Below are 114,797 nucleotides of genomic sequence, written 5' to 3'. Positions count from 1 at the left end.
TTCATAATCTAATTTTGCAACACTCTTGATATCCTCCACTTCTGGCCTGTGCACTTCCACACTTCGGACATACTAAATATCTAGACTGATTTGTCAATAAACTACCTTTTTGAAAGAGTAAAACTTCTGCTTGTTTAAACGAACGCGAATAATATAACCACATAAAACCAATTATAGCAATAATGCCAAATAATACTCCCATCGCAAGCATTTCAGTCACCTCTTTTGGTTTGTTCTTTCCAGCAAGTGGATTGTTGTATTATTCTCTGTAAATTCAAACAATCCCTTCTTTACTCCTATAAATATCAACTTTCTCTATAAATTTTACAATTCTCCGCAAATTTTCACTCCCATTTTACAATTCATCATTTCCTTTACAACAACGAATATCACTTTCGATATTTCCGTATATAAATATATCTTTCAAAAAACATATTGACTTTCTAAAAAAAACATGCAACAATACTGTCAGAATACTTGAATAAAAATTCATTGACGAGAACGAGTACGTTATAGAACTGTTCCCCAGAGAGTTGGCGATTTGCTGAAAGCCAACGTTCAGCGCGTAACCGAAAATCATCTCCGAGAAGTAGAACCGAATGTTACAGTAAGTTCTTACCGGCCGTCCCCCGTTACAAGGAACACGTATCATGTTGTACGTTGCAAAGCCGTATACATATAGATTTATTTCTACATGTGTAAATTAGGGTGGTATCGCGGGTAAATATAACTCGTCCCTTTCTTTAGGGACGAGTTTTTTGTGTTCTTACAAATGAATTTTAAAAAGGAGGAAAAACAATGAACACTGTATCAAAAAAACATATTTTTTTCACGGGTCTTATGCTATTTTCTTTATTTTTTGGGGCAGGTAATTTAATTTTCCCTCCCATGCTTGGCCAAAATGCAGGTGAAAACTTTTGGCCAGCAATGATTGGATTTTTACTAACAGGAGTTGGCTTACCACTACTAACTGTTATCGCAATTTCTCTATCTGGAAATGGAATGCAGCAACTTGCAAGTCATGTTCATCCATTATTCGGAATTTTCTTTACAGTAATTGTATACATTGCTATCGGTCCATCTATGGGCATCCCACGTGTTGCAAATGTCGCTTATGAAATGGGTGTTAGTTCTTTCTTACCAGAAACAATCCGCTCTAGCAGCCTAGTGCTATTTGTATATACAATCATCTTCTTTACTATCGTATTTTGGCTCAGTTTGAATCCATCTAAACTTGTTGATCGTATTGGAAATGTATTAACACCTATTTTATTACTCTCTATTTTCTTATTGTTTGTTAAAAGTGTATTTACACCACTTGGGCAATCAGGACCAGCAATGCAAGAGTATCAAACTTCTCCAATCTTCAAAGGCTTTATGGAAGGCTACTTAACAATGGACACTATTTCAGCACTTGCATTCGGAATTATCGTTGTAAATGCAATTCGCTCTAAAGGTGTGAATGATCGTAAGTCCATTGCCATCGCCACAGCAAAAGCAGGGCTTATTGCCGCTACAGGGCTCGTACTTGTATACGGTGCACTCGGCTGGCTTGGGGCAACTAGCGTCTCGCTCGGATATGCAAAAAATGGCGGACAGCTACTTACTGTTATCGTACAACAATTATTCGGTCCATACGGTTTGCTCCTATTATCTCTTATCGTTACACTCGCTTGTTTAACGACATGCGTTGGACTCGTATCTGCGTGCAGCCAATATTTTTCAACATTATTGACTACATTTTCATACAAAACGTTCGCGAGTATCATTTGCGCATTAGGATTACTAGTTGCCAACTTAGGTTTAACGAAAATTATCGCAATCTCTGTTCCAATTCTACTTGTTGTGTATCCAATTGCGATTGTACTCGTACTACTATCATTACTTCATAAATACTTCGGTGGATATCGCTCTGTTTATGTAGGTGCTTTAATTGGAGCAGCTGTAGTGAGCGTATTTGATGGATTAAAACAAGGTGGTATTTCAGTTTCATTTATCACACCATATTTTGAATTTATCCCTTTATATAATGAAGGAATCGGCTGGCTAATACCAGCATTAGTAGGAGGTCTTATTGGTCTTGCAATGGCTAAGTTAAGCGGTACGAAAAAAGTTCCATTAGTAACCGAATCTCACGAAGTAAAAGCCTCCTAAAAAAACTCCCAAAAGGGAGTTTTTTTACATTTGATACGCAGCATGATTAAAACTGCTTATTTTATAAACCTTCGTATAATATTCAATATTCGTATCAACTGTTTCTACCTTGACAACATCATAGCGCTCTTCTTGCTTTACTAAAAATAAATAGTATTCCTCTGTTGCCTCAATAATCGCAATTTTATCTGTTTCAACATTATATTGTTCACAAAGCGCTTGTAATGCGTTCACATAATCCCCTAATTTTTTAGACTTATCCATTCCGAATATAGTTTGAACTAACATATACATTCTCCCCTTTATATGTACTGTTAACACCTCAATGATAACGCTTACATTATTTGTCGTCAATAAAAACATTCAATTGTTTTAACGCCAAATCTATATTGTATCGAGCCAATAATCAGCGAGGAATTCCCCGCCAATTAAAGTTTTACTTTATCCCGCATTAACTGCCCGTAAAAGTCCGATTGGTGAGGGCTGATAATCAGTGGGAGAGGAACAACCTCCCCACTGATTAAAGTTTCACTTTATCACTTCGTTAATTGATGCCTAAATGCATAAATAACCGCCTGAGTACGGTCACTTACATTCAATTTATTTAATATATTACTCACATGTGTCTTTACCGTTTTCAGTGCAATAAATAACTCGTCCGCAATCTCTTGATTACTTTTTCCCTCTGCAATTAATAACAAAATCTCAAACTCTCTTTCCGTTAAATCATCATGCAAAGGTTGCTCTTTCTTTTGACGCATACGGGACATCATTTTCCCGGTAACTTTCGGCTCTAATACTGTTTCTCCATCATAAGTAGCTCGTACAGCATCAGCAATATCACTTGCTCTTGATGTTTTTAATAAGTAACTGGTCGCCCCAGCCTCAATAACAGGATACAATTTTTCGTCATCTAAAAAGCTTGTTACAACTACAATTTTTGCTTCTGGCCATTCTTGAATAATAGCACGTGTTGCTTCGACACCATCCATCTCATCCATAACAAGGTCCATTAAAATAATATCCGGCCTTAATTGCAATGCTAATTCTGATCCTTTTCTTCCATTCTCAGCTTCCCCTACTACTTCAATATCTGGCTGTGTCGATAAATATGCCGATACACCCATACGAACCATTTCATGATCATCGACAAGCAATACTTTTATCATACTTCTCCCCCTCTCTCAATCATAATCGGTACTTTTACTTCTATTTGTGTACCTTTGGCCGGGAAACTAAGTACCTTAAGTGTCCCACCAATTTCATGAACACGCTCTTGCATCGATCTTAGGCCATATGAACCAGCCTTATTAACCCCTACTTCAAACCCAACGCCGTCATCAATGATTTTTAAAATCGCATATTGATCAATTTTTCGAAGGCGCACTTCTGTTTTCTTTGCCTTCGCGTGTCGCAACGTGTTTGATAGCGCTTCTTGCACAATACGGAATAAATGATCTTCTACACCTTTTTTTAATTCTATTGGCTCAATAAGCCATTCAATTTTCATATGTTGTTTTCGCGATAATTCCGTTAATAATTCCTCTATACCTTCTGTCAGTTTCTTACCTTCCAATTGTACAGGACGTAAATGAAGGAGCAATGCTCTCATTTCTGATTGAGCATTTACAACCATATTTTCAACAAGTTGCAATTGTTTTTTTGTCACATCTGGAAATTCAGTTATTTGTTCATTAATCGCTGACATCATCATCGACATTGCGAAAAGCTGCTGACTTACTGAATCATGCAACTCCCTTGCTAAACGATGCCTTTCTTGAGAAATCGCTTCTTGTCTCATCTCTTCATTCCAATGAGCTCGTTCATTCGTTACTTTTTGAAAGAGTCCAGCTTGCTCCTCTAATCGACGAGCCAGAACGATTACTTTTCGTTCCACTTCATGAAATTCATCATCTGCAGTAAACGAAACATCGCTCGGAAAATTCCCTCGCTCTACTTCAAATAGAAAAGTATTTAATCCTTGTATACGCTGCTCTATATAATAACCGATTGCATATCCTACAATTCCCCCGATAAGTAAACTTGTAGTCATAATAAACAAGCCAATTGGAACAGAAGCGATGGATTCCTTCCATAATAAATCATACACTTGTTGCTCGCTTTTCCATACATATACAATTGTACAAATGAGTGCGATACTAACAGAGGACAACATAGAATAACGAATATACATCCACGAAATATTTTTTTGTTTCTTCATTATACTTTCCTCACTTCCGTGTCGCCTACGACAAGCGAAGAAATAATTTTAATACGTCGAGGAGCCTCTTTATACTGCTCTGTTCTAAATGTAACATTGCGGTTAAACCCTGTCTCTTCATGACCTGGCAAGAGCACACGTCCGACAATAACAGAATGATTTAAAGAAAGTTCAATATCATACGGCACATATAAACGAATATTACCAACGACACCCCGAATAACAATTACCGTTTCCCCTTCTGGAATCATAGCAGTTGTTAAATCTATTTCCACATCACAAGCACCATATTGAACATTAATATCCTCAAGTTCATAAATATGATCCATCATTCGCACATTGCCTACAAACATATTTTTCAAATATGTTTCTGTACGATATATTTGCTTCTCTTCGTCTATAATCCCTTTTTCTTTAATTTCAACCTTCATTGCTTTTTGCTGATGCCCTTGTTGAATCAATTGATAACCAATTAAAGCTAAACAAGCAAATACGACAAGAACAAATGCTGCTGATGAAAATAAGAAAAATAAAAATACGATACCACCAACAAATAAAAATACATTTCCCCGTACATAACGATTCTTTTTACGATAATGCCTTCCAAACATAAGCATAATAAATGCAAAAATGAGACCACCTGGTTCAAAATGTCCAAGTATCATATCAAGAAAAAGACCGAATCCAAATATGATGAGGAGCATCCCCATTAATTGTGTCTTTGAAAAATGTTTCTTCATTTCAGCTCCCCCCTTCTTGTCACATATACATAGAAGAAAAGGCATTGCTTTCCAACACCTTTTCTCCTATCACTATATCATAAGCCTGTTTTATAATATACTACTATTATTTTGTTAACTCTTTCGTTAACGATACATCATTCTTTTCTTTCATTTCACGCTCAAGTTTTGCAATTTTCATATCAAATGTATCACGCTCATGCTCTTCATTCATACGAGTTTCTAAGTCACGAATGTGATCTTCAATTTCTTCAAATCGTAAGAACGGATTATTTTCATCCATTTTATGCATCGCAGTATTCATACGACGATTTGCATGTGCCATATTTTCACGTGCCATTAGTTCCATACGCTTTGCGTGCATTTCTTTTAATTTATTTTTCATTTCAGAAAGACGACGCTCTAACTCATCAATTTGCTCTACAACACCTGCATACATTTCTTCTAATCGAGTTACTTGACCTTCATAATAAGCTACCTCTTCTAACGCACGTTCGTGCAATTGCAATTCGCCTGCTTCTTGAGCAATGATAGCTTGCTTTGATCTTTTATTAACGAAATAACGTGCTTGCTCAAGCTCACGAGCAAAGTTAGATTTTAATGTTTTATGACGCTCAATTAACTTCTCAATTTTTGTTATTTCACGCTCACTATCACGTAAATATTGGTTTAACATCGCAATTGGATTTTTTCTTTCCTTCTCATCTAACACGTTATGAAAATCAGCTAAAATTGCATCGCGTACACGTCCGAATAAAGATTGTTTCATTATAAATCTTCCTCTCTTCTACTTTTTTTATAATTTGATTTATTGTTTTAGTTTTTCATTAATTTGTTCCACTCATCTTCAAAGTTGCTATATGGTTTAGAACTTTCTGGAGCAGATTCAACAACTACATCTTTTTCTTTTTTCCACTCACGGTATCCGTAGTATAAAACCACTAAAGCAGCGATACCGATTAATGCTGGCGAATGAGAAAGTGCAATGGATAAACCGATTAAACCAACAATCCCCCAAGCTAACTTTCCAAAAAATGATTTAGCTCGCACAAATGATTTATAGCTCCAATATACAACTCCTGCTCCGATTGCAAATCCTACAATACCAGCAAGACTACCAAGAGCAATTAAAGCCAAAATACCGGCTGCGATAAACGCTAGAAATTGTTTCATCTTGTGCTTGCCTCCCTTCGATTTGATACTCTTATCTTAACTATTTTTTCATCTTTCCATAACGAGCTTAAGAACCGTTTTTAACTCAGACTTAAGACCGAGTCATATTCAGCCCTTTACGCAAAAAAACGTGCAGAGTCTATCCTCTGCACGTTTTTTAATTACTAACATTCATATTAAATTAAGCTGTTTTATGATACTCTTTTTTCTCAGCTACTTTCGAAAACCTTGGAAACCCAATTAAAATAGAAGCAATCCCACATACTCCAACTAAGATTGGATAAAATGCATATGGCAACAATTCAACCGGAGATAACGCTGCAAATCCTGCTGCCGTTAACATTTGGGCACCGTACGGAATTAATCCTTGCACACAACATGAGAAAAGATCTAATACACTCGCTGATTTACGAGGGTCTATTTCATATTGATCTGCAATATTTTTTGCAAGCGGGCCTGTAAAGATAATTGAAATCGTATTATTCGCTGTACACATATTCGTCATACTCACTAAACCAGCAATACCAAATTCCGCTCCTTTTTTCGAACGAATATTACGTGTTAATACATTCATTAAATATTGAATACCACCATTATATTGGATTAATTCAACCATACCGCCAATTAATATAGCAAGTAATACTAACTCCATCATACCGCCCATTCCAGTCGTTACACTTTTAAAGAAACTTTCTAACGTGTAACTTCCATCTATAAGGCCGATAACACCAGATAGTACAGTTCCACCAGTTAATACAATAAGTACATTCCAGCCAAGTAGCGCTGTAATAAGTACTCCTGCGTACGGTAAAATCTTTATCCAATCAAAGCTATGTGCTTTAATCTGCGTGTCACTTCCTGAAGTAACTATTACTAATAGTACAATTGTAATAATAGCCGCTGGTAACACAATTAAAAAGTTCGTTTTAAACTTATCTTTCATTTCTGTTCCTTGTGAACGAACAGCTGCGATTGTTGTATCTGAAATAAATGATAAATTATCACCAAACATCGCTCCGCCAACAACAGTAGCCATTGCAAGCGCAATTGAGATATCGGTTTGACCACTAATACCTACAGCAATCGGCGCTAATGCTGCAATTGTTCCCATTGAAGTTCCCATCGCTAATGAAATAAATGCACCAATAACAAAGATTCCAGCTACGATAAATCCTGGCGGTAAAATAGTTAACGCTAAATTAACAGTTGAGTCTACTCCGCCCATTCCTTTAGCAGTTTCAGAAAATGCACCTGCAAGCACAAAAATTAATACCATAATCATGATATCCGGATTTCCTGCACCTTTAGCGAACCGCTCTACTTTCACATTAAAACTTTCTTTACGATTCATCACTAAAGCGACTCCTACAGCAATTGAAATCGCTACAAGTATCGGCAATTTATAGAAATCACCTGTAATAATTCCAGAACCAATAAATAGCGCCAAAAATATCCCAAGTGGTAATAAAGCTAAACCATTTCCTCTCGTTTCTTTCAAAGTACCATCTCTCCCTAGTTTCAACCTTTTTCTAATGAATAACAAAAGACCTCTTCCGATGAGAAGAGGTCTTATACATCTATAAGAAACGCTCTTCTCATCTTTCAAGCACATGCTTGCTGGATTTGGCACAGCACTCTGAAATCGAGTCCGCTGCCGAGGCATCGTAGGGCCAGTCCCTCCGCCTCTCTTTATAAGAAGGTTTCATATTTATTTTTTAATAATAATTTCTTCCCTAACTTTACTCGCTTACAAAACAAAAGTCAATTATTTTTTGTATAGATTTTTTTGGTAATTATACAAAAATTCGAATACAACAATCATTTTAACTTTTCGATTTCTTCTTCCAATATTGAAATCCAATAAAATTCACTATTTTTTATTGCTGCTAATATCCATTTCGTAGTGTACCAAGCTAACTCATACTCTTCCTTCGTGACATCGCCACTTTTATAAGCATCCTCTAGCTCTTCTTCATCTAATATATACACCTTACCGCTGGGTAATAATACTACATCTAAATATAAATCATCAAAATACGGTAAACCACGATCGTCTATTTCATATTCTTTCGTCACATCAATATAATATTGCACTAAATTGTGCCTATCATCTAACATAGCTGTAATCGCAAAGTTCTTTCCATTAATGAAATATTGAACCCACGTATACCCATCACTTGCAATACAAATTTCTTTACCATCATATTCTTTACAACTAGGCTCTCTCACCTTTTTTATATCCAGTATTCCGAGCATTCCCTCTTCCACTTGCTTAACCGTATAACTCTTTTCTATTAGTCTCTTCCACGAAGAACCGTCACCATATTTTCGTTTCATTATGTCTGCTCCTCTTCTATATACAGAAAAGCTCCCACATATTATGTGAGAGCTTGTTCATATTATAATTAAGCCGCTTGACCCTTTTCAGAAATCTCTTTTAAATAAGCTTGTCCTTTTTCAGCGTCATATTGACCTTCCCACTTAGACATAACTACAGCTGCTAAAGAGTTTCCTACAACGTTAACTGCTGTACGAGCCATATCTAAAATACGGTCAATACCAGCAATGAACGCTAAGCCTTCAGGTGGAATACCTACTGTACCAAGTGTCGCTAATAATACAACGAATGATACGCCCGGTACACCTGCGATACCTTTTGATGTAACCATTAATACAAGCAACAATGTAATTTGTTGTGTAATAGATAAATCAATACCGTACATTTGCGCTAAGAAAATAGCCGCAATTGCTTGATATAAAGTTGATCCATCTAAGTTAAATGAATAACCTGTCGGAATAACGAAAGATGTAATTGCTTTCGGGCAACCGAATTTCTCCATTTTCTCCATGATTTTTGGTAAAACTGTTTCTGAGCTTGCTGTAGAATACGCTAAGATCAGCTCGTCTTTTAAAATCTTAAAGAATTGGAAAATGTTAATTCCAAATATTTTCGCTGTAAGTCCTAAGACAACTACGACGAAGAAAATCATTGCTCCATATACGACAATTAGTAATTTCCCTAACGGAATTAATGAAGCAAGACCAAATGTAGAAACTGTAACACCAATTAGTGCAAACACACCAAATGGTGCAAATTTCATAACTTGGTTTGTTACGTAAAACATTGCATCAGCTACACCTTGGAAAAATTGAAGAACTGGTCTTCCTCTTTCACCAATCGCTGCTACACCTAAACCAAATAGTACAGAGAAGAAGATAATAGCAAGCATATCTCCGTCAGCTAACGACTTCATAATGTTCGTTGGAACAATATTTACAAATGTATCTGCAAATGAATGACTTTGTACTTGCTCTGTCGTATGTGTATATTTCGAAATATCTGTCTTTGTTAACTGCTCCATATTTACGCCTTTTCCTGGTTGGAAAATATTCGCTATTAATAGACCAACAATAATTGCAATTGTTGTAATAATTTCAAAGTAAAGAATTGTTTTTCCGCCTAGTCGACCTAGTTTTTTAACATCGCCAACACCAGCAACCCCAACAACAATACTTGCTACAACAATCGGTACAACGATCATTTTAATTAATCGGATGAAAATATCACCAATTGGTTGTAAGTACTTCACAACAGCTGGATTATCAAAGAAAATCGCACCAACCGCAATACCAAGCGCAAGTCCTATTAATATTTGCCATGCAAGTCCTATTCTTTTCATATTTGTTGTAACCCCCTCTTCGATGTGTCACTCTATCTCTCATTCTATCTCTATAAAACTAAGAAATTAAGAGTATTACATATTATTCGACAATTCACTACATTTTGTCCCTGTTAAAAATCATAAATCAAAAATTTAAATCTGACAACAAAATAACTTTGCCCGAACACAAATAATTTTCTTGACAAAAAGCAGACCCATGTTAGAAAACCTAACATGAGAACGATTCCTTACTAGTGTTTTATTAGCTTTCAAAGTAATATTTCACCTCATAAAAACGATTACTTTCCTCCTTCATTTCACAGATAAATCCCAAAATTTACCTTTGTTACACATATGAATAAAATGTAAGCACTATGACAATTACAGTTGAAAAATGATAAATTCCGACAAAACTTAGCAATTTTATAAAATTTTCTTTACATTATGATTACAACGATAGACACCCTTCTTCTTATGATATATAACATTCATAGGGAAAGGAGTCAGACAACAATGAAAAAGAAATTTGCAGCGTTTAGCGTTTTAGCAGCAGGAACGATTTTTGCTTCCCCGTTACTTTCACCCGTATACGCTGAAACGAATCAAGATAAATTATCTAACATTCAATCTGAATTAGAAGGCAAACAAAGTGACTTACAAAATAAATCAGTCGAGAAAGAACAAATAGAAAAAGAAATTCAAGAATTACAGAAGAAAATCGATGAATTAACTACTTCCATTAATAAAAATGAGACTGAATTAAACGATACAAAAAAAGAAATTAGCAAAACACAACAAGTAATTACTGACAAAAAGAAACATATAGAACAATTACAAACAAACATAGATACACGTCAGGAAGTTATTAAACAACGATTACAATCTATGCAAGAAAAACCGCGTACAAATATCATTACAGAAGTATTAACAAACTCTACAAACATTGCTGATCTTGTTGATAATATGTACTCCGTAAGTTTAATATTAAACAACGATACAGATATTGTAAAAAAACAAACATCTGATCAAAATGCTGTAACGACAGAAAAAGAGGCTGTTGAGAAAAAAGAACAACAACTGAAAGACTCTGAACAAAAACTAGAACAAAAACAACAAGAATTACAAAATAATCAACAGCAGCAACAAACTCTTATTAACGATCTACATACGAAAGTAGCAAAAGTAGATTCAGAGATTGAAGGATTAGAAGAATCCAAGGGCATTTTAGAAAATCAACGTCAAGCTGTTCAAAAAGCAATTGAAGAAGAAAAACGGGCGGAAGAAGCTCGTAAAGCGGAAGAAGCCCGCCAGGCAGAAGAGGCTCGCAAACAACAAGCTACTAAATCTGCTCAAGCGGCCCCAACACCACATGATACAAATATCGGTGGTTTTATCAAACCAGCAGCTGGATCAAAAACTTCCGGATTTGGTGTACGTTCTTTAGATAACCATAAAGGAATTGACATCGCTGCTTCGGGAACGGTTCCAATTATCGCTGCTGCAGATGGCGTTGTTATTCGCTCAGAATTATCATCTAGTTACGGAAACGTAGTGTATTTATCTCACCGTATAAACGGAAAAACATATACGACAGTATATGCTCATATGAATAGTCGTTCTGTATCGAATGGACAAACTGTAAAACAAGGCGATCAGCTTGGATTTATGGGGAATACGGGCCAATCATACGGACAACATTTACACTTCGAACTTCATCTTGGAGAATGGAATGTCGGCAAGACAAACGCAGTTGACCCATCTCCTTATATCGGATTATAAAAAAACCTCGGTGCCTACCGAGGTTTTTTATTTACACTTCACACAATATAGGCATTCTACATAGACTATAACTAAATGCCTATAGTTTACGAGGTGATCCATATGAATACGCAATTACAACAAAAAATAGAAGAAGCTAGAGGAACGTATATTGGCCGAATATTTACATTTGGCGGCTCAGTTTTATTTTTAATCGGTTCATTCCTCGCAGTCACCACAGCCTATAAAGCGTATAATCGTCTATTACATTCATCAACATAAAAAAAGACGGGAGATCCCCGCCTTTTTTTTATGCAAACATTTTAAATACACCTATCGCATTTAAAAATACAATTATTACAGTTACCGGAATAACATAACGAAGTAAGAAGAACCAAATGTTAAATAACGTTTTCCCTTTCGTTTCCGTCACTTCTAATTCTTTCATCAACAATTCTTTACTCATTTTATTTGGTACAAATAATGAAATAGCTAGTACTCCTAACGGTAGCAATACGTTACTTACCGAAAAGTCGACTAAATCAAAGAACGTTTTCCCAAATATTTTCACGTCACTCATAGTCCCAAATGATAACGCTGATGGAATACCGACTGCAAAAATAAGAATACCAATTAATAATGATGCTGACGGACGCTTCTTCTCATTACCTTTCGCAACAGATGCTACTACAATTTCAAGCATTGAAATTGCTGATGTTAAAGTCGCAAAGAAGAATAAAATTAAAAACATAATAAAGAAAAATTGACCAAATGGTATTTTTGCAAATACTGCTGGAAGGACGATAAACAGTAATCCTGGTCCTTCAGTTGGTTTTACTCCTAATGCGAAAATCGCTGGGAAAATTGCTAATCCTGCAAGTACTGTAACAAAAACAGTTAAACTTACAATAGATGTTGCTGATTTCGCTAAATGTTCCTCTTTCTTTAAATACGAACTATACGTGACCATTACTGAGGCACCTACTGTTAGTGAGAAGAAAGATTGTCCCATCGCGTATAAAATCGTATCTGCTGTAAGCTTTGAAAAATCTGGATTTAAGAAGAACTCTACTCCAGCAAAAGCACCATCGAGTGTTAACGCACGAACAATAATCGCAATAAATAAAATAAATAATAGCGGCATCATGTACTTACTTGCCTTTTCTATCCCTTTCTCTACACCTTTACTTACGACAAAAATCGTACAAAGCATAAAGATAAATTGTGCTCCAATCGCACTTAATGGATTTGAAATCGTTTCACCGAACAATTGTCCATAATCAGCTGCACCATTCCAGAAACTTCCTGTCACACTATAATATAAATAAAGTAAAATCCATCCACCTACAACACTATAAAAAGATAGTACACTAAAACAAGTAACAACTCCCATACGACCAATCCAAGGATATAATTTGCTATTTGGCACTAGTACTTTATAAGCTGTAACCGCCTCTTTTTGCGTGCTACGTCCAATAACAAACTCCGCTATTAGAAGAGGCATACCTATAAATAAAGTTAATAGTAAAAATACAAGGAAGAATGCGCCTCCCCCTCCATTACCTGCAACATATGGAAATTTCCATATCGCACCAAGACCTACTGCGGCTCCGGCTGCTGCGAGTACAAAGCCTATTTTCGACGTCCATTGCTGTGTTTCTTTCATCATAAATTCTCCTTTTCTGAATATTTAAACTTTTGTTAATTATACACTTTCATTTCATACTCGCACACCTCCTTTAGAAAATAAAAAAGTCCCCTACACGCAAATATGCATGTAGAGGACGATATATGTAATGTAAATACCGTGGTACCACCTCAATTGGATTGATAAATCCCACTTGTTCAAGTACAGGAATAATTCCGATACTCTATCCTTTTAACGGCGGAACCCGGGTTGCCTACTACAATGTTCAACATACCTCTCGCAAGCCCATTCTGTATATTTTATCGTACCGGGCTCCCACCTAACCCCAGCTCTCTGAACGCATCAAATATACGTACTCTTCTTGCTCATCGATTTCATCTATTGAAGTTACTTGTGATTATAAATTATATTTTTATATTTGTAAAGCGCACTTTATCTTTTATTATTTTAAAACCTTTTCCTCTAATTCTCGTAAAAAACTTTCTCTTTTCCCCTCATTTTGCACATATACTGATTTCAACACTTCTTGGAGCAATATATTTCGTTCCCTCTTTTCTAACTGTAAATCTTTTAACTTCAACCTTACTTCATATAAAAAATCTAAATACGATTCATATGTCTCATCATATTTATTTGCAATATCATCTCGAATTTTTTTTGCGAGCTTCGGGCTCGCTCCCCCAGTAGAAACTGCTATATTCAGTAAACCACGATGAATCGCTGCCGGAAAATGAACATTACCACTTTCCGGATTTGTAATAACATTTACTAATTGATTCTCAGCGGCATCTTCAGCAACTTGTTCATTTAATATTGAATCACTACTCGCTGCAACAACTAAAAAAGCACTTTTAATATCACTTTTTTCATATTCTCTTTGATACCAACGAATTTTCTTTTCTTCCACAAGTTTTACTAAATTCGCATCTAATTCTGGACTTATCACAACTATATCCGCACCCTGTTTGAGTAAAGGAATAATTTTAAATCCTGCAACTTTTCCCCCGCCAATAACAACAACGCGTTTCTCATTAACTCGCACTGTAAGTGGATACATACTGATCTCCTTTCAATAACTCCATCGTTTTCTGAATTAACATATCTTGAAACGCTTCACTCTTCCCTAAATATGGACTGATTTTTATCTCTTCCACTTCATATTGGCGCACTTCTTTTTCAATATGTTTCATAAGTAAACCTGTAAATAACAAGTAAGGCAGTACAACGATGTTCTTTTCTTTTCGTTCTACAACTTCCTTTAACTTCTCCTCAAATTTTGGCTCTGCAGCCGCTAAATAACAAACTTCTACTTTTTTAACCTTCTCTTTTGTTTGAAATAAAGAAGCAATCCAGTTTATATCTCTTAATACTTCAGGATCACTGCTCCCTCTTGCAACAAGAAGTAACGTCACTTCATTTTTATCTTCCTGTTCGATGCCACTTCCGCTATACACCGATTTAACAAGTGTTTCTGATACACCAAACGGATTACCATAGGTCACTTTAACATCCGAAAATTGATTGGTTAACTTTTCCAATTCGAAAGGGATATCTTTTTTTACATGACCTGCCGCTAATAAAAAAACAGGGATAGCAATAATCTCAGTGGCCCCACGCTTCACACATGTACGAAAACCATCTTCAATAGAAGGATTCGCTAACTCTAAAAAACAAACTTCTTGAATAGTCGCTTCTATACGGCTCATGCACGATGTAATAAATTGAATCGCCTCTTCTTTCGCTGTCTTCAAACGACTTCCATGACATATATATAAGACGGCTTTCATTTTACAACACTCCACTTACTTGATAAGCATTTTCTGTCTGCTTCTCAAACCAATGAATTTTTTCTCTAAAACGGACAACCTCTCCAATTACAATCATACTCGGATTTTGAATTTGCTCTTTTTTCGCAACATCTACAATTGTCCCTAACGTTCCAACAACTGTGCGTTGCATAGACGTCGTCCCCTGCTCAATAATAGCAGCTGGCGTACTTTTATCTTTTCCATGCTTCATAAGTTGCTCACATATGTAGGGCAAATTACTAACCCCCATATATACCGCTAAAGTCTCTACACCTTTCGCTAAACTTTCCCATTTCACTTCTTCTTCAGCACCTTCTTTCCTATGCCCAGTCACAATAGCAAAACTTGCACTTGCATCACGGTGCGTCACTGGAATGCCCGCATAAGCAGGAGCAGCTATTCCAGCTGAAATACCAGGAATGATTTCAAATGGTACACCTTGCTTTGCTAATGCTTCAGCTTCTTCTCCCCCTCTACCAAACACAAATGGATCGCCGCCCTTAAGCCTCGTTACAACTTTTCCTTTTTTCGCATACTTAATAAGAAACGTGTTAATTGTCTCTTGCTTCATCGTGTGATAATTCGGGAGTTTTCCGCAATAAATTAAATCCGCGTCAGGCTTTGCGTATGAAAGCAGCTCTTTATTCACAAGTCGGTCGTATAAAATAACATCTGCCTTCTCAATACATTTCAACCCTTTAACAGTAATTAAATCTGGATCGCCAGGACCCGCTCCAACAATATAAACCTTTCCCATCATCTCTCCTCATTTCTTCTATTAAAATGAAACTTCCATTCGTATATAAGAATGGAAGTTTTTATTTTTTCGTATTACTGATCTCTACTCATGGATAACAAATGCCCCACCTTTTCGAATCTTCTTTTTTTCAAACAAAGAAATCTCTTTTACCTCTGGCAACGGTAAAAAATGCTTTTCAAGCTCAATCTCCGCAAGCTTAAATGCCTGTTCTTCACTTTGAGCAACAACAACAATCGGAACAATACTATTTACTAACACAGCTTCAAATCGATATAAATCCATATCGTCCCTCCTAAGACGCTATTACTTCTTCTAGCACGTTATTTAACGCTATTTGTAATGTATCTACACCAACACGACCTACAAAATCATAAAATGTTTCGGCTGGTAATTTATTCTCTTTGAAATAACTTATAAATGATGCGAGTACATCAGGTAGATCCTCGCCATCTATTTTTCCTTTTAACTTTTGATTGTAGGCACCGCCATCTAACAATGTTCCACCAACGTATATTTCAAACGCTTCAACAATACCTTTTTCCTTCGTTTTCATTTTCACCCCTTGTAACCCAATGTCAGCAATTTGACGTTGACCACATGAATTCGGGCAGCCTACCATATGAATTCGAACTGGAACATCGAGTGCAATTTGTGTATCTAAGTATTCTGCAATTTTTCGTAATCTTTCTTTCGTTTCTACTAGTGCAAGATTACAATATTCAATACCGGTACATGAAACCGCATGACCAATAAATGATTTCGGGCTAGCAGATATCGCTTCAAACAGCGGTTCACTAAGTAATCCTTTTACATTTTCTGGAGGAACGTTTGGAATAATGAAGTTTTGCGAGTTACATGTACGAATTTGTCCATTTCCATATTGCTTTGCGATTCTTGCAATCTCAAACATTTCTTCTGCATGTAAACGACCTACCGGTACATTAAAACCTACATATTTTAATCCCTTTTGTTTTTGGTCTTGAACACCATAAAAATAGCCTGCATTCCATCCTTTGAGTGCACTTTCCCCTTTACTTTGTAAAGGCCCTGTATACTCTATTAGTTTCTCTTTAAATTTCTCTGCTCCCCAGTCCGCAACAAGAAATTTCAACCGAGCTAAATGACGTTTTTCACGATATCCAAAATCACGGAATATAGTAGCAATCGCAATCGCCACCGCCTTCACTTCTTCTGGTAAAACGAATACATCTAATTCATCAGCTAAATACGGTCGAGCTGATAATCCTCCACCTACTTTTATATGAAAACCAACTTTTTTCTCACCATCTATTTCTTTCGTTGCAGGCGTAAATGCAACACAGTTAATTTCTGCGTTTGCTGAATTATAAATATTAGAACTAATAGACATTTTAAATTTACGTGGCAAGTTAGAAAACTCTTCATTATGTTGGAAGTAATCATATACTTCTTTTACAATATGCGTTGTATCGAATAGTTCATTTGCATCAATACCAGCAAGCGGATTACCTGTAATATTCCGCGTTATATCACCACAAGCCCCCGCTGAAGATAACCCAACTCTTGCTAATCTTTTAAAAATATCTGGAATTTGCTGAATTTCTAACCAGTGAAACTGAATCGCCTGTCTCGTCGTAATATCTATTACATTACGTCCATAATCTTCAGCGATAGAAGCAAGTACTTCTGCCTGTGCATTTGTAATAATCCCTGACGGAATATTTACCCGCATCATAAAATAACCAGCTTCTTTCGGTCTTTGTAAATACAAGCCTGCCCATTTAAAGGCATCCCACTCTTCTTTCGGAATAGATTTGAAACCATTTTCCGCATAGTAAGGAATATCATTAAAAATTTCTAAGCCATCTTTTTCTAATTTATTTTTCTCGGTCTGATTTAATTTTTCATTGTTAGCCCATACTTTTTCATAACTCATTGTTTATCCCCCTATATAAAACTACGCTCTTGTAAGTACTTCACGATTTGTTCTGCACATTCTTCAATAGAATATTTGTGCGTTTCTACAATTAATTCCGCCTGCTCTGGCTCTTCATAAGGCGAATCAATACCTGTGAAATCCTTAATATCACCTTTTCTTGCCTTTTTATAAAGTCCTTTCGGATCACGTTTCTCACACTCTTCAATCGGACACTTCACAAAAATTTCAATAAATTCATCTGCCGCTAATAAATCTCTTACTTGTTTGCGGTCTACTCGAAATGGTGAAATAAATGCTGTAAGGACAACTGCTCCTTGGTCTACAAATAACTTTGCCACTTCGCCAATACGTCTTATATTTTCCATGCGATCACTTTCAGAAAATCCTAAGTCTTTATTTAAACCGTGGCGAATGTTATCCCCATCCAGCACATAATTTCCAATATTCTTTTCAAACAGTTTACGAGCGACCGCATTCGCTACTGTAGATTTACCCGAAGCTGATAAACCAGTAAACCAAATTACAAAACTATGATGTCCATTCTTCACTCTTCTCTCATCTTTTGAAACCGAAGCTGTATGCCAAGTAATATTCGTATCCATCTCGTTCTCTCCCTATTCTGTTACTACTTCTTTTTTCAAGCCTTTAATTAGCACTTCCACTACTTCTTTACGACTAAATGTACTTGGCGGAATCTCACCGTTTCTTAATAATTCTCTTACTTTCGTACCCGATAAAATAACATGATCTTCTTTTCCGTGCGGACATGTTTTCGTTGAAGCCATCGCTTCACATTTCGTGCAGTAAAAACTATGCTCAAAGAATAGTGGTGTAATTCCTAACTCTTCTATCGTAAAATTTGTGAAGATTTCTTGCGCTTCATACGTTCCGTAATAATCTCCTACTCCAGCATGATCACGCCCTACTATAAAGTGGGTACATCCAAAATTCTTTCTTACTAACGCATGAAATATCGCTTCCCTTGGTCCTGCGTAACGCATGGCAGCAGGAAATACACTTAAAAAGACACGATTTTTCGGATAATAGTTTTGAAGAAGTACTTCATAGCTTTCCATTCTTACATCAGCAGGAATATCATCCGATTTCGTTTCTCCAACGAGCGGATTTAAAAAGAGACCATCTACAATTTCAAGAGCAGATTTTTGAATATACTCATGGGCACGATGTACCGGGTTTCTCGTTTGAAATCCGACCACTGTTTTCCACCCACGTTTTTTAAATGCTTCCCTCGTTTCAATTGGGTCTAAATGATAAGAAGGAAATTGATTATTTTCAAAGCGTTTTGTTAGAATAATAGTTCCTCCAACGTAAACGTTTGGTCGTTCATATAATTTTTTCACTCCTGGATGAGCCTCATCCGTTGTTTTATATACAAGTAACGCTTCTTTTTCTTTATCTGGTACAAAAATATCTTCTATTTGAATGACACCGTATATATTTCCATTGTTGACAAGCTTTACTTCCTCTCCAGCCTTCAGGCTTTCTGCGACTTTTTCTGTTACCGGTAATGTAATCGGTATACTCCACACACTACCATTTGCTAAACGAAGCGTTTCTACAACAGAATCATAATCTTCCTTCCCTAAAAAACCAGTAAGGGGGCTATATCCACCTGTCGCCAATAGTTCTAAATCACTTAACGCAATATTGTCTAATTTAATTTCTTTTTCAATTTGTGATACATCATATGTCTCATCTATACGGTTTACTAATTCGTTTACTATGCTCATTTTTCTATATCCTCTCTTAGCTTTATTTCAAGATTCATCTTATTGGTAATGAAGACCACATTCAGTTTTCACTTTTCCAGCCCATCTACCATCTCTTGAATCGCCACCATCCCCTACAGGTAACGTACATTTCTCACACCCAATACTTGGATAGCCAACATCATGCAACGGGTTATACGGCAAGCTATGTTTGTATACATATCGCCAAACTTCTTTCCACGTCCAATGAATGAGTGGACAAACTTTAATAGATTGAAAACGATGATCTTGATTTATAAACTTTGTATGCTTACGTGTTTCTGATTGTTCCCTTCTTAAGCCCGATATCCATGCTTTTTCCACGACTAATGATTTTTCTAAAGGTAAAATTTTTCTAATCTTACAACAAAGATTCGGATTGCTCTCCCACAGTTTTTCACCATGCAACTTCGCCTGTTCATCAAGTGTAAGTTCTGGCTGTTTTTCTATAATATTCAATGAAGGAAATCGTTCCCGCACTTTTCGAATTAATTCATACGTTTCTTGAAAATGAACATTTGTATCCAAAAATACAACTTTAGCAGATGGATTTACTTGGTTTATAATGTGCAGCAATACCATACCTTCCACCCCAAAGCTACATGCGTAGACAACCTCATCTTTATATTCTTTATAAGCCCAATTTAATACTGATAACGCACCTTTTGTTTCATCTTCTTCCGAAAACGAAACAACATTTTCTTCCCACGTTTCATACGTCAACATGTTTTTTCCCCCTGTAAAAGCAAAAAGACGGTTTTAACCTAATGAAAATAGGTTAAAACCGCCTCTAGTTTTTCTAGTCAGCGCTTTTCACTTTAAACGTACTTTTTCACTTTTCTCTAACTGAATTACTTTTCCATCTTGCACAACAATTGTAATTGAACCATATTTCATATCAGCAAGCATCGCTTCAATCTTCTCGGATACTTCATCAAAATGTTCCCGTACACTCACGCGAACAGCCCCCCTTTTTATTCATAAAAAAAATCTTTCCCATTTCGAAAAGACTGTTCGGTAATATATTTTACCTTATCTTTCAAAATGGATCCCATTTTGCTGGATTTAGCACCTTGCTTTCTATAAGCAGGTTGCCGAGCTTCTTCGGGCCAGTTCCCTCCGCTTCTCTTGATAAGCTTTGTATTTGTATTTTATCACAATTCTGATTTTTTTCAATCCTAGTTTTCCGATATATTTTAATTATTTTATTTTATAAAAAAGGAATTGTCCATTCGAACAACTCCTTTTCCTATTTAGACAAGCTCTTTAATACGTATGCGATCGTTCCCAATAATATTTTCATATGTTTCGCGTTCCACAACTACTTGCGATGTTCCGCCTTTTGCAAAGACAACGGCTGGTCTTCGAATCCGATTGTAATTATTCGCCATCGAGTACCCGTATGCTCCTGTACAGGAAACTGCTAGTAAATCAGAAGCAGCGACTTTCGGTAAATGAATATCCCAAATCAACATGTCTCCACTCTCACAGCATTTCCCAGCAATCGAAACGAGTTCCTCATTCTCATCATTCCCTCGATTCGCTAACATCGCTTCATAACGCGCACTATATAAAGCAGGTCTTAAATTATCTGTCATTCCACCATCGACTGATACATATTTCCGAATACCAGGAATATCTTTCACAGATCCAACTGTATAAATTGTTGTCCCAGCATCACCTACAATGCTACGGCCTGGCTCAATCCATATTTCTGGCAATGGATATTCACATACAGTAAATTGTTCTCTCACTGCACTTGTTACAGCTCGCACATATGTCTCAAGAGTTAATGGTGTATCTGACTCTGTGTAACGTATTCCAAATCCCCCGCCTACATTTAACACTTTTACTACATAGTTTGTTTGCTCTCTCACTTCTTCTAAAAATTGGCGAAGAACTTCAATTGCTCGAACAAAACCAGCTGTTTCAAATATTTGCGACCCAATATGTGAATGGATCCCTAGCACATTATAATTTGATTTTTGTAAAGCAAATCCAATTGCCTGCATCGCTTGACCGTTTGAAACACCAAATCCAAATTTCGAATCATCTTGACCTGTTGTAATATATTCATGTGTGTGCGCCTCTACTCCAGGCGTTACACGAATTAATATGTTCACAAATTTCCCATGTTGCATCGCTAAATCGTGTAAAACTTCTAATTCAAAGAAATTATCTACGACAAAACAACCGATATTCGCCTGAAGAGCCATCACTATTTCTTCTTCTGTTTTATTATTTCCATGAAAATGAATACGTGATGCCGGAAATCCTGCTTGGAGCGCAGTATATAATTCTCCCCCAGAAACAACGTCTAATGACATACTCTCTTCACGAGCTACTCGGCACATCTCCATGCACAAGAACGCCTTGCTTGCATATGCTACTTGATAAGAGAAACCACTTTCTTTAAAAGCACGATGAAATGCTCGGCATTTTCCTCGAATAGACTCTTCATCGTATACATAAAGTGGTGTTCCGTATTGCTTTGCTAGCTGCGTCGTATCGCACCCTCCAATTTCTAAGTGTCCTTGCCCATTAATTCGGCTTGTGCCGTGTAAATACATTTAAATTCCTCCCTTATTTCCTCTAAAACTCATAACCCCAATCTTCTATTCATTGCAGCACGCTTTTAGATAGACAAAAAACGCGCGGAACAATGTTCACACGCGTTTCTTATTAGGAAAAATATATATTGAAAAAATAAACGAGTTGTTATCTCCTCAAAATAAGAAACCGCATCAACATCTCCAAATAGCTCTCCATAAAATAAATCTTATGACAGTACTACATTTATTCAATGCAGTCCCAATATATGAATAAGATGGTTATTCTTATATTTCGGCAATAGTCCCTTTCAACCTATGATCACAGATTCCATTAAATCTCCCATAGCTTACTCTTTCCTATCGCGGCCTCTACCTTTGAGAGTAGATGAGGTAAGTCTATTTAATTTTCAAACATCTAATTGTTGCTATTAACAATACCAAAGGACCATTTTATTTGTCAAACAATTTTTTATATTGTTTTTTTACAGTTTAGTTTCGTATCATTTGGTAAGCGCTTTACTGAAATCTTTGTCACTTCCCATTCGCCTTCTTCGTTATTAAATGTAATCGTTACCTTCTCAAATGGTGGAGCAATTTTCCCAGCAACACGTTCATACTTTGTCACTTCAATACTTGCTTGAAATAAATATGTACCGCTATACACTTTTTTTAAACTAATAATTTTAGGACATTGATAAGGTTTCAAACTTCCATATTGTTTTTCAATTGCTTTATTTATTTTTGGAAATAAAACAGAATAAAGTGCATCTTCCATAAGAGGTGCATCATATTGGGCTACCGACACACTCGGTGAAGTAAAAAGTATAACACTACTGCATGCTATAAAATATAATAATTTTCGCATTATAACCTCCGTATAATCACGCGATTCTTTCTGCGTACGATAATTATCATACATAGAAATTCTGTTTTATTGTCTCCCACCACTCTTTTTCTACTCGATTATTATAAAAAAGCCCACAACCTTCTTTTATTTTCGTATAATGATACTCATAGTATAATAATCATAATAACAAAGGACTGTTCGTATATATAAAATGAGTCGTTAAGCAAACTGACTCACAAGAACTGTCATGCTTTTTAGGAGAGGAGTATATTATGCTACAACATCTGTTTCCAAAACTGCGATTTGCACTCGTTGCAGTCGTTTTACTATGGATTAAAACATATATTGTGTACAAGCTAGCATTTGATATTAAAATTGATAATTTCTTTGAAGAATTCATGCTTTTTATCAATCCACTAGCTGCGTTACTTTTATTTTTCGGCTTAGCTTTACTTGCATCTAAGCACCGAAACCGAATTATAATTGGAATCAGTTTTATACTGTCATTTATTTTATTTGGAAACGCAATGTTTTATGGGTTCTATAACGATTTCGTTACTTTCCCGGTTTTATTCCAAACAAACAATATGGCTGATTTAGGGACAAGTATAAAAGAACTCTTTACGTACAAAACATTACTTTTATTTGCAGATGCAATTATTTTAATGTTTATTTCACGTAAATTCCCATCATTTGGCGACAAAACACCACTTTCCCGCTCAGAGAAGCGAACTTTCTTTAGCGGTGTAACAGCTTTATTAGCACTACAAATTGTTGTATCAGTTATTTATAAACCACAAATGTTCTCGCGCTCATTTGACCGTCAAACTGTCGTGAAGAATTTAGGTTTATACACATACCATCTATTTGATATTACGCTTCAATCCAAGTCTTCAGCTGAGCGTGTATTTGCAAGTGGGGATGGGTTTTCTGAAATTAAAAACTATACAGACTCAAAAGACAAACAAGTTGATAAAAACTTATTTGGAGCTGCAAAAGGTAAAAATGTAATTTTAATTTCAATGGAATCTACACAAAACTTTGTTATTAATAAAAAAATAAATGGAAAAGAAATTACACCATTTTTAAATGAATTTATTAAGGATAGTTTCTATTTCGATAACTTCTATCATCAAACTGGACAAGGCAAAACTTCTGATGCTGAATTTATCGTTGAAAACTCACTTTATCCGCTAGATCGTGGTTCTGTATTCTTTACTCATGCAACAAATGAATACACAGCGACACCAGAACAATTAAAGAAATACGGATATTCTTCTGCCGTCTTCCATTCAAACGATAAAACGTTTTGGAATCGGGATGTAATGTATCCTGCGCTTGGATATGATCGTTATTTTAATTTAAATGATTACGCAGGAACGGAGCAAATGTCTGTCGGTTGGGGATTAAAAGATAAAGAGTTCTTTGAACAATCTATTCCAAAGTTAAAATCTTTACCGCAACCGTTCTATACAAAATTTATTACATTAACAAATCATTTTCCGTTTCTTCTAAATCCGGAAGATCAATATGTTGATGAATTCAACTCGGAAAGTGGTGTTGTAAACCGCTACTTCCCAACTGTTCGTTACACAGATGAAGCTCTTAAATTATTTATTCAACAATTAAAAGAAGAAGGATTATATGATAATTCCGTTATTGTCATTTATGGTGATCATTACGGTATTTCCGAAAACCATAACGCAGCTATGGCACAGTTCCTAGGAAAAGATACTATTACACCATTCGATTCTATGCAATTACAACGAGTCCCTCTTATTATTCATGTGCCTGGCCAAGAAGGAAAAGTTGTTTCTAAAGTATCCGGTCAAATTGATATTAAGCCAACGCTCCTTCATTTACTTGGTATTAAAACAAATAAATCCGTTGAATTTGGAACTGACTTATTTATTAAAGAGAAAGACCCGCTTATGGTAATGCGTGATGGTAGCTTTGTTTCTGAAGAGTATGTTTATACAAAAAATATGTGCTACAAAAGAAGTACGGGTGAAGAAGCTGACATGACGCTATGTCAGCCGTATATTGAAAAAGCAAAAACAGAATTAAAATTCTCCGACAAATTAATTTATGGAGATTTATTACGCTTCGATCCTAATAATCGATATAAAACTGGAACGATGACAACGAAATTTGAATAGTAAAGGAAGCAACTTTATACAAGTTGCTTCCTCTTTTTATTTTCACTTAATTTTCAAACCATCCTTCTATGAAATCTTTCACAAATTGGTAATTTCTTTCGTATGAGGAATAAATTTATGGTATGATAAAATAAGTAAACTTTCATACACTAATTAAGAATTTATTACAGAAAGCAAGGGATCAGATTTTGTATAGAGCAGCTATTCCAAACTTATTTACGCTCGGAAATTTATATAGCGGATTTTTATCAATCGGCTATGCATCTTTAGGATATTATAAATCAGCTGCTATTTTAGTACTTATCGGGATGATGTTAGATAGTCTTGATGGTCGTGTTGCTCGTTTATTACGTGTTGATTCACAAATGGGAAAAGAGCTCGACTCGCTTGCAGATGTCGTAACATTTGGTGCAGCACCTGCTGTTTTAATGTATTACACATCTTTCTCAAACTACGGAATCATCGGATTATACATAGCGGGATTATTCCCTCTTTTCGGAGCATATCGTTTAGCACGATTTAATGTAACACCATCTTCTACTTCAATGAAATATTTCACCGGAGTACCGATTACAGCAGCGGGAGGGCTTGTTGCTTTCTTAACATTATTTTCACATACCATTCCAAAAATCGTTCTTATTACCGTATTTGTAACGTTCGCATTTTTAATGGTGAGCCGCATTCGTATTCCAAGTTTAAAAGATGTACCAATTCCACGATATAGCATCATTATTACACTATTTTTAGTTGGAATCATTATTACAATGTATCAAACAGGATTTGGCAATTTTTCTGTTTTCTTATTCATTGCCATTCCACTATATATTTTGTACATGTTATCTCAATTCATTAGACAAAGACCGTCTAAAAAAGCGAATAAAGAAAAATAAGAAAACCTTCCGAGTCCGGAAGGTTTCTTTTTATTTTGTGACTAATACCTTTTGATTTACAGGTGTTACTGGCTCTTCGCCGTTTAATACAGCTAAAATATTTCTGACAGCCATTTCAGCCATCGCATCACGAGTTTCAAACGTTGCATTCCCTACATGTGGAGCAAGTACTACATTCTTTAACTCTTTTAGCTCTTCTGTAATTTTCGGTTCAAATTCAAACACATCAAGAGCTGCCCCTTCAATTTCATTCGTTTTTAATGCATAAGCAAGTGCTGCTTCATTCATAATTGGTCCACGTGAAGCATTTACAATATACGCTGTTTTCTTCATCATTTTAAACTGCTCTTCATCAATCATATGATGTAATTTCGGATTATAAGCACAGTTAATTGTAATAAAATCTGCTGTTTGTAATAATTTTTCCAACGTCACATACGTTGCTCCCAGTTCACTTTCAGCTTCAAACTTACGATTTGGCCCTGTATATAAAACATCCATTCCAAATGCTTTCGCACGTTTTGCAACAGCCTTCCCGATTTCTCCAAGACCAATAATTCCGATTGTCTTACCGTGGACTTCTCGTCCTAAGAAAAATAACGGTGCCCATCCGTTAAATCCAGTCGTACGACATAACGTATCCCCTTCAGGAATTCTACGCGCCGCTGCTAAAAGAAGTGCAAATGTTAATTCTGCAGTCGCTTCCGTTGATACTTTCGGTGTATTCGTAACTGCAATTCCTTTTTCGCCCGCATACGTGTAATCAATATTGTCGTAACCAGCACCATAGTTTGCAACAATCTTTAAATGAGGCGCTGCATCAATAACTTCTTTTGGCACCTTTGTCGAAAGTAAACTTAACAATGCATCTTTATCTTTTACACGCTCTGTTAATTCATCTATAGAAATTAACTCCTCTTTATTGTACATTTCTACATTATGATCTTTTAATAGTTCTAATCCAATTTCCGGAATTTTTCCCGCTACTAATATTTTTGCCACTACTAACACCTCTTCTATAGAAAATAAGACATCTCTTATATTTCATTGTAAGAAATCCACATATAAAAACCAAGGAATTTGATTATAGTTTTGAAAATCGACACTTTTCCATGAAAAAAGAGGAGATGCAACTCTCCCCTTTTCTTACGCTTTTTCCTGCGATTCTTTTCCGAGCTTCACATCAATAGTTCCTTCTGCAACCGTATCGCTAATTTGCTCCTCAATAACCGATTGAGATGCAGCATTCGTTTCAGAAGTATAAGCTTGTTGCTGTGCACCTTGTACATTTTGTTTGTTTTGTTGTTTCGCCATTTCTTACCCTCCTTTTCATTCTTTCTTATTTTGAACAAAAAGGACAGTTTTCATCAAAAAATTGCGTTTCATTTTGAATTTGTTACTTCTTCTTCAAGCGACCTCATTACTCTTGCTCGCTTCGTAAATGTTGCAACCTGAGTAACACCGTGAGTTCGTAATGTTTGTATATTTTCTTGTACATAATTCCCTAAATCATTTGGGTAATGGGCATCCGAAGAAATCGTAATTGGAACACCATACTTAGCTAATACTTGTAAATATAGTGGACTTGGGCACATTTCACGAACAGGATAACGATAGTATAATCCTGCATTTATTTCTGTTGCCGTATTCGTTTCTACTAATGCACAGGCAATTTCCTCATAATAAGAAAGCTGTTCATTCTCATCCAATCGATAATTAAATACCTTTATATTATCAAGATGAGCGATAATATCAAATAACTCGGTACGAATCGCACTCTCAACTGTTTTAAAAAACATATCATATAACGCGCGTAGGTCATGCACCTCAAAATATTCTTTCGTATCTGGATTATCAAATCCCCAGCCATTTAGAAAATGAACGGAACCAATTACATAATCAAAGTCTCCTAGCGCTAATAATTCTTTTAACTCTCCTTCACAACCAATAAAATAATCCGCTTCAATTCCAAGTTTAAGTGTGACACCTCTTTTCCCCCATCGTTCTTTCGCCTCTTCAATTGCCTTTGTAAAATCATACAGTGAAACTACCCTTACTTGATCCAACCATTCTTTCTGTATACGACCGAGCTTAGAATCACTAATATCTACATATTTTTCATAATATCCTTTTGCTTCATGAAAACGATATAGATGATCAACAATTCCCACTTCTTTTATTCCTTTTCGTACAGCTTCTTCTAAATATAGATCTATCCATTCTGTTGTAAATGGCCCTTCCTTCACACGCTTTTGCAAACGCTCTTGTGTTTTCATAAGCCAATCAATAGAATGCCTTTCTTGAAGCGGTTCATAACATTCCAACGCTTCATTTATTTTAGCAAGCCATCCTATTGAATACGGTCCTTCTTCTAAGTGAAGATGATAATCTACTTTCATATACATTTCCCCTTATAATGTATCTATTTCCCTTCTATCCCCAACTTTCGAAAGCTTTCCATTTCGTTCTTTCACCTCTCGCATGACATCTTCCAATGCAATATTTTTTTCAGCTAATAAAACGAAACAGTGATAAAATACATCAACCATTTCTTTCACTACTTCTTCTTTATCATTATTTTTACATGCGATAATTACTTCAGCACACTCTTCACCAATCTTCTTTAAAATTTTATCTTCTCCTTTTGAAAATAAATAATTTGTATACGATTCAGGAAGTGGGCTTCCCTTTCGTTCTTCAATTGTTTTATACAGCAACTTAAAGGCATTTTCCATATGTATCCCCCTATATAATTTGATAGTGAAAACATGTCTTCTCTCCCGTATGACAAGCAGGTCCTACTTGTTTCACATTCACAACAATTGAATCTTGATCACAATCTAAATATAAAGATTGCACATATTGAACATTCCCTGATGTTTCCCCCTTATTCCATAACGACTGCCTCGAACGAGAATAAAACCATGTTCTTTTCGTCTCTAACGTTTTTTCATATGCTTCTTCATTCATATAAGCTAGCATTAAAACGTCTTTCGTACCTTCTTCGATGACAATTGCCGGTATTAATCCTTTTGAAAAATTAGGTTTCATAACCGCACCTCAATATTTGCATCTCTTAATTTTCGCTTTACACTATGCACTGTCGCCTCACCATAATGAAAGATGGATGCCGCTAACGCTGCATCAACTGTTGTCTTTTGAAAAACTTCTATAATATGATCCGTATGACCACAGCCCCCTGATGCGATGACTGGAATAGAAACACTTTTTGAAATTTCTTCTGTTAAACGAAGGTCATATCCGCTTTTCGTTCCATCTGCATCCATACTCGTTAACAAAATTTCACCTGCCCCAAGTTTAACAACACGATTCGCCCATTCTATGGCATCCATTCCTGTGTCAACTCTTCCGCCGTTGACGTATACGTTCCATTTATCTTCTGCTACTTTTCTAGCGTCAATTGCCACGACAATACATTGTGATCCAAAGTGTTCTGCGCCCTCTTCTATTAGCTTCGGGTTTCGCACTGCCGCTGAGTTTATTGAAACTTTGTCTGCTCCAGCTCTTAGTAAATTGTACATATCTTTCACACTTGAAATCCCCCCGCCAACCGTAAGAGGAATAAATACTTTAGCTGCTGTTTTTTCTACAACATCTATAATCGTTTTTCTTCCTTCATGAGTCGCTGTAATATCTAAAAATACGATTTCATCTGCCCCTGCCACGTTATATGCTTCAGCTATTTCAACCGGATCACCGACATCTTGTAATCCTATAAAATTTACACCCTTTACGACTCGCCCTTCTTTCACATCTAGACATGGAATAATTCGTTTCGCTAACATAACTTCGTTACCTGTAACACTTCTTCTAAATCAATCGTTTTCTCGTAAAGCGCCTTTCCAATTATGACACCATATATATTCATATCATTTAACTTTTTCACATCTTGAATAGATGCCACTCCTCCAGAGGCAATGAGACGAATGCCCACACTTTTTTGAAGTAACGCCAATTGTTCAAAATTTGGCCCTGCAAGCGTCCCGTCTTTCGAAATGTCTGTAAACACAATCGTTTGAACACCTAAACTTTCCATTTGTTTCGCTAAACTAATATAAGAAATTTCAGACAGATCAAGCCAACCTCTCGTTGCTACGAAACCATTTTTCGCATCAATTCCAACAATGATTTTCTCTTTATATAGACGAACTGCTTCCTCTAAAAATGACTTATCATAAAGAGCTGCTGTTCCTAAAATCACTTTTTCTACACCTACTGACAATAACTTCTCCACCGCTACAAGTGAACGAATTCCTCCTCCCACTTGCACAGGAATACGTACCGCCTTGCAGATTTTTTCAATGACGGGCAAATTTAACGACTCGCCAGCAATTGCACCGTCTAAATCAACAATGTGTAGTATTTCCGCTCCAAGCTTTTCAAATATGATTGCCTGCGCTACCGGATCTTCATTCATCACCGTTTCTTTACTAAACTCTCCTTGATAAAGTCTAACGCATCGTCCTTCTTTTAAATCGATAGCTGGGAAGATTTCCATGCTTCTACCACCCCTTGAAAATTTTTTAATATTTGCATGCCAATTTCACCACTTTTTTCTGGATGAAACTGTGCACCAAATACATTTCCTTTCGCGACAAACCCTGGTACTTGCATTCCATAATCACTTACTCCGCATACAATTTCATCTGGACAATCCGCGTAATATGAGTGAACATAATACACGAAAGAACCATCCACTAATCCATTCCAAAGCGGAAATTCTCTTTCCTTCCTTAATTCATTCCATCCCATATGAGGAATTTTATACGAAACTTTTAACTTACGAATTTCCCCTGGTAGTAAACCTAACCCGCTACAATCTTTTAGTTCCTCACTTCGTTCAAATAAAAGTTGCATACCCAAACATATACCGAGGAGTGGTTTTCCTATGTCACAAACTTCTTTTAGTACACACACTAAATCTCTTTCTTCTAATACGTCCATCGCTTTCGGAAATGCACCTACTCCCGGTAAAATCACGCCATCGCTTCTCAATATCTCTTTTTTATCACTCGTTACAATGTACTCTGCGCCAATATATTTTAATGCTTGCTCTACACTGCGAATATTCCCCATTCCATAATCTATAATGGCAATCAATTACAACATTCCTTTCGTTGAATTTACACCAGTAATGTTGGCATTTTTTTCGACCGCTTCTCTAAGCGCTCTACCAAAAGCTTTAAATAATGCTTCAATTTTGTGATGTGTATTACTTCCGTACAGAACGCGCGCATGTAATGTAATATTGGCAGCATGTGCAACTGCTCTAAAAAATTCTTCCGTCAATTCTGTATCAAAATCCCCGAGCTTCGGATTTGTTAATTCCCCTTGAAATACACAATATGAGCGTCCACTTATATCAATTGCGACAAATCCTAAAGATTCATCCATCGGTACATACGCAGAACCGTAACGATTAATTCCCTCTTTGTTTTGCAATGCTTCTTTCAAGCAATTTCCGAGTACAATTCCAACATCTTCAACGGTGTGATGTGCATCGACAAATACATCACCTTCTGCTTCAACTTGCAATCCAAATCTTCCATGTCTAGCAAATAAAGTAAGCATATGATCGAAAAAACCAACCCTCGTTTGAATAGATACATTTGTACTTTCATCAAGCTGCAAACTTAATTTAATTTTTGTTTCTGTCGTCTCACGTACTTGACTGGACTGACGCATTATTGTTCCTCCTCAAACCTTATTTGGATTGCTCTCGCATGTGCATGTAACCCTTCTTTATTTGCAAGCTCTACAATATGATGCTGTACATTTTTTAATGCTTCCTCCGTATAAGAAATAAAACTTGATTTTTTCACGAAATCATCGACTGATAACGGAGAAAAAAATCTTGCCGTTCCGCTCGTTGGTAATACATGATTCGGTCCCGCTAAATAATCCCCGAGCGGTTCAGGTGAATATGGCCCAAGGAAAATAGAGCCTGCATGTTTCACATAATCTAGAGCATTCATTGGTTCTTTTATATGTAACTCTAAATGTTCTGGAGCAATTTCATTTGATAACTTTAGCGCCTCCTCTAAAGAAGGAACGATAAAGATGGCTCCATTTCTATTTATTGATTCACGTGCAATTTCACTTCTTGGTAACATTTCTAACTGTCTTTCTATCTCTTTTTCTACTTCTTTAGCTAGTTCCATATTCGTTGTAATACAAATCGCCGTTGCTCTCTCATCATGCTCTGCTTGCGATAATAAATCCGCTGCGATATATTTTGCATTACCTGTTTCATCCGCGACAACTACAATTTCTGATGGACCAGCAATCATATCGATATTTACTATTCCGTATACTTCTCGCTTCGCTAGAGCGACATACAAATTTCCCGGTCCAACTATTTTATCCACTTTCGGAATCGATTCCGTCCCGTATGCTAAAGCAGCAATTGCTTGCGCGCCACCTATCGTATAAATTTCATCTACTCCCGCAAGATTTGCAGCAGCTAATATATGCGGATCAATTCCTCCTTTCCTCGGCGGTGTTACCATTACAATCTTTTTCACACCTGCGAGTTTCGCCGGCAATACATTCATTAATACTGAAGAAGGATATGAGGCTGTCCCACCCGGTACATATACACCTACATTTTCTAACGGCCGAATGAGTTGCCCTCTAATTACGCCTTTACTTTCACAATCGAATATTGAGTGCTTCTTTTGCTTTTCGTGATACGAAACAATGTTTTTCTTCGCCTCTTTTAAAGCTTCTAAAAATGAATTCTTTACAAACATACTCGCTTGCTGTATTTCTTCTTCACTTACACGAAAATCTTTCATCTCTACACCATCAAACTTTTTTGTATAGAAAGATAAAGCTTCACCTTTCCCTTCCCTTACATTTCTAATGATTTCTCTTACACTTCTTTGAACAGTTTCTTCTATTATATTAGCGTTTTCTCTTAGCACTTTTACTTTAGATAATGCCTCCTTAAAGTCTTCATAAATGATTTTCATTTTAAGTCCTCCTATTTCCTTGATAAGATTTCTTGCTCCATCATATTTACAATACTGAATATTTCGTCTTTTTTAGTTTTTAAGGCTGCCTTATTTACAATCATCCGAGCCGATATAGAGTGCATTTCCTCAAATACAATAAGTCCATTCTCTTGTAATGTTTTTCCTGTTTCAACAATATCTACAATCGCATCTGCCAATCCAAGAAGAGGAGCGATTTCTACAGAACCTTCTATTTTAATAATTTCTACATCCTCTCCCTTATCATGAAAATAAGTAGAAGTAATATGCGGGTATTTCGTAGCAATTCTTTTCTTCCGGTAACTCTTCGGATTATACGTAGGAATAGAAGCAACACAAAACTTACAAATCCCCACTCCTAAATCCAGCATTTCATAAATATCTTTCTCGTTTTCCATTAAAATATCTTTTCCAACGATGCCAATATCAGCTACCCCATGTTCTACATAAGTAGCAACATCAACCGCTTTTACTAAAATAAATGAAACATTTGTATTTTTACTTTGAAATACAAGCTTCCGACCTTTATTTTTGAGCTCGGAACAATCAATTCCAATCTGCTCAAAAAGTGGAATGACATGTTTTTCTAACCTTCCTTTCGTTAACGCAATTTGAATGTTACGCATGAAGCCTCTCCTTCTTTCTGGACTACCCATTTCTCATTCCATACATATTCCACTAAATATTCATTCTTTGCCTCAACGACCGTTCCTATTTTATTTTTTCTTGCAAATTGAAAGGTATCGCTTAAATTAGAGAATAGAGATAACCAAGCATTTTTCCCATCCTTTCGAAGTAAATTTCGTAGCCTTTCTGCTTCCGCTAATCTATTTAACTCATAATGAATCACAATATCAATTTGATTTCGTTCATATGGTTCTTGCTGCTCTTGCAGCGCCTTCACAATTTGATTTACTTGTACCGCGAGTCCAACAGCTGGCAGCATTTCTCCAAAATTCCCAATTAGCTCATCGTATCTTCCGCCACTAACGATTTCTTCTCCAATTTCATATATATATCCTTTGAAAATAACACCCGTATAGTAATCTAAGTGTTGAATCATACCCAAATCAATTGATATGTAAGAACCATATCCTAACGTTTCAATTGTTTCATACATTTCTTTTACTCTTGCAATTGCCATTTTCATTTCATTACTTGAAGCAAGCTTTTCTGCTTCCTCAATAACTTCTAAATTTCCAAATAGCCTTGGCAATTTCTCAAGTAATCTTACTGTCTCATCGCATCGATCTAATTTCTTTTCTCCGATAAAATTTGAGAGGGCTGCATAATTTTTACTTTCTATATACGTTCTAAGTACCCTTTCTTCTTCATCCTGGATGGAGAGTTTTTTTACAATACATTTATATAACTGTACTTGCCCAATCTCAATTGTAAAAGATTGCACCTTCAACTTTTGAAGTGCTTGAATGACACTTATTACACATTCAATTTCAGCTCTTACATTATCAATCCCGATAACTTCAATACCACTTTGTACGATTTCATTATATTTTCCAGAATGGGATTCATTCGCTCGAAATACATTCCCGCTATACGTCACTTTAAGTGGCGTATCCCATCTCTGTGTTCCAATAACTCTCGCTAAAGGAATTGTCATATCTGGACGTAAAACGATAATCCTTCCCTTTTCATCAAAAAATTTATACATCTTCTCTTCATCTATCGGTCTATTTTGAAATGCAAAAACATCATAAAATTCAATTGTAGGTGTTCTTATTTCCTCATAACCTCTCTCTAAAAAAGTAAGCCTTAATTTTTGTTCTACTTCTTCAATTAACGTACATTCTTCGAATAAATAATCTCTCGTTCCATTCGGGTTTGCTCGTTTCCATTTTGTCATCTAAATTTTCACACCTTTCCCCTTCTAATGTATGCCTATTTCATTCCCCTAAGCCGAAAATAAAAAGAGCCTTGTAGACAAAATACCTACAAGGCTCTTCAGTAGAGTGTAGGTACAACGGGAATAACCCTTGTACCTACACGTTTTCACGCTAGGTTCAAGGGTTTCATGTATGATGATGTAGTTGTGTAAGCATTGTAATAGATTGCACGATATTCATAATACTTACTCCCTTTCTCCTCTGATTTTCACATAGTATATAACAGTTAATTTTGAATGTAAATACATTTTTAATATTCCGTCATTTTTTTAATGTAAAGCCACTTTTCTTTCATACTCTTTTATTTCTTGTTCATATTGCATTGTAATACTAATTTCATCTAAACCATTTAATAACTTCTCTTTCCACATTTTCTCGATCGTAAAATGGAATCTATGCGTATTCGTTGTCATTATTTCATTTTCTAAATCAACTGTAATTTGTTCCCTCGCATCTGTTTTAGCAAGTTGTTCACGCATATCTTTATCCATTACAATCGGTAACATGCCATTCTTCATACAATTCATATAAAAGATATCGGCAAATCCTCCAGCGATAATAACGCGGAAACCATAATCAGCAAGTGCCCATGGAGCATGTTCTCTTGACGAGCCACATCCAAAATTATCACCTGTAATTAATATGCTGGCTCCTTTTCTTTCTTGTGCATTAAGCGGGAAATTAGGGTTTTCTTGGCGATTATTATCATATCGCCACTCATCAAATAAAAACTTCCCAAACCCAGTTCTTTCAATTCTCTTTAAATATTGCTTCGGAATAATTTGATCTGTATCAATGTTATCATTCATCAGTACTGCGGCAGTACCTTTATGAATACGAAATGGCTCCATCATAACTCTCCTTTCTAATATCAACAAAATGACCATATAACGCAGCCGCTGCCGCCATTGCCGGGCTAACTAAATGCGTTCGTGCTCCCTTTCCTTGTCTTCCTTCAAAATTGCGATTGGACGTAGAGGCACAATGTTCTCCTTCAGGCACTTGATCTGGATTCATACCTAGACACATTGAGCATCCGGGCTCTCTCCATTCAAATCCAGCTTCTTCAAATATGCGATGTAATCCTTTATGCATCGCTGCTTCTCTTACCCTTTGAGATCCAGGTACAACAAGTGCTCGCACACCTTCTTTTACTTTTTTACCTTTCACGACAGATGCAGCAATTTCTAAGTCAGAAAGCCTGGAATTTGTACAAGATCCAATGAAAACATGTTGAACTGGAATGTCATACGTACTTTGTCCGGGACTCAATCCCATATAAGAAAACGCTCTTTCATCATTTGCATCATGCTTTTCTGGCAATTTCTCATCGATCCGAACACCCATACTAGGATTTGTTCCCCACGTAACGTACGGCGCTAAATCCGTAACATCTACTAGAATATGTAAATCATAAACTGCATCTAAATCTGTATAAAGTTCTGACCATTTTTTCTTAATAGATTCATAGTCTTTCGGTGCATATTTACGCCCTTTTACGTAAGCAAACGTTTTTTCATCTGGTGCAATAATGCCAGCCTTTGCTCCCCCTTCAATTGCCATATTGCAAAGCGTCATCCTCTCTTCCATATCCATAGCATGAATGGCCTCTCCATAAAATTCCATTACGTAACCTGTTCCAACTGCTACTCCGTACTTTGAAAGAAGGTGTAAAATAATATCTTTCGCATAGACACCTTGCGGTAACTTCCCTTTTAACTCAATGCCCATCGCTTTCGGCTTTCGTTGCCATAACGTTTGCGTTGCCAATACATGTTCCACTTCACTCGTACCAATACCAAACGCTAGTGCGCCAAAAGCACCGTGTGTTGCTGTATGACTATCACCACAAACAATCGTTTTTCCTGGCTGTGTGAGTCCAAGTTCTGGTCCTATTACATGAACGATCCCTTGCTCTTCATCTCCGATATCCGCTAATGGCACCTGAAATTGTTTACAGTTTTGCCGAAGTGTATCTAGTTGCTGCTTCGCAATGCGGTCGGTAATATTCCAAACATCTTTCGTTGGAATATTATGATCCATCGTTGCAAATGTTAAATCTGGTCTGCGGACTGTTCGATTTGTAAGCCGCAAGCCTTCAAAGGCTTGCGGTGACGTTACTTCATGAACAAGATGTAGATCGATATATAATAAATCCAATCCATTTTCATTAGTCGCAACTACATGTCTTTCCCAAAGCTTATCTAGTAACCTTTTTCCCATTATCTCCCTCTCCCTACTAACGCTTGCTCTTCCATTTCTTGAATAACTGCCTTTGTAAATGAAGTTGTCGTTTCAGTCCCCCCGATATCTGCTGTACATTTCCCTGATTTAAGGACTGCAGAAACTGCTTCTTCAATTGCATATCCTTCTCTCGTTAATCCGAACGATTGCCCAAGCATCATTGCAACAGAACGCATCATCGCAATTGGATTCGCCTTATTTTTCCCCGCAATATCCGGTGCTGATCCGTGAATAGGCTCGTATAATGAAGGTCCCTTTTCAGCGTGACTTGCTGATGGAAGCATTCCTAATGATCCAGCTAATACTGAAGCCTCATCACTTAAAATATCACCAAATAAATTTTCCGTTACAATAACGTCAAATCTTCCTGGATTCCGAATTAATTCCATAGCTGCTGCATCTACTAAAATGTGTTCTACTTCCACATTTGGGTAGCGAAGTGCTACTTCTTCTGTCACAGTTCTCCATAATTTACTAGACTCTAAAACATTCGCTTTATCAATAGATGTTACTTTTTTCTTCCGCTTATTTGCTAATTGAAAAGCATACGAAACGATACGTTCAATTTCATGGCGATGATACGTAAGTGTATCTGTCGCCACTTCTTCCGTTCGCTCTTTCGGATAAGAAAAATAAATTCCGCCTGTTAATTCACGAACGACAACGAAATCAATTTCATCAGCGTTTTTTAATGGTGATAAATGTGCAGTTGCACTTTCTACCGTTACAGGGCGAACATTCGCAAATACACCGAGTCCTTTTCTTAATGCTAATAATCCTTTCTCAGGCCTTTCTTTCGCACTATCCCACCTTGGTCCACCTACTGCTCCAAGTAAAACCGCATCACTCGCTAAACAGGCGGCAAGTGTTCGCTGTGGTAATGGTTGCCCAGTTAAATCGATAGCAACACCACCAAAGTACTCATCTTGCAAATGAAAATGATGTCCATATAGCCTTTCTACCATATGCAATACTTCCTTCGCACTCTCCATTACTTCTGGACCGACACCATCACCAGCTAAACAAACGATACGTTTTTCCATTTTTAACACTCCTTTTAACCGAATTTTCAGAACTTTAATTTGATAGGTGAGGAAAGCTTCTCTCACCTATCAATTATTTATTTCACAAGCGCTATAAGAGATTTTAATTTCCCTGCTGCATGGACATAAGCTCTCGCCGACGCTTCCAATACGTCTTGCGCAACTCCGAAACCTGATATTTGGTGACTACCTTCTTTTAATTCAACATGAACGTGAGCAAGTGCATCTTGACCTTGTGTAATAGATTGTATGCGATAATCTGCCAATTCACATTCTAATCCTAAAATTCTTTGAATCGCATTGTATATCGCTTCAATACTACCAGAACCAGTGGCTGCATCTTCATATACATTTCCTTCCTCATCCTTCAACACAACTGTTGCGCATTGTATACTATTTGATACGAAATGCACTTGTAATTGCGTAATGTTATATTGCTGAGCTGCAAATGCTGCTTCACCAAGCATAAGTGCGCGTAAATCTTCTTCAGTAATTTCCTTTTTACGATCAGCCAATTTTTTAAATGCTTCGAATGCCGCATCTCGCTCTTCATTTGTAAATTCATAACCAAGCTCTTTCATTTTTTCCGTAAACGCATGACGGCCAGAGTGTTTCCCAAGTACAAAGAGATTTTGAGATTCTCCTATAAGCGCTGGTTCGATAATTTCATAAGTTGTTACTTCTTTTAAAACCCCGTCTTGGTGGATGCCCGATTCATGAGCAAATGCATTCGCTCCAACGATTGCTTTATTTTTCGGTACAACCATACCCGTTAACCTGCTTACTAATATACTCGTCGCCTTAATTTCTTTTAAAGTCATCGAAGGCTCTGCTTTATAAAAATCTTTTCTAATATGAAGAGCTACCGCAACTTCTTCTAACGCTGCATTCCCTGCTCTTTCTCCAATGCCATTAATCGTTCCTTCTACTTGCAATGCTCCCCCTTCAACCGCAGCTAACGAATTTGCTACTGCCATACCAAGATCATCGTGACAATGACAAGAAAAAATCGCTTTTTCATATGATGGAACGGATTCTTGTAAGTATTTAAAAAGAGAATAATACTCTTCCGGATTTGTATATCCAACTGTATCCGGAATATTAATTACATTCGCTCCTGCTCGAATCGCAATTTCTACTGCTTCAGCTAAAAATGCTCTCGATGTTCTTGTCGCATCTTCTGCAGAAAATTGTACTGTCGGAAATAATGATTTTCCGAGCGTAACCGAGCGATGAATACTATTTAACACATCTTCTTTTGACATACAAAGTTTATATTTCATATGAATATCACTCGTAGCTAGAAATACGTGTAGACGAGGAGATACAGCGCCTTTCACAGCTTCATATGCTCTTCGAATGTCACTTTCTTTCGCTCTAGCTAAACTCATAACCGTAGCATTTTGAATTGTATTCGCAATACGTTTTACCGATTGGAAGTCGCCTTCGGAAGCTGCCGCGAATCCAGCTTCCATTACATGAATACCAAGCCTCTCTAATTGCCTAGCAATTTGTAATTTCTCTTGTTCATTTAAATTTACTCCTGGTGATTGTTCGCCATCACGAAGCGTTGTATCCATGAACAAAACCTGCTTCATATTATTTAACCCCTACCTTTACTCGCGGCTGTACGAAAGGCATCATTTCACGTAATTTACGTCCAACTACTTCGATTTCATGTTTATTCTCTTTCTCATTTGTCGCATGGAAATTTGGTCTTCCTGCTTTATGTTCTGCAATCCACCCTCTTGCAAATGTACCATCTTGAATTTCTGCTAATACTGCCCCCATCGCTTTCTTCGTATCTTCAGTCACAACGCGTGGTCCTGATACGAAATCTCCCCACTGCGCTGTATCTGAAACTGAATATCTCATATTTTCAAGTCCACCTTCGTACATAAGGTCAACGATTAGCTTCAATTCATGTAAACATTCAAAATATGCAAGTTCAGGCTGATATCCCGCATCAACTAACGTTTCAAACCCTGCTTTTACAAGTGCAGTCACTCCGCCGCAAAGTACAGCTTGCTCTCCAAACAAATCTGTTTCTGTTTCTTCTTTAAACGTCGTTTCTAGTACACCAGCTCTCGTTGCTCCAATTCCGTCAGCATAAGAAAGTGCTTTTTCAGTCGCAACTCCTGTTGCATCTTGATATACTGCAAATAATGCAGGAACAGCCCCGCCCTCGGCGAACGTACGGCGTACGAGATGCCCTGGTCCTTTTGGCGCTACTAGAAATACATCTACATTAGCTGGTGGTTTTACTTGATCAAAGTGAACATTAAATCCATGTGCGAACACGAGAGAGTTTCCAGCCTGTAAATTTGGTGCAATTTCAGCTTCATATACTTCTGGTTGTAATTCATCAGGCAATAGAATCATTACTACATCAGCTTTTTCCGCAGCTTCTGCTACTGTATATACAGAAAACCCATCTTCATTCGCTTTATCCCAAGACTTACCTTTTCTTAAACCTACTACTACATCAAATCCGTTATCACGTAAATTTTGCGCATGCGCATGACCTTGCGAGCCATATCCGATGATTGCTACTTTCTTTTCCTTTAATACATTTACTGTTACATCTTTCTCATAATAAACTTTTGCCATTTTCATTTCCCCCTATATTTAAATGATTATTGAATTAACATAACTTGCTTATCTTGTTTTTTCATACTACGTGTAAATGCTGTTACACCTGTTCTAGCAATTTCTTTCAAACCGTATGGACGAAGTAATTCAATTAACGCTTCTACTTTATCTTGCGTACCTGTTACTTGCACAACTATGGAATCCTTCCCAACATCTATTACAGCGGCTCGAAACGGTTCAATTAAACTATATAATTCTGCCCTCGCTACAGAAGTTGCTACTTTAATAAGAGCAAGCTCTCTAGCAATCATCGCTTCTTCTGTAATATCTGATACTTTCAGAACATCAATTTGCTTATGCAGTTGTTTAATTAACTGCTCCACTTGCTGTTCACTTTCAACGTGTACAACAATCGTCATTCGCGATATATCTGATGATTCTGTATGACCTACTGAAATACTTTCAATATTAAAATGTCTTCGTGTCATAACCCCTGTAATTCGGTTTAACACACCACTTTGATTTCGAACTGTCGCTGTAACAATTCTCTTCACCCTTTTTCCACTCCCTCCATTTGGTGAACACCTTTTCCTGGCGCAACCATCGGCATAACCTTCTCTGATTGAAGTACACGACAATCAATTACGACTGGCTCTTGTAATTCGATCGCATGCTGGATTTGCTTCTTTGCAAGAAGTGGATCGTCAATACGAACACCTTTTATGCCATATGCATTTGCAAGAGCGACGAAATCTGGTTGGCATGGTAATAAAGAATGTGAATATCTTTGATTGTAAAATTCATCTTGCCATTGTCTTACCATTCCTAAAGCTTCATTATTTAAAATAAATACTTTAACGGGTAAAGCGTGTTCTTTTAATACACTTAATTCTTGCAGAGTCATTTGAAACCCAGCATCACCAACAATTGCAATAACTAATTCTTCAGGCTTTGCAATTTGCGCACCGATTGCTGCTGGAAATCCGAACCCCATCGTTCCTAATCCACCAGAAGTTACCCATTTATCTGGATTTTTCAGTGGATAATATTGCGCTGCCCACATTTGGTGTTGCCCAACGTCTGTTGTTACAATCGCTTCTCCCTTCGTAATTTCATATAGCATATCAATCGCATATTGAGGTTTAATACTTTCAGAATTTCTTTTATAAGAGAATGGATATTTTTCTTTTCTATTCTTTAATAAAAAGAGCCATTCATGATGATTTTCTTTCTTTCCTTCTGATTGAAGCAATACTTCTAACGCCTGCTTAGCACTTGCAACAATAGGAATCTCTGTTGGCACATTTTTCCCGATTTCTGCCGGATCAATATCGATATGTGCAACAGTCGCCCCTTTAGCAAAAAAAGCTAAATTTCCAGTAAGACGATCATCAAATCTCGCGCCTATATTAATGAGTAAGTCGCATTCATATAATGCCATATTGGCTGTATAAGAACCGTGCATTCCCCCCATCCCTAGAAATAGTTCATCATCTGGTGGAAAACCACCAAGTCCAAGTAATGTATGCACAACAGGGATTTCATATTTACGAGCAAAACTTGTCAATTCTTTCGAAGCTTTCGCATGCAATATACCCGCTCCAGCTAAAATTAACGGTTTTTTTGCGGTTTCAATTACTTTGAGTAATTTGTTTATTTGAAGTAGATTCGGTTCATAATTAGGGTTATATCCTGGTAAATCCATTTGTACATTGCTACATCGCTCACCTTTCTCGACTACCATATCTTTCGGAAGGTCAATAACGACTGGTCCTGGTCTTCCTGTTTTAGCAATATGAAATGCTTCTTTAATAATTCGAGGTAAATCTGAGGCCTTTCGCACTTGATAGTTATGTTTTGTCACTGGCATCGTAAGTCCCATAATATCTGCCTCTTGAAAAGCATCGCTCCCAATTAACGTTGTTGCTACTTGGCCTGTAAATACTACAAGTGGCAATGAATCAATCATCGCATCAGCTAGACCCGTAATTACATTTGTAGCACCTGGTCCACTCGTTGCAATTACAACCCCTGGATTCCCTGTAATTCTGGCATACCCTTCAGCAGCGTGAATTGCCCCTTGCTCATGCCTTGTTAAAATATGCGGAATTTCACAATCATACAATGCATCATAGAGAGGTAAAACGGCACCACCCGGATAACCGAAAATCACTTCTACGCCTTCCTTTTCTAGCGCTTCTAACAATAGCTGTGCACCAGTTTCCAGTTTCTCTTCCGTTTTTGAAGACATTGTTCTTATAAGCCCCCTTTTTCAACCTTTTATACAATAAAAAAATCCTACGTCCACACTCCAGCTATGTGCTGAAGGGACGAAAGATTTCGCGGTACCACCCTTCTTTGCAAGAATACTCTTGCCTCAGTGATCCATAAATGGATCTAGCTAATAACGGAGCTACCGTCTAAGCCTAGACAAATGCTTTAGCTTAGCACTCAAGGGCGATGTTCGTCGACGTGAACCATCGGTTTTCAGCAACCACCGACTCTCTGTGAGGCTTCACAATCAACTACTCCTCCCTATCAACGCTTTCTTATGTTAAAAAAGTTGTTATCCAACTTTATTTTCTTCGTAAATTTTCTCTCCATCTTCTACAACTAACTTACGAAACTCTTCTAATAAACGGTTCGTATGTGGACCTGTTTGCCCTAAGCCAATCGTTCTACCATCTACTGTCGTAACAGCAATCACTTCAGCAGCTGTTCCTGTTAAAAACACTTCATCAGCTACATATACATCATGTCTTGTAAATAACTCTTCTCTTACGTCATACCCAAGTTTTTCGCCGATTTCTAAAATGGCGTTTCGTGTAATACCTTCTAACGCTCCAGCAGAACTTGGTGGTGTAATTAATTTATTTCCTTTAACAATAAACACGTTATCTCCTGATCCTTCAGCTACATATCCTTGATCATTTAACATAAGCGCTTCTTGTACTCCAGCTAATTTCGCTTCAATACGAACTAAAATATTGTTTAAGTAATTTAAAGATTTTACTTGAGGGGATAAAACATCGGGACGATTTCGGCGCGTTGCAACTGTTACAACTGGAATCCCTTTCTCATAATATTCTTGTGGGAATAAAGATAATTGTTCTGCAATTACTACTACATTCGGCTTCTTACATGAATCGGGATCCAATCCAAGATTTCCTGCTCCTCTTGATACAACAAGGCGAATGTATCCATTAGATAATTTATTTTGTCGAATCGTCTCAACAACAATATTTGTTACTTCATCTAATGAATATGGAATTTCTAAAAGGATTGATTTTGCTGATTCATACAACCGGACAAGATGCTCTCTCAAACGGAAAACATTACCGCTATAAACTCTAATTCCTTCAAACACTCCATCGCCATATAAATAGCCATGATCATATACTGAAACTTTTGCCTCATCTTTTGGAACAAATTCTCCATTTAAGAAAATCCATTGCTCATTCACTAGAAGCGCCTCCTATGTTCTATGAATTTTTTATTGTTTCCTAGTTTACTCTCCTTTCTAAATAAATCAAGTGAATTTTTAGAAAATTTATAATTTTTAATCATACGTACTTCTTTACTTATACTGATTTAACAACATTGTTAACGTTTACAAAAAGTCAAAAAATTTTTTTCGCCAATTTCCACTAAAAAAATATTTGTTTAAAAGAAGGATTTTCATCAATTGATACGAATCTATTGTATTCAATAAACGGACGTCCGATTTTATAAATCCGGAAATATATAACGACTTTTGCTGAAAAAGGGGGAAAATAACAAAAATAGCGCTGTCTAAAAATAACATTCATATTTTTCATTTCGTAATCATAATCCTATTTTTAAAAAACAATTTGTCAAAATGAAGGAGGAAATAAATATGGCGTGTGTACAAATTAAAGGAACGAGACAAGAGGTAGTAGAAATGCTGCAATTATTTGATCTAATGGATACGAAAGGTTTTTGTAAATTCGATAATTACGTAGAGGTAGAACCAAATACGCAAGAACATAATCATTTTATTGCTTCAATCGACATCCATTCAAATACTTCTTCAGCACAAGATACATTATTAAACGATCAATTCGTTAGTCAAATGCTTACTGGCGTATATAACGACTAAACAAAGATTTACTTCCTACCGTCTTTTCATAAATATATGCAGTGAACTTGAGCATACTAGCAATTAGATGGTAGGGAGGTGAGAATTATGGCTAGAATTGGCGTTGAAAACTCATTAACAGACGTTCAACAAGCTCTTCAGCAACAAGGTCATGAAGTTGTTACACTTAACTCAGAACAGGATGCACAAGGGTGTGATTGTTGCGTTGTAACTGGGCAAGATTCTAATGTGATGGGCATTGCAGATACATCAATTAAAGGATCAGTCATTACAGCTCACGGTTTAACAACAGATGAAATTTGTCAACAAGTTGAAAGTCGCACTTAAAAAATGAAAGAGGACTCCTTTTAAAAGGAGTCCTCTTTTTTATATTCACCTAACGGGAAAGTAACATATACTGGATGAAAGCCCTACCTCTCTCTCATCATTACGGTTCCACTGACCGCTCCTTGATTCACTAGTATACATATATAGCTTACAAATACAATTTATAGGGTTTGTTCACAAAAGTTGTTGATAAAATTACCCGATCTTTCGCAAACTTTTCGTATTGCATTCATAAGAGATATTTACTTTACACTAGCTGTAACCGAGACACGAATTAAAATTCTAACACCAATACAATAACTTGTCAACTTTTTTCGCAAATTAAAAACAGACATTAACGGTTTGTCTGTTTTAGAATGGAGCTTTTTCTTTTATTACATATACAACAAAGCCGCTTACTAACATGAATAAGCCAACTACTAAGTTTTTGATATTAATCATAAATTCCTCTCCCTTATTCCACACATCATATATATTTACATTTCAATTATTCCGATCATCCTAAAGCGCACTTTTTCTAATATATCATAATTCCTAAAAAATGCAAGTTCACTTTTGACGACCATTCACAAATTTATCTACAGTGCTTGGTACAGTATTTAAAGCCTTTTCAATTAAATGTGTACTGCTGTTGAGATGTAATACTTGCACCCCATTAGAACCAACTACTAAAAAAGCTACTGGACTAATGGAAACCCCAGCCCCGCTTCCTCCTCCAAATGGATGCCCTTGTTTGTTCTCTTTATGCTGATTTTGCCCACCGTTATGTTTTTCAGTAATGAAATCCCCTTTAAAATCACTTCCACCAGCTCCAAAACCAAAAGCCACTTGAGATACTGTTAATACTACATTTCCGTCAGCTGTTGAAACCGGGCTCCCAACAATTGTATTTACATCTACCATCTCTTTTAAATTTGTCATTGCCGTTTTCATTAAATTTTCAATTGGATGTTCCATTATGTATTGCACCCTTTCCTCATTATTCCTTTTTATATTTTCCAAAATAGAGGAAGTCATACTAACTTTTCCTATTTCAAGAAAACATTTTCCTCCTTTTAAAAGATACTACTCCCTGTACATGCTCCGGTATAGTGAAACTTTAATCAGTGGGATGTGCACGTTTCTCGACTCCCACAAATAGCGGGATAAAAAAGAAAAAGAGATACATACTACTATTGAACCTTGTTATGAAAGGAGTCATGACTTTGACTGAGAAATTTGATGATTATAAAAGAAAAGATAGAATAGATAGTGATTATAGTGACTATAAAGAAGAGTACGCCGCTGAGGTTGCACCACAACGCATTGATTATGATTACGATGATAAAGACGATAAAGATGTTGTAAAATCGTCCGCTGCTGGATCAACTGCTGGTTTTATCGCTCTTGCGCTATCTATCTTATCGCTATTTACATTTCCAACACTATTTGGTCTTGTTTCTGTTTTACTCGGTATTTACGCTTATAATCGCGGAGCTACTGTAACTGGCGGTATCGCTGCAGTTGTCGGTGGAATTGCTGCACTTATCGCAATTTTATTCCGAGTAGCACTTATTGGTCTATTGTTCTCCCTGTTCTAAAAAAGAAAAAGGTATCTCGCTTAACGCGGGATACCTTATCCTGTAAACACATCTTCCGATGGATATTTTATTTTTTGTTTTGCTGGTCGCGCTAAAGAGAACACAAGTGTTAATGGTCCAATTAATCCGCAGAACATAACAAACATAATAATACATTTTCCGAATGCCGATAGCTTTGCAGTAATTCCCATCGTTAATCCGACTGTGCCAAACGCTGATATTGTCTCAAATAATAATTGAATAAAGCTGAAGTTTTCTGTAAGCATTAATATGAATACCGCTGCTAAAATAAGTATTTGACTGGCAACAGCAATCGCTAAGGCCCTCGTTACTGTCGACATTTTAATTGTACGCTGAAATAAAACAATTTCCTCCTTTTTTCTAAAGAAAGAAAGGACAGATGTAATTAAGATAACAAACGTCGTTAATTTAATTCCTCCACCTGTCGATACACTTCCTGCACCAATAAACATTAAAATCATCGTAAATAATATAGATGATTCTTCCATACCTCCATAGTCAACCGTATTAAATCCAGCTGTCCGCGGAGTAATACCTTGAAAGAAGGAAGCCCATAGTTTTTCATTTAAAGATAAATTCCCTAACGTCTTCACATTATTATATTCCAATACAAAAATTACAATCATTGCTATAACATTTAGCACTACTGTTCCAATAATCATTATTTTTGAGTGAAGTGATAATTTTCGAAAACTGCGGCTATACCATATATCAATTAATACGGTAAAACCGAGTCCCCCAATTACAATTAAAGAGCAAATCCCAATATTAATAATGGGATCCCCTACATATCTTGTTAAATTATCTGGCCATAAAGCAAATCCTGCATTATTATAAGATGCAATTACATGAAAAATACTATAATATAAACCTTTTCCAAAACCAAACTCTGGAATAAAGCGAAACGATAAAAAGATGACCCCAATAAGTTCAATACAAATCGAAAATATAAAGACACGCTTTACTAATTTTACAAGACCACCTATATTTGTTTGATTAAATGCTTCTCCAATTAATAAACGATGGCGTAATCCGATTTTTTTACCTAGTACCCAAACAATTAAAATGGCAATTGTCATAAGACCTAGACCACCTGTTTGAATTAAAAACATAATAACAATTTCGCCAAACATCGTAAATGTACTTGCTGTATCCACTACTCCCAAACCAGTTACGGTCGCTGCTGACGTTGCTGTAAAGAAAGCATCTACCCAACTAATATGTACTTTCGTTGCGAATGGTAATTTTAATAACAAACCGCCAACCACAATTAAGCAGAAAAAGCCTAATGCTAATATTTGTGGTGGGTTTAATCGTATAAGACGATTATACAGCCCTTGTTTTTTTGTTACCTCCATATCACTAACTCCCTTATTAAAGTGAAGCTTTCCCCTCATACAATAAAAAGCTTTTTAAAAGCCCTTAAATAATTGGGACAAACCTTATATTCTCATAATATAGTTGAGCATAATCCTTTTTTTCATAGATTACAACTTTTATTTATATTCAGATTCCTTTTCGTTTTATGCTGGGAAAACTCTATATCCTAACTCAATATTGCTAGCAATAACAATTTCATATGTACTATTTTTCAAATCCCCATATCTTTCACTCTATATTCACACAGAGGTCACATCCACCTTTTATAGTATATGTATCGAAGTTGTTCCTCCCTAATTTATAAGACATTCCCCAGTGTCTTTGAACAGCTTCCATCCCTAATTAAATTGACATAAATTGTCCCCTTCCTTGACCATCTTATATATGATGGTCTTATTTTTTTGTCTTTCTATCTTTTATTTAAAACTCCCCCTCTCTTTCACCCTATGTTCACATGAGAGTCACACCTATCTTTTATAGTATATGTATCGAAGTTGTTCCTCCCTAATTTATAAGACATTCCCCAGTGTCTTAAAGCAGCTTCCATCCCTAATTAAATTGACATAAATTGTCCCCTTCCCTTGACCATCCTATGTGATGGTCTATTTTATTTTCCAAACACAAAATCTGTCTATCTACACTTAAAAAAATTAAAAATTCAGAAAATATTGTCAAATTAGGTATTTTTTCGGTATAATTACTTTAGAAAGAAATTTCGCAAAAACAAAAGGGGGGATTTTATTGAGACAAACAAAAGCAATCTTAATCGCATTATTTCTAGGTCTAGTTGTTGGACTCACTCTAAATTTAGCTGCTCCATCTATCTTTGAGCCACTAAATCAATATGTGTTCAACCCAATTGGTCAATTGTTTATTCGACTTATTAAAATGCTAGTTGTTCCTGTTGTGTTCATTTCTATCGTACTTGGTGCTGCCGGCCTTGGAGATCCGAAACAACTTGGAAGAATCGGTTTAAAATCAATTTCATTCTTTCTCGTAACAACTGCGGTTGCCATCTCTATAGCGGTTACATTTGCACTTATTATAAAGCCAGGAGCTGGCGGTAATTTTAAAACAGAAGGTCTTAAGTATGAAGGTGCAAAAACTGAAACATCTTTCGTCGACACATTGCTAAATATCGTACCAGATAACCCAGCAAAAGCGATGGCTGACGGAAACATGTTACAAATCATTGCCTTTGCCGTATTGATTGGACTCGGTATAGCTATTTTAGGAAAACGAGTTCAAGGTATCCATTCATTACTTGAACAGGGCAACGAATTAATGATGTATCTTGTTAATCTCGTTATGAAATTAGCCCCAATTGGAACATTCGGTTTGCTCGCTTCATCCGTTGGTAAAATGGGGCTTGCAGGCGTCGCTGCGATGTTCAAGTATATGATTGTCGTTATGTTAGTACTCATTATTCACGGGGTCTTTGTATATGGCGGCTTATTAAAGGTATTAGCAAAAGAAAGTATTGTTCGTTTCTTTAAACATTTCGGACCAGTAATGGCAATTGGATTTAGTACATCTAGCTCTAATGCATCGCTTCCATTTGCAATGAAAACAGCACAAGATAAGCTTGGCGTTCCAAAAGCGATAAGCTCATTTGTACAACCACTAGGGGCAACTATTAATATGGATGGTACTGCCATTATGCAAGGAGTAGCCACTGTATTTATCGCTCAAGTATACGGAGTTGAACTTACATTACCGCAATTAGCTATGGTCGTATTAACTGCTGTACTAGCTAGTATCGGTACTGCTGGTGTACCTGGTGTTGGACTTGTAATGCTTACAATGGTTTTAAATCAAGTAAATCTACCAGTAGAAGGTATCGCTTTAATTATCGGTATTGACCGTATTCTAGATATGTCTAGAACAGCTGTAAACATTTCTGGTGATGCAATTTGCGCAATGATTGTCGCAAAATCAGAAGAAAAATATAATACGGATCAATCGGCAGCATCGTAAATCAAAAAAGGAGTGAATTATTTCACTCCTTTTTTGATTTACTCCCTTTTTTAGAACGATATTCTTTCCCTTTATTATCATTACCAGTTTCAAATTCAGTGCTAAATTCCTGATTAAACTGGCCGGACTTTGGTGATCCTTGATTACCGCTCCCTTTACTACCGTTACGATTCGTCATATTTCTCCCTCCTTCCTTGTATTAGTAGTATGGCGCTCTATCTTTTTTCATACACATTTTATTTATTAACATCTATTACACACGAAAGAAGATCTCCCATCTATAAGGAAGACCTTCTATTTTATCACGTAAGCGTTTTCTTGTTTATAATCACTTAAATAAGTTTTTTGGAAATTGAAATCATTACATTCATTTCATCTTCTGAAAGTGCAGAGAATCTTTCTTGTAAATATTGTTTTTTCGCATCTTCCATTTTCGCAACTAAATCTTTCCCTTGTTCTGTAATCTCTAAATACACAACTCGGCGATCTGATGTAGAACGTGAACGAGTTACAAAACCCTTATTAATTAATTTTTCTGTAACAGCTGTAATATGACTATTCGACACATTTAATTCATTTGCTACACGCGATACCATTTCTTTATTCGTACGATTTAATATTCTTAGGACGATGAATTCATTCCACGGTATGTAACCACCAAATATTTTTCCGATATCATTACGCAACGTGCGAAACATAGCAAACACATTTGTCGATAGTTCTTCCATTAATTGCTCTCGATTTTGAGACAACATTGACAGCTCCTTTTATTTCATTTAGTTAAATAAAAACCTTATTAATAATTTTACATGAAATCTTACTTTTTGTCACCTTATTTTCCCATAATTCGTAGTTTTTTAATATGTATTTCATGATAAAATGAAGTCAACTTCCAGAAAAAGGGGTATTTTAATGCATGAGGAGGATAGGTTCTCAAATCTCAGCCTAAAAGATAAAACAATTATCATTAGTATTATTGCTCTTTTTCTCATTATAGTTTTTACATTTATATTTTTTGTATATGTAGGAATCTTTCAAATTACAGGTATAGCGTATAGTTCACGTACTGCTTTACTTCTCTTTTTTTTATTAATCACTTTCTTAGATGGTATTACATTATTTATTTTCAGTTTCTTCAAAGCGCTGCTATATCCATTGACTCAAAACATGTCAAATTGGATTTCTCTCACTCTTTTCTCATTCATTGAAATTACACTAGATTGGTTCGTCATTCATACTGCTGATGATTGGATAGAAAGCGTACAAATGTCCAACTTAACTGAATTATGTGTCGTACTATTCTTTTTTCTATTAAATAAATTATTAAGTGACAAGAAAGAGTAAGAATACAAGCTTTTCTATATAAAAATTGGTACAATGAAAGCAAATCTTACTAAAGAGGTGTTAATTATGAACTTACAACAATGGGCTGATAAAGGTATGTCCTTTGATACATATGTGAATGAAATGCAAGTAAACCAATACGAGCTACTACACATTTACAATAATTTTTTAATTCCAAATGAATTACTTCCTGTATTAGAAGAACGTCAAAATGATGGCTGGCGTGTTATCGTATTAACTGCTGATTGGTGTGGCGATGCTCTTTTATGCGTACCTGTTATGAAACGAATTTCTGAAGTTGCAAATATTGATATGAGTTTATTAATTCGCGATGAAAACTTAGAATTAATGGATCAATATTTAACAAATGGAACAGCACGTGCGATTCCAATCTTTATTTTCATTGATAAAGATGGAAATGAACAAGCTGTTTGGGGACCACGCGCTCCAAAAGTACAAGAATTAGTAACTTCAATGCGCGCTACATTACCTGAAAAAGAAGATCCAACTTTCGAAGAAAAACAAAAAGAAATGTATGCTAATTTCCGTGCTACATTAGCTGATGATACTTCTCTTTGGGAACATGTAATGGAAAACATGATGGAAAAAGTAGTAAAATAAAAACCTGCCGAGCTCGGCAGGTTTTTTTATTACATAATGAAGAAATAGAATACCGCAGCTAAAATGAAACGATAATAAGCGAACGGTGTTAGTTTTACACGAGATAATAATTTCAAGAATGAAACAATTGCAAGCATCGCAACAACGAATGCAGTTACAAATCCTGTTACAAATAGCGTTATATCTGCTGAGCTTAATACATCCCAGCTTTTAATTAAATCTAAGCCACTTGCAGCTACCATCATCGGTACCGCTAAAATGAACGTATATTCAGCTGCCGCTGTATGCGACACGCGAGCTAATAAACCACCACTTATTGTAGAACCAGAACGAGAAAATCCTGGCCAAAGAGCTAAACATTGGAACATTCCAATTGTAAATGCCTGTTTATATGTGATTTCATCTAACGTTCTTGCTGTACTTGGTTTCGAAAACTTCTCAGCAACAATCATTAAAATACCACCGGCTACTAAGCTAATAACAACTGGTCCTGGACCAAATAAAACCTCTTTAATAGTGCTATGGAATAATACGCCAAGTACCCCGGCAGGAATCATCCCGATAATAATATGTAATAAATTTAACGATGGTCCGTCTGTTACTTTACCTATTCCAACTAACGACCATAGACGCTTCCAAAATATAACAACAACTGCTAAAATCGATCCCAATTGGATAACAACTTCAAAAACTTTCGCTCTCTCATCGTCAAATCCAATTAAATGTCCTGTTAAAATCATATGTCCTGTTGATGATACTGGTAGAAACTCTGTTAACCCTTCAACAGCACCCATGATTAAACCAATTAACCAATCAGCCACAAGTAGTGCCTCCTTAATAACAAATAATATGTAATTTTTTCACACCTTATCATAATACCTTATCCCTTTTCAAAGTGCATCCTTTTTTTATTGGCTTCATATGTTATAGGCGCGTATTTCTTTTCTAATCTTTGATTAAATTGTATGATAGTAAGAGTTTGTTTTTTTATACGGAAAGGGGATTTTATGAAAGAAACTACTTCATTCTCACAAAAGTTAAAGCAATTTGTATTACTATTTTTTCCGATTTTCGTAACGCAAATGTCATTATTTGCGATGAGTTTTTTTGATACAACGATGTCAGGACATGCAAGTCCAACTGATTTAGCAGGTGTGGCAATTGGAACAAGTATATGGATTCCAGTTAGTACGGGGTTAACAGGAATTTTAATGGCTACTACTCCCATTGTTGCACAGCTCGTTGGATCCAAGAAAAAAGAGGACGTTCCCCACGTTGTCATACAAGCAGTTTATTTAGCAATTTGTGCTAGCTTCGTTGTTATCCTCATCGGTTTTTTCGTCGTTTCACCTATTTTAAATGGCATGCGCTTAGAAGAACCTGTGGAACGTATTGCAGCGCAATTTTTAAGTATTATCGCAATAGGAATTATACCTTTATTCACTTACACTGTTTTACGTGGATTTATTGATGCATTAGGAAAAACTCGAACAACGATGATTATTACATTATTATCATTACCAATTAATGTAATATTAAATTACCTATTAATTTTTGGTAACTTCGGTTTCCCAAAGCTCGGTGGTGTCGGAGCAGCAATTGCTTCCACTGCAACATATTGGTGCATTTTAATTATTACAGTCATTATTATTCAGACGAAAGAGCCTTTTGCCTCTTTCAACATTTTCAAACAATTATACCGACCTTCTCTTTCGAGTTGGATAGCATTCTTAAAACTTGGCGTCCCTATCGGATTTGCTATCTTTTTTGAAACGAGTATTTTCGCTGCGGTAACGCTCATGATGAGTAATTTTAGTACGACAACTATTGCAGCTCACCAAGCAGCTATGAACTTTGCTTCCTTGTTATATATGACTCCGCTAAGTTTAGCAATGGCAATGACTATTGCGGTTGGATTCGAAGTTGGAGCAAAACGTTACGATAATGCAAAACAATACGGACTGATTGGAATTGGATTAGCCCTTGCCTTTGCTTTATTATATTCGATTCTTCTCTACTTCTTTGATGATCAAATTGCTTCTATTTATACGACAGATGCAAAAGTTCATCATTTAGCAAAAGAATTTCTTATCTTTGCAATTTTATTTCAAATTTCAGATGCAATTGCAACCCCTGTACAAGGAGCTTTGCGTGGTTATAAAGATGTAAATGTTGCTCTAATTATGACTTTAATTGCTTATTGGATAATAGGTCTACCACTAGGTTACATATTAGCGACGTATACAGAATGGGCCGCGAAAGGCTATTGGATCGGTCTTATTATCGGTCTAGCATTTGGCGCTGCCTTCCTACTTATCCGTCTCTTTCAAGTACAACGAAAATATACAACACAAAACAGCCGCTAATAATAAAGCGGCTGTTTTCTTTATGCATATTTTTTCTTGTAACGTATAATATAATGAAAAAGAAAGGTGGGTACATATGGACGACAAAGAAAAAAAGCAATCATTCGATGAAGAATTTGCCCCTGAAATTTCACCTGGATATCGGCAAGATGTACATAAGCCACCTAAATATAAAAACACTTCGTTTTTAATGGGCATTACCATTTTCGCTGCTGTATTACTCATACTTATCATTTTCGTTTATTTTTGATGAAAGGTGGCCTATTATATGAAGAAACAAGATTCCAATCGTTCAAAAAGAACTGTTAAAACACAAAAAGGATATGCAGGAGATTCTGTTCATACTCTTAAACAAGTCGAGCAAGGGAATTTATATATTGCTCAAAAAGAACTTGGTCAACAAAATGAAAATCTTTAAAGGCCCTTTATTCCTTAAGGGTCTTTTTATTCCGCATTAAGTAATACACCCTCAAATGTTCTATTGAGCAATGAATTTCCTTTATTGTACGCGCTGCTTTTGTTCTAGCACCATAAATATATTATTAACCTTTACAATTTTCACTTCATAATTCAATTTCATTTCGCTTCTCTTACTCTTACCATTTTCAGTACCCGCAACGTACGCTACAGCTTGATAAAGAAAACTCTCATTGGTCTCTTCACGTATCTCCTCGTTTGTAAATTTATACTCTAAATCTTGAAAACGATTTGGATAATAATTTCCCATTAATTGTTCATACCCTCTATTTAAAAATAGTTCTTCACCTTTTCGTTTCACATCTTCTTTATTAGTAGACCCAAACACTGATAGTTGCTCGGTCACAAAATGCTCTCCTACCTTTTTCATTTCATTATGAGTTAAGTTTTCTATACTTTTGTTCTTTAACTCCTTATTTAACTCGTACTGATCAATCGGTTTAAAGGTAGCAAAAACCTCCTCTTTATATGACCAAAACAATACAAAAGCGATACATAGAGAAATGATTAACAGTCTTTTTTTCGTAATACTCCCGCCCTTCTTCATAATAATAGATATATTTTAACATATAGAAAGAAAATTCTGATATCATAAAATAGAATAACTTAACTCAGAAACGAGGAACAATTATGGACTCTTACAAACATTATATAAAAGAAGCTTTGCCTAATCTTTCTATACATTCATATAAACAAAATGAAGAAGGATGGGATAATGTAGCAGTTATAGTAAATGATGAGCTACTGTTTCGTTTCCCGCGAAAACAGGAATATGCGATGCGAATTCCGTTAGAAAAAGAACTATGCGCAATTCTCACTCAATCACTACAAGAAATCGAAGTTCCACAATATCACCTAATTTATAAAAATGAATCTGATGAGGTTCCTCTTTGTAGTTACTATACTCTCATTCATGGTGAACCATTAAAAACAGAAACAGTTGCCACGCTGGAGGATCCAAAGCTGAAAGCAATTATTACACAATTAGCTACTTTCCTTGCGGTACTACATAGTATTCCTTTACACCAAGTTACAACGCTATGTTTCCCTATTGAAAAAACATGTACCTACTGGAAAGAGCTACAAACAAAATTAAACCAATATCTCACTACTAGCCTTACTTCATTACAGAAACTAGCCTTAAATCGCTTATTTGAAAATTTCTTTGCATGTTTAGCTACATCCACTTTTCAAAACACAATCATTCACGCTGATTTTACTCATCATCACATTTTATTTAACAAGCATAACAAAAGCATTTCAGGTGTTATCGATTTTGGTGATGCGCAAATTGGCGATCCTGCTTTTGATTTTGCAGGACTATATTATGATTTCGGACATGAGTTTACTACATCTGTATATGAACAGTACAGTACACTTATTTCTCATCATGATCCATTACTCATTCATCGTATTACTACCTTTTATCAATACAGTCCTTTACTACATAATATTATTTATAATTTTGAGTCAGAGAATGAACTCGAATTCATTACAGGCACAGAACAGCTAAAAACGATATTACAGGGATGAGATTACATTCTCTCCCTATATACTCTCTCCTCATACATCATTAACTTTTTATCCATTTCAACAATAACTTTATACAATTGAAACGCCTGTAAAATTTGCAGTTGAATTTCAAAAGGAGCATTTTGTTCTTTTAACCATTGAAATACTTTTGTTTCATCTTTCATTGATTATTCCTCCCTTTATTCTGATTTGTGGGTAGCCCGATTAATGAGGGCTGATAATCAGTGGGTGATTGACAAAACCCCCACTGATTAAAGTTTCACTTTATTAAAATCTGCTACAAATATACCGTAAATGATGAAAAGCTTTTCATGTCAATAACAAAAAAGGATGCAAAGTTGCATCCTTTAATGAACTATATTTTTCTTCTGTTTCGCTTCTGTCTTTACTTCTTCCCCTTGGCATTCACTACGAAACGCACAACTTATACACTCAGAACGAAAATGACGCTCTGTATAATGCTCAGGTTGCTCTAACATTTCTTTCATTCTAGATAAATCAGCCATTCCAGTTATAATATCTTCCTGTTTCGGAATGTACTCATACTTAGTTCCTTCTATTAAATTAATAACTTCAATTTTTCCTGGAAGAACTCCGAAAGCTTTATAACTGAATACTGTCATTAGCTTCTGACAAAGAGCAAGCATTTCCTCATCTGCATCGACAACATACTTTTTAATTACAAACGACTCAGCACTCCACTCACCAACTTCAAATGTCAATGACATGTGGACACCTAACTCTTCCATATATGTTTGAAACTTCTCGTATAAAAACAATGGTGGTGTCTGACTATCATCCTTTTCAACGAACTGTAATAAGTGATCCGTTAGCTTCGCTAATACAATATAGTATTCCGTCTTCGAAGCAAACATATTAATCCTTACTTTTTTCCAATACTTTTCTATTAATATTAAAAGTACAATTTTCGTTTGTTGACCCGCAGGTAGCGTGTAATACTCGTTAATAATTTGATTGACAATCATTTGTGCTATTTGTTGCCATTCAAATGAAGAAGGTTCTCTTCTTTTTATGTGACGAAAATAAAATTTATGCGGACAACGCATAAAATCATACAAATGATAATCTGTCATCGTTTTGATTGAGATTTTCTCATGCACTTGCTCTTCATCTCCCTTCTGCCATTAAGAAAGGTGTTTTACAAATTCAGCTCCAAACTGTAAACATTTTTCTACATCTTCATCTTCTGGCGTTAATTCTACTTTTAGTCCTTCTAACACAACTGCTGCCCCGCGCTCTTGTAGCTTTTCTATTAAAATGTCAACTGCCACTCCGTATTTCGGATAAGCCGAATCACATGATCCGAATACTGCCGCTTTTTTCCCAGTTAAATCAATAGAATCCATTGCATCATAAAAATCTAAGAAATCATCAGGAAGATCGCCATCTCCCCAAGTGTATGCACCTAAAATAATTCCATCATACTGTTCTAATATAGAAGCTTCTGGTGAATCCATAATATCAATAACTTCAATTTCATTTTCTGTTTCACGAATTACGCCGGCAATATGGTCAGCCATTTCCTCTGTATTTCCACTCATACTTGCAAAAATCATTACTAACTTACTCAACTGAACCTCTCCCTTTACTTTGTATCTCTTTTTCTGTTTGAATGCTCTTCTTCTCATCTACATATTCAGACCGAATTACATTTCTTTGCCATTCCATATGCTGATCAACATCTTTATTTTTATCTTTTAATCCCCTCCGCAGAAGGTGAAAATTCTTTCTCATTAACATGTCGCATCCATCCTATTGATAATAATTATCAATTTCAACTATATTTAGATTAATTGACATTGATTATCAATGTCAATAACTATTTTTAAAAAAATGATTAAAATGTACAAGCTTGTCCGTTAGCTATTCATATACTATGAATGAGCATAGTTCTTTCTCAGCCCTCTCTGACGGAAAGAAATAAAAGCAACTGCAATAGAGTGCAGTTGCCTTTTTTTGTTTTTCTATAATTTTAGTAATCTTATAGTCGTCTCTAAAAATAGCTCCACTCCACAAATTAATGCTGATTCATCCACGTCAAATTTCGGATGATGATGTGGATAACAAGTATATATATTTTCATTACCTGTTCCTAATTTAATGAAACAACCAGGTGCTTTTCTTAAATATGCTGAAAAATCTTCTCCACCCATAGAAGGTTCAAGCTTCACAACACGCTCATTCCCAAACAAATGTAGTGCACTTTCTTCTACTATTTTCGTAATATATTCATCATTAATAACCGGATCATATCCATATCGATACGTATATGTATACGATCCTCCATGTGCTTCTGTAATTCCTTTCACAATTTTCTCGATTTTCCCTTCTGCTTCCACCCTCAATGCTTGATTAAATGAACGAACAGTTCCCATTAAAGTTGCTGTACTAGGAATAATATTGTCAGCCGTTCCCCCATGAAATTGTGTAACTGAAACAACCCTTTGCATAAAAGCACTTGTATTTCTTGATACGATATGTTGTAGATTTGTAATAATCTGTGCTCCGATAGCAATAGGATCTATCGTTTCTTCTGGTCGCGCCGCATGTCCTCCTTTGCCTTGAATCTCAACTGTAAATACGTCTGGAGCTGCCATCATCGGTCCATATGCAATTCCTATCTTTCCACTCTCAAGTCCTGACATAACATGTAAACCTATTACATAATCAACACCGTCCATTACACCTGCCTCAACCATTTCTTGTCCCCCACCGGGATACACCTCTTCTGCGTGCTGAAAGAATAGACGAATCTCACCTGCAAAATCTTCCTTTATATTTGATAACACCTCTGCTGTACTTAATAAAATAGCTGCGTGAGCATCGTGCCCACATGCATGCATCATTCCTTTATTCACAGATGTATAAGATTTACTTGTCTCCTCTTGAATTGGCAAAGCGTCTATATCAGCTCGAATCGCAATTACTTTCCCTTGCTTCACACCTCTTTTAATTGCTAGTACACTATACTTCGTCGGTCTCGTTACTTCAAAAGAAGAAAATGAGCATAATGTATCATATATAAATTGCGAAGTTTCTTTTTCATGAAATGATAATTCCGGATACTTATGGAAATGCCTTCTCCATTTCACGATATTTTCTTCCGAAATTAGATTCTTCCACACTCTATTCATGATAATTTCCTCCTTTTCAAAAGAACTAGAAATTTAAAAGTTTACTCCGTCTTAAATGATTAATAAAAACAAACACTGTATTTTTACGTATTCTTATAGTCCACTTTTATGTATTCACACAATCCACTTTCTATTTACATGTCAAACCCATTACAAATTCATGCTGAATGTAATATAATTGCTAAGTTAGGGATTTTCTTTTTTAGTATTTAGTGCTAATATCAAAAAAGAGCCTTTTGACTTATTTTTACCTAAAATGTGGGATTTTGTTTTTTTCACAATAATGTAGGACATGATACCTACAAAGAGCTATTATTTCATTAAGAGAGGGAAAGACATGGAAAGATTAAAAGAGATATGGTCTCGACCACTCACACAATGGGTTGCAAAGACGGTTTATTATCTTGCAATTTTATTTGCATTACTTTGGTTGTATGGATTCCATGATACAAACACAAGTACATTTATTTACAATGAATTCTAGGGTGGGAACGTTATGAAGTTATTAGAACAAATTGAAAAGTGGGCTGCAGAAACGCCTGATCAAACCGCTTTTGTTTGGCGAGATGCGAAAATTACGTACAAACAATTAAAGGAAGATTCTGATGCGTTGGCACATTGGATTTCTTCTGAGTATCCAGACGATCGTTCACCAATTATGGTGTATGGCCATATGCAACCTGAAATGATTATTAACTTTTTAGGATGTGTAAAAGCTGGACATGCTTACATTCCTGTAGATTTATCTATCCCAGCTGATCGTGTACAACGTATTGCTGAAAATTCTGGTGCGAAATTACTTTTATCGGCAACAGCAGTAACTGTAACTGATTTACCAGTTCGCATCGTAAGTGAAGACAACTTAAAAGATATTTTCTTTACTCATAAAGGGAACACTCCAAATCCTGAACATGCGGTAAAAGGTGATGAGAACTTCTACATTATTTACACATCAGGAAGCACAGGTAATCCGAAAGGGGTTCAGATTACTTATAACTGCCTTGTTAGCTTTACAAAATGGGCTGTAGAAGATTTCAACTTACAAACAGGGCAAGTATTCTTAAACCAAGCACCTTTCTCATTTGATTTATCTGTAATGGATATTTACCCATCATTAGTAACAGGTGGTACACTTTGGGCAATCGATAAAGATATGATTGCGCGTCCAAAAGACTTGTTTGCTTCTTTAGAGCAATCGGATATTCAAGTATGGACTTCCACACCTTCTTTCGCTGAAATGTGTTTAATGGAAGCATCTTTCTCTGAGAGTATGCTACCGAACATGAAAACATTCTTATTCTGCGGTGAAGTGTTACCAAATGAAGTAGCTAGAAAATTAATTGAGCGTTTCCCTAAAGCAACAATTATGAATACGTATGGTCCAACAGAAGCTACTGTCGCTGTAACAGGTATTCACGTTACAGAAGAAGTGCTTGATCAATACAAATCACTTCCAGTTGGCTATTGTAAATCAGACTGTCGCCTTCTTATTATGAAAGAAGATGGCACGATCGCACCTGATGGTGAAAAAGGTGAAATCGTAATTGTCGGTCCAAGCGTAAGCGTTGGATATTTAGGAAGCCCTGAATTAACAGAAAAAGCATTTACTATGATTGACGGTGAGCGCGCCTATAAAACAGGCGATGCTGGCTATGTTGAAAATGGTCTTCTATTCTATAATGGTCGTCTTGATTTCCAAATTAAGCTGCATGGTTATCGAATGGAATTAGAAGAAATTGAGCATCACCTTCGTGCGTGTTCTTACGTAGAAGGAGCAGTTATCGTTCCAATTAAAAAAGGTGAGAAATACGATTATTTATTAGCGGTTGTTGTTCCTGGGGAGCATTCGTTTGAAAAAGAATTCAAATTAACATCTGCAATCAAAAAAGAACTCAATGAGCGATTACCAAACTACATGATTCCACGTAAATTCATGTATCAATCTTCTATTCCAATGACACCAAATGGAAAGGTAGATCGCAAAAAATTATTGAGTGAGGTTACAGCATGACCGCATATGGATCATTTTATTTTTTCGCTATAGTGGGCATTTTATTAATACCTACTATCATAGCTGGATTAAAAGGTAAAATGTTGCGCAAATATAATGCCGTTTTAACATTAGTCATGATTGCTATTATCTTCTCAGATAAACCAAAGCAAGCAATGATGCTAGCTGCATTTATTATTTGGCAATATGTCCTTATTAAAGGCTATTTAATTTTAAGAAAACAAAATAATAGTACATTCACATTTTGCATAGCTGTTATTTTATCGATTTTGCCTCTTATTTTGGCAAAAATCGCGCCGTTTGCATCGTTTTTACCTGAGTTAAAACTTGTTGTTTTCCTAGGTATATCTTACGTAACATTCAGAGCAGTTCAAATGGTATTTGAAGTTCGTGATGGTTTAATTAAAGAGCTTTCTTTCTTTAACTTCTGGGAATTCGTTTTATTCTTCCCTGCGATTTCAACAGGACCTATCGATCGTTACCGAAGATTCCAAAAAGATATTCAAAAGCCACCTAGCGCTGAAGAATATCAAAATTTACTATATACAGGACTAAATCGTATTTTCCAAGGTTTCTTGTATAAATTTATTATTGCTTACTTAATAAAGCAATATTGTATGGATCCAGCATTCGCTCAACACGATACAATATTTTCAAATATGATTTACATGTATAGCTATAGCTTATATCTATTCTTTGATTTTGCTGGTTATAGCTCTTTTGTAATTGGTGTAAGTTATATGATGGGAATTAAAACGCCAGAAAACTTCAATAAGCCATTCCTTAGTCGTAATATTAAAGACTTCTGGAACCGCTGGCACATGAGTTTATCATTCTGGTTCCGTGATTTTATTTACATGCGTTTCGTCTTTTTTGCAACGAAGAAAAAGTTAATTAAGAACCGTTACACTATTTCGTATATCGGGGCATTTTTAAACTTCTTCATTATGGGAATTTGGCACATCCAAGGAAGCGCTGTTGCGCAGTATGTTATTTATGGTCTATACCATGCCGCACTGTTTATTTTATTCGATATTTTCGAACGAAAAAACAAGAAGCATAAGTTTTGGCCAAACAATAAATTTACACACATCCTTGCGATTGTAATTACGTTCCACGTTGTATGTTTCGGTTTCCTAATCTTCTCTGGACACCTTAACAGATACTTTTAATGCACCCTTCTTATTCCATTAAGAAGTTGCACATATAATAATTTCGGATATAAAGGAGATTTTAAAAATGGCAGAATTCAAAGAGCAAGTATTAGATATTTTAGAAGAAGTATGTGAAAACGATATTGTGAAAGAAAACTTAGATGTTCAATTATTTGAAGAAGGTATCCTTGATTCTTTCGCTGTAGTATCTTTATTAGTTGAATTCCAAGAGCGTTTAGATATTGAAGTTTCTATTTCTGATTTTGACCGTGACGAGTGGGCTACACCAAACATGGTTATTAAAAAGTTGGAAGAAATCCGATGAACAAAGCAAAATTTGGTCCGATGCTTTTAGCATTGGCCCTTTTTGCTGTATTCTTACTTATTCCAACGCGCTTCCTACTTCCACTTTTAAGTGATGAAAAAGTAGAACAAGCTGCTACTTCTTTAAAAGAAGAAAAAATTCAAAGTATGATTTTACAGCAAAAGATGTTAGCAGATCCAAAATATCTTCCGATGTACGGTTCATCGGAATTCGCACGTATGGATGCTTTCCATCCATCTAATTATTTTAAAGTAAAGCCTGAAGGATTTACGCCATTCCTTCTTGGACGCGGCGGAACACAAGACCTTGTACATGTATTAAACTTCGCATCTACAATGGATCAATTGAAAGATAAGAAAATGGTATTCGTTCTTTCTCCGCAATGGTTTGTACCACAAGGTATTGACGAAACGCACTTTGCACCTAACTTTTCAAAACAACAAGGTTACCACTTCATTTTCAACAATGATTTAAAACCTGAAATGAAAAAACAAATTGCAAAGCGTTTATTAAACTTTGAGATTGTAAAAAAAGAAACTTTATTAAAAATTTCGCTTGAAGGTATCGCTTATGATGATACGAAGTATAAAGTAAAAGCACTTGCTGCTAAACCTTTCGCTTATATTTACCGTAACATTTTAGATCGTAAAGATTTATTTACAGCTATGTTTAATATTAAACCGCACAAAGAGAAGCTCGATTCTTCATTAAAACAAATGAACTGGGAAGAGGCTCGTAAACATGCGGATCAAACAGGTGCAGCAGAATCTAGATCTAATGAATATGGTATCGAAGATGGTTACTTCAATAGCAAAATTAAGAAAAAATTAAAGCAACGTGAAGGTTACTTAAAAAATGATGCTTATGACCAATCGCCAGAATATGAAGATTTACAAATTGTACTTGATTTATTAAAACAATCTGGTGCAAAACCACTCTTCATTTCTGTTCCTGTCAAAGGTCCTTGGTACGACTACGCTGGCTTCCCGAAAGAACGCCGCGAAGCATACTATAAGAAAGTTCATGAGCAAATTGAAAAAGCTGGTTATCCAATTGCCGACTTCTCAAATCATGAATACGATAAATACTTCTTAAAAGATCATATGCACTTAGGTTGGAAAGGCTGGGTTTACATCGACGAAGCCATCCAACAATTTTATAAAGCAAACTAACGAAAAGACCGCTTGAATTACTCAAGTGGTCTTTTTGTATATATTTTGTAATTGCTCGATTGCATTCGCCGCTTCTTTCATAACTCGCTCCACTACATGCTGAGCTGATTCGATTCGTGCCAATGATGCTGCCTGCCCTGCCCAAAGTGACATATATTCTTCCTTATTTTGCTTCGCTGCCTCTTGGCGTATTTTAGAAGTTAATACGTTTTGCACTGGATATACCGGAAGCCCTTCTTCTTTTCCTTCATGTCTCTCTATAAATTCATTCCGAATACCGCGTGCATATTTCCCGGAAAACGCACGAGTTACAGTTGTGCTCGTATCTGTACTATGTAAAACCGCTTCTTTATACACATCGTGCGTAATACTCTCTTCACTTGTTAAAAAGGCTGATCCCATTTGAACACCTTCTGCTCCTAGTGCCAATGCCGCAACAAGCCCTTGTCCGTTCATTACACCACCTGCTGCGACAATTGGGATATGCGGAACAGCCCCTACTAACTGAGGTATTAACGCAAACGTACCAATCATAGCATCTCGTTCTTTCCCAATAAACGTTCCTCTATGCCCTCCTGCTTCGCTACCTTGCCCAATAATAATATCTACTCCTAGCTCAGCAAGTACTTTCGCTTCCTTCACATGGGTAGCTGTTCCGATAACTTTTATTCCACTTCTTTTTAAATCATTTATTTCTTCTTTTTCTAACGTTTGAAATGCAAAGCTAACGACCGGTACTTTTTCATCTAATAGCACTTGTAATTGTTCCTTATAGCTTTTTGGAAGCTTTAACGTTCCTTCTACTTCTATACCTAATTCTCTATTCACTCCGCTTAGTAATACTTTCGCCTCATCTACCTTCTCTTCTTCTATTTCTATCTCTTTCGTTACAAGTAAATTAACACCGAAAGGCTTATCTGTTAGTTCTCTTATTCTATAAATCGCTTCACGAATTTGTTCTGGGCTCATATAGCCCGCTCCAAGCGTCCCTAATCCTCCACTATTACTTACTGCTGCAACAAGTTCTGGCGTCGTAATCGCGCCTGCCATACCGGCTTGAACAACGGGATACTCAATTTTTAATATGTCTGTTACTCGACTTGTAAACATCATTTCCCCTCCTATTTCCTTTATATCTTCTTTATTTGATAAGCTTTCCCCTGCTTTTGCAAGGGTTGAACTTCATATGAAGCGAATATATTGAAAGAGAAGGAGGCTGAGCTTAATGATTTATCCAAATGCATTAAAACAAGGTGATACAGTAATGATTATTGCACCATCTGGTCCACCTACAATCGAAAATGTATTAAAAGGTGTGAATGTATTACAAGAGATGGGGTTATCCGTAATAATCGGGAAGAGTGTTTACGAGAAATATGGATTTTTAGCCGGAAGTGATCAAGTTCGGCTTGACGATATACATGAAGCATTTACAAATAATGAAGTGAAGGCAATTTTTTGTGCACGAGGTGGTTATGGAAGTGCTCGTCTTCTTCCTCACATTCAATATGAAGTTATTAGGCAGAATCCAAAAATCTTTTGGGGATATAGCGATATTACAGCTTTACATACTGCTGTTTCACGTTATGCAAAGCTTATAACATTTCATGGTCCGATGATTGAAGAACTAGGAAAAGGCATTGATTCCCTATCTTTATCCTCTTTTAATCAGCTATTCCATCCGTATTCAACCATTTTATCTGCATCAGAATGTATCGTACCTAGCTCTCACAGTACAGTTACAGGTACGTTAGTTGGAGGAAATTTAGCTGTGTTAACAAGTATAATTGGCTCGCCCTACGAGATAAATACGGACAATACACTTTTATTACTTGAAGACATTGGTGAAGAACCGTACCGCATTGACCGTATGTTAAATCAGCTACTTTTATCTGGAAAGTTTAATGAATGCAGGGGCGTTATTTTCACAAGTTGTCACGACTGCACTCCTTCAAAGCCCTCTCAATCATTGCAAACAATATTATATGAATATTTCGCGCCATATCATATACCTGTCCTATTCGATTTACCAATTGGACATATAAGTCCAAACATCGGTATTCCACTTGGAGCTACAGCAACAATAAACACGAATAATAAAACAGTCTCTATTTCTTCTGGTATAGCCACTCCATATTCAAATTAAAAAGGAAAAGCGATTACGCTTTTCCTTTTACTTATAATAATTAAAAATTCGTCCAGATGCGATATCTGCAATTTCTTCTGGAATAAATGTTTTACTTATATCAGTGCCAACATTTAATACAGCTGTAGCATCTTTCTCAATGCTACCAAATAACTCTTTCCCACGTATCGTAATAAGGGGCGTTCCTTCTGGCAACACATCTTTTACAAATTCCATTTGTGTAAAGAACGGAACGATCCATCTACCTTCTCCTTGGAAATGACGCAAACGAAGTATTCCTTCTGTTGCCCCGTCCTCTGCTTCTAGTGAACCAGCAACATAAAACTCAGTAGATAAGAGCAATTCATAAAATTCCTTTTGCTTCTGTTTATCATTCCCTGCTACAACAAGTACCTCTTCTAATTTCTTTACTGAAATTTGCTCCATATGATGCCACCCCTATTTTCAAAATGATTGTACTTAGATTATACGAAATATTCTTATTTTTTTCTACATAATTCGCAATTATTTTCTTAAAATAATTTTAATACTTCTTTTGTCGTCACAATCGTAGCAAACTCTTCATGTAAATTTACAAGTGTCATATTGTGAATATCCTCTGCACTATACTCCTTACCATCTAAACCTTTACGGTTAAACGTAGCCGTTGCATCACTCACTAAATATGTTGTAAATCCTAAATTCCCTGCCATTCGTGTCGTAGTTTCCACGCAATGATTTGTCGTTAATCCTACAACCACTACTGCATTACATTTGTTCTTTCTTAATTGCTCTTCTAAATTTGCCCCAATGAACGCGCTGTTAACGAATTTCTGAATAACCACTTCACCAAGTAGTGGTTGCACTTCTTCTTTAAAGTTTACCGTTTCCGCTCTCTCATAAAACATTGACTGAGCATTTTCTTTATTTACATGTTGAATATGAAAAACTGGTCGTTCCCTTTTTCTCCATTCTTCTAACAAAATTCTCATGTTTTCTTCAGCAAAAATATTATTTCTCTCGCCCCAATCTGGTAATTGAAATGCCTTTTGTACATCGATTATGATAAGTGCTATTTGATTTGTCATCATTTCCCCCTTAATTTGGCTGTAATTGAAATAGAAAACCAAGTTGTTGTGACGCAGTAATAAAGCAAACATAGGCGCAAAGCTCTACAATTTCTTTTTCTGTCCAATATTGTTTTAATACGTGAAACATAGTATCATCTATTGCTTTTCGGTCATGAACAAATGTATGCGCAAAAGTAACAGCTACACCAATCTCCTCTGCCTTTTGCACATCATCAGGTCTTCCCTTTGCCATACAGTACGGACATTCATTCCCATACGCTAATGTTCTTCTCACTTGCTCCTTCAACTCTGCTGAAAGAGTTCCTGTATTGTACAGTGTATCTTCTAACGTACTCCACGAATGTAATATATCCGAATTATGCCCTAATAACTTTTGAAACTTTGTATCTCCTACATTTGATAATGAAATTCTCTCCATCATTTCCCCTCCTATTTCCTTCTGTTTTATTGTAAAATAAATAACGTTCACTTTACATTTCATATGAATCTTAATTTATATTTTCCCTTTACAAAAATCATTATTTTACTGGAGGTATATTTACAAATGCAATTAGACCGTGTTGATCGAAAAATTTTAAATGAATTATATAATGATAGTCGCCTTTCGATGCGTGAATTGGCGAAACGAGTAAACTTATCTGCTCCGTCTACTTCAGAACGTGTTCGTAAGCTCGAAAGCGAAGGTGTTATTCAAAAATACACAATCGATATTGATTATAAAAAGGCAGGACTCGTTTTAGATTGTATTTTAGAAATCACTTTAAAAAATGGTGATACAACACGTATGCAACAATTTATTCAGTCTTATCCATCTGCAAGTTTTTGTTACCGAGTAACAGGAAGCTTATGCTACATTGTAAAAATTTCTGTTCCTTCACTCGTTGAACTTGAAGAATTTATCAATGATGTTTCTTCATATGCAACGACAGTTTCTCATATCGTATTATCAGAAGTATCTCTTACTCCTGATATTGAACATATCTTCCCAGAAGATTAATTTATTTTTATTCAAAAAATATAAAAAAACCCCTTACAATAAGAATAAAAATAATATATTATGTATTAAAATACATAAAGTTCGAGAAAGGGGCTTTACATTGAAAATCTGGTTTTATGAAAAAACGGCACAATTAGATGACTTGCTTGGTATTTGGGACAATGTTCCAACCATCCCGCGAATTGGTGAAAAAGTGGAGATTTTAAAGACGGTCCGCACTGTTACAGATATTAAATATGTAAAGAACGGTAATAATTTTCGAGTAGAAATTATTACAAATTAAAAAGTAGCTCTTTAGGAGCTACTTTTTAATTATCTATTATGTGCTTTCTTTATAACGATTTTATCTTCTTCTACAGATACTGTTACATAATCATTTTCTTCTAACCGAAGCTTATTTACAGCCTCATCTGGTAACTCTATGGCCATCAATCTATCGGTTAAGATCACTTGACTATACACTTCATTTTCTTGTGATGAACTCACTACTTTTTGCTCATTTATAAAACGTACTGGTGGCACGCCAACTTCTTTTACTGTACGCCATTGTTTCCAAACATAAGGAATTAACCAAAGCAATCCAACAACTGTAAGACCGATACCAATCCATAAATTACTTTGCGCTTGTAATTCAGTAATTGAGATTGTACCGCTTTCTTCTCCACCGAAAAATTGCATACTTGTTGCAATCAAATTATTTAGAGCGTGCACAGCTATATTCGTCCATATATTTTTTGTCTTTATGTATAAAAGACACATAACGACACCAAACATGAACGCACCAATAACATCAAAATGTCCTAAGCCAAAAATAATTGAAGATATAATTACAGCTTTTTTAATTCCCCATTTATAAGCCATTCGCTGTAAGAAAAATCCCCTAAAAATAACCTCTTCCATAATAGGTGCTAGCACACATGCTGAAATGAAAGTAAATATCGTCATATATACGTTACTCGTATTAATAACATTTCCGTCTTCTAGCATAGTAACTAAGAAATTCGGTAACGTATGTGCTAATATGTAAAATTGAATCTGAGATATGCCAACTGAAAAAATCATCCCCATTATCGTTGCTAATACAATTAATCCCCAAGATAAACGCCCTGGCTTATCAAAAAAACTGTTAAATACAACATTATTTTTATTTGTTTTTACGTATAGCCAAAGTAACGGAAATACAAAAAATACAGTTATTTGTGAAATAACCTCCATCGTATTCTCAGAAACATTTGCTAGACCTAATGGTATCATTATAAGGAACACCCCTATAATCATCCATCCAAAAAAGCTACGTAGCCTTATACGTGAAAATGCATAGTGCATATAGAACACCCCCAAAGATAGTAAAAATAAAACTTTAATTAGTACTTTATAGGCAATCCTTTCCCTATAAATAGCAGGATAACTAAATTATAATATGAATATAGTTGAAATCCTTCCTATTTTTCTCATTTTTTTAAACAGCATATCTCTTAAAATACCATATCGTTGTTCTTCAAGTTGCAATCCAAGTGAAATTTATGTAATAAAAATCCCCGTTTTTACAAGCGGGGATTTCTTTTATTATAATACGTCACGTTTTTGGAATAATGCACTTGATGCTACAAGTAACACAACAAAGTATGCAGCTACAAGTAATAATGAAGTTGTAAACGTAAATTCTGTAAATGTTGGTTCCATTCCACCATTGATTAATTTATTGCTATCGTAAGCTCTTAAATCCAAATGGTTGAATACTACAAACTTCGCTACACCTTTTGCAAACATTATTAATACCATATTAATTGCACCTTGTAAGAAGAATAGGAACATCGTAATAATTAATGGTAATACAGATTTTCTAAATACGTTTGCTAAGAAAAATGCAAGTGTTGCAAAGAAAAATGGTGATAGCAGCTGATATAATATTGTTTTTAAAACAATTCCTAACGTTAATTCAGTTTTACTACCGTCCATTACAATTAATCCAATAATCATAGCAATTAACGTACTAGCAAATACAATAAATAACATCGTTAATAACACTGTAATATATTTAGAAAATAAAACTGTCATTCGTTTTCTTGGACGAATTAATAATTGTTTAATCGTTCCTTTTTGGAATTCATCTGTAATTGTACGCGAAGCTGTTGTAATTCCAAAAATCGTTGCGAATATCATAATTAAGCCGATATCTGAACTTACAAAATCTAAGTAAGATCCATTTAAACTACCAGCTTCACCCCATTTCGCCAGTACTACTGCTCCTAAAATCTCCAATAAAGCAATGACACCAATTAAAATATACATACCTTTTTTCGCATGCAACTTTAAAAATTCATTTTGAATTAATTTAAACATTACGCTTTCACTCCCCCAGTAATCGCTAAGAACTCATCCTCTAACGTTTTATTTTGAACAGTAACTCCGTATACAAGCACATCAGCATGAACAAGTTTTTTTACAAGTTGCGGAATGTTGTCTTTTGTTACAGATGCTACAATTACATTCCCTTTTGCTTTACCTTTAATGATTTCATTCGCTTTCTGAACTTCATCTACTTCAAACGCTACAACGACTGCCTCATCATGCTTCACTTTTTCATGTAAGTTGTACTCTTGTACAAACTCACCTTGTTTAATAATAACGACGCGATCACACATTAATTCAATTTCACTCAATAAGTGACTTGATACGATTACAGCAATATTCTCTTCTTTCGCTAAACGTTGTAAATAATCACGAATTTGGCGAATACCAGCTGGATCTAATCCATTTGTCGGCTCATCTAAAATTAAGATTTTCGGCTGATGAAGTAATGCCTGTGCAATTCCTAAACGTTGTTTCATACCAAGTGAATATGTTTTCACCTTTTTATGAATCGCATGCTCTAACTCAACAAGCTTTACAATCTCAGCAATGCGCTCTTTACTAATTGGTGTAATGGCCATGTTCGCAAAATGCTTTAAGTTTTGCATTCCTGTCATATAATCATATAGTTCAGGATTTTCTACAATCGCTCCAATTTGCTCTAGTGCCTTTTCACGCTCCGAGCGAATACTATGTCCACAAATTGTAATATCGCCCTCTGTCATTGAAATAAGACCTGTCATCATACGGATCGTCGTCGTCTTACCGCTACCGTTCGGTCCAAGGAATCCGTATACTTCTCCTTCACGAACCTCAAATGATAAACCACGAATAATTTCCGTTCCACCAATCTTTTTTCGAACATTCTCTAACTTTACTACTACGTTTCCCAATGCTGATTCCTCCTTTAGACTTCTAGTTTTTTATCGATAATATAAGCAATTACATATATTATTAGAGCACTAACCATTACCATGAAACTTATATTAAAAATGTTAAATCCATTTTCTTGAAACATATTAATAAACAGACTCTTGCTTTCACTATGATATTCTACTCTTCGCAATACTTGGAAAGCTGGAGCTAATTTTCCTAGCAAGGTTGTCGCTAAAGTAATCGCGATATTTATTACTAGAAAAATAATAACGATTAGTATATTTTGCGCCTTTTTCTTTTTCGTAAGTAACTTTACTAGAGTAATTACCAATATGATTTGTAAAACACTAAACAAAAACTCAAATAAATCGCTTATCGTATATATTAAATTATTAATTATGCCTACTTGCATAATCTCTTTTGCTTCTACATATACAGAAGTCGTAGGAAAAGCTAATACATAACTTACGTAGAAAAGAATTCCACATATCCCATACCATATAGCCATTGCGATAAATGAGAAAATAAGCATAGAAATTACATATTGTTTCCCAGATATTGCTGTAAGTCGTAACATTGGATTAGTTAGTAAGCGTGAATATGATTTCATTGTTTGTATAAACATATAAACAATATAAAAGAAAAATATAATCATAATGATTCCAAATATACCCTCTTGTCTACTGATAGCCGCATCACTTTTTCTTACAATCATTTGTGAAAATAACACAGCTTCAATTAGCACAAAGAATAAAAAAGTAACAATATATCTTTTCTTATTTACATTCCATAAATAGGAAAGTACTGACTTCACTTACTAAACACCTCCTTAAACAATTCATGAACTGCTTTTCCTCTCTGAAAACGAATTTCTTCTACATTTTCATATAGAACCATTTCTCCATCTTTTAAAAAGATCACTTCATCAAAAATATTTTCAATTTCATTTATTAAGTGAGTGGAAATTAATATCGTACAATCTTCCCTATAGAACTGTAGAATTAGATCCAATACATGTTCTCTAGAAAGAGGATCAATCCCGCCCAATGGCTCATCCAGTACATATAGCTTCGCTTTTCGAGAAAACGTTAAAATAATCTGCAACTTCTCAACCATACCTTTTGACAATGCTGTAATTTTTTCTTCTAACGGTATTTTAAATTCTGCAATCGTATCTACCGCTTTTTGAATATCGAAGTCTTTATAAAAATCTCGATAGAAAAATAAAGCGTTTTTTACAGTCATCCAATCATCAAAGATTGGCTTATCGGACATAAATGAAACAATTTCTTTCGTCTGTAACCCTACCTTTTTACCGTCTATTGTAATACTACCTTCAGAAGGGTGTTGCAAGCCTGCAATCATTTTCAATAACGTCGTTTTCCCGCTCCCGTTATCTCCAACAAGCCCAACGATTTTCCCTTCCGTAATCTCTATGTTTAATTCACGGATCACTGCTTTTAATCCGTATCTCTTCCATAAGTTTTCTATTTTCAATAGCTCTGTCATTGGCTCTCCTCCCTCTTATCATGTAATGAAGAACGAAGAATTGTAAGAATTTCTTCTTCTGAAAAACCTAAATTGTCCATTCCATCTATAAAAGAATGAAGTAATTCTTTCGCCATCTCTTTTCGCAGCTCCATAATTTTCTCCCCTTCATTCGTTACATACCGTCCCATTCCTCTACGTGTGACAACAACTCCATCCCGTTCTAGCTCTTGAAATGTACGCTGAATCGTATTTGGATTCACTTGTAATTCACTCGCTAATTCACGGACAGAGGGAATTTTATCACCAGGCAATAAATGTCCTGTTACGATCTCTTTTTTTATGTATTCCATTACCTGAATGTAAATTGGTGTATTTGGAGAAAACTCTATTTTCATTTCTTCCCTCCTTTTGTATCGGTGTACTAGTTAAATAATACACCGATACAAAAGGTTTGTAAATACCCATTTAATTACAAAAAAGTTCTATCCGTTAAACGAATAGAACTTCCCAAATATAAATCGCTATACAAAAATAATAGTGTTATGTAAACAAAATTATAAAGAAAAACTGTCTTATCAATGAATAAGACAGTTTTTCTTTATAATCCTATATTAAAAGTTAAACACGAAGTCATCGTCAGCTAACTTTTCAACGTTCGTTGCTTTTACGTAACCATTTCCTTTTACAGAGAAGAAATCATGGTTTTTCGTATCTGTACGTAAACCATTTAAAACGATTGGGTTAATTTCTTCTTCTTCAAACTTCGGCTCAAGTCCTAAGTTCATAAGCCCTTTATTCGCATTGTAACGAACGAAACGATTTACATCTTCTACAAGACCGATAGAAGTGTAAATTTCTTCTGTATAGGCCATTTCAATTTCATATAGTTCCATTAATAAATCTTGTGTTTCTTTTTGCACTTCTTGTTGCTCTTCTGCAGAAAGTTCTGCGAAGATTTGTTGTGCTAAAATACCGACGAATACGCCGTGAATTGACTCATCACGAATTATCAAGTTGATAATCTCACCACTTGCTGTTAGTTTTCCTTGACCAGCTAAGTAAAGTGGATAGAAGAATCCGCTATAGAATAAGTAACTTTCTAAGAACACACTTGCTACCATTGCCATGTATAACTCTTTTTTTGTTACTTCAGGCTTTAATAAACGACGATAGTAACTAGTAATAATACCAGCTTTTTTCTCAAGTAACGGATGATTGTCTACCCAGTCAAAAATATCATCAATCTCTTCTTCTGTAGCTAATGTTGTGAAAATGTGACTATAACTTTTCGCATGTACTTCTTCCATAGCTCCCATGAAAGCTAATACACTTTTCGCTTGTAAATTTTCAAGATGAACAAGTACAAGTGGCATTCCTTCGCCACCTTGTTTCGTATCTAAAAGTGTTAAACCACCTAATACACGCTTATAAGCAATTTGCTCTTCTTTCGATAATTGCACCCAAGTATTTTTGTCAGACGAAACCGCAATTTCTTCTTCTGTCCAAAACTGAGCGATGTTTTGCTTCCAAAACATTAAACTAAAATCATCTTCTTTTTTGTTCCAGTTTACCGCACGCATTAAATCGCCCCTTCTCTAAATATGATAACTAAGCATGAGCAGGGTTCAGAAAACCCTGCTCATCATGTCTCACTTTTTATATTAAACGGTACAAGCCACACACTCTTCCACGCTTAATTTACGTGTTCTCGTATAATACAGACTCTTTAAGCCTTTTTTATGTGCATAGATGTAGTAACGTGCTAATTCACGTGTTGAAATATCACTATTAACGTAAAGAATTGTACTAATTCCTTGGTCAATATGTTCTTGAATTTCTGCGATTAAATCAATTAATTTAAACTGATTCATATCGTAAGAAGATTTATAGTACCAGAACGTATCTTTTGATAAATACGGCATTGGATAATATGTTGTCGCATTCGCATATGTTCTTGATTCGATTTGACTTACAATCGGCATTACGCTTGAAGTTGCATTTTGAACGTAACTGATTGATTGTGTTGGAGCAATGGCAAGACGATATGAGTTGTATAAACCATTCTTCTGTACTTGCTCTTTTAAACTTGTCCAATCTTCTTTTGTTGGAATATGAATTCCTTCAAATAGTTGCTGAACTTTTTCAGTTACTGGGCTGTAATCTGTCGTTTCATACTTTTCGAAGTATGTGCCATTCGCATAATCAGATTTATCGAAGTCCTTAAATGTCTCGCCTTTTTCTGTAGCGATTTCCATACTTTTCTCAATAGAGTAGTAATTTAACATCATAAAGAATGTACGAGCGAATTCTTTCGCTTCTGCACTTTCATAAGCGATTTTATTTTTTGCTAAATATCCGTGTAAGTTCATTGCTCCAAGTCCAACTGAATGAAGCTCGTCATTTGCTTTTTTCACAGTTGGTGCATTCGGAATAATCGTCATATCAGAAACAGCTGTTAAAGCTTCCATTCCCGCATGAACTGCTTCACGAATTTCTTTATTTTCCATTACGTTTACGATATTTAACGATCCTAAGTTACAGTTAATATCACGACGGATAATGTCATCTGTACCGTAATCATTTATTTCTGAAGTTTCTTGAAGCTGGAAGATTTCTGTACATAAGTTCGACATCTTCACAGTTCCAATATCCTTCAATGGATGTTGATTATTTGCATTTGATTTAAACATTAAGTATGGGTAACCAGACTCAAGCTGAATCATAGCGATTTTAATAAGCATATCACGTGCACTAATATCTAGTGGCTTCTTCTTCACTTTCGGATTGCTCATTAATTCATCGTACATTTCATCAATGTCAATATCATCTAAATGCTTGCCATATTCTTTATAAACCGTATAAGGCGCGAAAACATGGAAAGGTTCGTTTTTCTCAGCAAGCTCAAAGAACTTACTTGGAACGATAATTCCGATTGATAGAGACTGAATACGGCTCTTCTCATCGGCATTTATTTTTTTTGTATCAAGGAATTCAATAATATCCCAATGGAAAATGTTTAAATATACTGCACCGGCACCTTTTCGTTGACCAAGCTGATTCGCATATGAAAACGAATCTTCAAGCAATTTCATAACAGGTACTACGCCACTTGCAGCGTTGTCGATACCTTTAATTTGCTCACCGCGTGCGCGTAGCTTAGATAAGTTTAAAGCTACTCCCCCGCCGATTTTCGATAATTGCATCGCAGTATTAATGTTAAAGCCGATCGAATTTAAGCTATCGTCCATCTCTAACAAGAAACAAGACACCATTTCTCCTCTTCTGCTTCTTCCCGCATTTAAAAAGGTTGGTGTCGCTGGTTGGTAGTTTTGTTTTACAATCATGCTTGCGAATTGTCTTGCCTTCGAAACATCACCGCGTCCTAAGTATAATGAAACAATTGCTACACGATCTTCATAGCTTTCTAAGTATTGTTTTTGATCATTCGTTTTTAACGCATAATCTTTGTAGAACTTAGATGCTGCCATATAAGATTGGAACTCGAAGTTTTCACCATAAGCGATGTTATATACTTCCTCTACTTCCTCCAAGCTATACTCGTCCAGAACGTTGTAATAGTAATCATGTTCTTTCATATACTCCATTCGCTCTGCCACGCTATTAAAAGGAACGGTATTCTCTCTAGCTTCTTCCATAAAGACTTCTAATGCCTCTTTATCTTTATGAAGCTGATAAAAACCGTCCTGCATTTGCGTGATTTCATTATTCAGTTCAATGTGTCGCAATCTCCCGCACCCTTTCCTTAAAATATTCTACATCGTTATTTGTTCCAGATAACTCAAATTTTGATACAATAGGCACTTCATATTTAGTAGAAATCTTGTCAGCACTTGCACCGAACATGTCTCCCCAGTTACGATTGCCGCTTGCAGATACGCCTTTTAATTTTTCATTATTGCGCTCTAAAAAGTCTAAAACACGTTCTGGTACATTGCCAAAACCTGTTGTATACGTAATAAGAATAAAGTCTTCATCTATTACTAGATCTTCATCAATTTGAACGGCCGGCATATTTAATTTGTGAATGAAACGCTTCACGTTTCCTGTCATAGAATCATATGCAACTAACATTTCCGACCCTCCCTCTCAAATCTATATTCTCTATATGTTGTTCTTGATTTCTCTATATATTGTATTACGTTTCAAAATAAGACACAAGATATATGTATAAATTCTTTCTTTTTTTAACTTTTACTTTTCGACATGATAGCCGTTTTTTTTCAATACAATGACTATGAAACAACATTCTAAAACTCATGTCAATAAAGTGCTTTTCAAAAAAGTTGTCAACGAATTTAACCTTATTTTTAAAAAAGTTAACAATATATTTTGTCATAAAACGGTAGATGCTGAAGAAATATATTTCTCCAGCATCACGCAAAAAAGAACAGATATGAAACTATAATCTGCTCTAAAAAACGATTACATTTATCAAATTTACCTTATTAAATATATTATACATATACTTTCGTTTCTCGTTACATACTAAAAGATAACTATTATAGAAAAAGATTATTATTATGGAACTTCAATTTATTTATGAAAAGTTTATTCAGAGTGCTCAATGCGCAAAATATCTTTTACAAATATATGATGCGGATTTTCATCTTTATCAATCATTGTACATACCGGAGCCTCTTCATCAAAGTATACAATCATTCCTTCTACGTACTGATATGTATGTCGAACTTGTACAGTTACTTTAATTTCTACTGCTTCTTCATATGCTCTTTTTATTTTCTGAAGCATTTTTGCTGAACATTTTCGTTTCTCTGGATACATAACCATTCCCATAAATCGATTGCCGGCTCTATCTTTCCACATATAATCCCAATGTGGTAAAATGCCTTGTTTAAAATCGCCCATAATTCCCCTCTCCTTTATCTTTTATTTATCCCGCATTAAACGTCCGATTGGTGAAAGGCTACTAATCAGTGAGAGATGCCCTGCTGATCAAAATTCCCCTTTATGAACGTGGCGTTTCTGAATATGTATAAATCACTTGCCCGCCTCGCTGTGCGTTACCAATGAAATGCTTAAAGTCTTCTCTATTTACAACAACTTCTCTGAACGTATAAAATACATCTTTCGTAACAACATACTCCTTTATTTCACCATTTTTTAGCTGATCTAAAATTGTATTTGCTAATTCTTTATCCATGTATTTCACCTCTCTGCAATATTTTATTTTATCGTATATTCTATAGGTCAACAACTGTAAATTTATCCCGCTATTTGCAGGTAGTGCGATTGGTGTTGACTACTAATCAGTCGTGGAATGAACAAAAAATCTTACTGATTAACGTTTCACTTTATCTCGTTGTTATGCCATGATTTTATTTTCGTTATTTCGCAAACAATATCGTTTTACTATATGTCCACTAAATATCATATACTAACATAGCTACTTCTCTATATCAAACATTTCGGCATTCAATTATGCAAAGTTCCATACCACTATGCTACAATATACAAATAGAACTAGGAGGGATACTATGATTCGGAAAGCAAAAAAGACAGATGCAATGGCAATAGCTCCTTTATTGTATAATGCTCTGCATGAAATTGCTGAAAAAATCACAGGTAGCACAGATGAAGCAGAAGTATTACTAGGACTTGAGACATGGTTCTCAAAAGAAAATAACCGTCTGAGCTACGAAAACTGTTTTGTCTATGAACAAGACGAGAGTGCAGTTGGAGTTATTGTCGCTTATCACGGTAGTGAAGCAACACAGCTTGACGCACCAATTGTACATCACTTAAGAGAATTACATAAAGATGAATCAATTACGTTAGAAAAAGAAGCTGAGCTTGATGAGTATTACATTGATACACTATCAGTTTCAAGTGCACACGGCGGAAAAGGTATCGGTTCTAAATTAATTGAAGCTGCCGAAATCTATGCAACTGAAAAAGGGCATGAAAAAATCGCTTTACTTGTTAATTTAGAAAACACACGCGCCTATTCACTATACGAAAAGTTAGGTTATAAAAAAGATGAAATTGTTATGCTAGTAGGCGAACCTTATGCTCATCTCGTAAAACCATTAAACGTCAAAATTTCTGTATCTTAAAAAAAAAGCACACGATTTATATAAATCGTGTGCTTTTATGTTAAATTCGTATTTAATATATTTCCATCCATCGCCTCGTGAAACGTATATGTTGTACATCCCCATGGCTTTCTATGCAAAATAGGCGAACCAGACCATCCCATTGCCCTCAGCTCCGTTCCAATCATCGAATTAAAATAATTATGACCTACAAGAGCAATACTTCCATGTACGAGAGCATAACGATGTAATACGTAAGCTGCTTGCCTTGCCCTCTCTCTTACTTCCTTATAAGATTCAACATTTTTATGGTAACCAAGTATCCATAATGCTCGTCCAATACACATCCATACGTTAAGTTTACACTTCAACCATTTTGGCGCATAAAAGCTCGCCGGAACTGCCACTTCCCTAAAAAGAGAATTTTGTATAAAACATAAAGAATCCATTAATTCAGCTGCTGACTGTACAGCACACTTTTGATCACTCGTTACAATCAATTTCGCTACTTCAACCGCTTCTCTTGTTTCCAATGGTATAGGTTGTTTTTCTGTTATAGTATGTAAGTCATATCCTTTTATCCATTCATGAAAGGATGTAACCGTCATTGGTTCTATAGTACAATCTAAGCGACCATGACGAATAAAAGAAATCTTCATTCTTTTCACTCTCCATTCATCACTTATGAACTCTATTATGCACTAGTTCTAAACATCATACCACGCAAGAAAATAAAGTTATATACCTTTACATCTCCCCACCATTATCATGTGTTATCGAAGCATGGATACCATCCATCCCATCAAAATATGTACTCGTATCATATTGACGAATCTTTTTTAAATGCATATAAGAAAATAAAAATAAAATTAAAGCTATAACACTCCCCACAAATTCAAACATCATTTTACCGCCTCTAATTTCTCCCACTTCAGCAGGTTATTCTACTTTTTCATTATACCTCGATATAAAGATTCTCGCATTTTTGCTATTTTTTTCAAAAAACATGGATTTTCTACATATTTTCTTACAAAAAGTGAATATTTTTCGAATTTTTACTTTGGAAACATTTACAAAGTAGGAAATATGGTTCAAAATAGGAGGAAATAAAAAAACCCAAATTTATTCTTTTTTTGGGAAAACTGTAACAAGGAGAGTTGCTTATGCAGATCGCAGAAACTGGAGATATCATCGAATTTAAAGGTGGAATGCAAGGCCGTGTTCAAAAAGTAAATCAAAACTCTGTTATTGTTGATATAACAATTATGAAGAATTTTAGAGAACTAGATATGGAACCTCTTACAGTTGTAAGTCATAAAAACTATACTGTCATTAATCAAAATGCATAATATAATAGAAAGAAAGGGCCTGTATACTATACAGGCCCTTTCTTTCTATTAACGATTATCAATTGTTTCCGGATATAGATCGTGGTTCATCATGCGGTAATCAGCCATTTGTTCATACTTCGTCCCTGGGCGCCCGTAGTTGCAGTATGGATCAATTGAAATACCACCACGTGGTGTGAATTTCCCCCATACCTCAATATAACGTGGATCCATTAATTTAATTAAATCGTTCATAATAACGTTCATGCAATCTTCATGGAAATCACCGTGATTGCGGAAACTAAATAAATACAACTTTAAAGATTTACTCTCTACCATTTTTTGCTCTGGAATATAGCTAATATAAATTGTTGCAAAATCTGGTTGTCCTGTTTTCGGGCATAAACTTGTAAATTCAGGACAATTGAATTTTACAAAATAATCACGGTTTGGATGATTATTATCAAATACCTCTAATATTTCTGGGCTATATTCAAATAAATATTTTGTATTTTGATTCCCTAGTAATGTTACATCTTTTAAATCTTCATCTAATCTTCCTGTCATTTTAAACATCCCTTCTCGTTATACGCCGCGCTTATTTCCCCATACTAACGCATGAAGCTGAGGCAATACTTTTGCATCATTCATCTCTTTACAATTTACAGCTTTATCAATCAGCCATTCATACTTATCTAATAATTTTTTTATAAGCATCGCATCATCCACTGTTTTTGTATCATCGTTTCCTACTTGTAAGAAAAATGGTACCTTTGGATAACGTTCGTGCATCTTAACTGCATATTCAAAATCATGATCATCGAATACTACTACTTTTAAACTAATATCTTTTCCTGCTAGTTTCTGAATAATAGCATCTAACCTCTGAAAATCTGTTTTCATCGTTGAACTTGGTGGTTTTGGAGAAATTGTTATCTCATCAATTTGAAGTAACCAATCTTGCCATTTACTCCCTTGCGTTTCAATTGCCGTTCGCATTCCATTTTCTTTTAATATAGAAAGAAGAAACTCAATATTTTTCAGTAATGCCGGATTTCCACCTGAAATCGTAACATGAGAAAAATTTTCTCCTCCAATTGCAACAAGCTCATCCCAAATATCTTCTGGTGTCATCTGTCTAATTTGATCTTTAGCTGATCCATCCCACGTAAAAGCAGAATCACACCAAGCACAGCTATAATCACAACCAGCTGTACGGATAAACATTGTCTTTTGCCCTACAACCATTCCTTCACCTTGAATAGTCGGACCGAATATTTCTAAGACAGGGATTTTACTCATCAAGCATCCACTCCCGTCTTACTTCCGCATAACTAGTCGGCGTCTCAAATAGACGAACAAATTCAACGCGAGCTCCTTTATATTCGTTCACTCGATTCTCTTTTGTTAGTGCTTCTGCCATCTTTTCATAAATCCAAACGACCATATTTTCAGCAGTCGTATTCATTGCAGGTAACGTTTCGTTTAAATAACGATGATCTAGATAAATTTCTATTTCATTCTTCCAAATTTCTTTTATATCTCCAAAGTCAATTGCAAGACCTATTTCATTTACATATCCACTAATTCCAAATACAACTTTATATGTGTGACCATGTAAGTTTTTACATTTCCCTTCATAACAGTGTAAATGGTGTGCTGCATCAAATGTAAATTCCTTGCTGACCATTACTCTTTTATTATGGTATTTGAGTTGTTTACGCTGAATATCCTTGTCCATTTTTTGCAAATTCTCTACGATGCGAAATCCAAAAAAGTTATCCATTAGTTGTTCGCTCCTTCGCGTTCTTGTAGGTACGTATCTAATCCTGCTTTACGAAGTTGACATGCTGGACATTCACCGCAACCATCACCAATGATTCCGTTATAACATGTTAATGTTTTTTCTCGAACAAACTCAAATGCTCCAAGTTCATCTGATAATTTCCATGTTTCAGCCTTATCAATCCACATAAGTGGCGTGTGAATGACAAACGGGTAATCCATAGATAAATTTAAAGTAACATTTAACGATTTCACAAACACGTCACGGCAGTCTGGATAACCACTGAAATCAGTTTCACATACACCCGTTACAATATGACGTGCTCCAACTTGTTTTGCTAATACAGCAGCAAATGATAAGAAGAGTAAATTTCGTCCATCTACAAATGTCGATGGCAATTCACCTTCTTCATGTGTAATCTCCATATCCGTTCTCGTTAAAGCATTTGGAGCAAGTTGATTTAATAGACTCATATCTAGTACCGTATGCTTTATTCCTAGTTCTTTTGCAATTTCCGCTGCACAATCAATTTCTAGCTTATGACGTTGATTGTAATTAAACGTTACAGCTTCTACCTCTGCAAACTGCTCTATTGCCCAAAATAAACATGTCGTACTATCTTGTCCTCCACTAAAAACAACAACTGCTTTTTCTTTTTTCATTTCACTCATTCTCCTTCTCTACTATAAATAAGAAGAAAGAACGTTCTTGAACTGTCACAATAAAAAAACAAAACAATACCTAAGGATATTGTTGTTTCCATAGTTTTTTATAGAGGGAGTTCGCGAACCTCTCCCGCGCGGTGCACGGAATTTCTTCTTTCATTGACACAGCTTATTGTAACATATTGTATACTAGCGTAAAAATTTCTGATTTTTCAGCTATTTATTATTTCATTTCTTTCATTTTATAGTATGATTAATTTAATATAAGAAGAGAGGAGGCATCCCACTGAAACCCTTTATTATTTATCTCTTTTTAAATATATTATTCATCCTGATTACAATGCTCGTATATCATTTATTTTGGAATCAAAAAGGGAAACGCTCTCCTAAATTAAATTCAGCTATATTCATTGTACTCTGTTGCCTTGCTACCGTACTCTGTATTACATTTGCAGCAAAAACAAATAATGGTTTTCAATTTGATATGCGCCATATTGTATTAATTGTCGGTACATTAACGGGAGGGCCTATTGCTGGTGGTTCTATCTTAGTTGTATTAAACATATATCGCTTATTATTAGGTGGGATAGGTGTTTTCCCATCTCTTATCGGTTCTGTTCTTCTATTTATTGTTCTATTATTAACATATAAATTTTTCAATCGAACTTCTAATCGTATAAAAATAACACTTGCTATTATCTACAGTCTCACATACGGATTTAGTTGGATACCCTTCTTCCTTTCAAAGGTTACAAATAAGACTGATTATATACCGCATATTATTGTGTATGAATTATGTTCAATGCTTGGCACGATTCTAATTTTATATTTACTACACATATTACAAACTCAAGTTCGTCTCCAAAACGAACTTATAAATGCTGAAAAGTTTCATTTAATTGGTGAAATGGCAGCGTCTATCTCTCATGAAATTCGCAATCCATTAACTTCAACGAAAGGTTTTTTACAACTGTTACAATCAGATACATGCACTGAGCAGGAACGAAAATTATATATCGACATTGCCATTAATGGCATCGAACAAGCAAATCATGTTCTTACAGATTATTTAACCTTTGCTAAACCAAGCATTGAAAAAGAACAAACATTACAGTTAGAAGAAGAATTACTACATGCATTGTCGTTAATTACACCGCTTGCTAATTTAACAAATGTACGTACTCATTATATAAAGCAAAGCACTTCTTTTTTTATCGCTGGAGAAAAGCAAAAACTAAATCAATGTTTATTAAATATTTTAAAAAATTGCATTGAGGCTATGCCAAAAGGCGGTGATCTTTATTTCACATTAGTTCCTGATCATAAGCATATTCAGTTATATATAAAAGATACAGGAGTCGGTATGGATTCAGAACAAGTAAAACGTCTTGGTTCGCCCTTTTATTCAACGAAAGAAAAAGGTACTGGACTTGGAATGATGGTCGTATTCAGTGTTGTTCAAGCTATGAATGGAAAAATTGATATTATAAGTGAAAAAGGAATCGGTACAACCTTTTTATTAACTTTTCCACTCATACAAAAAACGTGATGAAATACTCATCACGTTTTTTCTGTTCCTTCAACTAATTCAGCAAAAGCTTTCACTTTTCCGTGCGGTTGTTGATTTTCTTTACGTGCTTTCCAGGCGCGCTCTTCTTCTCGCTTCTTCTTAGACATGTTTTTTCAACTCCTTCTTTTCTTTCTCCATGTAGTATTCCAAAATAAGAAAGAAAACTATGCACGTATCAAAAAAGAAGTGGTTTCCCACTTCTTCCACTTTAGCGTTGCAAAATTGCATGTTTCGCCTCTTTTAACTGCGTAAGATGTCTTTGTTCATGCAAATCAAGAAATTGAACCCATTGATACAAATTCAGATCATTAAAAACAGGATGCTTTAATCCATTTTCAAATAAATCTTTTTCATCTATAACACTATGAAGCGCGTGTAATAGTTCTTGGCGTGAATGTTCTAGTAATTGAATTCCTTGCTGTTTTTTCATTAAAGTTTCTGTTGGTTGCATTTGCTGAGGAGCTTCTCGTTTATGTGTGCGATCAAGCGTAAGTTGGAGGTCTTTAAATGGAGTCATGTTTCTTTCATTTTTTTGTAAAGCATATACAAGGGCAGACGTGACAGATTGTTCAACTAAATGCAAGTGGTGTAAAATTTGAATAATACTCCATTTATCACGGCGTGGCTTTACATTCACTTCTGTGTCATTTAACATTTCAATTTCTGATAATAGCGTGCTTCGAGTAGCCTGTAATGAGTTTACTAAACTTTCTAAACTTACATCCATATTAGATTGAAGCATACTTGTTCCCCCCTTTTGTTGGTGAAAAGAGGTGCTCCTTATTAGAAACACCCCTTCAGTATTCTGAATTTTCTTTTATTATCTCATCATTTTCCCATTATGTCGATGTTAAACATGTGAAAAAAGCGCATGTTTTTTACAATTTTGTGTCGTCAATCGCATGTAACCATGCTTCAATTTCTGTAATAACACTTTTCACACAGCCTTCAGCAAATGGTGATGTTAAATTTGCAACCTCTACTAATTCTAAGAACGATTTACTTCCACCTTGTTGGCACAGATTCACATAATCTTCCCACGCCTCTTGTCTATTATCTCTTGCACGTTTCCAAAATTGTAGCGCACAAATTTGAGCAAGCGTGTAATCAATATAATAAAACGGTGAGCTATAAATATGCCCTTGACGTTGCCAAAAACCACCGCGCTCTAAATAATCATTCTCCTCATAATCACGATGTGGTAAATATTTCTTCTCTATGTTACGCCATGCTGTCTTACGCTCTTCAGGTGATGCTTCAGGATTTTCATATACATAATGTTGATATTCATCAACAGATACACCATAAGGTAAAAACAGAAGTGCTGAACTTAAGTGAGAGAAGTAATATTTATCTGCATCTTCTTCAAAGAATAGCTTCATCCATGGCCATGTAAAGAATTCCATACTCATAGAGTGGATTTCACACGCCTCATATGTTGGCCAATTATATTCTGGAATTTCAAATTTACGACTTTCATATACTTGGAAGGCATGACCTGCTTCATGTGTTAATACATCAATGTCACCAGATGTTCCATTGAAGTTTGAGAAAATAAATGGCGCTTTATAATTCTCAATATATGTACAATATCCGCCACCAGCTTTTCCTTTTTTCGCAACTAAATCTAATAAATCATTATCTAGCATGAAATTGAAAAATTCATCTGTTTCAGCCGATAACTCTTTATACATTGTCTTTCCATGATCAACAATCCAATCCGCATCTCCTTTTGGAGTTGGGTTACCTGTAGCAAACTCAAAGTTTTCGTCGTAATAAGCTAACTTCTCTACACCGATACGTGCTTGTTGTCGCTTTCTTAATTCCGTTGTAACGGGAACGATATAATCTAGCACTTGCTGACGGTAATTAGCCACCATCTCCGCATTATAATCTGTACGGTACATTCTTGCATATCCAAGTTCAACAAAGTTTTTGAAACCTAAAGATTTTGCGATTTTCGTTCTCACTTTAACAAGCTCATCATAAATACGATCTAGTTCTTCCTCATTTCCAGCTAAAAATCCGTAGTATGCTTCACTTGCTGCTTTACGTTCGCTTCTTTCTTTTCCTTGCATAAACGGAATCAGTTGCGATAACGTTCTTTCTTCTCCAGCAAAGTCAATTTTTGCAGATGCTAATAACTGTGTATATTGCGATGATAATTTATTTTCTAATTGTAAATCTTTCACGACTTCATCTGAATATGTTTTTAAATCACATTCTGCTAGAGCAAATAATTGTTTTCCATAATACGCCTCTAATTCTTCACGAAATGGAGAATTAATGAGTGCCTTATAATATTTTGTACCATATCCTTGTACAACTGGAGAGAATTCATCAAAGAAATCCTGCTCCTCCTTATAAAAAGTATCCGTCGTATCAACAGAATGGCGAATGTAACAAAGGTTTCCCATTGTACCAAAATCGTTGCGAATCTCATTAATTGAATGAATGACTTGTTTTTGTTCTTCTACAGTTTTTGCGTTATCAAACTTCTCTAAAGCAACAGTAAATTTCTCTTTTAACTCTTCAATATTTGGGCGTTTATATTCATAGTCTTTAAATGACATGAACGAGCCTCCTCTCCATTACATACCTTTATTATAATTCAATACGTATTCTTGAATTCCCTCTTAATTTTCAACAAATTTCGGCAGTGACTGCCCTGAGTTCATTACAAATAAAAAAGCCTTGGATTTATTTATCCAAAGCTCCTTTGGAACATATTATTTTTCATACTTCCCAATTTTTTTTAATAAATCAAGTAATTCATCTTTTTCATCTTTCGTTAACATTTCAAAAGACTGATGTATAACTTTCTCATGCCCCGGAAAAATAGAAGCAATAAAGTTCTCGCCAGACTCAGTTAATTGCGCGTAAATAACACGTCTGTCATTCGGACATGGAATTCTCTTTACTAATCCCTTTTTCTCCAGCTTATCTACAACATATGTAATGCTGCCACTAGCTATTAAAATACGCTCACCAATTTGCTGAAGTGGTTGACCGCCTTTATGATATAGCAGTTCTAATACAGCAAATTCAGTTGGATTTAATCCGTTACTTTGTATAGATTTATTTGTAGTATCCATAACAGAACGATGTACACGAGATAATGCAATAAATACTTTTAAAGATTGAGAAATATCTTCTCGTTCATTATTTGATGTCATACAACTTTCAACCCTTCACTTAAATTCTCAGCAATAAAAAGAAAATGCCACTTCATACTTCATGTGAATTCCGAATGAGCATTCACTCATCCATTTCCTCTCCCCTAATATATTAAGAATCATTCTTGAATAAAAACATGACAATTTTAACATAGTTTATATATAATGATAATAAAAAAAGAAGGAGTACCACATTTGAAAGTCAAATTCCAAAGCATAATTGTATATATATTGCTTGTTATCCTACCGACAATAGGGATTGGTGCTACATTTTATTCGTATCATACATATAAAATGAAACAGGAAAACAAATTATCTGCTCATACAGTTCTCTTTTTATATAGAGATTATTTGGATCATCATCTTGGTGAAGCAATTTCTGCTTTAGACATGCTTGCAAAAGTTGTAGGCACCGAGACTGGTAATATAAATGGCATTAAACAAATTGTACATGATACAGATGGAAACGATGCACGCTTTTCTGGTCTATATTACGCTACACCAGAAGGAGTCATTACAATCGCATCTGAAGATGAATCAAAGCCTATAGATGTTTCAGACCGTAAATATATTCAAGACGCGCTCCAAACTAAAAAAACCACTGTATCATCAGTCATTACTGATCGCGTTCTTGGACATAAAGCTATTATAATTGCTGCCCCCATATTTAATAAACAGAAGGAGCTCTCAGGATTATTATTAGCTAGTTTACGCTTTGATTACATTTCATCTTCTTTAAATGCCATTAAACCACAATACCATTTTGAGGTAACTGATAAACATGATGTAGTTTTTCTAACCGATGATAATAACGACACAAGTGATACGCATTCTAATATGCTTACTACCCCACTCCAAAGATTAAATTGGAAGGTTTCTGTTTCTCCATTACCTATTCATCAAAAAACCTTATACCAGTGGGTTACAATAGAGTGTATAGCTACTTTATTTTTAATGTCTATTTTATTTTTACTTGCTCAATATATGTTGTTAAAACGGCAAACAAAACTTGAAAGACAACAAAATGAACTACAGAAAATTGAATTAGTTGGAACTTTTGCAGCGAGTACAGCACACGAAATCCGTAATCCTCTTACTGGAATTAAAGGGCTCGTCGCTCTATTAAAAGAGAAATATAAAGATGAGCAAGATCAGTTCTACTTTTCCGTAATTGAACAAGAAATAGAGCGAATCAATGAAATTGTAAGTGAATTTCTTATTCTCGGAAAGCCAACCGCCATCATCGAACAAACGTATGATGTAAGAACAATTCTAAATGAGGTAGCATTAATTATTCAATCTGAGGCGAATTTACATAACATTGCATTCCATTTACATTTGCCAGACCATCCTGTTCATATCCGTTGTTCGAAAGACCATATGAAACAAGTGGTTTTAAACATTACAAAAAATGCAATTGAGGCCATGACTTCTAGTGATACACTAACCATTGTAGTAAAAAACAATGAAACACACGCACAATTGCAGATTATAGATACTGGAAAAGGGATTCCACAACATATTCAAAAACACCTCTTTCATCCGTTCTTTACTAATAAAGATACTGGAACAGGTCTTGGACTTGTCATATGTAAACGAATTGTAGAGATGTATAATGGGCATATTTTTATTGACAGTACAGAAAACGAAGGAACAACAGTTCATATCGAAATTCCGTTACACATAGTATAATTATCCTTATCCTATAAGGGTAATTATACTTATTTCATAAAACCAGCCACAAGCATTCGCCAAAAATTATTTGATTTTCCTTCATACCCGATTTGGAAAATAGGTATTTTTATAATTGAAAACCATTTCGGTGTTTGTTTTTCTTTATAACATTGATATTGTAAAATAAGCTTGTCCAATTCTTGACTAACTTGAATTGTCTCCCTACTATTTAGCCCACTTGTTAATCCTAGTTGAATCATTTCTTCACGTTTCATATGAATATCACGTGAAAGCTTTTCTAATGTGTACTTCCTTTTTACAGTAAACATCCATATCCCCCTTATTATACTTCCATGCTCTTAACTTCACTTCTCCATTGACTTTTTTAACTACTTAATCATATGCAAATTTGAAGAATCAGAAAATTTAACATTTTCTCCCTGTAATTTACAAATCTTTACCCTCACTTTGAGAATTATTACAAATTATTCTATCTTTGTAAATACATTCGCAATAATAGACATTTTTTTCATCTTGTTTTTTTATAAATTCTACGTAAACCGGGGATTCTTAATTTTCCATCTACTTTTCTTCGACATTTTTTGTTTAATTTATATAAAAAAGCAAAACATAATGATGATTGATAAAGTGAAACTTTAATCAGTGTTTTTTGTTCAGCCCCCACTGATTATTAGCATTCACCAATCGGGCGTTTATAGGCAGTGGGTCTCCCACCTATCCAGCCCAATGTTGAGGTGGGAGTCTTACTCCCCACAAATAGCGGGATAACAATAGAAAGGAAATATTTATATGCGAAAATATACGATTGCATTATTCATCATTGTTTTGTTTTTACCGTCCTTCTTATTTCCTATTCAAGCAAATGCTCATACGAATAAAGTTGCTATTGTCATTGATGATTTCGGAAATAATATGAAGGGGACTAATCAAATGTTATCACTTCCCATTCCACTCACTGTTGCTGTTATGCCTTTTCTTCCTTCCACAAAAGAAGATGCAATAGCTGCCCATAAGAAAGGCCATGAAGTTATTATACATATGCCAATGGAACCTATAAAAGGTAAAAAAGAATGGCTTGGGCCGAAAGCAATTACAACTGATTTAAGCGATGAAGAAATAAACAACCGACTTGAACAAGCGATTCAAGAAGTACCGCATGCAATTGGAATGAACAATCATATGGGGTCAAAAGTAACAGCGGATGAAAGAATTGTTCGCCTTATACTTGCTGCTTGTAAAAAACACGGTTTATTTTACTTAGATAGTAAAACGAATCCTAATAGTGTCGTCCCAAAAATCGGAAAAGAATTAGGAGTTCCTATTATTGAAAACCAACTATTTTTTGATGATGTGTATACAGCAGGACATATTTCAAAACAAGCCCAATTACTCATCAAAAAAATTCAAGAAAAACCTATTATGGTAGCTATCGGGCATGTGGGCCCTCCAGGTGAAATTACATCACGCGTTATTGAAACTTCTATCCCTAAAATTCGTGAGCATGCAGACTTTATTTTCTTATCTGATCTAGCATTATCCCCGCCTCCTGTTTCAAAATAAAGTTCATTACTCACATATAATCAGCCCTAACCAATTGGGCTTTTATGGGCAATCCGTCCCCCCACTTAACTTCTTTACTTGCGCTGAATTTTGAGGCTCGGATTTTACTGCCCACAAATGGCGGGACAAAAAAGTACCTATCTATATATAACAGATAGGTACTTTTTTTAACTTAAATATAATCTACATGACTCACTCTGAATCCTTTTTTCTCTATTTTTCCGATTAATTGCTTTAATCTTGTTTCATCTAACTCATCTGATATATTTACAATAACGCGGCGGATATATTGATCACCGTTATCTAACGTAAATAGGCCACCGATATTATATGCTTTTAACAATGTCCCAAGCTCTTTAATCGTTCCCTTACAATCTTGTGTTGCAATTGTTAATATATAACCACCTGTTCGCATACCAAATGAATCTTCAATAACATCAAATATATTCGAATGCGTTAACATCCCGACAAATTCATTATAATCATTTAGCACGGCTAAAAACGGAAGCCGACGAATTACATAAAAAGCTCTGAAGAATGAATCCTTTTCAAAAATAAATGCATTGGAATCATCAAGCATATCCCCTGCACTTACATGCTCTAATCCGCTATTGCATTTTTTTTCTAATAAATCTACTTTATAAATAATCCCCGTGAATTTCTTCTCATCTTCTGCTAATACCGGGATGGCTCGAAATCCCGTTTCGTTCATCATTTGCAGTGCCTCTTCACCAGAATCATTTATCTTGCAAAATGTTACTTGCTGCTTTGGCAGAAAATGATATTTAACTCGCAAAATATGTTCCTCCTTACATGTCAACATGTAATCTATATATAATAAGGAGACCTATATTTTATGAGTGAAATTATTTTTAAAACGCTTTCATTTATTTATTAACTTGTATCCATATCACATCCATTTTTATATAACAGAGCTCCTTGCACCCTTAATCATTAATAACTTTACATGATAGTTCATTAAATATTCTATACCCTCTAGCCATTTTTTCGCTTCTTCTGGCGTTTTTCCCCACACAATCATGCCGTAATTATGAACAAGAACTACTCCTCCACCTTCAATGAAATTCGGAACATTGCTTTCTAATAAATCAGCGAATTTTTTTTCATCTTCTACAATTGGAATTGTCATTTCTGTTATACCTTCTTTTCCGAAAACACGCTCCACACTGCGTTTATCGAACGTTACTTCTCCTTCTTCCCCATATAACTCTGATATTAAATGACTATCTACAGTCTGCACTTGTAAAATACATCCTGCACTACTTTTTTTATAAATATCCGCATGCATAAATGACTCTGCAGCTGGTTTTTCTTCATTTTCAAATACTGACTCGCACATGCAATTTACGACAATAAAATCTTCTTCCGAAAATAGCCCTTTATCTCTTCCCTCAACATTTACTAAAAATGTTAACGGCTCTTTTGACGTACATAGCGATAAGCTAATTTTGGTACCATAAAACCAATCACGAAGTGCCAATTCAGATTTCACATCTTTTAATTCATTCCATTTCTTCAGAAAAAATAACATTTCGTCACCCCCGGCATAATATTCATATAAGGTTCGAATCCTTTCTATGTAAAAGGAATATTTTTTGATTATTCTAAAAATTTAATTGAATTATCACATGAGAACGCTTTTTTGTCAATATAGTTTCGTGGTTCTTCTTTAAAATAGGCTATTCATATGTCTATACTCCTATCTATTTCCTATTTCATTTTGCACATAAAAAATACGCTATTCTTTAATTAAAGAATAGCGTATTTTCCTCATTTTTTATTCCGCATTAACGGGCAGCCCGATTGGTGAGGGCTACTAATCAGTGGGGAATGAACAAAACCCCCACTGAATAAAGTTTCACTTTATTTCTTTATTGCATTATACAAAAACTGTGCGTATTGTTCACGTGTTACGAAATTATCTCCTAAAAAATTCCCTTCCCCGTCGCCTTTTGATATTTTATTATCCACTAAAGCTTTCACATATCCTTTCGCCCAATGGCCATTTGGTACATCTTTAAAATTCTCTGCACTATTTTCATTTTCTTTTAACTGAAATACTCTTTGTAGTACTACTGACATTTCATATCGAGTTAATACTCCATCCGGACGGAACATACCATTTCCATAGCCTGTCATAATTCCAGCTTGAACCACTGCATCAATAGCCGTTTCATACATATTTCCTTTCGTATCTGTAAATGCCGTTTTTTGTTCTAGATTATTTTCTAATTTTAAATATCTTTGTATTAGAAGTGCTACTTGTCCACGAGTAATGTTATCACCAAATCCAAATTCACCATTTCCATAGCCTATAAATAATTTTTCTTTCGCTAAGTAATTAATTGCTTCTTCTGACCAATGTCCCTTTGGTACATCTTTAAATTCTACCACTTCTGTTTTCTCATCTTCTTTAGATGTATTACCGTCTTTACTTTCTACTACATTTTGAATAACAGATCCTGTAAAGAAGATTCCTGTATCCGCGAATGGATCTTTCACACCAAATTCATATACTTTCTCACCTGGTGTACTCCATTTCACTACACCATTACTATACGTACCATTATCGCTCTTCAGACGGATTTTCGTAGAAATCTCACCATCTTTTTCATATATAGGTACTTTTACTTCTTTATTTACTTCTGTTTCCTCTAAAAATACTTTTTGATTTTGGACATTAATATAAGCCGTCTTACTTAGTTCTATAACTGGTCGGACATCACGGATTTCATTTGCAACAAAACTTAGAAATACTAATTTTTTTAAATTACTAACTGGTGATAAGTCTGAAATATAATTCGCTTCTAAATCAAGCTTTTGTAAGTTTACTAAACTTGATAATGGAGTAATATCTTTTAACTCGTTGTTGGGTAAGTTTAAAATTTTCAACTGTGTCATCTTACTTAGAGGAGTAACATCTGTTATTTCATTTTTCCCTATCCATAGCTCTTGTAATTGATTCAATTGATCAATGCCTGATAAATCTTTCACTTTATTACGTGTTAATACTAAATCTTTTAACGGTAACGTATAAAGCGGTTTAATATCTTCAATTTGATTACCTGCTAAAGTTAAGTATGTTACATTTTTCAAATTGCTTAATGGAGCAACGTTCGTAATTTTATTATTTGCTAAATTCAAGTAATCTAGTTGTTCCATTTTCGCTAATGCTGTTACATCTTCTATTTGGTTGCCTGATAGAAATAAACTTTTTACATTTTTCATTTCAGTTAGTGGTGCAACGTTTGTAATTTTATTATTACTTAAATCAAGGGATTCTAAATTATCCATCTTAACAAGTGGCGTTACATCTGCAAATTCATTACCACGCAAAGCTAAATGATTTAATTGCTTTAAGTTCGCAAAGAACGACGGATCCTTTATCTTCGCATTCGCAACTGTTAAAGATTTTAAATTTGGCATATATTTTAATGCACTATAATCAAGTATCTCATTTGTATTTAAAAACAAATCCTTTACTTGTAATAAATCTTCTTTCGTAATTGGTGTATTTAAATCTTTTCTATTAAATACTTTTTTATTAACAAGCTCTCTTAATTTGTTATCTGTTATCATATTTTGATTATCAACTGGATTATCCGTTTCCGTATTTCCTGAATTAGAGTTATCATCTGGTTTCTCTGTTTCTTTGTTACCTACAGTTGGATCTTTAATTTCAAATTGAACTTGATATTTGTGATCATATCCAATAGCTGGAATAAGTATATGCATTTGCATATTGTGCTTCTTCTCAAACTCGCCAATTTCAAATTGAACTACCTTCGTTCCATTCTTCCTCTTATCTTCTGACAAAACCTTCACATCATGAAATACACCAGGCTGGTTTTTATCTTCTATTCTAAGATATTGAAAATAATCGCTATCTTGCATTGTTACAGTGACAATTTTTTTGCCAGCTGCAATCGTTACTTTAGGATCTTTTATATATTGAGAAACCATAGATGGCTCATCTTTTTGGTCCTTATATATTTTAATCTCAGTATCATACGTGCGATCACTCGCTGCTGCTACCGATTGATTTGCTTCAACTTTTAATGCCGCTAATGCTGGAGTAGAGTACGTAGCAAATGGAATCGCTAATGTTGTCGCTACTACTAGCGCCTTCATATAATTTTTTTTCAAAATAATATCCCCTATCATATATAATTTTCACAATTGATAACATTTATCAATTAATCACAAATAAATGATAATGAATCTCATTATCATTGTCAATGAGAATATTACATTAAATTTATATTTTTAAAGGTACAAAATAAAAAAGCCCTTTATTCAAAGGGCTTTTTTACCTATCGTATGAAGAATTTCACTTTTTTCCTTCTCATTGATGACACCTATTTTTTGCAAAATATTCGCGTACAATACAAGTTTATTATATATTCGTTCTGACATGTTCTCCCTTCTTTCCTTCGACCAACTTTTTTTGTATTGGTAAATTATATGAAAGAGGTGAGAAAATGTGTCCACTTTTTGCATAACTGCAAATCTTTTATTTTACGATTTACAGATAATAAAACTCCCTCCTAAAAATTAGGTGGGAGTTTATGTGCTTTCACTGTATTTAACAAACTGTCCACTGAATATTATGCTTCATAAGTTCTTCTTCAAAGCTATATGGCATTTTTTTATCACAAATTACGTGTTGAATACGCGAAATTGCTGCTATACGATAATTCCCTTTCACGCCTACCTTCGTATGATCACATAAAATATATGTTTTCTCAGCTAATTTCATCATCGCCTCTGACAATTTCGCTTTCTCTAATTCAAAGCTGGAAACTCCAAAACTAGGTAATAACCCATCAATCGAAACAAACGCTTTATGAAAATGGAATTGCTGTATGACTTGCTGAGAAATAGACCCTGATACACGCGAATGCTTTGGAGATACTTTTCCACCTATAAATAAAACTTCACCATGAAACATCTTTTTATTAATAGAAGAAATTAATTGTGTTGCGACTGGAAATGAACTTGTTACAATTGTTAAGTTCTTACGATGAACAAGGTATGGAACCATCTGAAGCGGTGTACTTCCATCATCAATTGCAATGACATCACCATCTTCTACAAATGTCGCTGCTTTATAACCAATTCTTTTCTTCTCTTCTATATGTAGCATTTCTCTTTCTAACATTGGTGCCTCTACTCCAGCGCCTGGAAGTTGAACAGCTCCACCATACACTTTTTTCAGCTTCTTTTCACGATCTAATTCTTCTAAATATCGACGAATCGTTTCTGTTGATACAGCAAATTCTCTCGCTAATTCTGAGACCTTTACTTTCCCTTTAAATTCTACCTTTTCAAGAATGGTTCGCTTTCTTTCTTCTCCTACTACAGACATAGCTTCACCTCATTTATATCTCCCTTATAAACTTCCTTACTTATACAAAGTTATAATTTTCTTTATAAGTAGAAACTTCTTCATGAATATGAATACCGCGCTTTGCTAGCTCATCAAAAATCAATTGTGGATTTTCAAAGGCTTCTTCAGGCGTAACAACACCCACCCTATTTACATTTCCATTTGCAATTAACTCTGTAGCAACCCCAAATGGAATACCGACGTTTCTCGTATACGCTCTTAATTTTTCCCATCCTACAACAGAACCATCAGATAACGGATGTGTATGATATAACACATGTCTTTGCTTCTCATTATTTTTCATACCTATTACTTCTACATGAAGTGCATAACCATAAAGCTCTGTTTCTTGACCTTCTTTCGATTGCAATAAATACTGCGAAATACAATCCATAATTCCTATTTCTTTCCCGTTTATTTCAATCTGATCATTACGCAATATGCCGTAATCATATAAAGCACGTACAAGTTGCATATTTTGCTTTGGCCAAGTTCCTCTCGTCTCTATCAGTTTGACACCTTTATTTTCTAGTGCCTTTGCTAACGTAATCGTTTCAGAATGCGGAATGATATACTGTGTTGCCTTACCATAAGGCGCTGGCAATTCTATTTCTCTCGGACGCGCAAACGGAAGTACTTGCTTAAATTCACCATCTTCATACACTATACGCGATGATAAATGTGGATCATATTCATATGTCGTTGTCTCTGTAATTGAAGCAGAAAAAGCAATCGGACGATACGAACCGTGACTTACACGGACGGACTCTACAGTATCCAGTTGATTTGCTGCATGCATTGCCATCATTTGCGTTACACCTGGCGTCATGCCAAATCCAGGTAAACATGTTTTTTCATTTTGAACAAATATAGCATGCGATTCATTTTCTTCACCAAATCCATTTAAGTTCACACCGTGACAGCCTGCTTCTGCAATACAGCGAGTCGACAATCCGTTTAGCTTTATCGTCGTACCGTCCATTACAATGTCATAACCTTTCATTTTTGCAACCGTATCCTCGTGATTCGTTACATCTACTTTTACAAAATCAACACGAGGATCGTTGAGCCATTCTACTACTTTACGGCCCTCTTCCTCGTTAAAATCGGCTACAGTAATCGTCTCAAAAGATGAAAATTGAACTAAATCCAAAATAGCTTCACGACAAATTTTACCTGCTCCACCTAAGCAAAATACTTTCACCCAATAACAGCTCCTTTAGCAATACAATCAACTAAGCGATTAATATCTTCTTCATGTACATCACCGATATTTCCAATGCGGAACGTATCTACTTTCGAAATTTTCCCAGGGTAAATAACAAATCCATAACGCTTTAATTCATTATATAACTGTTGAAACTCAAACCCCTCTTTTGGATAAATGAAAGATGTAATAATAGGAGATTGATATTTCTTATCTACTAGTGGCTTAAATCCGATTTCTCCCATTCTATTCACTAGTAGTTTTTGATTGTTGTAATATCGATTGTAACGCGCTCTTACTCCACCTTCTTTTTCTAGCTCAAGTAGCGCTTGATAAAAAGCATGTACAACATGTGTAGGTGAAGTAAAACGCCATTTCCCATTTTGTTTTTCCATCGTTTCCCACTGATCATATAAATCAAGAGATAAAGAGCGTCCTTGCCCTTTACACTTCAATAATTCATCACGTTTTGCGATTACAAATCCGAATCCAGGAACCCCTTGAATACACTTATTTGCACTACTAATTAAAAAATCAATTTGTAAATCAGCAATGTCTATTTCAATCCCGCCGAAACTACTCATCGCATCAACAATTGTAACCTTTCCATACTGTTGTCCTAATTTACATACATCTACAATTGGATTTATAATTCCTGTCGTTGTTTCACAATGAACAACTGCAATATGCGTAATCTCTTTATCTTCTTGCAATAACTTTTCTACTTCTACAATATTAGTAGGTTCCCACTCTTCTGTTTGACTGATCACTACATCAATCTGTAACATCTCTGCCATTTGCACAATTCGCTTACCGTACGCACCATTTGTACAAACGAGAAGCTTCCCATTTGCCGGAATAACAGAACCAATTACTGCTTCAACTGAAAACGTACCGCTTCCTTGCATTAACACTGTTGTATATTTCTCTTCTTCCTTCGTCGCTAACGATACAAGTTTAGCTCTTACTTCTTGCACCATCGTATTATATTCATCATCCCACGTACACCAATCGTATAGCATAACTTCTTTTACTGATTTTGTTGTCGTTAATGGTCCTGGTGTTAATAATAAGTAGTGATTTTCATTCATGATCCCGTGCCCCTTTTATGAAATAATAAGTTCTTGTTTCTCGATATGTTCCATTACGTTTTCGAGCTCCTGCATCGTTTCAATCGTAAAATGAGCCCCATTTTCAACAAACCGATTACGAACTATTTCTATTTTTTCACGAAGCTCTACCGAATCCATACTCTCCACTTCCTCTTCCGTTAAACCAAGCTCACTACTTCCAAGAATTACACCAACTGTCCACATTCCAGCATTTCTACCTTCTTTCATATCTGATACTGTGTCCCCTACTTTTATCATATGGTTCATCGGATACACACCAAGTTCCATTGCATTTTTATAGCACATCCATGGATATGGACGGCCTGCTGGAACATCATCTGGCGTAACAAGAAAATCAGGTTTATATCCTTGTAACGCTGCTTCCTTTGCTACAATTTCCATCATTTCTCTCGTATAGCCCGTTGTTGAACCGATTTTAATGCCTCTCTCACGTAAAGAAGCGATTACTTCTTTTACCCCATCAATCGGCGTAGCATAACTTGGTAAAATAGAAAAGAGAATTTCTTCAAACTCTTCATACATCTCATGAATGTCTGCTTCTGTTGGTAATTGACCGAAGACACGCTTCCACTCATCCGCAATACGAGGCATTTCTGTTAGTGCCCTTACATGATCTATTTTTAATAATCCCATTGGCTTACGTGCTTCTTCTGCTGTAATTTCAACGCCGCGTTTTTGAAAAATCTTCATGAATACTTCTAGCGGTGCAAAACATCCGTAATCAACCGTCGTACCTGCCCAATCAAAAATAACTGCTTCAATTTTCATTCTGTCCATCACCCTTCTTACTTATCTTTTTTGCCATTGTGAAGTTCGGTTACGAAGTGCTTTCGTTCCCCATTCATATACAACTCTCACTACAATATTTGTAACAACAATAAGTACACTCATTGCAGCTGCTGGCGCTACATTTCCTGCATCATCCATATTTACGATTGATACGGCAGCTAGTTTAAAATCAGCTGCATATAGGAATACAACTGCCGATACAGTTACCATTGAATTTACGAAGTAGTACATTACCATTTCTAAAATTGCTGGTAAACACATTGGTACTGTTACTCGGAAGAATGTTTTATAAAACGGAATACCCATCGACTGCGAAACAAGCTCAAACTCTCGGTCTAATTTCTTTAAGGCAGTCGTTGCCGTGACAAATGTTACAGAATAAAAATGAATGATATTTACTAGTACTAATACAGCGATTGTTCCGTATAAAGAATGAAACGGATTCGTTACTGATAGTCCAAGAATTTGAATCGTTGGTTGACTAAAGAAAAAGACATATCCTAATCCGAGTACTAAACCTGGTATCGCTAACGGCACTATAGAGAAAAAGTAACCTGTTTTTCTGAAAAATTGTAGCTGGTCTATTTTCTCAATTGCATATGCGAATGCAAATGTTAAAATCGCCCCAATAACTGCTGTAACTGCTGAAACAATTACGCTATTTTTAAATGCTTCAAGTCCATCTCCTGTTAAACTTGAAAAATTAAAATGCTCAAATGTAAAACTCATATTATATGGCCATACTTTCACACTTGCAGCAATACCAACTGCAACAAATAATAGAATGATCATAAGGGTAATCACACTACAATATATGAATGAAATTACATCTCTTTTCTTATTAGCTATTATTCTGTACGGTACTGCTTTTGAAGATAAGAAATTCGCCTGCTTTCTTTGCGTAATACGATCAACTACAAATGCGAATATAGCTGGGATTAATAAAATCATTCCGACAGTTGCACCCATCGGCATATTTTGCTGTCCAATTACTTGTTTGTATACGTCAGTAGCAAGCACATTATATTGCCCACCAACAATTTTTGGTGCCCCAAAATCAGTAAAACTAAGTGTAAACACAACAAACATTGCACTAATTAATCCGTACTTTACACTAGGTAAAGTAACCGTGAAAAATTGCTTTGTTTTACTGGCTCCTAACATATTAGAAGCTTCATATAAACGATAATCAGATCCTTGAAAGGCAATTAGCAATATGAGAAAGGCTTGCGGAAATGTATACATAACTTCAGCTATTACAATTCCTACTGGTCCATATAAAGGGATTTGTATACCTTCAAATAAACCAAACATTCCTTTCGTTACTAGCCCTTGATTACCAAATAAATATGTAAGTGCTATACCGTGCATCATCGTTGGTGCAAACAATGGTAATAACGCTACATACTGAAATACACGCTTTCCAAAAACATTCGTACGGGCAATTGCATATGCGTAAACGAATGCGATTGCAACTGAAATAATTGTTGTTGCGCCCGAAATCCATACTGTATTTTGTAAAGACTGAACTAAAGTTGGTGTTGTGAAATATTTACTGAAATTCGATAAACCAACGAAAACTCCATCTTTATTATAAAAAGCTTGTGTAAATAGTTGTAATAGCGGTAATACAAGTATGATAAGGAAAGAAAAAATCATACCGATAATTACGAGCCTTTGGATCCATTCCTCTTTCCCTATACTTCTCTTAATCTTTTTTTTCGTACTTTCTACCTTATAGTTTTCTAACATCTCCATCTATACAATGACCTTCTTTCCATATGACAACATATGATTTTCTGAGAAAGAGATTTGAATCGGCTTTCCTTTTCTAATAGCCGTTGCTTCTACTTCTGATGCTAATATATCCACTACAATTTTCTCATTATAAAGGTGTGTGTTTTCTTCTAAGACTCGCACTTCCGTCCGATATACAGATCCGCGAAATTCCATACTTTCCACAACTGATTTAATACCGTCCTTTTGTACAATTGTTACATGTTCAGGACGAATTGCATGTTCTTCGTTATTTTTCGAAAAGAAATTAATAGAACCAATAAAATCTGCCACAAACGGATTGGCTGGTCTTTGATAAATCTCCTCTGGTGTTCCAATCTGCATAATTTCCGCATGATTCATTACAACAATTTTATCAGCCATCGTTAATGCCTCTTCTTGATCATGCGTTACCATAATCGTCGTTACTCCTATTTTCTCTTGCAAATCACGCATTTCCCTACGTAATTTTTCACGCACTTTTGCATCTAAAGCTGATAACGGCTCATCGAGTAACAAAATATCTGGAGACAGAGCGAGCGCACGTGCAAGTGCTACTCGCTGCTGTTGTCCACCAGACATTTGAGCAGGATATTTATCTTTTACATTCAGCAAATCTACAAGTTTTAACGCATCTAGCGCTTTCTCTTTCACTTCTGCTTTCCCATATTTTTTTGTCTTTAAGCCGTATTCAATATTTTCAAGTGCTGTTAAATTCGGAAATAAAGCATACGATTGGAAAACCATTCCGAAGTTTCTCTTTCCAGGAGGCAATGCTGTAATATCTTTTCCATTCACAGCTATACTGCCAGTCGTTGGTTCCTCTAGTCCCGCTAAAATGCGAAGCAACGTCGTTTTCCCACAGCCACTTGGGCCTAATAAACAAACAAACTCATTTTTTTTCACAGTAAAAGAAATATCTTTTAACGCTGTAAATGCATCAAACTGTTTTTGAATGTGTTGAATTGATAAATATTCGCTCATTTTTCTCTCTCCCACTCACTTACTTTTTCGGTTCTGCTTTTTGGCCAAACTCTTTTTCCCATTTTTCTAAAATTTTGTCACGATTTTCTGCTGCCCATTTAAAGTCATTCTTTTTATATAATTTTTCCGTAACATCTTTCGGGAATCCCTCTGGAAGTTTATAGTCATTTTTAATTGTCGCAAATCCATTTTTCTCAAAGTATAACTTCATTACATCATCAGTAATTGCCCAATCTAAAAATGCTTGCGCTAATTTATCATTTTTCGCATTATCTTTCTTAATAAGTGCGTTCGCTTCTACTTCCCATCCTAATCCTTCTTTCGGCAGTACAACTTCAACTGGTGCACCTTTTTGTTTCTCTTTTAAAGCACTATAAACCATTGATACACCGACTGGATATTCACCTGCTCCTGCTAATTTCGCTGGTTTTGAACCTGAATGCGTATAACTTGCCATATTATCATGAAGTTTCTTCATGTAATCCCAGCCTTTATCTTCACCCATAATTTGTAGCCATGCAGAAACTGTTAAAAATCCTGTTCCAGATGATGCTGGATGTGGCATAACAAGTGTTCCTTTATACTCTGGTTTCGTTAAATCTTCATATGATTCTGGCATCGGTAAATTTTTCTTCTTTAACTCTTCTTTATTTACAGCAATCCCCGTCATAAATGCAGTATTTCCTACCCATTTTTCAGGTTGCTTATCATCTTTAAATTGTGGAAGAACACGATCTGCTCCTTTTGGAGAGTATCCTTTTAACATATCTTTTTTATCTAAAGCTAATAGACTTGATGCCGCAGTTCCCCATACAACATCTGCTTGTGTATTTTTCCCTTCAGCTAGTAATTTCGCAGTAATAACTCCTGTTGAATCACGTACAATGTTCAATTTCACATCAGGATATTTCTTTTTAAAGGAATCAAGATAAATTGGTACAAGCTCTTCTTCAATGGCTGTGTAAACAGTTAATGATCCAGATAATTTGTCATCTTTCACTTTCGCTCCAGCACTTTCTTCTTTCTTTGCACCACACCCCATTAATAACGAAAATACCATTCCAGTCGCTACAGCTTTAAAGATTGTTTTTTTCACTGTTTCTCTCTCCTTTTACAAATCTTATGTACAACTCAAATATAAACAACTAGTGTAAAAGCAGTATTAAACCAACATTAATCTTTTGTTTGTTGTTTGTTTTTGTGTAATACGTTGCTACTTCTATGTTTTTTCGCATTTTTCTGCTAATAGAAAACACTAAATTTACAAATAATTAAAAAAACCTTTATAATCCCACAAAAAAATGAGGCGTTTGTAAAAAACGCCTCATTTTTGTTTCCCTTTTTTTGAATTACGATTAGCATACTTTGCGCTATTTTCTCCTTCATACTCTAATGCAAATTCTGCATCTGGTAAGCTTTCTTTCGGAGTTTTATTATTATTGATTGCCGCATTTTGTTTCACTTTTCTTTTTACCAATACATTCACCTGCTCTCAAGAAATCACTTTCTACTCTATTTTGAAACAACTTAAAATAATTATTACTGGCAAGTGTTAACAAGTACATAAGAGGCGTTCGATGGAAATACTACATATGAAGAAACCATTATAAAAAGGAGCGATGATTTTGAAGAAAAAAGAAAAGATTCAATCACCGATTTTAGACGAAACGCTCCCGCATCAAATGAATTTTCCATCTTTTAAAGGAACAGGAAAAACGATGCAACAACCTTTTGTGAATCAATATGATGTTGTAATTGGAGACAGTAAATATAATTCCGAGAACAGTCCGCTTAACAATTGGAGTGATGAAGTAGATCCTGCCATTATGGCTGGCGATGAGTGGATCCATCCTACAAATGATATTGGCTGGATTTCAGAAGAAAATCAAGAATTGCTAAAAAACGAAGCGGATAATAAAAATGAAGCTTTTATGCATCCACAATTTGGCATTAACGACTAAAAAACCATTCTACCTAACGTAGGTAGAATGGTTTCATACTATCCAATAATAATCCGCTCTTTCGGGTATTTATAGCGAGGTGGTTGTTCCCTTCCACCACTAGCTAAAATAAATGTTAAAATGCCAACGCGTCCGATAAACATAAGCACAATAAGTACAAGTTTCCCAACAGTTGTTAAATCAGGCGTAACACCTGTTGATAGTCCCGTCGTTCCGAAAGCCGAACAAACTTCAACAATTAAGCTCATAAGCGGTACATTTTCCGTAATAGATAAAATGAATAGCGCAGTAGCACATAACAAAATCCCCATCGTCATAACGACAGATGCTTTCAGTACATCCTCTTCATGTAGCTGACGTTTGAAGACTCTAACTGTTCTACCGCCCCTTGCAAAGGTGTATAGTGACAATATACTAACAGCAAATGTTGTTGTACGTATTCCGCCCCCAACCGAACTTGGAGATGCCCCTATAAACATTAGTATACTCATAAATAAAAGCGTCGGTTGTGACAATTCACGTATATCCATCGTAGCAAGTCCACCACTTCGCGTCGTCACAGATTGGAATAATGTATAAAAGACAGTTTCATGCCATGACTTTCCTACTAAAAAATGATTTCTCTCCAGTAAAAAAATCATAATTGTACCAACAACAACGAGTGCAAAAAATGTTGTTGTCGTCAATTTTGTAAATAATGAAAAACGGAATAATTGTTGTCTCCTTTTACTAAGGAATTGTTTCACTTCCATTAGCACAGGGAAACCAATCGCTCCCAAAATAATTAGTAACATATGAATCATTTGAACAATATAATCTTTTTTATACGGAATTAATGATTGTCCTGTTAAATCAAATCCGCCGTTCGTAGTCGCACTAACAGCTGCAAAGAAACCGTGAAAATAAGCTTCTTGCCAAGTCGGAAAGTAAAGTAAAAATCTTGTACCTAATAGGATTGCTCCAATAAGTTCTATTGAAATAATTACAATCAAAATAGAACGCATCAATTCTACAAGACCCGATAAATTCCCTTGATTATGGTCTGCCATAATCAGTCTTCTTCTCTGCAAACCAATCTTTTTTCCTGTTATAATCCAAACGAATGTACCTAACGCCATAATTCCTAAGCCGCCCAATTGTAAAATAAGGGCTAAAATAATAATTCCTGCCGTAGTAAATGTATCTGAAATCGTAACAACAGACAGTCCCGTAACACTTACCGCACTAACAGATGTAAAAAGCGCATCTATAAATGTCCATTTCACACCAGGCTTCGTAACAAACGGTAAACTAAGCAATATCACCGATACAACTACCGCTAATAAATAAAACAAAACGATGAGTTGTACAGGACGTAATTTTTGTAAAAACTTTTTTATATCTCTCATTCCATCACTTCGCTACCTTTTTTCTATCGATTAAATAAAGAAAAATCTTTACTTTCTTTATTTGTAAATAACTGCTCAAATAATTTAGCAAAGACCATTCCATATACAGCTCCATTACCTCCATACGGCAATGCGTAAAACAAATTATGAATCTTTTCGTCTTCTTTTAAAATGGGGAGACCATCATGAGTACCACCAAATGCGGCTGCCCAATAGTAGTCTGCCTGTATATTTTTATACTGCGGGAACATCTCTTTTACAATATTAATAAGGATATCACGCTTATGCAATAATTTCGTATCACCAATTGTTTGAATTTGCAGCGCTTCATCTAATCCGCCTACAATAATGCGGTTTCGATACGTTCGAAAATATAAGTAGGGCCGTGCCGTTTCCCAAATTAACGATCGCTCATGCCAGCCTTCAAACTGATCTATTTCATTTGTTACAATTGCATAAGAGGTGTCTACTGTTGTATTTTTTCTTTCTTTCTTTCCAAAAAGCGCTTCATAACCTGTCGCCATAATAATATTCTTTGCTACAATTTGATTTCCTGTTTTCGTGTAACAAATTAAATCATTTTTGCGTTTTTTTATATGTATTTCCTCTGTATGTTCATATATATTAGCTCCCATTTGATTTGCTTTATGCAAAAGACTGTGCGCTAATAAATACGGATTCACCTCGGCATCACCGTGTGTATATAATGCCGCTTGTTTTATGAAAGGATAACGTTTCTTAATATCAGCTTCTGTAAAATATTCAACTGGAAATCCATAATTCTGTAACGTATTATATTCCTCTTGTAAAAATGAGACATCCTCACTTTTACTTGCATAATATAAACTATTTCGCGGAATAAAATGGGGATTAATATCAAGAGTCGGTATAACCTCTTCCATTGTTCTTAGCGCTTCATAACAAAGCTTATATGCTCGTACCCCTTTTTCTTTACCCAATGTATGGATAAGAGAGGTTAACGATTTATCATGAAGAAATTGTAGTAAACCTGTATTAGCAGCTGTGCTACCACATGCAATTACTCTTTTTTCAATAAGTGTAACACTCATGCCAATTTTCGCTAACGAATGCGCTATATGAGCACCGGCTTCGCCACTTCCGACTACGAGCACATCACATATCATATCATTTTCTAACAGTGGATAACAAGGTACAGAAACTCCTGTATTCCAAAACAACTTACCCATCATAAGTTTCATAATTATACTCCTAAAATATAAATTTCTCCTTTCTATGTTTTGTTATTTTTCACAAAAAAATCCAACTAACATAGGCTAGTTGGATTTTTTATTTTTAATTAGAACGCTCTTCAAGCCAATTTCCAATCGTCGGATATGTTTGTTTTACAGCTGTTCCACCGTAAACGATAGACATATGCCCTGTCGGTAAACATACATATTGTTTATCTGTGCTAGAAATATGGTCTAGTAATGCTTCTACTTGACATGGCAAAGCGATATGATCACGTTTCCCGGAAATATTTAAGACATTCGCCTTAATATTTGCAAGATCTACCTTTTGTCCGCGAATAACGAGTTCACCCTTAACCAATTTATTATTTTGATAAAAATCACGAATCCACTGTCTGTATGATTCACCTGGGAACGGAATACCATCACCAACCCACTTTTGAACCAATCTCCAGCTTTCGACGAAGCGTTCATTCTCTGAACGATCTACTAGAGCAACATATGGACCAACAAAGTTCGTAATTGGCTTTAACATTTTGTTTCCGAAATCAATCATTTCTGGCGGAATATTTCCAAATGTATCAACCGCTTTATCTAAATTGAAGTATTTCTCATCTAATAAAGGACCATACAATCCTGTTTCAGAGAAATCAAAAGGACTTGTCATGAAAATTAAATTACGAATTGGCATGTGCGGATGAAGCGCTGCATAAATAGAAGTTAGCGTTCCACCCATGCAATAACCAAGTAAAGAAATCTCGTCCGATTTTGCAGTTCGCATTACTTTTTTTACTGCTTTTGCAATATAATCAAACACGAAATCATCAAATTTCAAATGACTATCTTCTAAACCAAATGTGCCCCAATCAAGCATATATACATCAAAACCACGATCCACTAGATATTCCACTAAACTATTTCCAGGAGTTAAATCCATAATATATGGTTTATTAATAAGAGCATATATTAACAGAATTGGAACTCTTTGTGTTTTTTCTTGTTTTGGAATGTAGCGATAAAGCTTCGTCTTATTCTTCGTCCAAATAACCTCTTTCGGCGTTAATCCGACTTGCGGCTCTGGTTCACGTAATAAAATTTCACTCGCCCTTTTCACTCGGCGGTATGCTTTTCGGTACTCTTCTGGGTATAGCTCTAATTGCTTTTCCCATTCTGTTGCGAATGTAGTCATTTTTCTATCTCCTTTTTGGTGGATTTCCTTCTTAAAAAAAAGAAGTGCATTCCTGCTATGGATATGCACTTTTTTCTTACTTCATTACATATATAATCCGCCGTTAATGTTTAATTGTTGACCTGTGATATACGCACCGTCACGGCATAGGTATACTACACCTTTTGCAATTTCATCAGCTTGACCAAAACGTTTTTTCGGGATTTTTGCAACGATTTTTTGACGTACTTCTTCTGGTACTTCTGCTACCATTTCAGTATCAATAAATCCTGGGCAAATAGCATTTACAGTGACATTTGTTTTTGCAAGTTCTAACGCTAATGATTTTGTAAATCCTAACATCCCCGCTTTTGCTGCTGAGTAGTTTGTTTGGCCAAATCCACCTGCTTGACCAATAATAGAAGAAATGCTAATAATTCTTCCTTCTTCTGCTTCCGTTATGTATGGAAGAACCGCACTTGTCGTATTAAATACGCTGCTTAAATTCACGTCAATTACGCGCTCCCAATCTTCACGATTTAACTTTTTGAATGTACGGTCTCTTGTAATACCAGCATTATTAACAAGAATATCAACTTTACCAAAATGATTCACAGCTTCTTCTACAAGTCGGTTTGCATCTTCTACTTTAGAAACATCCGCTTGCACTGCATAAACGTCATGTCCGTCTTTTCCTAATTCATTTACTAAATTTTCAGCTGCTTCTTTACTGCTATTATAGTTAATAACTACTTTCGCTCCCTCTTGTGCTAATGCTACTGTAATTGCTTTTCCAATTCCTTTTGCTCCACCTGTTACGATTGCTACTTTTCCATTTAATTGAACCATTTCTTTTCCCCCTTAAATGAATTTGTGAACGATTGTTATGAATCATTTTGGTACTCATACTATAGAGTCCATATATAATTATGTTTCGCTGTTTATACGTGAAAAGAGATTCTCCCTCTCTCTTTTATCTGTTATAAACAAGCGCTTTTATCATTTTTTATTTTCTGGTTTATTCGCAGGCTTTACCTCTTCTTTTACAGGTACTTGTAGTTTAGCTAGTACTGCATTTTGCTTTTCTAGCAATTCTAAAATTTGATCTACTTTTGTTTCAAGCGTACGAATATCTTGTTTTACTTTCGTTACATCACGCTTTAATGTAGGAGCTTGCCCTAAAGAATCTACTTTCTCCTCTAGAAACTCCTCAATGTTATCTACTTTATTTTCTAAGTTAATAACAAGCGTAGCCACTCTTGCGATATCCTCTTTCGTCGGCACATTTACTTGTTCTAAATAGTTTTTTGTCGTATCATTTAATGCTTTTTGATAAAACAAATTCAAATCTAGAACGCTGCCCATCCAAGCAGAATATTCTTCTGTTTTAATTGTTTCATTGAGCGCTTTTCCCCAAAATGTTTCGGTTTGTTCATAAGCATTTTTCCATGCTTGTAGTGGATCGAATTTTTGATCAATCACTTTACCTACACTCCCTTTTTCGTTTTTGAAACAATTCAACCTATTCACTATTTTCTAATATTCTGAATAAAACTTCAAGTCTATATTTTATTTTTTTCTATTTTCTAACAAATGTGTTGACTTTAAAAACAGATAGGTGTAAATTGCACTTATAAGCAAAAAATTCCATCTAACTGATTCATGAGGTGATGCACAATCATGCTACAAAATGAACCAGAACAACGCGAAAGTTTGGAGAGCAACCAAGCGAAACAACCAAACTCCATGCCAAAAAACTTCTTAGTTCCCTTCTTACTTCTCTGTCTAAAAGACTGGAGTCTTCATGGTTACAAACTTATTCAAATGCTAATGGATATCGGCTTTTCTTCTGTTGACCAAGGTAATGTTTATAGAACACTACGCAAATTAGAAAAAGAAAACCTTATTTCTTCTACTTGGGATACAAGCGATGGAGGGCCGGCAAAAAGAATTTATTCTTTAACTGAATATGGAGAGCAATATTTAACAACATGTGCGACTTCTTTTGAACATTATCAAAATATGTTGCGAACGTTTTTCACGTTATACACCAATGCATTCTTTCCATTTTCTACTTCTCCAGAAAAGGATGAAACGGATTCTTCATCTTCACCTGGTGGTACAGCAGAGTAATCTGCGTTCACAATATGCAAAAAAACATTTGGGGGTCAAACAATGGAAACTAAACCATACGAATTAGTCGATGCATTTTGGAAAAACTGGTCTCAATCACTTTCCCTTTTCTCTTCAGCTGGGAAGCAATTAGAGCAACTTACTTTAGAAACATTAAAACAACAACAAGACGCTTTGCATAAATTAACATCAGGAGTAGATGAACTAGAAAAAGAACTACAACAACTCACTGCTCAGTTCAATAACCAATATACAGATTACGTGAAACAATTAACTGGAAACTCCTTAAATGATCAAATTAACGAGTGGCAGGACAAATGGAAGGAACTTTCTGCTCATATGCATCAGCTTACTGTTTCTCCTACAAAAACATCATTGTCAATTCTTACCCAAACAAGCGGCCAATTTGAAGAAACAACAAAACAATTTATTGAGCAACAACAATTACAACGTGAAGAGGCTCAAAAACAGTTAGAGGGTTTTTTGGAAGAGTTCAAGTCAAAACAGTTGGAACTCGCAAAAAAGTTCGAGGAAAACTCAAAAAATCTATTTACTTCCATCAAGTAAGAAAAATGTGGGAGCTAACCGCAGCACAAACAAAACTCTTTCTTCCTCCTACTACATCAAGATGGCTAACATTTTTCGATATGGAAAAGAAGGAGGACAAAATGAATCCATTTCAAGAAGCACAAACTGTTCCGGAGCTTCGTTATGATGAGATTCAAGTCGGTGATCAAGCATCCCTTACAAAAACAATTACAGATGAAGATGTTATCAATTTTGCAAAATTGACTGGGGATGTGAATCCTATTCACATTTTAGATTCTTTTGCAAAAACGACAATGTTTAAAGAACGTATTGCTCACGGTATGCTCGTTTCGAGTTTTATTTCTACCATCCTTGGAACGAAACTCCCAGGCAAAAATACGATTTATTTATCCCAAAATGTTTCATTCCGTGCCCCTGTCAAAATCGGTGATACACTTCGCGTTGTGGCAGAGGTTATTAAGAAGCGTGATGATAAAAAAATCATTACGCTGCAAACAAACATATATAATCAATCAGATGATATTGTCGTGGAAGGAACAGCGACAATACTAAAAAAAGAGTAGCAAATTTGCTACTCTTTTTTCTATCCAAGAACTTCTAATCGCACCGATTACTTCCGCGTATGAGTACGTCGTTTCCACATAAAATAACGTTACCAGTTTAGATAAGAACTTAGCTGAACTGGACTACTCATAAGGATGTGTATCAACATGGTAAAAACAAACAAATTATTAGTTCCAGGTGCAGAACAAGCACTTGAACAATTTAAATATGAAATTGCACAAGAATTTGGTGTAAGTTTAGGATCTAATACAGCATCTCGTTCTAACGGTTCAGTTGGCGGTGAAGTAACAAAACGTCTTGTTGCTTTAGCTCAACAACAATTACGTGGATAATAATATAACATATGGCTTAGAGGCAGATATTCTCTGCCTCTTTCTATTTTCAACATACATAATGGTGCTTTTTCACATACTAATCAAAGCAAAACGAAAGGAGCGATATGTGAAATGAAACGGATTAATATTAGCATGAGCCCTCCCCGCGTTCTTACTTTGTCTTTTCTTGTATTATCAGTTGTCGGCACATGTTTATTAAAACTACCCATTGCTACGACAACGTCCATTTCATGGCTCGATGCCTTATTTACAACCGTTTCCGCTTGTACTGTTACTGGGCTTGGTGTTGTAGATACTGGAAAAGTATTTACTTTGTTTGGACAATGTGTCATTTTAACGCTTATACAAGTTGGCGGGCTTGGCATTATGAGCTTTGCTGTCTTAATTGCGATTATGCTCGGAAGAAAAATCGGTCTTCAAAATCGGATTTTACTGCAACAAGCATTAAATCAAACAAATATCGGCGGCATCATCCGTCTTGCCAAAGCATTATTTTTATTCTCTTTTACAGTCGAATGTATCGCTACTATAATTCTTTCTTTTGAATGGGTACCAAAATATGGGGTTATGAAAGGGATCTATTATAGTTTTTTCCATTCAATCTCAGCCTTTAACAATGCTGGCTTTTCTGTGTGGAGCGATAATTTAATGTCCCATTCTCATAGCATTCTTGTCAATCTCGTCATTTCCTCTCTCATCATTTTAGGTGGAATTGGTTTTACAGTAATCGTAGACATAAAAAGAAAGAAAAACTTTAAAAACCTTACACTACATTCAAAACTTATGCTCTCTTCTACTCTAATCGTCAACATTATTGCTACCCTTTTTATTTTTATATTCGAGTTCCATAACTCCCTTTCTATGAGAGGTTTTACCCCATTTGAAGAAGGATTAGCCTCTTATTTTCAAGCAATTTCAACGCGAACTGCCGGGTTTAATACAGTTGATATTTCTACATTGTCAAAACCTTCTCTTCTATTAATGATGCTCCTTATGTTTATTGGTGCTGGTAGCGCTTCAACTGGTGGTGGGATTAAGTTAACAACATTTTTAATCATATTTTTTGGCGTATTTAAATTTTTACAACAACAAGAGGATATTGTCGTATTTAAAAAATCCATTAAAGATACTCTCATTGTCAAATCATTAACCATTACTATTATTTCAATTTCATTTATCTTTTTTGCTATTTTAATTTTGAGTATTACTGAGCGAGTTCCTCTATTGATGAGTGCTTTCGAAGTATTTTCAGCATTTGGGACTGTTGGCCTCAGTATGAATTTAACACCCCACTTAACTATAATCGGAAAAGCTATTATTATCTTTATGATGTTTTTCGGGAAAATGGGTCCTTTAACATTGGCTTTTTCATTTGCTCGTAAAAAGAACCTGAAAATAAAATATCCGAATGAAGATATTTTAACAGGTTGACAACCGTATAAATTATCCATATAATGAGAATACAATAACATATCTCCAAAGGGGAGTAGCGTCCAAGAATATTTCTTGGAAACAAAGTCGTCATTACGTAGAACTTAGTTCTTCCGGCTTTGTTGGCATTTTTTATTACATATGTCTAGCAAGACCTTTGCCTATTAACGGCAGAGGTCTTTTTTGCATTCACTTCCAGATTCTTCCAAAGTTAATAGGCAGGAGTATGGGGAAACTAAATAGTGGGGAAATTCTTCACTTATTTAGAACTTATAGAAATGAGAGGAGAATGTACATGGATGTATCATTATTATTGGAGTATGGTTGGGTATTACTCATCCTAATTGCACTTGAAGGGATTTTAGCGGCTGATAACGCTCTTGTTCTTGCAATTATGGTAAAACATTTACCAGAAGAAAAAAGAAAGAAAGCACTATTTTATGGATTAGCGGGGGCATTTGTTTTCCGATTTGGATCGTTATTTATGATTTCGTTCTTAGTCGATGTATGGCAAGTGCAAGCAATCGGTGCCATCTACCTTATGTTTATCGCTGGTAATCACTTATTTAAAACATATGTTAAAAAGAACACAGATGAAGAAACAGAAGAAAAAGAAGCAAAGAAAAAACAAGAGAACTTTTGGTGGACTGTATTTAAAGTTGAGGTTGCTGATATCGCCTTCGCAGTTGATTCAATTTTAGCTGCTGTTGCACTAGCAATGACTTTACCAAAAACAGGATTAGGTACAATTGGTAGTCTTGATACTGGGCAATTCGTTGTTATCTTTGTAGGTGGACTTATCGGATTAATCATTATGCGATTTGCAGCAACTGCTTTCGTACAAATCTTAAAACGTAAACCAGGACTTGAAACCGCAGCATTCTTAATTGTAGGTTGGGTTGGTGTGAAGCTAGCAGTTTATACATTAGCACACCCTGCATTAAATGTAATTCCACATTCATTCCCAGAATCCACTCCGTGGAAGCTTACATTCTGGATTGTATTAGTCGGAATCGCAGTTGGTGGTTGGTTCTTCTCAAAAGAAGTAGAAGTAAAAGTAGAAAAGAATTTAGACGAAAAAGCGCTGTAATTACAGCGCTTTTTCTTTTTCTTTCTTCCTCCCAATGTCCAGAAAAAATTCCATTATACTACCTTTTGTAAACGTTTTCTTAATGTATGTATGTCCTTTTTGTGAAACATTGCACAAACTTATTGAAAGTGAGAACAATTCCATGTACTTTATTCATATAAGGAGTATTTATAGAAGATTTACTAAAGGAGCGTATTACTCATGCTAGAACAAGGACTAGATTATGTTGTCAAACTGGCTAAAAGCAAAAAGAAAATACTAGATACAAACCCAATGCAATATTTCATTCGTGCTGCACTTGCGGGTATTTATATCGGTTTTATTATTGTACTATGTTTTAAATTAGGTAACTTTTTTCACATCGCAGATTCACCAGCAACTTATTTAGCTGCTTCTATGTTTTTCGGGATTGCTCTCGTACTTATTATATATGGCGGTGCTGAATTGTTTACTGGGAACAC

132 protein-coding genes, 5 riboswitches and 3 other annotated features (1 of these 140 running past the window's edge) are annotated in these 114,797 nt (G+C 35.4%); of the genes, 36 read left to right on the top strand and 96 right to left on the bottom strand.

Annotated features, from left to right (window positions below; all coding sequences use genetic code 11):
- Position 1: 1 nt before the first annotated feature.
- Complete coding sequence (locus ACTFRU_RS10480; RefSeq protein WP_000880630.1) at positions 2-211, bottom strand: hypothetical protein; 210 nt, start codon at positions 209-211, stop codon at positions 2-4.
- Positions 212-483: 272 nt separating this feature from the next.
- Positions 484-742 (top strand) — a binding site (T-box leader).
- Between the two features lie 56 nt (positions 743-798).
- On the opposite strand from ACTFRU_RS10480, the gene brnQ3 reads away from it, so the two are divergent.
- Entirely contained in the window at positions 799-2,154 is a 1,356-nt protein-coding gene (gene brnQ3, locus ACTFRU_RS10475) for a branched-chain amino acid transport system II carrier protein BrnQ3 (RefSeq protein WP_016122166.1), read from the top strand.
- Positions 2,155-2,178: 24 nt separating this feature from the next.
- On the opposite strand, the gene ACTFRU_RS10470 is transcribed toward brnQ3, so the two are convergent.
- The 9 genes from ACTFRU_RS10470 to gltP all read right to left on the bottom strand — a co-directional run bounded on the left by ACTFRU_RS10470 (position 2,179) and on the right by gltP (position 9,968).
- Positions 2,179-2,517, bottom strand: coding sequence for a DUF3922 domain-containing protein (locus ACTFRU_RS10470; RefSeq protein ID WP_440037631.1), 339 nt, complete (start codon positions 2,515-2,517; stop codon positions 2,179-2,181).
- Positions 2,518-2,690: 173 nt separating this feature from the next.
- Positions 2,691-3,323 (bottom strand): response regulator, encoded by a 633-nt coding sequence (locus tag ACTFRU_RS10465; RefSeq protein WP_000598707.1) that lies wholly within the window; start codon positions 3,321-3,323, stop codon positions 2,691-2,693.
- Entirely contained in the window at positions 3,320-4,375 is a 1,056-nt protein-coding gene (locus tag ACTFRU_RS10460; protein ID WP_000744326.1) for a sensor histidine kinase, read from the bottom strand. The genes ACTFRU_RS10465 and ACTFRU_RS10460 overlap by 4 nt, the downstream gene beginning before the upstream one ends.
- Positions 4,375-5,115 carry a cell wall-active antibiotics response protein LiaF gene (gene liaF / locus ACTFRU_RS10455; RefSeq protein WP_000716095.1) on the bottom strand — a complete coding sequence of 247 codons (741 nt, stop codon included), beginning with the start codon at positions 5,113-5,115 and terminating at the stop codon, positions 4,375-4,377. The genes ACTFRU_RS10460 and liaF overlap by 1 nt, the downstream gene beginning before the upstream one ends.
- Before the next feature lie 106 nt (positions 5,116-5,221).
- Positions 5,222-5,884, bottom strand: a complete 663-nt coding sequence (locus tag ACTFRU_RS10450) for a PspA/IM30 family protein (RefSeq protein ID WP_000814127.1) — start codon at positions 5,882-5,884, stop codon at positions 5,222-5,224.
- Between the two features lie 47 nt (positions 5,885-5,931).
- On the bottom strand, positions 5,932-6,288 hold the full coding sequence (locus ACTFRU_RS10445) for a lmo0954 family membrane protein (RefSeq protein ID WP_000808640.1): 357 nt from the start codon (positions 6,286-6,288) through the stop codon (positions 5,932-5,934).
- Between the two features lie 181 nt (positions 6,289-6,469).
- The gene (locus ACTFRU_RS10440) at positions 6,470-7,786 is read right to left on the bottom strand and encodes a Na+/H+ antiporter NhaC family protein (protein ID WP_000665494.1); all 1,317 of its coding nucleotides are present in this window, start codon (positions 7,784-7,786) and stop codon (positions 6,470-6,472) included.
- 94 nt (positions 7,787-7,880) lie between these two features.
- A riboswitch (SAM riboswitch) is annotated at positions 7,881-7,986 on the bottom strand.
- A 120-nt stretch (positions 7,987-8,106) separates the two neighbouring features.
- Positions 8,107-8,625: a DUF402 domain-containing protein gene (locus ACTFRU_RS10435; RefSeq protein WP_000824668.1), complete on the bottom strand. Its 519-nt coding sequence runs from the start codon at positions 8,623-8,625 to the stop codon at positions 8,107-8,109.
- Between the two features lie 68 nt (positions 8,626-8,693).
- Positions 8,694-9,968 (bottom strand): glutamate/aspartate:proton symporter GltP, encoded by a 1,275-nt coding sequence (gltP, locus tag ACTFRU_RS10430; protein ID WP_000821130.1) that lies wholly within the window; start codon positions 9,966-9,968, stop codon positions 8,694-8,696.
- A 495-nt stretch (positions 9,969-10,463) separates the two neighbouring features.
- Between gltP and ACTFRU_RS10425 the strand changes: the two genes are divergently transcribed.
- Together ACTFRU_RS10425 and ACTFRU_RS10420 are read left to right on the top strand one after the other, a co-directional pair.
- Entirely contained in the window at positions 10,464-11,729 is a 1,266-nt protein-coding gene (locus ACTFRU_RS10425) for a murein hydrolase activator EnvC family protein (protein ID WP_000726086.1), read from the top strand.
- A gap of 102 nt (positions 11,730-11,831) precedes the next feature.
- Positions 11,832-11,990 carry a hypothetical protein gene (locus tag ACTFRU_RS10420; protein WP_001096006.1) on the top strand — a complete coding sequence of 53 codons (159 nt, stop codon included), beginning with the start codon at positions 11,832-11,834 and terminating at the stop codon, positions 11,988-11,990.
- 28 nt (positions 11,991-12,018) lie between these two features.
- Here ACTFRU_RS10420 and ACTFRU_RS10415 read toward each other — a convergent pair whose 3' ends face one another.
- The 12 genes from ACTFRU_RS10415 to ACTFRU_RS10360 form a co-directional block, all read right to left on the bottom strand.
- Positions 12,019-13,374: a sodium-dependent transporter gene (locus ACTFRU_RS10415; protein ID WP_440037630.1), complete on the bottom strand. Its 1,356-nt coding sequence runs from the start codon at positions 13,372-13,374 to the stop codon at positions 12,019-12,021.
- Positions 13,375-13,485: 111 nt separating this feature from the next.
- Positions 13,486-13,734 (bottom strand) — a binding site (T-box leader).
- Positions 13,735-13,798: 64 nt separating this feature from the next.
- Positions 13,799-14,413 carry an NAD(P)-binding protein gene (locus ACTFRU_RS10410; RefSeq protein ID WP_000283356.1) on the bottom strand — a complete coding sequence of 205 codons (615 nt, stop codon included), beginning with the start codon at positions 14,411-14,413 and terminating at the stop codon, positions 13,799-13,801.
- On the bottom strand, positions 14,388-15,143 hold the full coding sequence (locus ACTFRU_RS10405) for a sirohydrochlorin chelatase (protein ID WP_290102269.1): 756 nt from the start codon (positions 15,141-15,143) through the stop codon (positions 14,388-14,390). Before ACTFRU_RS10405 ends, ACTFRU_RS10410 begins: the two co-directional genes overlap by 26 nt.
- 1 nt (position 15,144) lies before the next feature.
- Complete coding sequence (gene cobA / locus ACTFRU_RS10400; protein ID WP_000521262.1) at positions 15,145-15,921, bottom strand: uroporphyrinogen-III C-methyltransferase; 777 nt, start codon at positions 15,919-15,921, stop codon at positions 15,145-15,147.
- Between the two features lie 84 nt (positions 15,922-16,005).
- On the bottom strand, positions 16,006-16,206 hold the full coding sequence (locus tag ACTFRU_RS10395) for a DUF3906 family protein (protein ID WP_000366914.1): 201 nt from the start codon (positions 16,204-16,206) through the stop codon (positions 16,006-16,008).
- Positions 16,207-16,216: 10 nt separating this feature from the next.
- Entirely contained in the window at positions 16,217-17,839 is a 1,623-nt protein-coding gene (locus ACTFRU_RS10390) for a nitrite/sulfite reductase (protein WP_440037629.1), read from the bottom strand.
- 11 nt (positions 17,840-17,850) lie between these two features.
- On the bottom strand, positions 17,851-18,444 hold the full coding sequence (cysC, locus tag ACTFRU_RS10385; RefSeq protein ID WP_000380499.1) for an adenylyl-sulfate kinase: 594 nt from the start codon (positions 18,442-18,444) through the stop codon (positions 17,851-17,853).
- Between the two features lie 12 nt (positions 18,445-18,456).
- Positions 18,457-19,593, bottom strand: a complete 1,137-nt coding sequence (gene sat, locus ACTFRU_RS10380) for a sulfate adenylyltransferase (RefSeq protein WP_000029491.1) — start codon at positions 19,591-19,593, stop codon at positions 18,457-18,459.
- Between the two features lie 39 nt (positions 19,594-19,632).
- Positions 19,633-20,337: a phosphoadenylyl-sulfate reductase gene (locus ACTFRU_RS10375; RefSeq protein WP_000959022.1), complete on the bottom strand. Its 705-nt coding sequence runs from the start codon at positions 20,335-20,337 to the stop codon at positions 19,633-19,635.
- A gap of 87 nt (positions 20,338-20,424) precedes the next feature.
- The gene (locus ACTFRU_RS10370; protein ID WP_000116158.1) at positions 20,425-20,568 is read right to left on the bottom strand and encodes a YezD family protein; all 144 of its coding nucleotides are present in this window, start codon (positions 20,566-20,568) and stop codon (positions 20,425-20,427) included.
- Positions 20,569-20,640: 72 nt separating this feature from the next.
- Positions 20,641-20,749: riboswitch (SAM riboswitch) on the bottom strand.
- Between the two features lie 115 nt (positions 20,750-20,864).
- Positions 20,865-22,181: a diaminopimelate decarboxylase gene (gene lysA, locus ACTFRU_RS10365; RefSeq protein WP_000280676.1), complete on the bottom strand. Its 1,317-nt coding sequence runs from the start codon at positions 22,179-22,181 to the stop codon at positions 20,865-20,867.
- Positions 22,182-22,361: 180 nt separating this feature from the next.
- A riboswitch (Lysine riboswitch) is annotated at positions 22,362-22,543 on the bottom strand.
- Between the two features lie 89 nt (positions 22,544-22,632).
- Positions 22,633-23,028, bottom strand: coding sequence for a DUF3888 domain-containing protein (locus ACTFRU_RS10360; protein WP_001228823.1), 396 nt, complete (start codon positions 23,026-23,028; stop codon positions 22,633-22,635).
- Between the two features lie 254 nt (positions 23,029-23,282).
- Here ACTFRU_RS10360 and ACTFRU_RS10355 point away from each other — a divergent pair, with 254 nt between their 5' ends.
- A complete protein-coding gene (locus tag ACTFRU_RS10355; RefSeq protein WP_025688976.1) occupies positions 23,283-25,169 on the top strand; it encodes an LTA synthase family protein in 1,887 nt (628 codons plus the stop codon).
- A gap of 188 nt (positions 25,170-25,357) precedes the next feature.
- Positions 25,358-26,059: a CDP-diacylglycerol--serine O-phosphatidyltransferase gene (gene pssA, locus ACTFRU_RS10350; protein WP_000285417.1), complete on the top strand. Its 702-nt coding sequence runs from the start codon at positions 25,358-25,360 to the stop codon at positions 26,057-26,059.
- A gap of 30 nt (positions 26,060-26,089) precedes the next feature.
- Here the strand turns inward: pssA and ACTFRU_RS10345 are convergent, their stop codons facing one another.
- From ACTFRU_RS10345 to ilvE, 20 genes are all read right to left on the bottom strand, one after another.
- Positions 26,090-27,061: an NAD(P)-dependent oxidoreductase gene (locus ACTFRU_RS10345; protein ID WP_440037628.1), complete on the bottom strand. Its 972-nt coding sequence runs from the start codon at positions 27,059-27,061 to the stop codon at positions 26,090-26,092.
- A gap of 144 nt (positions 27,062-27,205) precedes the next feature.
- Positions 27,206-27,373 carry a YozQ family protein gene (locus tag ACTFRU_RS10340; RefSeq protein ID WP_001118878.1) on the bottom strand — a complete coding sequence of 56 codons (168 nt, stop codon included), beginning with the start codon at positions 27,371-27,373 and terminating at the stop codon, positions 27,206-27,208.
- A 68-nt stretch (positions 27,374-27,441) separates the two neighbouring features.
- A complete protein-coding gene (locus tag ACTFRU_RS10335) occupies positions 27,442-28,458 on the bottom strand; it encodes a histidinol phosphate phosphatase domain-containing protein (RefSeq protein ID WP_440037627.1) in 1,017 nt (338 codons plus the stop codon).
- A 12-nt stretch (positions 28,459-28,470) separates the two neighbouring features.
- Positions 28,471-28,794: a phosphoribosyl-ATP diphosphatase gene (gene hisE, locus ACTFRU_RS10330; protein WP_440037626.1), complete on the bottom strand. Its 324-nt coding sequence runs from the start codon at positions 28,792-28,794 to the stop codon at positions 28,471-28,473.
- 10 nt (positions 28,795-28,804) lie between these two features.
- Positions 28,805-29,110, bottom strand: coding sequence for a phosphoribosyl-AMP cyclohydrolase (hisI, locus tag ACTFRU_RS10325; protein ID WP_000803955.1), 306 nt, complete (start codon positions 29,108-29,110; stop codon positions 28,805-28,807).
- On the bottom strand, positions 29,107-29,865 hold the full coding sequence (gene hisF, locus ACTFRU_RS10320; protein WP_000880112.1) for an imidazole glycerol phosphate synthase subunit HisF: 759 nt from the start codon (positions 29,863-29,865) through the stop codon (positions 29,107-29,109). The genes hisI and hisF overlap by 4 nt, the downstream gene beginning before the upstream one ends.
- Complete coding sequence (gene hisA / locus ACTFRU_RS10315; protein WP_000402296.1) at positions 29,859-30,578, bottom strand: 1-(5-phosphoribosyl)-5-[(5-phosphoribosylamino)methylideneamino]imidazole-4-carboxamide isomerase; 720 nt, start codon at positions 30,576-30,578, stop codon at positions 29,859-29,861. Before hisA ends, hisF begins: the two co-directional genes overlap by 7 nt.
- Positions 30,551-31,180 carry an imidazole glycerol phosphate synthase subunit HisH gene (hisH, locus tag ACTFRU_RS10310; protein WP_000560360.1) on the bottom strand — a complete coding sequence of 210 codons (630 nt, stop codon included), beginning with the start codon at positions 31,178-31,180 and terminating at the stop codon, positions 30,551-30,553. The genes hisA and hisH overlap by 28 nt, the downstream gene beginning before the upstream one ends.
- Positions 31,181-31,765 carry an imidazoleglycerol-phosphate dehydratase HisB gene (gene hisB / locus ACTFRU_RS10305; RefSeq protein WP_001249960.1) on the bottom strand — a complete coding sequence of 195 codons (585 nt, stop codon included), beginning with the start codon at positions 31,763-31,765 and terminating at the stop codon, positions 31,181-31,183. It abuts the gene before it with no gap.
- On the bottom strand, positions 31,765-33,054 hold the full coding sequence (hisD, locus tag ACTFRU_RS10300) for a histidinol dehydrogenase (protein ID WP_440037625.1): 1,290 nt from the start codon (positions 33,052-33,054) through the stop codon (positions 31,765-31,767). The genes hisB and hisD overlap by 1 nt, the downstream gene beginning before the upstream one ends.
- Positions 33,055-33,065: 11 nt before the next feature.
- The gene (gene hisG, locus ACTFRU_RS10295; RefSeq protein WP_086389299.1) at positions 33,066-33,701 is read right to left on the bottom strand and encodes an ATP phosphoribosyltransferase; all 636 of its coding nucleotides are present in this window, start codon (positions 33,699-33,701) and stop codon (positions 33,066-33,068) included.
- Positions 33,677-34,939 (bottom strand): ATP phosphoribosyltransferase regulatory subunit, encoded by a 1,263-nt coding sequence (locus ACTFRU_RS10290; RefSeq protein ID WP_000170298.1) that lies wholly within the window; start codon positions 34,937-34,939, stop codon positions 33,677-33,679. Before ACTFRU_RS10290 ends, hisG begins: the two co-directional genes overlap by 25 nt.
- 309 nt (positions 34,940-35,248) lie before the next feature.
- Positions 35,249-35,830 (bottom strand): 3-isopropylmalate dehydratase small subunit, encoded by a 582-nt coding sequence (gene leuD, locus ACTFRU_RS10285; protein ID WP_000433189.1) that lies wholly within the window; start codon positions 35,828-35,830, stop codon positions 35,249-35,251.
- Positions 35,808-37,202: a 3-isopropylmalate dehydratase large subunit gene (gene leuC, locus ACTFRU_RS10280; protein WP_000518111.1), complete on the bottom strand. Its 1,395-nt coding sequence runs from the start codon at positions 37,200-37,202 to the stop codon at positions 35,808-35,810. Before leuC ends, leuD begins: the two co-directional genes overlap by 23 nt.
- The gene (gene leuB / locus ACTFRU_RS10275) at positions 37,202-38,266 is read right to left on the bottom strand and encodes a 3-isopropylmalate dehydrogenase (RefSeq protein ID WP_000415384.1); all 1,065 of its coding nucleotides are present in this window, start codon (positions 38,264-38,266) and stop codon (positions 37,202-37,204) included. The genes leuC and leuB overlap by 1 nt, the downstream gene beginning before the upstream one ends.
- A 77-nt stretch (positions 38,267-38,343) precedes the next feature.
- The gene (leuA, locus tag ACTFRU_RS10270; RefSeq protein WP_157418847.1) at positions 38,344-39,864 is read right to left on the bottom strand and encodes a 2-isopropylmalate synthase; all 1,521 of its coding nucleotides are present in this window, start codon (positions 39,862-39,864) and stop codon (positions 38,344-38,346) included.
- Between the two features lies 1 nt (position 39,865).
- A complete protein-coding gene (ilvC, locus tag ACTFRU_RS10265) occupies positions 39,866-40,876 on the bottom strand; it encodes a ketol-acid reductoisomerase (RefSeq protein WP_001151741.1) in 1,011 nt (336 codons plus the stop codon).
- Between the two features lie 26 nt (positions 40,877-40,902).
- A complete protein-coding gene (ilvN, locus tag ACTFRU_RS10260; protein ID WP_000822952.1) occupies positions 40,903-41,412 on the bottom strand; it encodes an acetolactate synthase small subunit in 510 nt (169 codons plus the stop codon).
- Positions 41,409-43,109: an acetolactate synthase large subunit gene (gene ilvB / locus ACTFRU_RS10255; protein ID WP_000095876.1), complete on the bottom strand. Its 1,701-nt coding sequence runs from the start codon at positions 43,107-43,109 to the stop codon at positions 41,409-41,411. The genes ilvN and ilvB overlap by 4 nt, the downstream gene beginning before the upstream one ends.
- Positions 43,110-43,181: 72 nt before the next feature.
- Positions 43,182-43,409 (bottom strand) — a binding site (T-box leader).
- Positions 43,410-43,424: 15 nt separating this feature from the next.
- Complete coding sequence (ilvE, locus tag ACTFRU_RS10250; RefSeq protein WP_001005486.1) at positions 43,425-44,321, bottom strand: branched-chain-amino-acid transaminase; 897 nt, start codon at positions 44,319-44,321, stop codon at positions 43,425-43,427.
- Between the two features lie 414 nt (positions 44,322-44,735).
- Between ilvE and ACTFRU_RS10245 the strand changes: the two genes are divergently transcribed.
- Positions 44,736-44,978, top strand: a complete 243-nt coding sequence (locus tag ACTFRU_RS10245) for a DUF3911 family protein (RefSeq protein WP_000752513.1) — start codon at positions 44,736-44,738, stop codon at positions 44,976-44,978.
- 87 nt (positions 44,979-45,065) lie between these two features.
- A complete protein-coding gene (locus ACTFRU_RS10240) occupies positions 45,066-45,305 on the top strand; it encodes a YkuS family protein (RefSeq protein ID WP_000101022.1) in 240 nt (79 codons plus the stop codon).
- Positions 45,306-45,656: 351 nt separating this feature from the next.
- Here the strand turns inward: ACTFRU_RS10240 and ACTFRU_RS10235 are convergent, their stop codons facing one another.
- Positions 45,657-45,746, bottom strand: a complete 90-nt coding sequence (locus ACTFRU_RS10235) for a hypothetical protein (protein ID WP_000608227.1) — start codon at positions 45,744-45,746, stop codon at positions 45,657-45,659.
- Positions 45,747-45,854: 108 nt separating this feature from the next.
- Positions 45,855-46,322, bottom strand: coding sequence for a GerW family sporulation protein (gene ytfJ / locus ACTFRU_RS10230; RefSeq protein WP_000204234.1), 468 nt, complete (start codon positions 46,320-46,322; stop codon positions 45,855-45,857).
- Positions 46,323-46,510: 188 nt separating this feature from the next.
- Between ytfJ and ACTFRU_RS10225 the strand changes: the two genes are divergently transcribed.
- Positions 46,511-46,885 carry a hypothetical protein gene (locus tag ACTFRU_RS10225; protein ID WP_000136541.1) on the top strand — a complete coding sequence of 125 codons (375 nt, stop codon included), beginning with the start codon at positions 46,511-46,513 and terminating at the stop codon, positions 46,883-46,885.
- A gap of 35 nt (positions 46,886-46,920) precedes the next feature.
- On the opposite strand, the gene ACTFRU_RS10220 is transcribed toward ACTFRU_RS10225, so the two are convergent.
- Positions 46,921-48,264, bottom strand: coding sequence for a TrkH family potassium uptake protein (locus ACTFRU_RS10220; protein ID WP_440037624.1), 1,344 nt, complete (start codon positions 48,262-48,264; stop codon positions 46,921-46,923).
- Between the two features lie 763 nt (positions 48,265-49,027).
- On the opposite strand from ACTFRU_RS10220, the gene ACTFRU_RS10215 reads away from it, so the two are divergent.
- Positions 49,028-50,263, top strand: a complete 1,236-nt coding sequence (locus ACTFRU_RS10215; RefSeq protein WP_086389294.1) for a dicarboxylate/amino acid:cation symporter — start codon at positions 49,028-49,030, stop codon at positions 50,261-50,263.
- A gap of 22 nt (positions 50,264-50,285) precedes the next feature.
- On the opposite strand, the gene ACTFRU_RS10210 is transcribed toward ACTFRU_RS10215, so the two are convergent.
- Together ACTFRU_RS10210 and ACTFRU_RS10205 are read right to left on the bottom strand one after the other, a co-directional pair.
- Positions 50,286-50,441: a hypothetical protein gene (locus tag ACTFRU_RS10210; RefSeq protein ID WP_000184928.1), complete on the bottom strand. Its 156-nt coding sequence runs from the start codon at positions 50,439-50,441 to the stop codon at positions 50,286-50,288.
- Between the two features lie 154 nt (positions 50,442-50,595).
- The gene (locus ACTFRU_RS10205; RefSeq protein ID WP_000081432.1) at positions 50,596-51,015 is read right to left on the bottom strand and encodes a MarR family winged helix-turn-helix transcriptional regulator; all 420 of its coding nucleotides are present in this window, start codon (positions 51,013-51,015) and stop codon (positions 50,596-50,598) included.
- Positions 51,016-51,175: 160 nt separating this feature from the next.
- Here ACTFRU_RS10205 and ACTFRU_RS10200 point away from each other — a divergent pair, with 160 nt between their 5' ends.
- Together ACTFRU_RS10200 and ACTFRU_RS10195 are read left to right on the top strand one after the other, a co-directional pair.
- Positions 51,176-51,607 carry a regulatory YrvL family protein gene (locus tag ACTFRU_RS10200; RefSeq protein WP_000544069.1) on the top strand — a complete coding sequence of 144 codons (432 nt, stop codon included), beginning with the start codon at positions 51,176-51,178 and terminating at the stop codon, positions 51,605-51,607.
- Between the two features lie 33 nt (positions 51,608-51,640).
- Positions 51,641-52,228, top strand: a complete 588-nt coding sequence (locus tag ACTFRU_RS10195) for a thioredoxin family protein (protein WP_002023667.1) — start codon at positions 51,641-51,643, stop codon at positions 52,226-52,228.
- Between the two features lie 29 nt (positions 52,229-52,257).
- Here ACTFRU_RS10195 and uppP read toward each other — a convergent pair whose 3' ends face one another.
- A complete protein-coding gene (gene uppP / locus ACTFRU_RS10190; RefSeq protein ID WP_000796256.1) occupies positions 52,258-53,049 on the bottom strand; it encodes a bacitracin resistance undecaprenyl-diphosphatase in 792 nt (263 codons plus the stop codon).
- Positions 53,050-53,235: 186 nt separating this feature from the next.
- On the opposite strand from uppP, the gene ACTFRU_RS10185 reads away from it, so the two are divergent.
- The 3 genes from ACTFRU_RS10185 to ACTFRU_RS10175 all read left to right on the top strand — a co-directional run bounded on the left by ACTFRU_RS10185 (position 53,236) and on the right by ACTFRU_RS10175 (position 55,012).
- Positions 53,236-54,594, top strand: coding sequence for an MATE family efflux transporter (locus tag ACTFRU_RS10185; RefSeq protein WP_000665546.1), 1,359 nt, complete (start codon positions 53,236-53,238; stop codon positions 54,592-54,594).
- Positions 54,595-54,670: 76 nt separating this feature from the next.
- Positions 54,671-54,844: a hypothetical protein gene (locus tag ACTFRU_RS10180; RefSeq protein WP_000341062.1), complete on the top strand. Its 174-nt coding sequence runs from the start codon at positions 54,671-54,673 to the stop codon at positions 54,842-54,844.
- An 18-nt stretch (positions 54,845-54,862) separates the two neighbouring features.
- Positions 54,863-55,012: a hypothetical protein gene (locus tag ACTFRU_RS10175; protein WP_000743742.1), complete on the top strand. Its 150-nt coding sequence runs from the start codon at positions 54,863-54,865 to the stop codon at positions 55,010-55,012.
- Positions 55,013-55,093: 81 nt separating this feature from the next.
- On the opposite strand, the gene ACTFRU_RS10170 is transcribed toward ACTFRU_RS10175, so the two are convergent.
- Positions 55,094-55,618, bottom strand: coding sequence for a hypothetical protein (locus ACTFRU_RS10170; RefSeq protein WP_000715254.1), 525 nt, complete (start codon positions 55,616-55,618; stop codon positions 55,094-55,096).
- Between the two features lie 83 nt (positions 55,619-55,701).
- Here ACTFRU_RS10170 and ACTFRU_RS10165 point away from each other — a divergent pair, with 83 nt between their 5' ends.
- Positions 55,702-56,604: an aminoglycoside phosphotransferase family protein gene (locus tag ACTFRU_RS10165; protein WP_000378982.1), complete on the top strand. Its 903-nt coding sequence runs from the start codon at positions 55,702-55,704 to the stop codon at positions 56,602-56,604.
- A gap of 2 nt (positions 56,605-56,606) precedes the next feature.
- Here ACTFRU_RS10165 and ACTFRU_RS10160 read toward each other — a convergent pair whose 3' ends face one another.
- The 5 genes from ACTFRU_RS10160 to amaA all read right to left on the bottom strand — a co-directional run bounded on the left by ACTFRU_RS10160 (position 56,607) and on the right by amaA (position 59,759).
- The gene (locus ACTFRU_RS10160) at positions 56,607-56,768 is read right to left on the bottom strand and encodes a hypothetical protein (protein ID WP_000651086.1); all 162 of its coding nucleotides are present in this window, start codon (positions 56,766-56,768) and stop codon (positions 56,607-56,609) included.
- 183 nt (positions 56,769-56,951) lie between these two features.
- Positions 56,952-57,725 carry a hypothetical protein gene (locus ACTFRU_RS10155; RefSeq protein WP_000544574.1) on the bottom strand — a complete coding sequence of 258 codons (774 nt, stop codon included), beginning with the start codon at positions 57,723-57,725 and terminating at the stop codon, positions 56,952-56,954.
- A gap of 24 nt (positions 57,726-57,749) precedes the next feature.
- Positions 57,750-58,196: a flavodoxin gene (locus tag ACTFRU_RS10150; protein ID WP_000041153.1), complete on the bottom strand. Its 447-nt coding sequence runs from the start codon at positions 58,194-58,196 to the stop codon at positions 57,750-57,752.
- Positions 58,189-58,365, bottom strand: a complete 177-nt coding sequence (locus ACTFRU_RS10145; RefSeq protein WP_000929023.1) for a hypothetical protein — start codon at positions 58,363-58,365, stop codon at positions 58,189-58,191. The genes ACTFRU_RS10150 and ACTFRU_RS10145 overlap by 8 nt, the downstream gene beginning before the upstream one ends.
- Before the next feature lie 224 nt (positions 58,366-58,589).
- Positions 58,590-59,759, bottom strand: a complete 1,170-nt coding sequence (amaA, locus tag ACTFRU_RS10140) for an N-acyl-aliphatic-L-amino acid amidohydrolase (protein ID WP_006928846.1) — start codon at positions 59,757-59,759, stop codon at positions 58,590-58,592.
- A 337-nt stretch (positions 59,760-60,096) separates the two neighbouring features.
- Here amaA and ACTFRU_RS10135 point away from each other — a divergent pair, with 337 nt between their 5' ends.
- The 5 genes from ACTFRU_RS10135 to dltD all read left to right on the top strand — a co-directional run bounded on the left by ACTFRU_RS10135 (position 60,097) and on the right by dltD (position 64,421).
- Positions 60,097-60,243 (top strand): teichoic acid D-Ala incorporation-associated protein DltX, encoded by a 147-nt coding sequence (locus ACTFRU_RS10135; protein ID WP_000440293.1) that lies wholly within the window; start codon positions 60,097-60,099, stop codon positions 60,241-60,243.
- 12 nt (positions 60,244-60,255) lie between these two features.
- Complete coding sequence (gene dltA, locus ACTFRU_RS10130; protein WP_000770505.1) at positions 60,256-61,770, top strand: D-alanine--poly(phosphoribitol) ligase subunit DltA; 1,515 nt, start codon at positions 60,256-60,258, stop codon at positions 61,768-61,770.
- Positions 61,767-62,942, top strand: coding sequence for a D-alanyl-lipoteichoic acid biosynthesis protein DltB (gene dltB, locus ACTFRU_RS10125; RefSeq protein ID WP_000127933.1), 1,176 nt, complete (start codon positions 61,767-61,769; stop codon positions 62,940-62,942). Before dltA ends, dltB begins: the two co-directional genes overlap by 4 nt.
- Positions 62,943-63,009: 67 nt before the next feature.
- Positions 63,010-63,249 carry a D-alanine--poly(phosphoribitol) ligase subunit DltC gene (dltC, locus tag ACTFRU_RS10120; RefSeq protein ID WP_000807310.1) on the top strand — a complete coding sequence of 80 codons (240 nt, stop codon included), beginning with the start codon at positions 63,010-63,012 and terminating at the stop codon, positions 63,247-63,249.
- A complete protein-coding gene (gene dltD / locus ACTFRU_RS10115; protein WP_001030273.1) occupies positions 63,246-64,421 on the top strand; it encodes a D-alanyl-lipoteichoic acid biosynthesis protein DltD in 1,176 nt (391 codons plus the stop codon). Before dltC ends, dltD begins: the two co-directional genes overlap by 4 nt.
- Before the next feature lie 21 nt (positions 64,422-64,442).
- Here the strand turns inward: dltD and ACTFRU_RS10110 are convergent, their stop codons facing one another.
- The gene (locus ACTFRU_RS10110) at positions 64,443-65,531 is read right to left on the bottom strand and encodes an NAD(P)H-dependent flavin oxidoreductase (protein ID WP_006928844.1); all 1,089 of its coding nucleotides are present in this window, start codon (positions 65,529-65,531) and stop codon (positions 64,443-64,445) included.
- A 115-nt stretch (positions 65,532-65,646) separates the two neighbouring features.
- On the opposite strand from ACTFRU_RS10110, the gene ACTFRU_RS10105 reads away from it, so the two are divergent.
- Complete coding sequence (locus ACTFRU_RS10105; RefSeq protein ID WP_000640062.1) at positions 65,647-66,567, top strand: S66 peptidase family protein; 921 nt, start codon at positions 65,647-65,649, stop codon at positions 66,565-66,567.
- A gap of 27 nt (positions 66,568-66,594) precedes the next feature.
- On the opposite strand, the gene ACTFRU_RS10100 is transcribed toward ACTFRU_RS10105, so the two are convergent.
- The 3 genes from ACTFRU_RS10100 to ACTFRU_RS10090 form a co-directional block, all read right to left on the bottom strand.
- Positions 66,595-66,993, bottom strand: a complete 399-nt coding sequence (locus tag ACTFRU_RS10100) for an SseB family protein (RefSeq protein ID WP_006928838.1) — start codon at positions 66,991-66,993, stop codon at positions 66,595-66,597.
- A gap of 86 nt (positions 66,994-67,079) precedes the next feature.
- Positions 67,080-67,634 (bottom strand): cysteine hydrolase family protein, encoded by a 555-nt coding sequence (locus tag ACTFRU_RS10095; RefSeq protein WP_000184428.1) that lies wholly within the window; start codon positions 67,632-67,634, stop codon positions 67,080-67,082.
- 10 nt (positions 67,635-67,644) lie between these two features.
- Positions 67,645-68,055, bottom strand: a complete 411-nt coding sequence (locus ACTFRU_RS10090) for a carboxymuconolactone decarboxylase family protein (RefSeq protein WP_000439759.1) — start codon at positions 68,053-68,055, stop codon at positions 67,645-67,647.
- Between the two features lie 126 nt (positions 68,056-68,181).
- Here ACTFRU_RS10090 and ACTFRU_RS10085 point away from each other — a divergent pair, with 126 nt between their 5' ends.
- Both ACTFRU_RS10085 and ACTFRU_RS10080 read left to right on the top strand, forming a co-directional pair.
- Entirely contained in the window at positions 68,182-68,634 is a 453-nt protein-coding gene (locus ACTFRU_RS10085) for an Lrp/AsnC family transcriptional regulator (protein ID WP_001175505.1), read from the top strand.
- A gap of 100 nt (positions 68,635-68,734) precedes the next feature.
- Positions 68,735-68,917: a DUF3913 family protein gene (locus ACTFRU_RS10080; protein ID WP_000707107.1), complete on the top strand. Its 183-nt coding sequence runs from the start codon at positions 68,735-68,737 to the stop codon at positions 68,915-68,917.
- A gap of 29 nt (positions 68,918-68,946) precedes the next feature.
- Here the strand turns inward: ACTFRU_RS10080 and ACTFRU_RS10075 are convergent, their stop codons facing one another.
- The 11 genes from ACTFRU_RS10075 to ACTFRU_RS10025 all read right to left on the bottom strand — a co-directional run bounded on the left by ACTFRU_RS10075 (position 68,947) and on the right by ACTFRU_RS10025 (position 78,535).
- Complete coding sequence (locus ACTFRU_RS10075; protein WP_069603998.1) at positions 68,947-69,960, bottom strand: CPBP family intramembrane glutamic endopeptidase; 1,014 nt, start codon at positions 69,958-69,960, stop codon at positions 68,947-68,949.
- 240 nt (positions 69,961-70,200) lie between these two features.
- Entirely contained in the window at positions 70,201-70,977 is a 777-nt protein-coding gene (locus tag ACTFRU_RS10070; RefSeq protein WP_000475435.1) for an ABC transporter permease, read from the bottom strand.
- Positions 70,977-71,879, bottom strand: a complete 903-nt coding sequence (locus ACTFRU_RS10065; protein ID WP_000528788.1) for an ABC transporter ATP-binding protein — start codon at positions 71,877-71,879, stop codon at positions 70,977-70,979. Before ACTFRU_RS10065 ends, ACTFRU_RS10070 begins: the two co-directional genes overlap by 1 nt.
- A gap of 14 nt (positions 71,880-71,893) precedes the next feature.
- Positions 71,894-72,676, bottom strand: a complete 783-nt coding sequence (locus tag ACTFRU_RS10060; RefSeq protein ID WP_000843921.1) for a hypothetical protein — start codon at positions 72,674-72,676, stop codon at positions 71,894-71,896.
- Entirely contained in the window at positions 72,673-73,371 is a 699-nt protein-coding gene (locus ACTFRU_RS10055; protein ID WP_000137745.1) for an ABC transporter ATP-binding protein, read from the bottom strand. Before ACTFRU_RS10055 ends, ACTFRU_RS10060 begins: the two co-directional genes overlap by 4 nt.
- Positions 73,368-73,748 (bottom strand): GntR family transcriptional regulator, encoded by a 381-nt coding sequence (locus ACTFRU_RS10050; RefSeq protein ID WP_000687512.1) that lies wholly within the window; start codon positions 73,746-73,748, stop codon positions 73,368-73,370. The genes ACTFRU_RS10055 and ACTFRU_RS10050 overlap by 4 nt, the downstream gene beginning before the upstream one ends.
- Positions 73,749-73,964: 216 nt before the next feature.
- The gene (nrdF, locus tag ACTFRU_RS10045) at positions 73,965-74,933 is read right to left on the bottom strand and encodes a class 1b ribonucleoside-diphosphate reductase subunit beta (RefSeq protein ID WP_001203028.1); all 969 of its coding nucleotides are present in this window, start codon (positions 74,931-74,933) and stop codon (positions 73,965-73,967) included.
- Between the two features lie 81 nt (positions 74,934-75,014).
- Positions 75,015-77,099 (bottom strand): class 1b ribonucleoside-diphosphate reductase subunit alpha, encoded by a 2,085-nt coding sequence (gene nrdE / locus ACTFRU_RS10040; RefSeq protein ID WP_001215839.1) that lies wholly within the window; start codon positions 77,097-77,099, stop codon positions 75,015-75,017.
- Entirely contained in the window at positions 77,086-77,445 is a 360-nt protein-coding gene (nrdI, locus tag ACTFRU_RS10035) for a class Ib ribonucleoside-diphosphate reductase assembly flavoprotein NrdI (RefSeq protein WP_000959447.1), read from the bottom strand. Before nrdI ends, nrdE begins: the two co-directional genes overlap by 14 nt.
- Positions 77,446-77,922: 477 nt before the next feature.
- A complete protein-coding gene (locus tag ACTFRU_RS10030; protein ID WP_000502205.1) occupies positions 77,923-78,240 on the bottom strand; it encodes a hypothetical protein in 318 nt (105 codons plus the stop codon).
- Positions 78,241-78,340: 100 nt separating this feature from the next.
- On the bottom strand, positions 78,341-78,535 hold the full coding sequence (locus tag ACTFRU_RS10025; RefSeq protein ID WP_000356684.1) for a hypothetical protein: 195 nt from the start codon (positions 78,533-78,535) through the stop codon (positions 78,341-78,343).
- Positions 78,536-78,869: 334 nt separating this feature from the next.
- Between ACTFRU_RS10025 and ACTFRU_RS10020 the strand changes: the two genes are divergently transcribed.
- Complete coding sequence (locus ACTFRU_RS10020) at positions 78,870-79,448, top strand: GNAT family N-acetyltransferase (RefSeq protein WP_000619542.1); 579 nt, start codon at positions 78,870-78,872, stop codon at positions 79,446-79,448.
- Positions 79,449-79,483: 35 nt separating this feature from the next.
- Here the strand turns inward: ACTFRU_RS10020 and ACTFRU_RS10015 are convergent, their stop codons facing one another.
- Positions 79,484-80,086: a hypothetical protein gene (locus ACTFRU_RS10015; protein WP_000703102.1), complete on the bottom strand. Its 603-nt coding sequence runs from the start codon at positions 80,084-80,086 to the stop codon at positions 79,484-79,486.
- 88 nt (positions 80,087-80,174) lie between these two features.
- Positions 80,175-80,330: a hypothetical protein gene (locus ACTFRU_RS10010; RefSeq protein ID WP_000461431.1), complete on the bottom strand. Its 156-nt coding sequence runs from the start codon at positions 80,328-80,330 to the stop codon at positions 80,175-80,177.
- A 260-nt stretch (positions 80,331-80,590) separates the two neighbouring features.
- Between ACTFRU_RS10010 and ACTFRU_RS10005 the strand changes: the two genes are divergently transcribed.
- Positions 80,591-80,776: a YkvS family protein gene (locus ACTFRU_RS10005; RefSeq protein WP_001165082.1), complete on the top strand. Its 186-nt coding sequence runs from the start codon at positions 80,591-80,593 to the stop codon at positions 80,774-80,776.
- Between the two features lie 48 nt (positions 80,777-80,824).
- Here ACTFRU_RS10005 and queF read toward each other — a convergent pair whose 3' ends face one another.
- From queF to queC, 4 genes are read right to left on the bottom strand one after another with little or no spacing between them, the layout of a single operon-like run.
- Positions 80,825-81,322 (bottom strand): preQ(1) synthase, encoded by a 498-nt coding sequence (gene queF / locus ACTFRU_RS10000; protein ID WP_001986050.1) that lies wholly within the window; start codon positions 81,320-81,322, stop codon positions 80,825-80,827.
- Positions 81,323-81,340: 18 nt separating this feature from the next.
- Positions 81,341-82,057 carry a 7-carboxy-7-deazaguanine synthase QueE gene (queE, locus tag ACTFRU_RS09995; RefSeq protein WP_000036294.1) on the bottom strand — a complete coding sequence of 239 codons (717 nt, stop codon included), beginning with the start codon at positions 82,055-82,057 and terminating at the stop codon, positions 81,341-81,343.
- Positions 82,050-82,541: a 6-carboxytetrahydropterin synthase QueD gene (gene queD, locus ACTFRU_RS09990; protein WP_000368414.1), complete on the bottom strand. Its 492-nt coding sequence runs from the start codon at positions 82,539-82,541 to the stop codon at positions 82,050-82,052. Before queD ends, queE begins: the two co-directional genes overlap by 8 nt.
- Positions 82,541-83,203: a 7-cyano-7-deazaguanine synthase QueC gene (gene queC / locus ACTFRU_RS09985; RefSeq protein WP_000711595.1), complete on the bottom strand. Its 663-nt coding sequence runs from the start codon at positions 83,201-83,203 to the stop codon at positions 82,541-82,543. The genes queD and queC overlap by 1 nt, the downstream gene beginning before the upstream one ends.
- Before the next feature lie 93 nt (positions 83,204-83,296).
- Positions 83,297-83,340: riboswitch (PreQ1 riboswitch) on the bottom strand.
- A gap of 206 nt (positions 83,341-83,546) precedes the next feature.
- Between queC and kinB the strand changes: the two genes are divergently transcribed.
- Positions 83,547-84,755, top strand: a complete 1,209-nt coding sequence (kinB, locus tag ACTFRU_RS09980; protein WP_000964151.1) for a sporulation sensor histidine kinase KinB — start codon at positions 83,547-83,549, stop codon at positions 84,753-84,755.
- Between the two features lie 11 nt (positions 84,756-84,766).
- Here kinB and ACTFRU_RS09975 read toward each other — a convergent pair whose 3' ends face one another.
- From ACTFRU_RS09975 to ACTFRU_RS09960, 4 genes are all read right to left on the bottom strand, one after another.
- Entirely contained in the window at positions 84,767-84,883 is a 117-nt protein-coding gene (locus tag ACTFRU_RS09975; protein WP_000038355.1) for a DUF6254 family protein, read from the bottom strand.
- Between the two features lie 101 nt (positions 84,884-84,984).
- Entirely contained in the window at positions 84,985-85,518 is a 534-nt protein-coding gene (locus ACTFRU_RS09970) for a DinB family protein (protein ID WP_000941961.1), read from the bottom strand.
- 136 nt (positions 85,519-85,654) lie between these two features.
- Entirely contained in the window at positions 85,655-87,349 is a 1,695-nt protein-coding gene (locus tag ACTFRU_RS09965; RefSeq protein ID WP_000008577.1) for a M3 family oligoendopeptidase, read from the bottom strand.
- A gap of 156 nt (positions 87,350-87,505) precedes the next feature.
- Entirely contained in the window at positions 87,506-87,952 is a 447-nt protein-coding gene (locus ACTFRU_RS09960; protein WP_000203336.1) for a MarR family winged helix-turn-helix transcriptional regulator, read from the bottom strand.
- Between the two features lie 195 nt (positions 87,953-88,147).
- On the opposite strand from ACTFRU_RS09960, the gene ACTFRU_RS09955 reads away from it, so the two are divergent.
- A complete protein-coding gene (locus ACTFRU_RS09955) occupies positions 88,148-89,644 on the top strand; it encodes a DUF3149 domain-containing protein (protein ID WP_000865066.1) in 1,497 nt (498 codons plus the stop codon).
- A gap of 29 nt (positions 89,645-89,673) precedes the next feature.
- Here the strand turns inward: ACTFRU_RS09955 and ACTFRU_RS09950 are convergent, their stop codons facing one another.
- The gene (locus tag ACTFRU_RS09950) at positions 89,674-89,955 is read right to left on the bottom strand and encodes an aspartyl-phosphate phosphatase Spo0E family protein (protein ID WP_000495536.1); all 282 of its coding nucleotides are present in this window, start codon (positions 89,953-89,955) and stop codon (positions 89,674-89,676) included.
- Between the two features lie 481 nt (positions 89,956-90,436).
- Between ACTFRU_RS09950 and ACTFRU_RS09945 the strand changes: the two genes are divergently transcribed.
- Positions 90,437-91,207: a divergent polysaccharide deacetylase family protein gene (locus ACTFRU_RS09945; protein ID WP_001234107.1), complete on the top strand. Its 771-nt coding sequence runs from the start codon at positions 90,437-90,439 to the stop codon at positions 91,205-91,207.
- 172 nt (positions 91,208-91,379) lie between these two features.
- Here ACTFRU_RS09945 and cbpA read toward each other — a convergent pair whose 3' ends face one another.
- From cbpA to ACTFRU_RS09890, 11 genes are all read right to left on the bottom strand, one after another.
- Positions 91,380-92,003 (bottom strand): cyclic di-AMP binding protein CbpA, encoded by a 624-nt coding sequence (cbpA, locus tag ACTFRU_RS09940; RefSeq protein WP_001264208.1) that lies wholly within the window; start codon positions 92,001-92,003, stop codon positions 91,380-91,382.
- Between the two features lie 126 nt (positions 92,004-92,129).
- A complete protein-coding gene (locus ACTFRU_RS09935; RefSeq protein WP_000896006.1) occupies positions 92,130-92,759 on the bottom strand; it encodes a class II aldolase/adducin family protein in 630 nt (209 codons plus the stop codon).
- Positions 92,760-93,091: 332 nt separating this feature from the next.
- Positions 93,092-95,392, bottom strand: a complete 2,301-nt coding sequence (locus ACTFRU_RS09930) for an NEAT domain-containing leucine-rich repeat protein (protein WP_002195301.1) — start codon at positions 95,390-95,392, stop codon at positions 93,092-93,094.
- Between the two features lie 421 nt (positions 95,393-95,813).
- On the bottom strand, positions 95,814-96,596 hold the full coding sequence (locus ACTFRU_RS09925; protein ID WP_000117668.1) for a DeoR/GlpR family DNA-binding transcription regulator: 783 nt from the start codon (positions 96,594-96,596) through the stop codon (positions 95,814-95,816).
- A gap of 40 nt (positions 96,597-96,636) precedes the next feature.
- Positions 96,637-97,821, bottom strand: a complete 1,185-nt coding sequence (locus tag ACTFRU_RS09920; RefSeq protein WP_000862165.1) for a saccharopine dehydrogenase family protein — start codon at positions 97,819-97,821, stop codon at positions 96,637-96,639.
- The gene (phnW, locus tag ACTFRU_RS09915; RefSeq protein WP_001004774.1) at positions 97,818-98,915 is read right to left on the bottom strand and encodes a 2-aminoethylphosphonate--pyruvate transaminase; all 1,098 of its coding nucleotides are present in this window, start codon (positions 98,913-98,915) and stop codon (positions 97,818-97,820) included. The genes ACTFRU_RS09920 and phnW overlap by 4 nt, the downstream gene beginning before the upstream one ends.
- 15 nt (positions 98,916-98,930) lie before the next feature.
- A complete protein-coding gene (phnX, locus tag ACTFRU_RS09910) occupies positions 98,931-99,725 on the bottom strand; it encodes a phosphonoacetaldehyde hydrolase (RefSeq protein WP_000687400.1) in 795 nt (264 codons plus the stop codon).
- A gap of 21 nt (positions 99,726-99,746) precedes the next feature.
- Entirely contained in the window at positions 99,747-101,504 is a 1,758-nt protein-coding gene (locus tag ACTFRU_RS09905; RefSeq protein WP_000425523.1) for a putative 2-aminoethylphosphonate ABC transporter permease subunit, read from the bottom strand.
- Positions 101,505-102,506 (bottom strand): putative 2-aminoethylphosphonate ABC transporter ATP-binding protein, encoded by a 1,002-nt coding sequence (locus tag ACTFRU_RS09900; RefSeq protein ID WP_000006189.1) that lies wholly within the window; start codon positions 102,504-102,506, stop codon positions 101,505-101,507. It lies immediately after the preceding gene.
- A gap of 19 nt (positions 102,507-102,525) precedes the next feature.
- Complete coding sequence (locus ACTFRU_RS09895) at positions 102,526-103,602, bottom strand: putative 2-aminoethylphosphonate ABC transporter substrate-binding protein (protein WP_000750893.1); 1,077 nt, start codon at positions 103,600-103,602, stop codon at positions 102,526-102,528.
- Positions 103,603-103,830: 228 nt separating this feature from the next.
- Positions 103,831-103,983: a hypothetical protein gene (locus ACTFRU_RS09890; RefSeq protein ID WP_000240799.1), complete on the bottom strand. Its 153-nt coding sequence runs from the start codon at positions 103,981-103,983 to the stop codon at positions 103,831-103,833.
- 148 nt (positions 103,984-104,131) lie between these two features.
- Between ACTFRU_RS09890 and ACTFRU_RS09885 the strand changes: the two genes are divergently transcribed.
- Positions 104,132-104,467 carry a DUF3905 domain-containing protein gene (locus ACTFRU_RS09885; RefSeq protein WP_000726024.1) on the top strand — a complete coding sequence of 112 codons (336 nt, stop codon included), beginning with the start codon at positions 104,132-104,134 and terminating at the stop codon, positions 104,465-104,467.
- A 38-nt stretch (positions 104,468-104,505) separates the two neighbouring features.
- On the opposite strand, the gene ACTFRU_RS09880 is transcribed toward ACTFRU_RS09885, so the two are convergent.
- The 5 genes from ACTFRU_RS09880 to phaR all read right to left on the bottom strand — a co-directional run bounded on the left by ACTFRU_RS09880 (position 104,506) and on the right by phaR (position 109,716).
- A complete protein-coding gene (locus tag ACTFRU_RS09880) occupies positions 104,506-105,855 on the bottom strand; it encodes a TrkH family potassium uptake protein (protein ID WP_001204711.1) in 1,350 nt (449 codons plus the stop codon).
- Positions 105,856-105,878: 23 nt separating this feature from the next.
- Positions 105,879-107,075 (bottom strand): NAD(P)/FAD-dependent oxidoreductase, encoded by a 1,197-nt coding sequence (locus tag ACTFRU_RS09875; protein ID WP_000772522.1) that lies wholly within the window; start codon positions 107,073-107,075, stop codon positions 105,879-105,881.
- 94 nt (positions 107,076-107,169) lie between these two features.
- Positions 107,170-108,255, bottom strand: coding sequence for a class III poly(R)-hydroxyalkanoic acid synthase subunit PhaC (phaC, locus tag ACTFRU_RS09870; RefSeq protein ID WP_000206336.1), 1,086 nt, complete (start codon positions 108,253-108,255; stop codon positions 107,170-107,172).
- An 84-nt stretch (positions 108,256-108,339) separates the two neighbouring features.
- On the bottom strand, positions 108,340-109,083 hold the full coding sequence (locus tag ACTFRU_RS09865) for an acetoacetyl-CoA reductase (RefSeq protein WP_000250407.1): 744 nt from the start codon (positions 109,081-109,083) through the stop codon (positions 108,340-108,342).
- A 150-nt stretch (positions 109,084-109,233) separates the two neighbouring features.
- Entirely contained in the window at positions 109,234-109,716 is a 483-nt protein-coding gene (phaR, locus tag ACTFRU_RS09860; RefSeq protein WP_000566942.1) for a polyhydroxyalkanoic acid synthase subunit PhaR, read from the bottom strand.
- A gap of 198 nt (positions 109,717-109,914) precedes the next feature.
- Between phaR and phaQ the strand changes: the two genes are divergently transcribed.
- From phaQ to ACTFRU_RS09825, 7 genes are all read left to right on the top strand, one after another.
- Positions 109,915-110,367, top strand: a complete 453-nt coding sequence (gene phaQ, locus ACTFRU_RS09855) for a poly-beta-hydroxybutyrate-responsive repressor (RefSeq protein WP_000939956.1) — start codon at positions 109,915-109,917, stop codon at positions 110,365-110,367.
- Between the two features lie 42 nt (positions 110,368-110,409).
- A complete protein-coding gene (gene phaP / locus ACTFRU_RS09850; protein ID WP_000448594.1) occupies positions 110,410-110,934 on the top strand; it encodes a polyhydroxyalkanoic acid inclusion protein PhaP in 525 nt (174 codons plus the stop codon).
- A 101-nt stretch (positions 110,935-111,035) separates the two neighbouring features.
- Positions 111,036-111,479: a MaoC family dehydratase gene (locus ACTFRU_RS09845; RefSeq protein ID WP_001067916.1), complete on the top strand. Its 444-nt coding sequence runs from the start codon at positions 111,036-111,038 to the stop codon at positions 111,477-111,479.
- A gap of 147 nt (positions 111,480-111,626) precedes the next feature.
- A complete protein-coding gene (locus tag ACTFRU_RS09840) occupies positions 111,627-111,812 on the top strand; it encodes an alpha/beta-type small acid-soluble spore protein (RefSeq protein ID WP_000241212.1) in 186 nt (61 codons plus the stop codon).
- A gap of 114 nt (positions 111,813-111,926) precedes the next feature.
- Positions 111,927-113,246, top strand: a complete 1,320-nt coding sequence (locus tag ACTFRU_RS09835; protein ID WP_000822361.1) for a TrkH family potassium uptake protein — start codon at positions 111,927-111,929, stop codon at positions 113,244-113,246.
- 38 nt (positions 113,247-113,284) lie between these two features.
- Positions 113,285-113,451: riboswitch (yybP-ykoY riboswitch) on the top strand.
- A gap of 90 nt (positions 113,452-113,541) precedes the next feature.
- The gene (locus ACTFRU_RS09830; RefSeq protein ID WP_000383326.1) at positions 113,542-114,336 is read left to right on the top strand and encodes a TerC family protein; all 795 of its coding nucleotides are present in this window, start codon (positions 113,542-113,544) and stop codon (positions 114,334-114,336) included.
- A gap of 201 nt (positions 114,337-114,537) precedes the next feature.
- Positions 114,538-114,797 carry the 5' end (the start) of a formate/nitrite transporter family protein gene (locus tag ACTFRU_RS09825; RefSeq protein WP_000893026.1) on the top strand. 592 nt of this gene lie beyond the right edge of the window, so 260 of the gene's 852 nt are visible here — the first part of the coding sequence; its start codon is at positions 114,538-114,540; the stop codon falls past the right edge of the window.

The sequence above is a fragment of the Bacillus cereus group sp. MYBK220-1 genome, assembly GCF_051916445.1.
In the GTDB taxonomy this organism is placed as follows: Bacteria; Bacillota; Bacilli; order Bacillales; family Bacillaceae_G; genus Bacillus_A; species Bacillus_A cereus.
Note: the sequence above shows the minus strand (reverse complement) of the source record. Positions and strands in the feature narration are given on the sequence as shown.

Coding starts and splice junctions, on each gene's coding strand:
- ACTFRU_RS10185 (WP_000665546.1), top strand. CDS start 53,236: ATGAAAGAAACTACTTCATTCTCACAAAAGTTAAAGCAATTTGTATTA.
- phnW (WP_001004774.1), bottom strand. CDS start 98,915: ATGAATGAAAATCACTACTTATTATTAACACCAGGACCATTAACGACA.
- phnX (WP_000687400.1), bottom strand. CDS start 99,725: ATGAAAATTGAAGCAGTTATTTTTGATTGGGCAGGTACGACGGTTGAT.
- phaP (WP_000448594.1), top strand. CDS start 110,410: ATGGAAACTAAACCATACGAATTAGTCGATGCATTTTGGAAAAACTGG.
- ACTFRU_RS10200 (WP_000544069.1), top strand. CDS start 51,176: ATGCATGAGGAGGATAGGTTCTCAAATCTCAGCCTAAAAGATAAAACA.
- ACTFRU_RS10420 (WP_001096006.1), top strand. CDS start 11,832: ATGAATACGCAATTACAACAAAAAATAGAAGAAGCTAGAGGAACGTAT.
- hisI (WP_000803955.1), bottom strand. CDS start 29,110: ATGAAACCTAATTTTTCAAAAGGATTAATACCGGCAATTGTCATCGAA.
- ytfJ (WP_000204234.1), bottom strand. CDS start 46,322: ATGACTTCCTCTATTTTGGAAAATATAAAAAGGAATAATGAGGAAAGG.
- ACTFRU_RS10360 (WP_001228823.1), bottom strand. CDS start 23,028: ATGCGAAAATTATTATATTTTATAGCATGCAGTAGTGTTATACTTTTT.
- queE (WP_000036294.1), bottom strand. CDS start 82,057: ATGAGTAAAATCCCTGTCTTAGAAATATTCGGTCCGACTATTCAAGGT.
- ACTFRU_RS09945 (WP_001234107.1), top strand. CDS start 90,437: ATGCGAAAATATACGATTGCATTATTCATCATTGTTTTGTTTTTACCG.
- ACTFRU_RS10410 (WP_000283356.1), bottom strand. CDS start 14,413: ATGTATCCACTTACAGTGCGAGTTAATGAGAAACGCGTTGTTGTTATT.
- ACTFRU_RS10425 (WP_000726086.1), top strand. CDS start 10,464: ATGAAAAAGAAATTTGCAGCGTTTAGCGTTTTAGCAGCAGGAACGATT.
- ACTFRU_RS10090 (WP_000439759.1), bottom strand. CDS start 68,055: ATGGAGAGAATTTCATTATCAAATGTAGGAGATACAAAGTTTCAAAAG.
- ACTFRU_RS10210 (WP_000184928.1), bottom strand. CDS start 50,441: ATGACGAATCGTAACGGTAGTAAAGGGAGCGGTAATCAAGGATCACCA.
- hisA (WP_000402296.1), bottom strand. CDS start 30,578: ATGGAAATCTTCCCAGCTATCGATTTAAAAGAAGGACGATGCGTTAGA.
- ACTFRU_RS09875 (WP_000772522.1), bottom strand. CDS start 107,075: ATGAAACTTATGATGGGTAAGTTGTTTTGGAATACAGGAGTTTCTGTA.
- ACTFRU_RS10055 (WP_000137745.1), bottom strand. CDS start 73,371: ATGACAGAGCTATTGAAAATAGAAAACTTATGGAAGAGATACGGATTA.
- ACTFRU_RS10460 (WP_000744326.1), bottom strand. CDS start 4,375: ATGAAGAAACAAAAAAATATTTCGTGGATGTATATTCGTTATTCTATG.
- kinB (WP_000964151.1), top strand. CDS start 83,547: ATGCTCGTATATCATTTATTTTGGAATCAAAAAGGGAAACGCTCTCCT.
- ACTFRU_RS09925 (WP_000117668.1), bottom strand. CDS start 96,596: ATGTCTGTAGTAGGAGAAGAAAGAAAGCGAACCATTCTTGAAAAGGTA.
- hisF (WP_000880112.1), bottom strand. CDS start 29,865: ATGTTAGCGAAACGAATTATTCCATGTCTAGATGTGAAAGAAGGGCGA.
- ACTFRU_RS10015 (WP_000703102.1), bottom strand. CDS start 80,086: ATGAAGATTTCTTTTATTCGTCATGGTCGCTTAGATTGTACTATAGAA.
- ACTFRU_RS10145 (WP_000929023.1), bottom strand. CDS start 58,365: ATGTTAATGAGAAAGAATTTTCACCTTCTGCGGAGGGGATTAAAAGAT.
- ACTFRU_RS10025 (WP_000356684.1), bottom strand. CDS start 78,535: ATGGATAAAGAATTAGCAAATACAATTTTAGATCAGCTAAAAAATGGT.
- ACTFRU_RS10445 (WP_000808640.1), bottom strand. CDS start 6,288: ATGAAACAATTTCTAGCGTTTATCGCAGCCGGTATTTTGGCTTTAATT.
- phaQ (WP_000939956.1), top strand. CDS start 109,915: ATGCTACAAAATGAACCAGAACAACGCGAAAGTTTGGAGAGCAACCAA.
- leuC (WP_000518111.1), bottom strand. CDS start 37,202: ATGGGAAAAAGGTTACTAGATAAGCTTTGGGAAAGACATGTAGTTGCG.
- ACTFRU_RS10070 (WP_000475435.1), bottom strand. CDS start 70,977: ATGTTTAAATTAATTCAAAATGAATTTTTAAAGTTGCATGCGAAAAAA.
- ACTFRU_RS09900 (WP_000006189.1), bottom strand. CDS start 102,506: ATGAGCGAATATTTATCAATTCAACACATTCAAAAACAGTTTGATGCA.
- ilvC (WP_001151741.1), bottom strand. CDS start 40,876: ATGGCAAAAGTTTATTATGAGAAAGATGTAACAGTAAATGTATTAAAG.
- ACTFRU_RS10480 (WP_000880630.1), bottom strand. CDS start 211: ATGCTTGCGATGGGAGTATTATTTGGCATTATTGCTATAATTGGTTTT.
- ACTFRU_RS10180 (WP_000341062.1), top strand. CDS start 54,671: ATGGACGACAAAGAAAAAAAGCAATCATTCGATGAAGAATTTGCCCCT.
- ACTFRU_RS10245 (WP_000752513.1), top strand. CDS start 44,736: ATGGCGTGTGTACAAATTAAAGGAACGAGACAAGAGGTAGTAGAAATG.
- liaF (WP_000716095.1), bottom strand. CDS start 5,115: ATGAAGAAACATTTTTCAAAGACACAATTAATGGGGATGCTCCTCATC.
- ACTFRU_RS10050 (WP_000687512.1), bottom strand. CDS start 73,748: ATGAAAATAGAGTTTTCTCCAAATACACCAATTTACATTCAGGTAATG.
- ACTFRU_RS09830 (WP_000383326.1), top strand. CDS start 113,542: ATGGATGTATCATTATTATTGGAGTATGGTTGGGTATTACTCATCCTA.
- ACTFRU_RS09865 (WP_000250407.1), bottom strand. CDS start 109,083: ATGGTTCAATTAAATGGAAAAGTAGCAATCGTAACAGGTGGAGCAAAA.
- ACTFRU_RS10020 (WP_000619542.1), top strand. CDS start 78,870: ATGATTCGGAAAGCAAAAAAGACAGATGCAATGGCAATAGCTCCTTTA.
- ACTFRU_RS10355 (WP_025688976.1), top strand. CDS start 23,283: ATGCTACAACATCTGTTTCCAAAACTGCGATTTGCACTCGTTGCAGTC.
- ACTFRU_RS10220 (WP_440037624.1), bottom strand. CDS start 48,264: ATGGAGGTAACAAAAAAACAAGGGCTGTATAATCGTCTTATACGATTA.
- ACTFRU_RS10105 (WP_000640062.1), top strand. CDS start 65,647: ATGATTTATCCAAATGCATTAAAACAAGGTGATACAGTAATGATTATT.
- dltB (WP_000127933.1), top strand. CDS start 61,767: ATGACCGCATATGGATCATTTTATTTTTTCGCTATAGTGGGCATTTTA.
- ACTFRU_RS09930 (WP_002195301.1), bottom strand. CDS start 95,392: ATGATAGGGGATATTATTTTGAAAAAAAATTATATGAAGGCGCTAGTA.
- queD (WP_000368414.1), bottom strand. CDS start 82,541: ATGGATAACTTTTTTGGATTTCGCATCGTAGAGAATTTGCAAAAAATG.
- nrdF (WP_001203028.1), bottom strand. CDS start 74,933: ATGCGTGCGGTAAACTGGAACAAAAAAGAAGATGATTTTAGTTTAATG.
- leuB (WP_000415384.1), bottom strand. CDS start 38,266: ATGGAAAAACGTATCGTTTGTTTAGCTGGTGATGGTGTCGGTCCAGAA.
- queF (WP_001986050.1), bottom strand. CDS start 81,322: ATGACAGGAAGATTAGATGAAGATTTAAAAGATGTAACATTACTAGGG.
- cobA (WP_000521262.1), bottom strand. CDS start 15,921: ATGGGAAAGGTTTATATTGTTGGAGCGGGTCCTGGCGATCCAGATTTA.
- ACTFRU_RS10085 (WP_001175505.1), top strand. CDS start 68,182: ATGCAATTAGACCGTGTTGATCGAAAAATTTTAAATGAATTATATAAT.
- ACTFRU_RS10160 (WP_000651086.1), bottom strand. CDS start 56,768: ATGAAAGATGAAACAAAAGTATTTCAATGGTTAAAAGAACAAAATGCT.
- sat (WP_000029491.1), bottom strand. CDS start 19,593: ATGAGCATAGTAAACGAATTAGTAAACCGTATAGATGAGACATATGAT.
- dltD (WP_001030273.1), top strand. CDS start 63,246: ATGAACAAAGCAAAATTTGGTCCGATGCTTTTAGCATTGGCCCTTTTT.
- ACTFRU_RS10240 (WP_000101022.1), top strand. CDS start 45,066: ATGGCTAGAATTGGCGTTGAAAACTCATTAACAGACGTTCAACAAGCT.
- ACTFRU_RS10470 (WP_440037631.1), bottom strand. CDS start 2,517: ATGTTTTTATTGACGACAAATAATGTAAGCGTTATCATTGAGGTGTTA.
- ACTFRU_RS10395 (WP_000366914.1), bottom strand. CDS start 16,206: ATGGATTTATATCGATTTGAAGCTGTGTTAGTAAATAGTATTGTTCCG.
- ACTFRU_RS09840 (WP_000241212.1), top strand. CDS start 111,627: ATGGTAAAAACAAACAAATTATTAGTTCCAGGTGCAGAACAAGCACTT.
- ACTFRU_RS10405 (WP_290102269.1), bottom strand. CDS start 15,143: ATGAAAGCCGTCTTATATATATGTCATGGAAGTCGTTTGAAGACAGCG.
- ACTFRU_RS09880 (WP_001204711.1), bottom strand. CDS start 105,855: ATGAGAGATATAAAAAAGTTTTTACAAAAATTACGTCCTGTACAACTC.
- amaA (WP_006928846.1), bottom strand. CDS start 59,759: ATGAATAGAGTGTGGAAGAATCTAATTTCGGAAGAAAATATCGTGAAA.
- leuA (WP_157418847.1), bottom strand. CDS start 39,864: ATGAAGCAGGTTTTGTTCATGGATACAACGCTTCGTGATGGCGAACAA.
- ACTFRU_RS09835 (WP_000822361.1), top strand. CDS start 111,927: ATGAAACGGATTAATATTAGCATGAGCCCTCCCCGCGTTCTTACTTTG.
- ACTFRU_RS10095 (WP_000184428.1), bottom strand. CDS start 67,634: ATGACAAATCAAATAGCACTTATCATAATCGATGTACAAAAGGCATTT.
- ACTFRU_RS09960 (WP_000203336.1), bottom strand. CDS start 87,952: ATGACATCAAATAATGAACGAGAAGATATTTCTCAATCTTTAAAAGTA.
- ACTFRU_RS10170 (WP_000715254.1), bottom strand. CDS start 55,618: ATGAAGAAGGGCGGGAGTATTACGAAAAAAAGACTGTTAATCATTTCT.
- ACTFRU_RS10030 (WP_000502205.1), bottom strand. CDS start 78,240: ATGGGCGATTTTAAACAAGGCATTTTACCACATTGGGATTATATGTGG.
- ACTFRU_RS10340 (WP_001118878.1), bottom strand. CDS start 27,373: ATGGCGAAACAACAAAACAAACAAAATGTACAAGGTGCACAGCAACAA.
- ACTFRU_RS10390 (WP_440037629.1), bottom strand. CDS start 17,839: ATGAGTTATGAAAAAGTATGGGCTAACAATGAAAAATTAAATCAGACC.
- ACTFRU_RS10335 (WP_440037627.1), bottom strand. CDS start 28,458: ATGAAAGTAGATTATCATCTTCACTTAGAAGAAGGACCGTATTCAATA.
- ACTFRU_RS10195 (WP_002023667.1), top strand. CDS start 51,641: ATGAAAGCAAATCTTACTAAAGAGGTGTTAATTATGAACTTACAACAA.
- phaC (WP_000206336.1), bottom strand. CDS start 108,255: ATGACTACATTCGCAACAGAATGGGAAAAGCAATTAGAGCTATACCCA.
- queC (WP_000711595.1), bottom strand. CDS start 83,203: ATGAAAAAAGAAAAAGCAGTTGTTGTTTTTAGTGGAGGACAAGATAGT.
- ilvB (WP_000095876.1), bottom strand. CDS start 43,109: ATGTCTTCAAAAACGGAAGAGAAACTGGAAACTGGTGCACAGCTATTG.
- hisE (WP_440037626.1), bottom strand. CDS start 28,794: ATGGAAAATGCCTTTAAGTTGCTGTATAAAACAATTGAAGAACGAAAG.
- ACTFRU_RS10290 (WP_000170298.1), bottom strand. CDS start 34,939: ATGACAAAATGGAAACGAGCAAACCCGAATGGAACGAGAGATTATTTA.
- ACTFRU_RS10135 (WP_000440293.1), top strand. CDS start 60,097: ATGGAAAGATTAAAAGAGATATGGTCTCGACCACTCACACAATGGGTT.
- ACTFRU_RS10375 (WP_000959022.1), bottom strand. CDS start 20,337: ATGTTGACGTATGAAACGTGGGAAGAAAATGTTGTTTCGTTTTCGGAA.
- dltC (WP_000807310.1), top strand. CDS start 63,010: ATGGCAGAATTCAAAGAGCAAGTATTAGATATTTTAGAAGAAGTATGT.
- ACTFRU_RS09965 (WP_000008577.1), bottom strand. CDS start 87,349: ATGTCATTTAAAGACTATGAATATAAACGCCCAAATATTGAAGAGTTA.
- ACTFRU_RS10415 (WP_440037630.1), bottom strand. CDS start 13,374: ATGAAAGAAACACAGCAATGGACGTCGAAAATAGGCTTTGTACTCGCA.
- leuD (WP_000433189.1), bottom strand. CDS start 35,830: ATGGAGCCATTTCGTATTCATAAAGGTACTGCCGCAGTACTGATGAAT.
- hisB (WP_001249960.1), bottom strand. CDS start 31,765: ATGCGTCAGTCCAGTCAAGTACGTGAGACGACAGAAACAAAAATTAAA.
- ACTFRU_RS09935 (WP_000896006.1), bottom strand. CDS start 92,759: ATGTTATTTTTTCTGAAGAAATGGAATGAATTAAAAGATGTGAAATCT.
- cysC (WP_000380499.1), bottom strand. CDS start 18,444: ATGGATACGAATATTACTTGGCATACAGCTTCGGTTTCAAAAGATGAG.
- ACTFRU_RS10175 (WP_000743742.1), top strand. CDS start 54,863: ATGAAGAAACAAGATTCCAATCGTTCAAAAAGAACTGTTAAAACACAA.
- ACTFRU_RS10465 (WP_000598707.1), bottom strand. CDS start 3,323: ATGATAAAAGTATTGCTTGTCGATGATCATGAAATGGTTCGTATGGGT.
- nrdI (WP_000959447.1), bottom strand. CDS start 77,445: ATGTTAGTTGCATATGATTCTATGACAGGAAACGTGAAGCGTTTCATT.
- ACTFRU_RS09845 (WP_001067916.1), top strand. CDS start 111,036: ATGAATCCATTTCAAGAAGCACAAACTGTTCCGGAGCTTCGTTATGAT.
- dltA (WP_000770505.1), top strand. CDS start 60,256: ATGAAGTTATTAGAACAAATTGAAAAGTGGGCTGCAGAAACGCCTGAT.
- ACTFRU_RS10110 (WP_006928844.1), bottom strand. CDS start 65,531: ATGTTTACAAGTCGAGTAACAGACATATTAAAAATTGAGTATCCCGTT.
- hisG (WP_086389299.1), bottom strand. CDS start 33,701: ATGCGTAACATTCAAATTGCGTTAACGAAAGGAAGGTTAGAAAAACAT.
- ACTFRU_RS10165 (WP_000378982.1), top strand. CDS start 55,702: ATGGACTCTTACAAACATTATATAAAAGAAGCTTTGCCTAATCTTTCT.
- ACTFRU_RS10010 (WP_000461431.1), bottom strand. CDS start 80,330: ATGTTTGAATTTGTGGGGAGTGTTATAGCTTTAATTTTATTTTTATTT.
- ACTFRU_RS10435 (WP_000824668.1), bottom strand. CDS start 8,625: ATGAAACGAAAATATGGTGACGGTTCTTCGTGGAAGAGACTAATAGAA.
- ACTFRU_RS10235 (WP_000608227.1), bottom strand. CDS start 45,746: ATGATTAATATCAAAAACTTAGTAGTTGGCTTATTCATGTTAGTAAGC.
- ACTFRU_RS09950 (WP_000495536.1), bottom strand. CDS start 89,955: ATGTTTACTGTAAAAAGGAAGTACACATTAGAAAAGCTTTCACGTGAT.
- hisD (WP_440037625.1), bottom strand. CDS start 33,054: ATGAAAATCATTTATGAAGACTTTAAGGAGGCATTATCTAAAGTAAAA.
- ACTFRU_RS10005 (WP_001165082.1), top strand. CDS start 80,591: ATGCAGATCGCAGAAACTGGAGATATCATCGAATTTAAAGGTGGAATG.
- ACTFRU_RS10075 (WP_069603998.1), bottom strand. CDS start 69,960: ATGCACTATGCATTTTCACGTATAAGGCTACGTAGCTTTTTTGGATGG.
- ACTFRU_RS10100 (WP_006928838.1), bottom strand. CDS start 66,993: ATGGAGCAAATTTCAGTAAAGAAATTAGAAGAGGTACTTGTTGTAGCA.
- ACTFRU_RS09905 (WP_000425523.1), bottom strand. CDS start 101,504: ATGGAGATGTTAGAAAACTATAAGGTAGAAAGTACGAAAAAAAAGATT.
- lysA (WP_000280676.1), bottom strand. CDS start 22,181: ATGTATTTACACGGCACAAGCCGAATTAATGGGCAAGGACACTTAGAA.
- ACTFRU_RS09970 (WP_000941961.1), bottom strand. CDS start 85,518: ATGCTTCAATCTAATATGGATGTAAGTTTAGAAAGTTTAGTAAACTCA.
- gltP (WP_000821130.1), bottom strand. CDS start 9,968: ATGAAAAGAATAGGACTTGCATGGCAAATATTAATAGGACTTGCGCTT.
- ACTFRU_RS10450 (WP_000814127.1), bottom strand. CDS start 5,884: ATGAAACAATCTTTATTCGGACGTGTACGCGATGCAATTTTAGCTGAT.
- brnQ3 (WP_016122166.1), top strand. CDS start 799: ATGAACACTGTATCAAAAAAACATATTTTTTTCACGGGTCTTATGCTA.
- ACTFRU_RS09975 (WP_000038355.1), bottom strand. CDS start 84,883: ATGTCTAAGAAGAAGCGAGAAGAAGAGCGCGCCTGGAAAGCACGTAAA.